The 114,518-nt window shown below is 62.1% G+C and carries 97 protein-coding genes and 2 pseudogenes (2 of these 99 only partly in view); 43 read left to right on the top strand and 56 right to left on the bottom strand.

The features are described from left to right. Nucleotides 1–1,161: the 3' portion of an acetyl-CoA carboxylase biotin carboxylase subunit gene (locus tag P3C29_RS05455; RefSeq protein ID WP_003213442.1), read on the top strand. The gene continues 255 nt to the left of window position 1, outside the view; the window shows 1,161 of its 1,416 coding nt (coding positions 256–1,416); the start codon falls outside the window, past its left edge; the stop codon is at nucleotides 1,159–1,161. An 11-nt stretch (nucleotides 1,162–1,172) separates the two neighbouring features. Further along, on the top strand, nucleotides 1,173–2,981 hold the full coding sequence (oadA, locus tag P3C29_RS05450) for a sodium-extruding oxaloacetate decarboxylase subunit alpha (RefSeq protein WP_010168367.1): 1,809 nt from the start codon (nucleotides 1,173–1,175) through the stop codon (nucleotides 2,979–2,981). Between the two features lie 70 nt (nucleotides 2,982–3,051). On the opposite strand, the gene P3C29_RS05445 is transcribed toward oadA, so the two are convergent. The 5 genes from P3C29_RS05445 to P3C29_RS05425 form a co-directional block, all read right to left on the bottom strand. After that, nucleotides 3,052–4,356 (bottom strand): autotransporter outer membrane beta-barrel domain-containing protein, encoded by a 1,305-nt coding sequence (locus tag P3C29_RS05445; protein ID WP_201125739.1) that lies wholly within the window; start codon nucleotides 4,354–4,356, stop codon nucleotides 3,052–3,054. A 111-nt stretch (nucleotides 4,357–4,467) separates the two neighbouring features. Further along, on the bottom strand, nucleotides 4,468–7,440 hold the full coding sequence (locus P3C29_RS05440; RefSeq protein ID WP_275964049.1) for an autotransporter outer membrane beta-barrel domain-containing protein: 2,973 nt from the start codon (nucleotides 7,438–7,440) through the stop codon (nucleotides 4,468–4,470). A 207-nt stretch (nucleotides 7,441–7,647) separates the two neighbouring features. Beyond that, nucleotides 7,648–8,319 (bottom strand): GNAT family protein, encoded by a 672-nt coding sequence (locus P3C29_RS05435; protein WP_275964048.1) that lies wholly within the window; start codon nucleotides 8,317–8,319, stop codon nucleotides 7,648–7,650. A gap of 10 nt (nucleotides 8,320–8,329) precedes the next feature. After that, nucleotides 8,330–8,776: a GNAT family N-acetyltransferase gene (locus P3C29_RS05430; protein WP_275964047.1), complete on the bottom strand. Its 447-nt coding sequence runs from the start codon at nucleotides 8,774–8,776 to the stop codon at nucleotides 8,330–8,332. After that, complete coding sequence (locus tag P3C29_RS05425; RefSeq protein WP_275964046.1) at nucleotides 8,773–9,408, bottom strand: FMN-binding negative transcriptional regulator; 636 nt, start codon at nucleotides 9,406–9,408, stop codon at nucleotides 8,773–8,775. Before P3C29_RS05425 ends, P3C29_RS05430 begins: the two co-directional genes overlap by 4 nt. Before the next feature lie 104 nt (nucleotides 9,409–9,512). Between P3C29_RS05425 and P3C29_RS05420 the strand changes: the two genes are divergently transcribed. After that, nucleotides 9,513–11,060, top strand: a complete 1,548-nt coding sequence (locus tag P3C29_RS05420) for a PLP-dependent aminotransferase family protein (protein WP_275964045.1) — start codon at nucleotides 9,513–9,515, stop codon at nucleotides 11,058–11,060. Nucleotides 11,061–11,066: 6 nt separating this feature from the next. Here P3C29_RS05420 and P3C29_RS05415 read toward each other — a convergent pair whose 3' ends face one another. The 7 genes from P3C29_RS05415 to aspA all read right to left on the bottom strand — a co-directional run bounded on the left by P3C29_RS05415 (nucleotide 11,067) and on the right by aspA (nucleotide 23,470). Continuing rightward, a complete protein-coding gene (locus tag P3C29_RS05415) occupies nucleotides 11,067–15,704 on the bottom strand; it encodes a DUF6543 domain-containing protein (RefSeq protein ID WP_275964044.1) in 4,638 nt (1,545 codons plus the stop codon). Between the two features lie 125 nt (nucleotides 15,705–15,829). After that, nucleotides 15,830–16,921, bottom strand: coding sequence for a polyamine ABC transporter substrate-binding protein (locus tag P3C29_RS05410; protein WP_201125732.1), 1,092 nt, complete (start codon nucleotides 16,919–16,921; stop codon nucleotides 15,830–15,832). After that, a complete protein-coding gene (locus P3C29_RS05405) occupies nucleotides 16,918–17,952 on the bottom strand; it encodes a histone deacetylase family protein (protein ID WP_275964043.1) in 1,035 nt (344 codons plus the stop codon). Before P3C29_RS05405 ends, P3C29_RS05410 begins: the two co-directional genes overlap by 4 nt. A 133-nt stretch (nucleotides 17,953–18,085) precedes the next feature. Next, nucleotides 18,086–19,078: an AraC family transcriptional regulator gene (locus P3C29_RS05400; RefSeq protein WP_201125730.1), complete on the bottom strand. Its 993-nt coding sequence runs from the start codon at nucleotides 19,076–19,078 to the stop codon at nucleotides 18,086–18,088. 50 nt (nucleotides 19,079–19,128) lie between these two features. Next, on the bottom strand, nucleotides 19,129–20,115 hold the full coding sequence (locus tag P3C29_RS05395; RefSeq protein ID WP_275964042.1) for an asparaginase: 987 nt from the start codon (nucleotides 20,113–20,115) through the stop codon (nucleotides 19,129–19,131). 86 nt (nucleotides 20,116–20,201) lie between these two features. Then, a complete protein-coding gene (locus P3C29_RS05390; protein ID WP_275964041.1) occupies nucleotides 20,202–21,653 on the bottom strand; it encodes an alanine/glycine:cation symporter family protein in 1,452 nt (483 codons plus the stop codon). 392 nt (nucleotides 21,654–22,045) lie between these two features. Continuing rightward, nucleotides 22,046–23,470 carry an aspartate ammonia-lyase gene (gene aspA / locus P3C29_RS05385; protein WP_010168341.1) on the bottom strand — a complete coding sequence of 475 codons (1,425 nt, stop codon included), beginning with the start codon at nucleotides 23,468–23,470 and terminating at the stop codon, nucleotides 22,046–22,048. 181 nt (nucleotides 23,471–23,651) lie between these two features. On the opposite strand from aspA, the gene P3C29_RS05380 reads away from it, so the two are divergent. From P3C29_RS05380 to P3C29_RS05360, 5 genes are all read left to right on the top strand, one after another. Continuing rightward, nucleotides 23,652–24,575, top strand: a complete 924-nt coding sequence (locus P3C29_RS05380; protein ID WP_010168340.1) for a LysR substrate-binding domain-containing protein — start codon at nucleotides 23,652–23,654, stop codon at nucleotides 24,573–24,575. A gap of 316 nt (nucleotides 24,576–24,891) precedes the next feature. Then, nucleotides 24,892–25,383 carry a 5-(carboxyamino)imidazole ribonucleotide mutase gene (purE, locus tag P3C29_RS05375; RefSeq protein WP_003213411.1) on the top strand — a complete coding sequence of 164 codons (492 nt, stop codon included), beginning with the start codon at nucleotides 24,892–24,894 and terminating at the stop codon, nucleotides 25,381–25,383. A gap of 11 nt (nucleotides 25,384–25,394) precedes the next feature. Next, complete coding sequence (locus tag P3C29_RS05370; RefSeq protein ID WP_083356067.1) at nucleotides 25,395–26,480, top strand: 5-(carboxyamino)imidazole ribonucleotide synthase; 1,086 nt, start codon at nucleotides 25,395–25,397, stop codon at nucleotides 26,478–26,480. 104 nt (nucleotides 26,481–26,584) lie between these two features. Next, entirely contained in the window at nucleotides 26,585–26,830 is a 246-nt protein-coding gene (locus P3C29_RS05365; protein ID WP_010168336.1) for a GlsB/YeaQ/YmgE family stress response membrane protein, read from the top strand. A gap of 78 nt (nucleotides 26,831–26,908) precedes the next feature. Then, nucleotides 26,909–27,445, top strand: coding sequence for a DUF3299 domain-containing protein (locus tag P3C29_RS05360; protein ID WP_010168335.1), 537 nt, complete (start codon nucleotides 26,909–26,911; stop codon nucleotides 27,443–27,445). 120 nt (nucleotides 27,446–27,565) lie between these two features. On the opposite strand, the gene P3C29_RS05355 is transcribed toward P3C29_RS05360, so the two are convergent. Beyond that, a complete protein-coding gene (locus P3C29_RS05355) occupies nucleotides 27,566–28,465 on the bottom strand; it encodes a D-hexose-6-phosphate mutarotase (protein ID WP_275964040.1) in 900 nt (299 codons plus the stop codon). A 58-nt stretch (nucleotides 28,466–28,523) separates the two neighbouring features. Next, the gene (locus P3C29_RS05350) at nucleotides 28,524–28,928 is read right to left on the bottom strand and encodes an acyl-CoA thioesterase (RefSeq protein ID WP_003176975.1); all 405 of its coding nucleotides are present in this window, start codon (nucleotides 28,926–28,928) and stop codon (nucleotides 28,524–28,526) included. Nucleotides 28,929–29,385: 457 nt separating this feature from the next. Here P3C29_RS05350 and P3C29_RS05345 point away from each other — a divergent pair, with 457 nt between their 5' ends. The 9 genes from P3C29_RS05345 to P3C29_RS05305 all read left to right on the top strand — a co-directional run bounded on the left by P3C29_RS05345 (nucleotide 29,386) and on the right by P3C29_RS05305 (nucleotide 41,049). Further along, nucleotides 29,386–30,675 carry an MFS transporter gene (locus tag P3C29_RS05345; protein WP_010168327.1) on the top strand — a complete coding sequence of 430 codons (1,290 nt, stop codon included), beginning with the start codon at nucleotides 29,386–29,388 and terminating at the stop codon, nucleotides 30,673–30,675. Between the two features lie 250 nt (nucleotides 30,676–30,925). Further along, nucleotides 30,926–31,915, top strand: a complete 990-nt coding sequence (locus P3C29_RS05340) for a phosphate ABC transporter substrate-binding protein PstS (RefSeq protein WP_003213401.1) — start codon at nucleotides 30,926–30,928, stop codon at nucleotides 31,913–31,915. Nucleotides 31,916–32,345: 430 nt separating this feature from the next. After that, on the top strand, nucleotides 32,346–34,379 hold the full coding sequence (locus P3C29_RS05335; protein WP_275964113.1) for an ABC transporter permease subunit: 2,034 nt from the start codon (nucleotides 32,346–32,348) through the stop codon (nucleotides 34,377–34,379). Nucleotides 34,380–34,394: 15 nt separating this feature from the next. Further along, the gene (gene pstA, locus P3C29_RS05330; protein ID WP_275964039.1) at nucleotides 34,395–36,065 is read left to right on the top strand and encodes a phosphate ABC transporter permease PstA; all 1,671 of its coding nucleotides are present in this window, start codon (nucleotides 34,395–34,397) and stop codon (nucleotides 36,063–36,065) included. A 175-nt stretch (nucleotides 36,066–36,240) separates the two neighbouring features. Further along, the gene (gene pstB / locus P3C29_RS05325) at nucleotides 36,241–37,074 is read left to right on the top strand and encodes a phosphate ABC transporter ATP-binding protein PstB (protein WP_010168321.1); all 834 of its coding nucleotides are present in this window, start codon (nucleotides 36,241–36,243) and stop codon (nucleotides 37,072–37,074) included. A gap of 72 nt (nucleotides 37,075–37,146) precedes the next feature. Continuing rightward, nucleotides 37,147–37,908 carry a phosphate signaling complex protein PhoU gene (gene phoU / locus P3C29_RS05320; protein ID WP_010168319.1) on the top strand — a complete coding sequence of 254 codons (762 nt, stop codon included), beginning with the start codon at nucleotides 37,147–37,149 and terminating at the stop codon, nucleotides 37,906–37,908. A gap of 167 nt (nucleotides 37,909–38,075) precedes the next feature. Continuing rightward, on the top strand, nucleotides 38,076–38,975 hold the full coding sequence (locus P3C29_RS05315; protein ID WP_010168318.1) for a response regulator: 900 nt from the start codon (nucleotides 38,076–38,078) through the stop codon (nucleotides 38,973–38,975). 139 nt (nucleotides 38,976–39,114) lie between these two features. Beyond that, the gene (locus P3C29_RS05310; protein WP_275964038.1) at nucleotides 39,115–39,765 is read left to right on the top strand and encodes a peptidoglycan DD-metalloendopeptidase family protein; all 651 of its coding nucleotides are present in this window, start codon (nucleotides 39,115–39,117) and stop codon (nucleotides 39,763–39,765) included. 207 nt (nucleotides 39,766–39,972) lie between these two features. Further along, nucleotides 39,973–41,049: a hypothetical protein gene (locus P3C29_RS05305; RefSeq protein ID WP_275964037.1), complete on the top strand. Its 1,077-nt coding sequence runs from the start codon at nucleotides 39,973–39,975 to the stop codon at nucleotides 41,047–41,049. An 81-nt stretch (nucleotides 41,050–41,130) separates the two neighbouring features. Here the strand turns inward: P3C29_RS05305 and P3C29_RS05300 are convergent, their stop codons facing one another. The 3 genes from P3C29_RS05300 to phoB all read right to left on the bottom strand — a co-directional run bounded on the left by P3C29_RS05300 (nucleotide 41,131) and on the right by phoB (nucleotide 44,651). Beyond that, nucleotides 41,131–42,471 carry a hemolysin family protein gene (locus P3C29_RS05300; protein WP_003213385.1) on the bottom strand — a complete coding sequence of 447 codons (1,341 nt, stop codon included), beginning with the start codon at nucleotides 42,469–42,471 and terminating at the stop codon, nucleotides 41,131–41,133. A 124-nt stretch (nucleotides 42,472–42,595) separates the two neighbouring features. Further along, entirely contained in the window at nucleotides 42,596–43,882 is a 1,287-nt protein-coding gene (gene phoR, locus P3C29_RS05295) for a phosphate regulon sensor histidine kinase PhoR (protein ID WP_275964112.1), read from the bottom strand. Nucleotides 43,883–43,961: 79 nt separating this feature from the next. Further along, the gene (phoB, locus tag P3C29_RS05290) at nucleotides 43,962–44,651 is read right to left on the bottom strand and encodes a phosphate regulon transcriptional regulator PhoB (RefSeq protein ID WP_003195617.1); all 690 of its coding nucleotides are present in this window, start codon (nucleotides 44,649–44,651) and stop codon (nucleotides 43,962–43,964) included. Between the two features lie 152 nt (nucleotides 44,652–44,803). Between phoB and P3C29_RS05285 the strand changes: the two genes are divergently transcribed. Continuing rightward, complete coding sequence (locus tag P3C29_RS05285; RefSeq protein ID WP_201125719.1) at nucleotides 44,804–45,184, top strand: hypothetical protein; 381 nt, start codon at nucleotides 44,804–44,806, stop codon at nucleotides 45,182–45,184. 38 nt (nucleotides 45,185–45,222) lie between these two features. Here P3C29_RS05285 and ubiA read toward each other — a convergent pair whose 3' ends face one another. Both ubiA and P3C29_RS05275 read right to left on the bottom strand, forming a co-directional pair. Then, nucleotides 45,223–46,113, bottom strand: coding sequence for a 4-hydroxybenzoate octaprenyltransferase (gene ubiA / locus P3C29_RS05280; protein ID WP_275964036.1), 891 nt, complete (start codon nucleotides 46,111–46,113; stop codon nucleotides 45,223–45,225). Further along, on the bottom strand, nucleotides 46,113–46,676 hold the full coding sequence (locus tag P3C29_RS05275) for a chorismate lyase (RefSeq protein ID WP_275964035.1): 564 nt from the start codon (nucleotides 46,674–46,676) through the stop codon (nucleotides 46,113–46,115). Before P3C29_RS05275 ends, ubiA begins: the two co-directional genes overlap by 1 nt. A gap of 195 nt (nucleotides 46,677–46,871) precedes the next feature. Here P3C29_RS05275 and P3C29_RS05270 point away from each other — a divergent pair, with 195 nt between their 5' ends. From P3C29_RS05270 to P3C29_RS05260, 3 genes are all read left to right on the top strand, one after another. Next, the gene (locus P3C29_RS05270; protein ID WP_003213373.1) at nucleotides 46,872–47,039 is read left to right on the top strand and encodes a rubredoxin; all 168 of its coding nucleotides are present in this window, start codon (nucleotides 46,872–46,874) and stop codon (nucleotides 47,037–47,039) included. Nucleotides 47,040–47,068: 29 nt separating this feature from the next. After that, nucleotides 47,069–48,217, top strand: coding sequence for an FAD-dependent oxidoreductase (locus tag P3C29_RS05265; protein ID WP_201125716.1), 1,149 nt, complete (start codon nucleotides 47,069–47,071; stop codon nucleotides 48,215–48,217). Between the two features lie 191 nt (nucleotides 48,218–48,408). After that, nucleotides 48,409–48,684: an HU family DNA-binding protein gene (locus P3C29_RS05260; RefSeq protein WP_003213368.1), complete on the top strand. Its 276-nt coding sequence runs from the start codon at nucleotides 48,409–48,411 to the stop codon at nucleotides 48,682–48,684. 109 nt (nucleotides 48,685–48,793) lie between these two features. Here the strand turns inward: P3C29_RS05260 and P3C29_RS05255 are convergent, their stop codons facing one another. The 12 genes from P3C29_RS05255 to tssA all read right to left on the bottom strand — a co-directional run bounded on the left by P3C29_RS05255 (nucleotide 48,794) and on the right by tssA (nucleotide 65,917). After that, the gene (locus P3C29_RS05255; protein ID WP_201125715.1) at nucleotides 48,794–49,168 is read right to left on the bottom strand and encodes a DUF4259 domain-containing protein; all 375 of its coding nucleotides are present in this window, start codon (nucleotides 49,166–49,168) and stop codon (nucleotides 48,794–48,796) included. A gap of 10 nt (nucleotides 49,169–49,178) precedes the next feature. Continuing rightward, a complete protein-coding gene (locus P3C29_RS05250; protein WP_275964034.1) occupies nucleotides 49,179–53,549 on the bottom strand; it encodes an RHS repeat-associated core domain-containing protein in 4,371 nt (1,456 codons plus the stop codon). Between the two features lie 14 nt (nucleotides 53,550–53,563). Next, nucleotides 53,564–53,998 (bottom strand): DcrB-related protein, encoded by a 435-nt coding sequence (locus P3C29_RS05245; protein WP_010168282.1) that lies wholly within the window; start codon nucleotides 53,996–53,998, stop codon nucleotides 53,564–53,566. 15 nt (nucleotides 53,999–54,013) lie between these two features. Further along, nucleotides 54,014–55,960: a type VI secretion system Vgr family protein gene (locus P3C29_RS05240; protein ID WP_275964033.1), complete on the bottom strand. Its 1,947-nt coding sequence runs from the start codon at nucleotides 55,958–55,960 to the stop codon at nucleotides 54,014–54,016. 92 nt (nucleotides 55,961–56,052) lie between these two features. Continuing rightward, nucleotides 56,053–58,725 carry a type VI secretion system ATPase TssH gene (tssH, locus tag P3C29_RS05235; RefSeq protein ID WP_275964032.1) on the bottom strand — a complete coding sequence of 891 codons (2,673 nt, stop codon included), beginning with the start codon at nucleotides 58,723–58,725 and terminating at the stop codon, nucleotides 56,053–56,055. After that, nucleotides 58,718–59,761: a type VI secretion system baseplate subunit TssG gene (gene tssG, locus P3C29_RS05230; protein WP_275964031.1), complete on the bottom strand. Its 1,044-nt coding sequence runs from the start codon at nucleotides 59,759–59,761 to the stop codon at nucleotides 58,718–58,720. The genes tssH and tssG overlap by 8 nt, the downstream gene beginning before the upstream one ends. Beyond that, the gene (tssF, locus tag P3C29_RS05225) at nucleotides 59,725–61,584 is read right to left on the bottom strand and encodes a type VI secretion system baseplate subunit TssF (protein ID WP_010168274.1); all 1,860 of its coding nucleotides are present in this window, start codon (nucleotides 61,582–61,584) and stop codon (nucleotides 59,725–59,727) included. Before tssF ends, tssG begins: the two co-directional genes overlap by 37 nt. Beyond that, nucleotides 61,581–62,096 (bottom strand): type VI secretion system baseplate subunit TssE, encoded by a 516-nt coding sequence (gene tssE / locus P3C29_RS05220; RefSeq protein WP_088422223.1) that lies wholly within the window; start codon nucleotides 62,094–62,096, stop codon nucleotides 61,581–61,583. Before tssE ends, tssF begins: the two co-directional genes overlap by 4 nt. Before the next feature lie 78 nt (nucleotides 62,097–62,174). Beyond that, nucleotides 62,175–62,663 carry a type VI secretion system tube protein Hcp gene (locus P3C29_RS05215; protein ID WP_003213345.1) on the bottom strand — a complete coding sequence of 163 codons (489 nt, stop codon included), beginning with the start codon at nucleotides 62,661–62,663 and terminating at the stop codon, nucleotides 62,175–62,177. A gap of 174 nt (nucleotides 62,664–62,837) precedes the next feature. Further along, entirely contained in the window at nucleotides 62,838–64,334 is a 1,497-nt protein-coding gene (gene tssC, locus P3C29_RS05210) for a type VI secretion system contractile sheath large subunit (protein WP_017476732.1), read from the bottom strand. Nucleotides 64,335–64,336: 2 nt separating this feature from the next. Further along, nucleotides 64,337–64,843, bottom strand: coding sequence for a type VI secretion system contractile sheath small subunit (gene tssB, locus P3C29_RS05205; RefSeq protein WP_010168268.1), 507 nt, complete (start codon nucleotides 64,841–64,843; stop codon nucleotides 64,337–64,339). Between the two features lie 54 nt (nucleotides 64,844–64,897). Continuing rightward, the gene (gene tssA / locus P3C29_RS05200) at nucleotides 64,898–65,917 is read right to left on the bottom strand and encodes a type VI secretion system protein TssA (protein ID WP_177128830.1); all 1,020 of its coding nucleotides are present in this window, start codon (nucleotides 65,915–65,917) and stop codon (nucleotides 64,898–64,900) included. A 404-nt stretch (nucleotides 65,918–66,321) separates the two neighbouring features. Here tssA and tagH point away from each other — a divergent pair, with 404 nt between their 5' ends. The 13 genes from tagH to P3C29_RS05135 all read left to right on the top strand — a co-directional run bounded on the left by tagH (nucleotide 66,322) and on the right by P3C29_RS05135 (nucleotide 83,840). Then, nucleotides 66,322–67,638 carry a type VI secretion system-associated FHA domain protein TagH gene (tagH, locus tag P3C29_RS05195; RefSeq protein WP_275964030.1) on the top strand — a complete coding sequence of 439 codons (1,317 nt, stop codon included), beginning with the start codon at nucleotides 66,322–66,324 and terminating at the stop codon, nucleotides 67,636–67,638. A 62-nt stretch (nucleotides 67,639–67,700) separates the two neighbouring features. Then, nucleotides 67,701–68,207, top strand: coding sequence for a type VI secretion system lipoprotein TssJ (gene tssJ, locus P3C29_RS05190; RefSeq protein ID WP_010168262.1), 507 nt, complete (start codon nucleotides 67,701–67,703; stop codon nucleotides 68,205–68,207). Between the two features lie 14 nt (nucleotides 68,208–68,221). Continuing rightward, nucleotides 68,222–69,556 (top strand): type VI secretion system baseplate subunit TssK, encoded by a 1,335-nt coding sequence (gene tssK / locus P3C29_RS05185; protein ID WP_201125708.1) that lies wholly within the window; start codon nucleotides 68,222–68,224, stop codon nucleotides 69,554–69,556. Nucleotides 69,557–69,562: 6 nt separating this feature from the next. Beyond that, nucleotides 69,563–70,852 (top strand): DotU family type VI secretion system protein, encoded by a 1,290-nt coding sequence (locus P3C29_RS05180; RefSeq protein ID WP_010168244.1) that lies wholly within the window; start codon nucleotides 69,563–69,565, stop codon nucleotides 70,850–70,852. Next, a complete protein-coding gene (tssM, locus tag P3C29_RS05175) occupies nucleotides 70,849–74,349 on the top strand; it encodes a type VI secretion system membrane subunit TssM (RefSeq protein WP_275964029.1) in 3,501 nt (1,166 codons plus the stop codon). Before P3C29_RS05180 ends, tssM begins: the two co-directional genes overlap by 4 nt. Further along, nucleotides 74,346–74,999, top strand: a complete 654-nt coding sequence (gene tagF, locus P3C29_RS05170; RefSeq protein WP_275964028.1) for a type VI secretion system-associated protein TagF — start codon at nucleotides 74,346–74,348, stop codon at nucleotides 74,997–74,999. The genes tssM and tagF overlap by 4 nt, the downstream gene beginning before the upstream one ends. Beyond that, nucleotides 75,000–75,719, top strand: coding sequence for a protein phosphatase 2C domain-containing protein (locus P3C29_RS05165; RefSeq protein ID WP_010168239.1), 720 nt, complete (start codon nucleotides 75,000–75,002; stop codon nucleotides 75,717–75,719). Further along, the gene (locus P3C29_RS05160) at nucleotides 75,716–78,718 is read left to right on the top strand and encodes a serine/threonine-protein kinase (protein WP_275964027.1); all 3,003 of its coding nucleotides are present in this window, start codon (nucleotides 75,716–75,718) and stop codon (nucleotides 78,716–78,718) included. The genes P3C29_RS05165 and P3C29_RS05160 overlap by 4 nt, the downstream gene beginning before the upstream one ends. Beyond that, the gene (locus P3C29_RS05155) at nucleotides 78,718–79,422 is read left to right on the top strand and encodes an ABC transporter ATP-binding protein (protein ID WP_275964026.1); all 705 of its coding nucleotides are present in this window, start codon (nucleotides 78,718–78,720) and stop codon (nucleotides 79,420–79,422) included. The genes P3C29_RS05160 and P3C29_RS05155 overlap by 1 nt, the downstream gene beginning before the upstream one ends. After that, nucleotides 79,422–80,606: an ABC transporter permease gene (locus P3C29_RS05150; RefSeq protein WP_275964025.1), complete on the top strand. Its 1,185-nt coding sequence runs from the start codon at nucleotides 79,422–79,424 to the stop codon at nucleotides 80,604–80,606. The genes P3C29_RS05155 and P3C29_RS05150 overlap by 1 nt, the downstream gene beginning before the upstream one ends. Next, entirely contained in the window at nucleotides 80,599–82,326 is a 1,728-nt protein-coding gene (locus tag P3C29_RS05145; protein ID WP_275964024.1) for an SUMF1/EgtB/PvdO family nonheme iron enzyme, read from the top strand. Before P3C29_RS05150 ends, P3C29_RS05145 begins: the two co-directional genes overlap by 8 nt. 84 nt (nucleotides 82,327–82,410) lie before the next feature. Then, a complete protein-coding gene (gene tagQ / locus P3C29_RS05140) occupies nucleotides 82,411–83,334 on the top strand; it encodes a type VI secretion system-associated lipoprotein TagQ (protein WP_010168230.1) in 924 nt (307 codons plus the stop codon). A 125-nt stretch (nucleotides 83,335–83,459) separates the two neighbouring features. Then, nucleotides 83,460–83,840 carry a hypothetical protein gene (locus P3C29_RS05135; protein WP_010168229.1) on the top strand — a complete coding sequence of 127 codons (381 nt, stop codon included), beginning with the start codon at nucleotides 83,460–83,462 and terminating at the stop codon, nucleotides 83,838–83,840. Between the two features lie 118 nt (nucleotides 83,841–83,958). On the opposite strand, the gene P3C29_RS05130 is transcribed toward P3C29_RS05135, so the two are convergent. The 9 genes from P3C29_RS05130 to exbB all read right to left on the bottom strand — a co-directional run bounded on the left by P3C29_RS05130 (nucleotide 83,959) and on the right by exbB (nucleotide 92,600). Continuing rightward, a complete protein-coding gene (locus P3C29_RS05130; RefSeq protein WP_010168226.1) occupies nucleotides 83,959–85,359 on the bottom strand; it encodes an aminoacyl-tRNA deacylase and HDOD domain-containing protein in 1,401 nt (466 codons plus the stop codon). 78 nt (nucleotides 85,360–85,437) lie between these two features. Continuing rightward, nucleotides 85,438–87,513: an ATP-dependent DNA helicase RecG gene (recG, locus tag P3C29_RS05125; protein ID WP_010168224.1), complete on the bottom strand. Its 2,076-nt coding sequence runs from the start codon at nucleotides 87,511–87,513 to the stop codon at nucleotides 85,438–85,440. 8 nt (nucleotides 87,514–87,521) lie between these two features. After that, nucleotides 87,522–88,442, bottom strand: a complete 921-nt coding sequence (locus P3C29_RS05120) for a hydrogen peroxide-inducible genes activator (RefSeq protein WP_003213305.1) — start codon at nucleotides 88,440–88,442, stop codon at nucleotides 87,522–87,524. 113 nt (nucleotides 88,443–88,555) lie between these two features. Further along, nucleotides 88,556–89,086, bottom strand: coding sequence for an iron transporter (locus tag P3C29_RS05115; RefSeq protein ID WP_169386826.1), 531 nt, complete (start codon nucleotides 89,084–89,086; stop codon nucleotides 88,556–88,558). Nucleotides 89,087–89,106: 20 nt separating this feature from the next. Continuing rightward, nucleotides 89,107–89,925 (bottom strand): FTR1 family protein, encoded by an 819-nt coding sequence (locus P3C29_RS05110; RefSeq protein WP_275964023.1) that lies wholly within the window; start codon nucleotides 89,923–89,925, stop codon nucleotides 89,107–89,109. Between the two features lie 3 nt (nucleotides 89,926–89,928). Further along, nucleotides 89,929–90,264 (bottom strand): cupredoxin domain-containing protein, encoded by a 336-nt coding sequence (locus P3C29_RS05105; RefSeq protein ID WP_275964022.1) that lies wholly within the window; start codon nucleotides 90,262–90,264, stop codon nucleotides 89,929–89,931. Between the two features lie 168 nt (nucleotides 90,265–90,432). Continuing rightward, nucleotides 90,433–91,182, bottom strand: a complete 750-nt coding sequence (locus P3C29_RS05100; protein ID WP_003213297.1) for an energy transducer TonB — start codon at nucleotides 91,180–91,182, stop codon at nucleotides 90,433–90,435. Next, nucleotides 91,179–91,604 (bottom strand): TonB system transport protein ExbD, encoded by a 426-nt coding sequence (gene exbD / locus P3C29_RS05095; protein WP_003213296.1) that lies wholly within the window; start codon nucleotides 91,602–91,604, stop codon nucleotides 91,179–91,181. Before exbD ends, P3C29_RS05100 begins: the two co-directional genes overlap by 4 nt. Before the next feature lie 6 nt (nucleotides 91,605–91,610). Continuing rightward, nucleotides 91,611–92,600, bottom strand: a complete 990-nt coding sequence (gene exbB, locus P3C29_RS05090; protein ID WP_275964021.1) for a tonB-system energizer ExbB — start codon at nucleotides 92,598–92,600, stop codon at nucleotides 91,611–91,613. 188 nt (nucleotides 92,601–92,788) lie between these two features. Between exbB and P3C29_RS05085 the strand changes: the two genes are divergently transcribed. Beyond that, on the top strand, nucleotides 92,789–93,640 hold the full coding sequence (locus P3C29_RS05085) for an SDR family oxidoreductase (protein WP_275964020.1): 852 nt from the start codon (nucleotides 92,789–92,791) through the stop codon (nucleotides 93,638–93,640). A gap of 5 nt (nucleotides 93,641–93,645) precedes the next feature. Here P3C29_RS05085 and P3C29_RS05080 read toward each other — a convergent pair whose 3' ends face one another. The 7 genes from P3C29_RS05080 to P3C29_RS05050 all read right to left on the bottom strand — a co-directional run bounded on the left by P3C29_RS05080 (nucleotide 93,646) and on the right by P3C29_RS05050 (nucleotide 99,761). Then, nucleotides 93,646–94,380 (bottom strand): hypothetical protein, encoded by a 735-nt coding sequence (locus P3C29_RS05080; RefSeq protein WP_275964019.1) that lies wholly within the window; start codon nucleotides 94,378–94,380, stop codon nucleotides 93,646–93,648. Nucleotides 94,381–94,456: 76 nt separating this feature from the next. Further along, nucleotides 94,457–95,200 carry a hypothetical protein gene (locus tag P3C29_RS05075; protein ID WP_275964018.1) on the bottom strand — a complete coding sequence of 248 codons (744 nt, stop codon included), beginning with the start codon at nucleotides 95,198–95,200 and terminating at the stop codon, nucleotides 94,457–94,459. 63 nt (nucleotides 95,201–95,263) lie between these two features. Continuing rightward, complete coding sequence (locus P3C29_RS05070; protein WP_003213288.1) at nucleotides 95,264–95,644, bottom strand: RidA family protein; 381 nt, start codon at nucleotides 95,642–95,644, stop codon at nucleotides 95,264–95,266. 24 nt (nucleotides 95,645–95,668) lie between these two features. After that, on the bottom strand, nucleotides 95,669–97,774 hold the full coding sequence (gene spoT / locus P3C29_RS05065) for a bifunctional GTP diphosphokinase/guanosine-3',5'-bis pyrophosphate 3'-pyrophosphohydrolase (RefSeq protein WP_008439435.1): 2,106 nt from the start codon (nucleotides 97,772–97,774) through the stop codon (nucleotides 95,669–95,671). A gap of 60 nt (nucleotides 97,775–97,834) precedes the next feature. Then, on the bottom strand, nucleotides 97,835–98,098 hold the full coding sequence (gene rpoZ, locus P3C29_RS05060; RefSeq protein WP_003176920.1) for a DNA-directed RNA polymerase subunit omega: 264 nt from the start codon (nucleotides 98,096–98,098) through the stop codon (nucleotides 97,835–97,837). A gap of 167 nt (nucleotides 98,099–98,265) precedes the next feature. Continuing rightward, the gene (gene gmk / locus P3C29_RS05055; RefSeq protein ID WP_010168203.1) at nucleotides 98,266–98,886 is read right to left on the bottom strand and encodes a guanylate kinase; all 621 of its coding nucleotides are present in this window, start codon (nucleotides 98,884–98,886) and stop codon (nucleotides 98,266–98,268) included. An 11-nt stretch (nucleotides 98,887–98,897) separates the two neighbouring features. Beyond that, nucleotides 98,898–99,761: a YicC/YloC family endoribonuclease gene (locus tag P3C29_RS05050; protein ID WP_010168202.1), complete on the bottom strand. Its 864-nt coding sequence runs from the start codon at nucleotides 99,759–99,761 to the stop codon at nucleotides 98,898–98,900. Between the two features lie 217 nt (nucleotides 99,762–99,978). Here P3C29_RS05050 and rph point away from each other — a divergent pair, with 217 nt between their 5' ends. Both rph and P3C29_RS05040 read left to right on the top strand, forming a co-directional pair. Further along, entirely contained in the window at nucleotides 99,979–100,701 is a 723-nt protein-coding gene (gene rph / locus P3C29_RS05045) for a ribonuclease PH (protein WP_003213280.1), read from the top strand. Between the two features lie 22 nt (nucleotides 100,702–100,723). Beyond that, the gene (locus P3C29_RS05040) at nucleotides 100,724–101,092 is read left to right on the top strand and encodes a DUF4870 domain-containing protein (RefSeq protein WP_003213278.1); all 369 of its coding nucleotides are present in this window, start codon (nucleotides 100,724–100,726) and stop codon (nucleotides 101,090–101,092) included. A gap of 58 nt (nucleotides 101,093–101,150) precedes the next feature. On the opposite strand, the gene P3C29_RS05035 is transcribed toward P3C29_RS05040, so the two are convergent. Next, nucleotides 101,151–101,930, bottom strand: a complete 780-nt coding sequence (locus P3C29_RS05035; RefSeq protein ID WP_003195493.1) for an exodeoxyribonuclease III — start codon at nucleotides 101,928–101,930, stop codon at nucleotides 101,151–101,153. An 82-nt stretch (nucleotides 101,931–102,012) separates the two neighbouring features. Here P3C29_RS05035 and pyrE point away from each other — a divergent pair, with 82 nt between their 5' ends. Beyond that, nucleotides 102,013–102,657 (top strand): orotate phosphoribosyltransferase, encoded by a 645-nt coding sequence (pyrE, locus tag P3C29_RS05030; protein ID WP_275964017.1) that lies wholly within the window; start codon nucleotides 102,013–102,015, stop codon nucleotides 102,655–102,657. Between the two features lie 69 nt (nucleotides 102,658–102,726). Here pyrE and argB read toward each other — a convergent pair whose 3' ends face one another. The 4 genes and pseudogenes from argB to coaBC form a co-directional block, all read right to left on the bottom strand. Next, nucleotides 102,727–103,632 (bottom strand): acetylglutamate kinase, encoded by a 906-nt coding sequence (gene argB, locus P3C29_RS05025; RefSeq protein ID WP_003213275.1) that lies wholly within the window; start codon nucleotides 103,630–103,632, stop codon nucleotides 102,727–102,729. 21 nt (nucleotides 103,633–103,653) lie between these two features. Further along, nucleotides 103,654–105,030: pseudogene (locus tag P3C29_RS05020) on the bottom strand (phosphomannomutase/phosphoglucomutase); the annotation flags it as partial. Nucleotides 105,031–105,327: 297 nt separating this feature from the next. Next, the gene (gene dut / locus P3C29_RS05015) at nucleotides 105,328–105,783 is read right to left on the bottom strand and encodes a dUTP diphosphatase (RefSeq protein WP_003213270.1); all 456 of its coding nucleotides are present in this window, start codon (nucleotides 105,781–105,783) and stop codon (nucleotides 105,328–105,330) included. Between the two features lie 5 nt (nucleotides 105,784–105,788). Beyond that, nucleotides 105,789–106,997, bottom strand: coding sequence for a bifunctional phosphopantothenoylcysteine decarboxylase/phosphopantothenate--cysteine ligase CoaBC (coaBC, locus tag P3C29_RS05010; protein WP_010168193.1), 1,209 nt, complete (start codon nucleotides 106,995–106,997; stop codon nucleotides 105,789–105,791). Between the two features lie 130 nt (nucleotides 106,998–107,127). Here coaBC and radC point away from each other — a divergent pair, with 130 nt between their 5' ends. After that, on the top strand, nucleotides 107,128–107,802 hold the full coding sequence (radC, locus tag P3C29_RS05005; protein WP_169386834.1) for a DNA repair protein RadC: 675 nt from the start codon (nucleotides 107,128–107,130) through the stop codon (nucleotides 107,800–107,802). A 4-nt stretch (nucleotides 107,803–107,806) separates the two neighbouring features. Here the strand turns inward: radC and P3C29_RS32630 are convergent. Continuing rightward, nucleotides 107,807–107,893 (bottom strand): annotated as a pseudogene (locus P3C29_RS32630) (outer membrane lipoprotein carrier protein LolA); the annotation flags it as partial. A 24-nt stretch (nucleotides 107,894–107,917) separates the two neighbouring features. Beyond that, the gene (locus P3C29_RS05000; protein ID WP_201125696.1) at nucleotides 107,918–109,510 is read right to left on the bottom strand and encodes an ABC transporter substrate-binding protein; all 1,593 of its coding nucleotides are present in this window, start codon (nucleotides 109,508–109,510) and stop codon (nucleotides 107,918–107,920) included. Between the two features lie 458 nt (nucleotides 109,511–109,968). On the opposite strand from P3C29_RS05000, the gene rpmB reads away from it, so the two are divergent. Both rpmB and rpmG read left to right on the top strand, forming a co-directional pair. After that, nucleotides 109,969–110,202, top strand: coding sequence for a 50S ribosomal protein L28 (gene rpmB / locus P3C29_RS04995; RefSeq protein ID WP_003213263.1), 234 nt, complete (start codon nucleotides 109,969–109,971; stop codon nucleotides 110,200–110,202). 11 nt (nucleotides 110,203–110,213) lie between these two features. Beyond that, nucleotides 110,214–110,369: a 50S ribosomal protein L33 gene (rpmG, locus tag P3C29_RS04990; RefSeq protein WP_003176906.1), complete on the top strand. Its 156-nt coding sequence runs from the start codon at nucleotides 110,214–110,216 to the stop codon at nucleotides 110,367–110,369. Nucleotides 110,370–110,440: 71 nt separating this feature from the next. On the opposite strand, the gene P3C29_RS04985 is transcribed toward rpmG, so the two are convergent. Next, nucleotides 110,441–110,803, bottom strand: coding sequence for a cupin domain-containing protein (locus P3C29_RS04985; RefSeq protein WP_275964016.1), 363 nt, complete (start codon nucleotides 110,801–110,803; stop codon nucleotides 110,441–110,443). Between the two features lie 230 nt (nucleotides 110,804–111,033). Between P3C29_RS04985 and P3C29_RS04980 the strand changes: the two genes are divergently transcribed. Both P3C29_RS04980 and P3C29_RS04975 read left to right on the top strand, forming a co-directional pair. Continuing rightward, nucleotides 111,034–112,527, top strand: coding sequence for an aldehyde dehydrogenase (locus tag P3C29_RS04980; RefSeq protein WP_275964015.1), 1,494 nt, complete (start codon nucleotides 111,034–111,036; stop codon nucleotides 112,525–112,527). Nucleotides 112,528–112,683: 156 nt separating this feature from the next. After that, nucleotides 112,684–113,826, top strand: coding sequence for an MFS transporter (locus P3C29_RS04975; RefSeq protein ID WP_275964014.1), 1,143 nt, complete (start codon nucleotides 112,684–112,686; stop codon nucleotides 113,824–113,826). Here P3C29_RS04975 and P3C29_RS04970 read toward each other — a convergent pair. Beyond that, on the bottom strand, nucleotides 113,823–114,518 hold the end of the coding sequence (locus P3C29_RS04970) for a phospholipase D family protein (RefSeq protein ID WP_201126249.1). It continues 867 nt past the right edge of the window; only the last 696 of its 1,563 coding nucleotides appear in the window; its start codon lies beyond the right edge, outside the window; it ends in the stop codon at nucleotides 113,823–113,825. The two genes, P3C29_RS04975 and P3C29_RS04970, sit on opposite strands and share 4 nt — an antisense overlap.

Here is a 114,518-nt window from a genome sequence, read left to right as displayed (position 1 = left end):
GAAAACGCCGAGTTGGCAGATATTTGCGCCGAACGCGGGATCAAATTCATCGGCCCGTCGGCTGAAGTGATTCGCCGCATGGGCGACAAGACCGAAGCCCGCCGCAGCATGATCAAGGCCGGCGTGCCGGTGACCCCGGGCACCGAAGGCAACGTTGCCGACATCGCCGAGGCGCTGACCGAAGGCGACCGCATCGGTTACCCGGTGATGCTCAAGGCCACTTCCGGTGGTGGCGGTCGCGGCATTCGACGCTGCAACAGCCGTGAAGAACTCGAACAAGCCTTCCCCCGTGTGATTTCCGAGGCCACCAAGGCGTTCGGGTCGGCGGAAGTTTTCCTGGAAAAATGCATCGTCAATCCCAAGCACATCGAGGCGCAGATCCTGGGTGACAGCTTCGGCAATGTGGTGCATCTGTTCGAGCGCGATTGCTCGATCCAGCGTCGTAACCAGAAGCTGATCGAAATCGCCCCCAGCCCCCAACTGACCCCGGAACAGCGCGCCTACATCGGCGACCTGTCGGTGCGCGCGGCCAAGGCGGTGGGCTACGAGAACGCCGGCACCGTGGAGTTCCTGCTCGCCGAGGGCGAGGTGTACTTCATGGAAATGAACACCCGGGTGCAGGTGGAGCACACCATCACCGAAGAAATCACCGGCATCGACATTGTGCGTGAGCAGATCCGCATCGCGTCGGGCCTGCCGCTGTCGGTCAAGCAGGAAGACATTCAGCACCGGGGTTTCGCGTTGCAGTTCCGCATCAACGCCGAAGACCCGAAGAACAACTTCCTGCCCAGTTTCGGCAAGATCACCCGTTACTACGCGCCCGGCGGTCCCGGCGTGCGTACCGACACGGCGATCTACACCGGCTACACCATCCCGCCGTTCTACGACTCGATGTGCCTGAAGCTGGTGGTGTGGGCGTTGACCTGGGAAGAGGCCATGGACCGTGGCCTGCGCGCCCTGGACGACATGCGCCTGCAAGGCGTGAAGACCACCGCCGCCTATTACCAGGAAATCCTGCGCAACCCGGAATTCCGCAGCGGCCAGTTCAACACCAGTTTCGTGGAAAGCCACCCTGAGCTGACCAACTACTCGATCAAGCGCAAACCCGAAGAGCTGGCCCTGGCCATCGCCGCCGCCATCGCCGCCCACGCAGGCCTGTGAGGAATATAAGAATGAGCAAGAAGATCTTCGTAACCGACACCATCCTGCGCGACGCCCACCAATCGTTGCTGGCGACCCGCATGCGTACCGACGACATGCTGCCGATCTGCGACAAGCTCGACAAAGTCGGCTACTGGTCCCTGGAAGTCTGGGGCGGCGCGACCTTCGACGCCTGCGTACGCTTCCTGAAAGAAGACCCGTGGGAGCGCCTGCGCAAACTGCGTGCGGCACTGCCTAACACGCGCCTGCAAATGCTGCTGCGTGGCCAGAACCTGCTGGGCTACCGCCACTACAGCGACGACGTGGTCAAAGCCTTCGTCGCCAAGGCCGCCGTCAACGGTATCGACGTGTTCCGCATCTTCGACGCCATGAACGACGTGCGTAACCTGCGCGTGGCCATCGAAGCGGTAAAAGCCGCCGGCAAACACGCCCAGGGCACCATTGCCTACACCACCAGCCCGGTGCACACCATCGAGGCGTTTGTGGCCCAGGCCAAACAAATGGAAGCCATGGGTTGCGACTCGGTGGCGATCAAGGACATGGCCGGCCTGCTGACCCCGTACGCCACCGGCGAACTGGTCAAGGCGCTGAAGGCCGAGCAAAGCCTGCCGATCTTCATCCACTCCCACGACACCGCCGGCCTGGCGTCGATGTGCCAACTCAAGGCCGTCGAGAACGGTGCCGACCATATCGACACCGCCATCTCCAGCTTCGCCTGGGGCACCAGCCACCCGGGCACCGAGTCGATGGTCGCGGCCCTTAAAGGCAGCGAATTCGACACCGGCCTCAGCCTGGAACTGCTGCAGGAAATCGGCCTGTACTTCTACGCCGTGCGCAAGAAGTACCACCAGTTCGAAAGCGAATTCACCGCCGTCGACACCCGCGTGCAAGTCAACCAGGTACCGGGCGGGATGATTTCCAACCTGGCCAACCAGTTGAAAGAGCAGGGCGCGCTGAACCGCATGAGCGAAGTGCTGGCGGAAATCCCGCGGGTGCGTGAAGACCTCGGCTTCCCGCCGCTGGTGACTCCGACTTCGCAGATCGTCGGCACCCAGGCGTTCTTCAACGTGCTGGCCGGCGAGCGCTACAAGACCATCACCAACGAAGTGAAGTTGTACCTGCAAGGCGGCTACGGCAAGGCGCCGGGCACCGTGAATGAAAAACTGCGCCGCCAGGCCATCGGCAGCGAAGAGGTGATCGACGTTCGCCCAGCCGACCTGCTGAAGCCGGAAATGACCAAGCTGCGCGGGGAAATCGGCGCGTTGGCCAAGTCCGAAGAAGACGTGCTGACCTACGCGATGTTCCCGGACATCGGGCGCAAGTTCCTCGAAGAGCGTGACGCCGGCACCTTGAGCCCTGAAGTGCTGTTGCCGATTCCTGAAGCCGGCGGCGTGGCCCGCGCCGGTGGTGAAGGCGTGCCAACCGAGTTCGTGATCGACGTGCACGGCGAAAGCTACCGCGTGGACATCACCGGTGTTGGCGTCAAGGCCGAAGGCAAGCGCCACTTCTACCTGTCGATCGACGGCATGCCCGAAGAGGTGGTGTTCGAACCGCTCAACGAGTTCGTCAGCAGCGGCGGCAGCAAGCGCAAGCACGCCACTGCGCCTGGCCATGTCAGCACGGCGATGCCGGGCAACATCGTCGACGTGCTGGTCAAGGAAGGCGACGTGGTGAAAGCCGGCCAGGCCGTGTTGATCACTGAAGCGATGAAGATGGAGACCGAAGTGCAGGCAGCCATCGCCGGCAAGGTCACGGCCGTTCACGTGGCCAAGGGCGACCGGGTCAACCCGGGCGAGATCCTGATTGAAATCGAAGGCTGATTAACAGCCTTCGAGACTACCGCTTAATCCTCGGGGGGGCATGTGCCCCCTTTTTTTTCGCCTGCACGAATCAGAAGGCCAGGGTCCATTGGCCAGTCAGCCCTTGGTTGCGACTGTTGCTGCCAGCCTCGAAGGCGTAGGTCAGGCCCACGGTGTGTTGCGGCGACAGCACGAGGTCCAGCCCGGTGTGCAAGGCCAGGCTGTCACGGTCCAGGGCGGTGCCTTCAACCGTGAAGTCACTGTTGAACCCCGGTCGTTTTACCCAGGCGGAAGAGTGGCGCACGCTGCTGTCCACGTCGCCATAGAGATGCTTCCAACGGGTGCTCAGGTGGGGTTTGAGGGCCATGTCGTTGTCCAGGGTGTAGACGCTGGCCAGGCGCACACCGAAGGTGCTGCTGAGGTTTTCCTGGGTCTGGGCGCCGACGTTCAGCGCGGTGAAACCGCCTTTTTCCTTGTAGCGGTCGCGGTGGTAACGCTGATACCCGACGCCGCCAAAGGGTTCGACACTGACGCTGCCCGCGTTCACCTGATAGCCCATCTCGGCAAAAGCGTTTTGGCTCTGGGCGTTGTATTTACCGGTGGACTGCTCGCGGTAATCAATAAAATCAAAGTCCACGGTGCGTTTGTTCTTGCCCGCATGGCTGCTGTAGATCGCACCCAGGCGCAGTGCCAGCGGCCCGTCCTGGCGCACGGCGTACCCGCCCAGGTGCCAGCTGTCCAGTTCGCCCCTGAAGCGGTTGGCGCTCAGTTCGCTGGTGGACTTGGCACCCATCACGCCCACCCGCCAGGCAGGGTCCACGGCCCAGTCGGTACCCAGCACCAGGCCTTGGGTACGTTGCTGCAAACCGAGGCTGCCGTGCTGCCCTTCGAGGTTGCCGGCATTGCCCAGGCCCTGGAGCCAGAAGCGGCCATGGCCCGACGAATCGCGGTCGTCGCTCACCTGGCGCATGGCTGAAAGCAGGCTGGCGTTCAGCTGTTCCATGCTGTTTTGAGTGGCGGTGGCCAGGTTGGCATTCTGGCTGCCCGCCAGTTGCTCAAGCACCGCACCCACACGCCCTGGCTGCAAGTTGCCCAGCTCCCGGCCATAGTTTTCAAGTTGGTATTCTTCCCACTCGCTCAGTTCGCCCGATGCCAGCAGCGTATCCACGGCGTTATCCAGCACGTGGGCAACGTGCAGGCCATTACGGGTGGTTGCGTGGTCGGCGAAGTAAAAGTCCTCGCTCGGCTTGGCCGGAGCGGGGGGCTTGTGGCTGGGGGCCTGGATAAGCCACTCACTGTCTGGCTCGATCTCTGTCCGTGCCTGAGCGTATTGGAGGCTGGTGGCACCCATCGTGAGGGTGATGGCGAGCGCGAGTTGTTTCTTGATGAACGGCATATGAACCCGACTTCATTGATGAATGAGGCCGGGAATTTAGCGAGGTGAAGGGCAGATAAATGTCAGGCTACCAACCCTTCGTATGCGGGAGAAGTCTCTAGTGGGCGGCGATTAAAAACTCATCTGCCATTGCCCGATCAGCCCGTGATTGCGGCTGTTACTGCCGATTTCACCGGTGTAGCCCACACCCACCGTATGGCGGGCCGACAGGCCTACATCCAGCCCGGCCTCCAACAGCAGGCTGTCGCGGTCCAGAGCGCTGCCTTCGACATTGAACGCCGTGCCACCCATCAGGAAAGCCTGGCGCGTGCTGCTGTCCACATCACCGTAGGTGTGTTTCCAGCCGGCACTGACCCGTGGCGTGAGGCTGACGCCGTTGTCCAGTTGGCTCAGGTGGGCCAGTCGCAGGCCGAAGGTGCTGCTGAAATTGTCCTGGGTTTGCCCATCGACATGCAGGGCGGCGGCACCGCCTTTTTCGTTGTAGCTGTCGCGGTGGTAGCGCTGGTAGCCGAGGTTGGCGAACGGTTCGGCACTCAAGCGCCCGCTGCCCATGGCGTAGCCCAGTTCGGCAAAGGCTTGCTGGCTGTTGGCGTCGTAGTCACCTTTGAGGCGATCACTGAAACCGTCGAAGGCCACGGTGCGCTTGCTGTCGCCTTGGTGCCCGCTGTACGCGGCGCCCAGGCGCAAGGCCAGTGGGCCGCTTTGACGCATGGCGTAGATGCCCGCGTGCCAGCTGTCGACGCTGCCGTCGACGCCGGTGGTGTCCAGGTCAGTCTTCGAATAACCGCCCAGCACGCCTACGCGCCAGTCGCTATCCACGGCCCAATCGGCGCCCAGTACGCTGCCCTTGGTGCGCTGGGTCAGGCCGTTGCTGCCGTGATCGCCGTCGAGCTTGCCGTAGCTGCCGATGCCTTGCAGCCACAGGCGGCCGCGAGCGTTGGGGTCGTTGAGGTTGCGCGCCTCGGCGGGTACGCCGGTGGCGGCCAATGCGGGTGTGTCTTGTTGATCAAGGCCCACCAGCAACCCGGCACCGCCGCCCAATTGATGCATGGCGCTCAGCATGCTGCTGCCGACCTGGGCGCTGGCGCCGAGGGTGGCGCTGGTCAGGTTGGCGGTGCTGCTGCCTGCGAGTTGCTCGATGGCGGCACCGGCGCTGCTGTTGGTGGTGTTGAGCAGGGCGTTATACAGCGTGTTGTTCTTGCCCAGGCTCGCCAGGGCGTTGGCGGCGCTGGTGCCGTTGCCGGTGTTGGCGAACTGATTGAAGGCCACGTCGTTGCGGGTATAGGTCAGGCCAACCTGAGTGGGGCTGTAATCCAGGGTCGGGGTGAGGAAGGCATAGTCGCTGGTGACCTTGCCGAACGTGCCGTTGATACTGCCGGCTTGCAGCACCGTGTAGTGGCTCTGCCAAGGGTAGGTGCCGGTGCCGGGATTGATCGCCAGGGTCGCGCCATTCAGGTAGGCGGTGCCACCGACCTGGACCGGTGCGCTGCTGCCATCGGCATTCACGCCATAGGCCAGGGTCGAGCCGCTGGTCATGGTCAGGTCGCGGGTGATAGTGGCGGTGCCGAGCGCCGTGTTGGTCTGCAAGGTGCCTTTGACCAACAGGCTGCCGACGCTGCCGCCACCGGCATAAATACCGCCGTCATCGACGGTCAGGTTGCCGGCGATCCCGCCCTGGTTGATCAGCCTGGCGCCGCTGAAAATCTCGCCGCCGTCGCTGAAGTCGCCGCTGCCGGTGAGGGTCCAGGTGCCTTGCTTGACGTCCAGCCATTCGAAGTTGCGGCTGTCGCCAAAGCTGCCGCCGGTGGCGTCGTCCATGGTCAGGCGGTCGTAGCCGGTGCCGCCGTCCACCACACCGACGAAGCGGCTGCCGCCGAGCAGGGTCAGCGTGTCATTGCCACCGCCCAAATCCAGGGCCAGGCCGTTGCTGCCGCTGATCAAGCCGGCGTTGACCACCGTGTCGGCAAATTCGCCGACGAACTTTACGCCGAAGCCGTTCAGGCCCTGGATGGTGCCGTGGTTGATCAGGGTAGTCGCGGCAAGTCCCGGGCCGTCGCTGCCATCGTCCACCAGTACGGCGTTGTTGGCGCCGCTCACCAGCGCGCCCGCACCGTTGAACACGTAGCCACCGCCGAGGGCGATGCCTTCGCTGCCGTTGGCAAAGCCGTTCTTGTCGACGCCACCGGCGCCCACACCCTGGATGATCCCGTAGTTTTCGATGTGGGCGATCTTGTCGATGTCCACGCCGTCACCGTCGCCATCGGGTTGCAGCCCGGAGTAGGCACCCGTGATGGTGCCGTAGTTGATCACCGTGCCGTCGCCGTCGGAGCCAAAGCCCGAGCCGTTGCGGCCGATCACCGTGCCGTAGTTGGTCAGCGTGGCGCCCAGGTCGGTGGTGATGCCGTGGCGGCCGCCGGAAATCAGGCCGTAGTTGGTGACCGTCACCCCGGTGGCGGAGTCGATGTCGACACCGTCGAACTTGTCATCGCGCGAGTGGGTATCGCCGGTGGAAATCTCGCCGTAGTTGGTGATGGTGGCGTTGGCACCGGTCTTCATGCCGTCGCTGGCATCGCCGCGAATCAACCCGCCCAGGCGGTTGATGATAGTGGTCGTGACGTTGGGGCTGCGGACCGCATCCAGGTCCAGCCCTTGGCCAGTGGTGGAGCGAATGGTGCCGCTGTTGTCGATCAACAAGCTGCCACTGGCGAAGTTGCTGTCGATGCGCAGCGCGTCGTTGGCGCCCTGGATCACACCGCCGGCACGGTTGTAGAGGGTGTAATTGCGCGTGCCGGTGAGGTCACCGTTGCTGTCGATGGCGCGGCCGCCGGTGGAAGTGATTTTGCCGGAGTTGTCGATCACCACGCCGGCACCGCTGGTGCTGCCCGCCAGGGTAACGGCGACTTTGGAGGTGGTGATGCTGCCCGGCGCCGAAATCGTCAGCGAGTCGCTGCCACCCAGGGTTTGCCCGGTGGTGGTCGGGGTGTCGATCTGCAACGTCTTGGGCGGAGCGGGGGCTGCGTCAGCAAAGCCGCTGCTTACCAGCAGGCCAAGGGTGAGTGCGAGGCGCTGAGGTGACGGGGGCATGGCGGGCGACCTTGTTTTTAGAAAGAGTCGACCTGTATAGCGGAGGTTTTTTACAGAATGATGGCGGGGAGGTGACAGCAGGCAGTGGGGCCAATGTGGGAGCCGGGCTTGCCCGCGATGGGGGGGGCAGTCGACATATTCATCGTCTGAACCACCGCCATCGCGGGCAAGCCCGGCTCCTACAGGGATGGGTGGTGTTTTACAGATTCAGGCTCGGCACTCCACCAGTGTCTTCAGTTGACCCGAACCCGCCTGGTTTTCATCCGATAACCAGCGCTCAAACCCTGCTCCAATCGCCGGCCATTCCCCATCCAGGATCGAATACCACGCCGTGTCGCGGTTCTTTCCTTTCACTACGGTGTGTTGGCGAAACACGCCTTCAAAACTGAATCCCAATCGCTCTGCCGCGCTTTTGGAGCGGGCGTTGGCGTTGTTGCACTTCCACTCCAGCCGGCGATTGCCCAGCTCAAACGAATGTTTGGCCAGCAGGTACACCGCTTCGGTGCTTTTCGGCGAGCGTTGCATCGGTGCACCGAAGGTCACGTGGCCGATTTCGATGCGGCCCTGCTCGGGCACGATGGACATCAGGCTGAGAATGCCTTGCACGTCGCCGCTGGCCTTGTCGATCACGCTGAAGAAGTACGGGTCGTTGTGGGTCGCATGGTTGTTCAGCCAGGCATCGAAGGCGGCGCGCTCGGGGAACGGGCCGTAGGGCAAGTAGTCCCACAACTTCGGATCAGCACCGGGGCCTTGCAGGGCGTTGAACAGGTCATCGCCATGGCGGGCCGGGTCGAGTTTTTCCAGGCGCACGAAGCGCCCTTCGATAAGGGTGACGGTGGGCGCCGGAACGCCTTTCCAATCGGCCAATGATGTCGACATGCTGCTCTCCTTAAAGACCTTTGCGAAACTGGATAAAGCCGGGGCGTTCGGCAATGCGTTCGTACAGCTGGATGGCGGTGGCATTGGTCTCGTGGGTCAGCCAGTGGACTTTGCAGCAGCCGTCCGCCTTGGCGGTGGCGTAGACGAATTCGATCAGTTTGCGACCCACCCCGGTGCCGCGCTGGTCCGGGTCTACCAACAGGTCCTGCAAGTAGCAGGAGTTTTCGATGCTCCAATTGGAACGGTGGTAGATGAAATTGACCATGCCTACGGCCTTGCCGTCCTGCCAGGCCAGGGCCGAATGGGTGGGCTCATTGGCGTCGATCAGGCGTTGCCAGGTGCTCTGGCTGACGGCGTCCGGCAACTCGGTATTGTAGAAGCGCAGGTAGGCCTGCCACAGGGGCAGCCACGCGGCGTGGTCGGCGGCAGTGACTGGGCGGATCTCGATCTGGCTCATGTTGGCTCCTTGGGAATAAAGCGGGCGAGGGTCTGGTCGCGTACGTCGGTGCTGGCCGCCAGTCCTTCGCGAACACCGGCAATGTCGGCGGCACTGCGGTTCTGGCTGAGTTTGCGCTTGCCTTCCAGGCGCTGGATCGGCAGGGCAAAGCCGACAATGGCCTTGAGCATCCCGTCGATGTAGTCGGCCGGGGCGTCGCTGACTTTCCATGGCTGGGCGCGCGGGGATTCGTGGCGGTCCGTCAGGGCGGTGACCAGGCTGAGCAGGCGGTCGGCGTCGGTGAAGACGTCGGCGGTGCCGTAGGCATGTACCGCGATGTAGTTCCAGGTCGGCACGACTTTGCCGTGTTCGGCCTTGGCCGGGTAAAACGCCGGGCTGATGTAGGCCTCGGCGCCGGCAAAAACCACCAGGGCCTCGCTGCCGTTCTGCAAGTCTTGCCACTGCCGGTTGGCTTTGGCCAGGTGCCCGTACAGCGTGCCGTTGGGGCCTTCGTCGGGATTCAGCAGCAGCGGCAAGTGACTGGCTTGCAGGCCTTGCTCGCCAAAGGTGATCAACTGCGCCAGGCGGGTGTGCTGGATCAGTTGCTGGATTTCGGGCAAGTCATCGAGGGCAAAGGCGCGTGGTGTGTACATGAAGATTTTCCTTGGCGAATGCCTGCATCCTAGGCAGGCTATTGGTTCGATGTAAGAGCCATCTGTGCTCCATTTCATAGGTCCAATTTGCCGGAGCGTGTGCCATGCCCCCGTTAGAGCCGCCGCTGTCGTTCAACCCTGCCGGCATCGAGCTGGACCGCCGCCAGGGCCTCACGCGCCAGCTGTACCAGGCCCTGCGCCAGCGGGTACTGGACGGGCGGCTGGTCAGTGGCACCCGGCTGCCGGCCAGCCGTGACCTGGCAGCGGCGCTGTCGATTTCCCGTAACAGCGTGGTTCGCGCCTACGACCAGCTGTATGCCGAAGGCTTCATCGAAGGGCGGGTGGGCGATGGCACCTATGTGGCGCAACTGCCGCAGACACCCCTCAGCTCAAAAAAACTATCCACAAAAGTATCCACAGGCTTATCAACAGGCTTATCCCCAGGGTTATCCACAAAATGCCCGGATTTACCTGTGATTTCATCCAGTCAAGTTATCCACAGTGCGGCGCTGGGGCGGGTAGAAAACAACCATTTGCCGTTGCCGCCGACCGGTCCTCCACGGGCGTTTCGGGTGGGTATTCCGGCGTTCGACCTGTTTCCCTTCGACGTCTGGGCCAAGCTGAATGCGGCTTTCTGGCGCAAGCCGGACCTGCAGCAGCTGTGCTATGGCGACCCGGCAGGGGATGAGCGCTTGCGGGGGCTGATCGCTGCCTATTTGCGCAGTTCCCGGGGCATGCACTGCACGGCTGAGCAAATAGTGATCACCAGCGGCGCGCAGCAGGCAATCAGCCTTTGTGCACAGCTGCTGGTGGCGCCGGGGGATGGGGTGGCGGTGGAAAACCCGGGTTACCGTGCGGCAGGCCATGCGTTCGCACTTGCCGGGGCAAAACTCCACGGGGTGGCAGTGGACAGTGAAGGCATTGATTGCTCGGCGCTGAACGCCATCGACAGTTGCCGCCTGGCCTATGTCACGCCCTCGCACCAATACCCGATGGGCGTGGTCATGAGCCTGGCCCGGCGCCTGGAATTGCTGGCCTGGGCCGAGCGCACCGGCGGCTGGATCATCGAGGACGACTACGACGGCGAATACCGCTACAGCGGCGCGCCGTTGGCGCCGCTGGCGGCGCTGGATCGCAGTGGGCGAGTGCTCTATGTCGGCACGTTCGGCAAGGTCGCGTTTCCGGCGTTGCGCCTGGGTTACCTGGTGCTGCCGATGGCACTGGTGCAGCCCTTCGCCCGGCGCCGGGCGGTGGATGTGCGCCATTCCGAGGTCAGCACCCAGGCGGTGATGGCCGAATTCATGGCCTCTGGGCACTTCCAGCGGCATGTGCGGCGCATGCGTCGCGCCGCCTTGAGCCGGCGCAACGCGTTACTGGCCGAATGGCCACAGGGTGTCGACGGTGTGGGCAGTGTGCCAGCGGTGGCGGCGGGGCTGCATTTGACGATACCGGTGCAAGGGCTGGAGCGCGAGCAGGCATTGATCGCGAAAGCGGCTGGCGTCGGGGTGGAAATCAACGGCCTGAGCAATTATTGGTTGCCGGATTCCGTCACGCTGGAGGATCGGCGTGCCGGCCTGGTGTTGGGCTTCGCGGCCGTGCCCGAGGCGCAGATCAGCCAGGCGCTGGCACGGTTGCGCCWGGCCTGGCAATAACCCGGCTCAGGTGGCGGGCGCCTTGCTCAAGAACAATGACCGAGCCAGGTGCGGGCCGATTTTGGCGCGATAGATGGCCCGGCGTAGCTGTACGGGCATGCCTTCATATTCTTCGAAGGCGCCCCCTAGCCGGCGTTGTTCCAGGCTTTTCAGGTGGGCCACAATGTATGCCTCGTTGGGCGCATTCAGGCTTGCGTAGTGAAAGTGGGCATACCACAGCGCCCGGCTGGTTTTCTGGTCGCGTATCTCGTACTCCTGCATGAAATCCTTTTTCGGGCCTTTGAGCCTCCGGCGAACGCCTGACGCATGAATGGTCACCTCTCCTTCGGTGGACAACAGTTCTATATGGGCGGCCGTGGGCAGGCGATTCTTGAGCATGTCGAGCCTGACGCGGCGACCTGTGCGGTAGAGCTTTTTCACGGCCTCATCAAGTTGTCGGTTCATCGCCTCGGAGGCGATATTGTCGGTTTCGTTAGTGGCGTTGGCGGCTTGCTCGACGCCGCGCTTGGCCTGTTCCAGGGTTTGCGCCCGGCGCTCGAATTTTTCCTCGATCTCCACCGGCAGCCGTTGGGGTTGGTCAGCCTTTGCGGTGGTACGCTCGATAAAAGCATCGACATCGTCCAGCAATGCCTGGGCCTCTTTCAGGCTGTTGGGCACGCTTACGGCAGGTGCGCGAGTGGCGGGCGGGGACGGGTGCGCATGTTCTACCCAGTTGCCTGAATCCTTTTTGTGAAAGGTGGCAATGACCTTATGGGTCAGGGGTTCCTTGATGTCTACAAAGTCGGGATCGTTTTCGCGAGGTTCACCGACGACCACACCCTTGAAGCGAGTCTTGATGACGGTCTTTTTGGGCCGGGCAGATGCGCTTGATGACGCGTCTGCCTCGGCTCTGGCGTCCTGGGCTTTGCGTTCGCGCAGCGCAGCGCTCAGAGACTGCATGGCCCGTTGGGCGTATTCGTCGATCTGTTTGCGCAGGTCCTCCACTGAATCCTTCACTATCAGCTCGGGGTACTCGCCTGGCAGATCCAGCAGATTCTGGTTGATCACGATAAATTGATCGGCGACGTCATCCAGCGCCTCGATGTGTGCGTCCAGGTCAAGTTCAGCCCGCGTCTCCATCAGGTCACGGGAACTCTGGACGGCGAGTTGGGCGGCCAGGACAATATCGTTGATGCTGTTGCGCGCTTCAGTCATGTCTGCGGTGCTGTTCTCCTGGAGGCACAGGGTGCGAGCCAGTGAAATACGGAAACCCTTCAAGTCATCCAGGTCAAACTGCGGCAGGTTTTCGCGGGTGCGCAGTTCCAGCTTTACCCCCTCGGCGCCCAGTTCCCTGAGGTACTTGAAGCGCGAACGAACGTATTCCAATTGGGTGATCATGTTCAGGGTTTTATCGGCCACGCGCCGACGGGCGAAGACTTCCTGCGGGTCACTGTCCATACCCTGCCCACTGGCGGCCAGGTCTTTTTGGAAATCCGTCACTTGTTCGTTGATGCCAGCTTGTGCAATGAGCAACTGGCTTTCCAGGTACCTGAGCATGCGCTTCGAATAGTCCGGCACAACGTCGAGCAGGTTCAATGACTTCAGTTGGGCGATCGGTGCGTCGTACTCCCCCCGACGTTTATCCAGCGTGGCAATGAAGGTCGTGAGTGCGCTGGCGGACGTGCCGGGTGATGCGGCTCTGCTGACACTACGGGCGGCCTCGAGCGCGGCACTTTCTTTGGCTTCCTGGCGGTCAAAGGTCTCCAGTTGTTCACGCAGCCCGGTAATCGTGACGGGTTTGAGCCGCTGGCCTTTCTTCATCCGGCTGCGAAACCCTGCGCCGCGCAGGCGCAGGCGTGTATCGATAAACCATTGGCCCACGCGGTTGTTGACCAACACCGGGCCCAGGCGCTCGGGCTGTTTGGCGTCGATGATCAGCACCGTATCGTTTTCGTCCACTTGTACCTTGAACCAGCGTTCGCCCACCGGGGCATACCACTGATCATTGAGAGGGTAGAGGTGCTGGTGCGAGCCAGGCTGGGTTTGCTGCGCGCCCAGTGTTTCGGGGCGCGTGACGCTGAAGCTGTCGAGGGTCTTTTTCAGGCTCAATGGCTTGCGGGTCAAGGCGCCGAGGGTGTGCAGCGAAAGCTCGTGGCCGCCGGGCAGGTCGGGTGTCTGGATATCCGGTAGTTGAGTCGTGGGCAGTTGGCTTGCCGTCTCGGTCGTGGGGAGCGTTTCCGGAGCGCCCACGACGGGTTTCCCGGTCTGCACAACCGTCGGTTGTCGGCTGGCCAGGTGCAACGCCAGGGCCATGCCCAGGTTGAGGAAAATGTCGGTCAAGGCGGACCATTTGACCTCGCTGTCGCCACGTTCGCTGGCGTCGATGGCTTCCTGTACATCATTGATCAGTTGGCCGACCCAGGCGGCCGTGCCGACAGTTTTGCCCAAAAAGGGCAGGGCGGCATTGAAGATCATCCAGCCGGCCCGTTTGAAACTTTCCCAGCGGGATTCTGCGTTGGACACTGACTGCTTGTCGGCGAGGTCCACCAGTGCCTTCGCGTTGGCGGTGAACAGCGCCGCCAAATCGTCGTCGTGGAGGGTCTGGCTGCCGAGAATGACCGGCCCGGTCATGCTCAACGCCAGCCACGGCTCTACCACCAGCGTGGACAAGGTTCTGGGCGAAGCAAGGAGGGCGCCGGGAAATACAAACTGTGCGTAGTCGGAACGCACGCTGTCGGGTAGCCAGGCCAACACCGACTCGCGCAGTTCGGTGGATTGTTTGATGGCGTAAATCAGGTTGTTCGGTGAGGCAAACTGCATCAACTGTCTCGTGGCCTGGGGGCGATACAAGAGGCAGGGGCCGTTGGCCGGGTTCTGCGGGCCTATGACGAACATGTTGCTGACCTGATCGGCGGCCTGACTGGTGCGGCGCGTGGGAATAAACGCCAGGGGCCGAATGACCACGGTGTAGCCGTTCACGCGGCGCAGGTTGGGGTCGGATGCCATGGCCGCGCAGACATAACGGTAGCCTTGTTCATCCACACCGTACTGGCTGCGGATCTTGTATTGCAGCGCCAGCAACGGCAGTTGCAGGCGCAGTTGATCGGTATAGAGGGTTTGCCGCGCCAGTGACTGCACCGGGTCGTCGAGCAGGGTGGTTTTGACCAGCTTGGGATATTGATCGCCAATGTTCACTTGGGTGATCAGGTCTTGCAGGTACGTCACGCTCATCCAGGTCGGCACGCTACGACCATCGTTGTACTGCGCGACCTTGTTCCCCAACGGCAGCGCGATCAGGTTTTGCAGGGCCAGTTCTTCGAGGCTGAAGGTGACGGTGCTGGTCAGGCCGGGGGCGGTGAATAACCCCCAGACGACCTGGCTGGTCACGGTAATTTGCACGTGCCTGAGCTTGAGCATCAGTTGCTGGCTGAGTTGAGTACCATTTGCCACCAGGCCCAGGTCGGTTTTCTGGGCGGGTGTCAGGGTCTTGGCCATGGCGTCGGCGATGGCCTGCAGGGCGTAGTCACCAATCAGTGGAATACTGTCCTGGTAGGTTTTATTGCCGGTGCGGGTATTGAGGGTGGCGATGTCGAACAGGTAGCGGCTATAGCGGGACAGGTCGGCAGAGCTTGCGGTGTTCAACCAGTCGGGCAGGGCATCGCTGATTTTTTCCAGCTTGTCCCTGTCGTCTGATGACAACTGCCCGAATTCCAGTTGTCCACGCTCGGCGATCTCATCGTTGGTCCCCAGGGACGGGGTCCCCGGGGCGATTCTACCAATGGCATCGAGCTGCAGGCCGATAAGGGCGCACGCCTGGTACTCGAAAAAATCCCCCTGGGGTTCGTAGAGCCGCCATTGCAGCGCTTTATCCTCGGGGTTGGTCGCTTGCAGGACCAGCGCCTTGCCCAGGTCGTCCAGGCTGTCGAACGGTTGGTACCCGTTGGCAATCGAGTACGTGAGGATCATCGTGTGTTGGTCATGGGTGCCGATCAGGATGGCGAGCGCGGCGAGGCTGATGTGTCGGGTATGGGGACCTTTGTCGATATCAATGTCGATCAGGTAGGCCCGGGTGCGGTATTTGTCATTGGGCAGGCGCACGGCGTAATCCGGGTACAGGAATACGTTCTTCGCCATGGCACATTCGTCCTCGCCCCAACCCACGGAGTCCTTGATATCCCAGGCATTGCGCAAGGCGTTGGCGAAGGCCTGCCAGCGAGTGCCCCGGGGGCCATCGGTCTGGTTCCAGAACTCCAGTTGTTGTTCCTGATACGCGATGAACAGCAGCGGAGCACATTCATTGATCAGCCGGGCGATGGCGTCGATACGCACCGGCAGGTGGATGTCCGGGCCGCTGGCGGCGCGGTCGGTCAGGTAGTGCTCACCGTCGATGTAGGTCAGGGGCTTTTCGGAAACGGCGCGCCGTGCGAGTGCGCCGGTGAGCGATTCGTGATGGGGCAAGCCGGGCACGACCTGGTCATTGACGATTAACCAGACTGGCGAGACGACAACGGCCAGGTCCGGGTCGATATCCAGTTCGGGATACAGCTCCTTCAACGCCGGCCGCAAAATTTTTGCAGCCACTTCGCGGATGGACGGGCCGGTGGTCAGTTGGGTCAGCAGCGAATTGCCGTTGAGGGATTCTTGTTCGGTGGAGGGCTGGGGCATGCAGGCATTCCTTGCTGGCAGAAGAGCGATCGGATTGCCAGAAAGTAGCGGTGCCTGCCGGGGGGCGGGTGGTAGTTAACTGTGCAGCGTGTGGCGAGGGACCCAGTGCCCTCGCCACAGGTGCGTCAGGTCCCGGATTTGATCTTGGTCCAGGCCCGGGTGCGGGCGCGTTCGGCATCACGGCCCAGGGGTTTCAAGGTGTAGAGCGTGGCCATGGCCGCTTCGGTGGGGTACAGGTTGGGGTTGTTGCGGATCGCCGGGTCCACCAGGTTGGTGGCGTCCTTGTTGGGGTTGGGGTAGCCGACAAAGTCGCTGATCGGTGCAATCACCCCGGGTTGCAGCAAGTAGTTGATGAAGGTGTAGGCGTCCTCCGGGTCTTTGGCGCCTTTGGGAATTGCGAGCATGTCGAACCAGATCGGCGCGCCTTCCTTGGGCAGGCGCATGTCCACGGTCACGCCGTTCTTCGCTTCTTTGGCGCGGTTGGCGGCCTGGGAGAAGCTGCCGGAATAACCGACTGCCACACAGATGTCGCCGTTGGCGATGTCCGCCATGTATTTGGAGGAGTGGAAGTAGGTGATGTACGGACGGATCTTCATCAGCAAGGCTTCGGCTTTCACGTAGTCCTTGGGGTCGCTGCTGTTGGGGTCCAGCCCGAGGTGTTGCAGGGCCAGCGGCAGAATTTCCGACGGTGAGTCCAGCAGGGCCACGCCGCACTGTTTGAGCTTGCTGATGTTCTCTTCGTTGAAGATCAGGTCCCAGCTGTCCACCGGTGCATTGGCGCCCAGCGCAGCCTTGACCTTGTCCGGGTTGAAGCCGATGAGGATGGTGCCGTACATGTAGGGCACGGCGAATTTGTTGCCGGGATCGTTGGCCTCGATCAGCTTCATCAGCTTGGGATCGAGGTGGTTCCAGTTGGGCAGCTTGCTGCGGTCCAGGGGCTGGAACACCGAGGCTTCGATCTGCTTGGCCAGGAACACGTTGGACGGCACCACCACGTCGTAGCCGGAGTTACCGGTGAGCAGCTTGGCTTCCAGGGCTTCGTTGGTGTCGAAAATGTCGTAGACCAGTTTGATCCTGGGGTTCTGGGCCTTGAAGTCTTCCAGGGCCTTGGGGGTGATGTAGTCGAACCAGTTGTAGACCCGCAAGGTGGTTTCTTCGGCGTGTGCCACGCCGCTGAACACTGCGGCGCACAGGACCAGATGCTTGAGCATGTTCATGATGCTGCCCCCTCAAAACCTTCCAGAACGTTGACGGCGTTGATGCCGATTTCTTCGACGGCGTAACCGCCTTCCATCACAAACAGGGTCGGCTTGCCCAGTTGGGCGATGCGGGCGCCCATGGTGAGGTAGTCCGGGCTGTCGAGCTTGAACTGCGAGATGGGGTCGTCCTTGAACGTGTCGACGCCCAACGACACCACCACGACGTCGGCGCCATAGCGCTGGATCTCATTGCAGGCCTGCTCCAGCGCCGCGCTCCAGGTAGCCCAGCCCGAACCGGCTGGCAGCGGATAGTTGAAGTTGAACCCTTCACCCGGGCCTTCCCCCAGTTCATCGGCATAACCGAGGAAGAACGGAAACTCCGCTTCCGGGTGGCCGTGGATCGATGTGAACAGCACATCGCTGCGCTCATAGAAAATTGATTGGGTGCCGTTGCCGTGGTGGTAATCCACGTCAAGGATCGCGACCTTCTTGTGGCCCTGGTCGAGAAACGCCTGGGCGGCGATGGCGGCGTTATTGAGGTAGCAATAGCCGCCCATCAAGTCGCTGGCGGCGTGATGGCCAGGCGGTCGACACAGGGCGAACGCACTGCGGGCGCCTTGCTGGATGGCCTGTTGGGCGGTCAGTGCAACCTGCGCTGCGCTGTAGGCCGCTTGCCAGGTGCCGGCGGTAATGGGCGCGCCGCCGTCGAAGCTGTAATAGCCGAGTTGGCCGTGCAGGCTGGTGGGGATCACCTTGCGCAAGGTGCGGGCGGGCCAGGTGTAGGGCAGCAAGTCGCCGTCCTGGTTGAATGCTGTCCAGCGTTGCCAGGCGCCCTTGAAGAAGTCCAGGTAGGCCGCGCTGTGGATGCGTTGCAGCGGTGCCAGGCCAAAATCCACCGGCGCGAGCACCGGGCCCAGTTCGCGGTCCTGGACCCGGTGCAGCACATGGTCGGCGCGGGAGGGCATTTCAAAGCAGGGCATCAGTTGCCCGTCCATCAGTTCGCAGCGGCCGTGGTGCAGGTGGTGATCGTCCGAGTAGATCGTCAGCATATTGTTGTTCTCCGCAGGCTGTATCGGTGCAGGCAGTCTTGCGGCGGGCGGGGTTTATGAGAACGGCAGGAGCGGCCAAAAGGGGATAAATACGGCCAATGTGTGTGACCGCAATTCGCCCCTCAATGGGGCGTCATGCGCGAAATTGGCTCGGCGCCACGCCGCTCCAGCGCACAAACGCGTGGCGGAAACTTGCGGTTTCACTAAACCCCAGTGCTTCGGCAATCCGGTAGATCGGCAGCTCGTCCTCGCCCAGCAGCTGCTTGGCCCGCTCGAAGCGTAGCTCGTCGAGCAGTTCCTGGTAGCTGCAACCCTGGTCGTGCAGGTGCCGGCGCAAGGTGCGGGCCGAGCAGTTCATCTGTTGGGCCAACCCCTCAAGGCCCGGCGCCGACTGCAATTGGCTGGCGAGCACGTGGCGAATCCGGCCCAGCCACGCCTGGCGCCCGGTGAACTCCAGGTTCTGCTTGCGGCAACGCTCGGCCATGGCCTGGTGGGTGACGGCGTCGGCCAGGGGTAACGGCTGGTCCAGCCAGTGCTTGTCGAACGCAAAGGCATTGGCGGTGGCTTGAAACTGCAACGGGCAGTCGAAGCGCTCGCGGTAACGCGCCTGATAGTCCGGCGCGTCGTATTCAAAGCGCGCACCGCGCAATGGCAGCGGATGGCCGAGCAGGTCGTCGCAGATGACTTTCAATGAGACCAGGCAGAACTCGACATTGAAGGTTTCCAGCGCCGGGTTCTCCCGATAATCACTGGCGCTGAACCAGATGCGCTCGCCGTCCTCCACCAGGCTCAGCTCGAAAAGTGTTCCCAACAGCGCCGGATAACGCAGGGCCAAACGTAAAGCGTCACCGAAGGTGGCACTGGTGAGCAGGGCGTAGCCGAGCATGCCGTAGGACGAAACGTGCATGCGCCGGCCCAGTTCCAGGCCGATATCCCGCTGCAGCGCCACGGCGTTGGCACACACGCGCATCTCCTGGTTGGTGGTGATGCGCGTGTCGGCACGGCTCAAGTCCGCCGGGCAGATGCCGCTGCCTTCGAGCAACGCATCGCCGGGCAGGCCCTGGTCCTTGAAGGTGCCAAGCACCAGGGAGACGGCGTTGAGGGTGGTGAGGTGGGAGTGCAGCATGGGTGCTTCCAGCCAGGGGATGGCTGGAAGCGGAGCAAGTTATATGCCGGTCAGCTCAGCTCGCCACACAGGTCGAGCTCCACCAGGCGCCGGATTTCGGCATTCCCCAGTCCGGCGCCAATCAGCGCATTGAGCTTGCCGAACACCGCTTCGCGGGTCATGCCGCCGCCAGACAGTACGCCCACGCCGCGCAAGCGGCTGCCGGCTTCGTACACATCCAGCTCTACGCCGCCTTCATGGCACTGGGTGATGGCGACGACGACCACGCCCTGGTCCTGCGCGCGCTGGAGGCTGGCAAGGAACTCGGGGTTGTCGCTGGGGCCAGTGCCACTGCCGAAGCATTCCAGCACCAGCGCTTGAATACCGCTGTCGACCAGGGCATCCAGTTGCTGCGCGGCGATGCCAGGCACCAGCGGCAGCACGCCGACGTTGGCCAGGGCCTTGTCGTGACGGTAATCCAGCGCGGCGGGAAGATGATCCGCCTTGGCCACGCCGCCATTGCGCTGCAACGCGGCAAACGGATGGCGACCAAAACTGCGAATCTTCGCGCACCGGGTCGGCGCCATCAGCGTGCCGTGGAAGTACAGCTGCACGCCCGGCGCCAGGCCTTCGCCCAAGGCCACCAGCGCGCCGCTGACGTTTTCCCAGGCATCGCTGTCGGGTACGCCGGCGGGCAGCATCGAGCCGGTAAACAGCACCGGCGCCGGCAAGCCCAGCAACTGGAAGCTCATGGCCGCCGCGCTGTAGGCCAGGGTGTCGGTGCCGTGCAGGATCAGCACGGCGTCGCAGCCGGCATCCACCGCTTCGATCACCGCCACACGCAAGCGCTGCCAGTAGGCGGGCGTCATGTTGGCGCTGTCGATCAGCGGCGACATTTCCCGGAAGCGCCAGGCAGGGACGTTGATATGGGGTTGGCTGGCGAGGAACTCGCTCATGCGCGCTTCAAAACCCGAAGCGGGTGCCAGGCCGTTGGCGCTGGCCTGCATGCCGATGGTGCCACCGGTGTAGAGCACCATGATGTTAGTAGCTGGGGACATCGAAGAATCTCCTGAACGAAAAACGCCGCCGGGCCCAGAGCATGCCCAAGGCCGGGCGGCGTGTCATCTATCTGGGCGTGCGACGCTTAGCGTTGCGCTTGAGCGTTCAGCTCTGCCGTTGCTTGAGCGGCTGGCTCAGGCTTCACCGGATTCGCCGGCCAGGCCTTGCGGTCCAGGTCCAGGTCCGGGAACTTGCTGGAATCAAACACCGGCGTCTTGATGCCCGCCGCGCGCTGGTTGTCGTAGTCATTCAGGATGCGCATGGCGATCTTGAACAGGAACGCCAGGGCGAACAGGTTGACGAACGCGAGCATGGTCATGGTGATGTCGGCAAAGGCGAACACGGTGCCGAGGTTCTCGATGGAGCCCCAGAAAATCAGCACCAGCACCAGCGCGCGGTAGCCCATCAACACCTTGCGGTTGTCGCCCACAATGAAGCGCAGGTTGCTCTCGCCGAGGTAGTAGTTGTACATGATCGAGGTGAACACGAACAACGCCAGGGCCACCGAGATGAACATCCGGCCCCAGTCACCGACCACCGCCGCCAGGGAGTTCTGGGTCAGGGCAATGCCGTCGCCTTCGAAGCCCGGGGTGTAGAAACCGGATAGCAGGATCAGCAACGCGGTGCAGGTGCAGATCACGAAGGTGTCGAGGAACACGCTGAACGCTTGCACCACGCCTTGGGCGATCGGGTGTTCAACCGAGGCCACTGCGGCCACGTTAGGCGCACTGCCCAGGCCGGCTTCGTTGGCGAACACGCCGCGTTTCACGCCCATGATGATCGCGCTGCCCACCAGGCCACCGAAGGCTTGGTCGAGGCCGAAAGCGCTCTTGACGATGGTCGCGAGCATGGCCGGCACGTGGTCGAATTGCAGCACGATCACGTACAGGGTCACGGCGATGTAGACCAGGGTCTTGACCGGTACCAGCAGGTCGGCGATCGAGGCGATACGCTTGATCCCGCCGATGAACACCAGGCCCAGCAGCACGGCCAGGGCCAGGCCGGTGTAGGTGGTGTCCAGGCCAAACGCATTGTTCAGCGAGTGAGTCACGGCGTGGGCTTGCAGACCGTTGAAGGCGAAACCGAAGGTCACCAGCAGCAGGAACGCCATCACCATGCCCAGCCAGCGTTTTTGCAGGCCGTGCTGAATGTAGTAAGCCGGGCCGCCACGGTAGGTGCCTTCAGCGTCGGTGCGCTTGTAGAGCTGGCCGAGGGAGCACTCGATAAAGCTCGAAGACATGCCCACCAGTGCGGTAACCCACATCCAGAACACGGCGCCCGGGCCACCCAGGGTCACGGCAATGCCGACGCCTGCGATGTTGCCGGCACCCACGCGCCCGGCGAGGCTGAGCATCAGCGCCTGGAACGAGCTGAGTTGGCCGGTGCTGCTTTTCAGGCTGTCGCGAAACACCGAAAACATGTGGAAAAAGTGACGCAACTGAACGAAACGCGAGCGGATCGTGAAGTAACCACCGAGCCCGACAATGAGCACGATCAATACTTTCCCTGAGAGGAAGTCGTTGATGACTTCTAGCATGGAGTGTTCCTCGCTGATTTTTCTAATGGCAAACGCAGGACGGTCCGACGCATCGTTTAGCACCAGGCAGTGCACGACGCTTCGACCCCAATCCTTTTGCGGGTGTTGTTATTCATGCGGTTTCGCGCTTCCCAGGGTCTCGTTACCGACGACCGCTGACGCGAAGAGGGGCGGCACTATACCTAGGAGTGTGTGATCCGTCTGCACGAGGCGATTAAAGGTTTCAGCCAAGGCGTTACGGGCAAGGCGGGTTTGCTGGGCGATCTTGGAGTTTTTATTGGCGTCATTTCACAACCTTGAGGCAAAAAAAAGGGCCTGAAGAACGAGCCTTCAGGCCCTCAAAAGGTGAGAGGTGTCTAGTCCCTCAACCTGGTGAGCGGTGCAACAAACGCTTAGGCCTTCAGCGGGACCAAACGTGGGGCAATCATGTTTTCGGGGCGCAGGATGTCGTCGAGCATGGCGTCGTCGAGCAAGCCTTCTTCGCGCACCAGTTCCAGCACGCCGCGGCCGCTTTCAAGGGCGATACGGGCGATACGGGTGGCGTTTTCATAGCCGATGTACGGGTTCAGCGCGGTGACCAGGCCGATGGAGTGTTCCACCAGCTCGCGGCAGCGGGCTTCGTTGGCAGTGATGCCGACGATGCAGTGCTCGCGCAGCATGTCCATGGCGCGTTGCAGCAGGCGGATCGAGTCGAAGATCTTGTAGGCGATCAGCGGCTCCATCACGTTCAGTTGCAGCTGGCCGCCTTCGGCCGCGATGGTCAGCGCCAAATCGTTACCGATGATTTGGAACGCCACCTGGTTCACGGCTTCCGGGATTACCGGGTTGACCTTGCCGGGCATGATCGAGCTGCCTGGCTGGCGGGCCGGCAGATTGATCTCGTTGATGCCGGTGCGTGGGCCGCTGGACAGCAGGCGCAGGTCGTTGCAGATCTTCGACAGCTTCACCGCCGTACGCTTGAGCATGCCGGAGAACAGTACGAAGGCGCCCATGTCGGAGGTGGCTTCGATCAGGTCGGCAGCCGGTACCAGCGGCTGGCCGCTGATGGTGGCCAGGCGTTGAACGGCCAGGGCCTGGTAACGCGGGTCGGCGTTGATGCCGGTACCGATGGCAGTACCGCCCAGGTTCACTTCGGTCAACAGCTCGGGTGCCAGGGTTTTCAGGCGGGCCAGGTCTTCACCGAGGGTGGTGGCAAAGGCTCGGAATTCCTGGCCGAGGGTCATCGGCACGGCGTCTTGCAGCTGGGTACGGCCCATTTTCAGGACGTGGCTGAATTCTTCACCCTTGGCCGCAAACGACTGGATCAGGCTGTCGAGGCTGGCCAGCAGTGCGTCGTGGCCCAGCAGCAGACCCAGGCGGATCGCGGTCGGGTAGGCGTCGTTGGTCGACTGCGCCATGTTCACGTCGTTGTTGGGGTGCAGGTATTGGTATTCGCCCTTGTTGTGGCCCATGGCCTCCAACGCGATGTTGGCGATGACTTCGTTGGCATTCATGTTGGTTGAAGTGCCAGCGCCGCCTTGAATCATGTCCACCACGAACTCTTCGTGGAAATCGCCGCGGATCAGGCGGGCACAGGCTTCGCTGATGGCAGCGTGCTTGGCTTCGCTGAGCTGGCCCAACTCGCGGTTGGCGTCAGCGGCCGCTTGCTTGACCATTGCCAGGCCGACCACCAATTTCGGGTAATGCGAAATCGGAACGCCCGAGAGGCGGAAGTTATTCACCGCTCGCAGGGTCTGGATGCCGTAATACGCTTGAGCGGGTACTTCGAGTACGCCAAGCAGGTCTTTTTCTGTGCGGAAAGATGCAGCGGAGGACATGACGGAAATCATCTCGATATGGACCCGGGCTAGGCCGGAACGCTGTGAATGCTAGGCTTGCGGGAGGTTTTGGGCCAATGCTGTTAAACACTGGCCTATGCATAAACGGCATAATGTCGGTGTGACCCCGTTACCATGACGGACGTGTGTGCCAAAATGGTGCGTGCCCCGGGAGGATGTGATGAACCTTGAAAGCAAATGGCTGGAAGACTTTAGCGCCCTGGCGGCCACTCGCAGCTTCTCCCAGGCGGCTGAGCGGCGCTTTGTCACCCAGCCGGCGTTCAGTCGGCGCATCCGCAGCCTGGAGGCGGCGCTGGGGCTGACCCTGGTCAATCGCTCGCGCACGCCGGTCGAGCTGACGGCGGCGGGGCAGTTGTTCCTGGTCACCGCGCGTACCGTGGTCGAGCAGCTCGGCGAGGTACTGCGCCACCTCCATCACCTGGAAGGCGGGCAGGGCGAAGTCATGCAGGTGGCGGCGGCGCACTCCCTGGCGCTGGGCTTCTTCCCGCGCTGGATCGCACAGTTGCGTAATGAAGGATTGAACATCGCCACCCGGTTGGTCGCCACCAACGTCGGCGACGCCGTGCATGCGCTACGCGAAGGCGGCTGCGACTTGATGCTGGCGTTCTACGACCCGGACGCTGCGATGCAGATGGACCCGGAGATCTTCCCGTCGCTGCACCTGGGCAACACTGAGATGCTGCCGGTGTGCGCCGCCGATGCCGACGGCAAGCCGCTGTTCGACCTCGAAGGCGAGGGCAGTGTGCCGCTGCTGGCCTACAGTGCCGGCGCCTTTCTCGGGCGTTCGGTAAACCTGTTGCTGCGCCAGCGGGCGCTGCGCTTCACCACCATTTACGAAACCGCCATGGCCGACAGCCTGAAAAGCATGGCCCTCGAAGGCCTGGGCATTGCCTGGGTGCCGCAGTTGAGCGTGCGGGCGGAGTTGGCGCGGGGCGAACTGGTGGTGTGCGGCGGCCCGCAATGGCATGTGCCGCTGGAGATTCGTTTGTACCGCTGCGCCCTGGTGCGCAAGGCGAATGTGCGGTTGCTGTGGCGCAAGCTGGAAGGGGGGGCGGCGCAGAATCCGGCGGCTGAACGCGGTTAAATGTGGGAGCTGGCTTGCCTGCGATTGAGGTGGGTCAGCGCCTGAAATGTTGGCTGATACACCGCTATCGCAGGCAAGCCAGCTCCTACAGGGTTTTGCGGTGTTTTCGCTGACCTGAAAGTCAATAAAACCGCCGCTTTGCCCCGCTAGACAGATGGTCATTCCAGGGGCTGTTTATCTGCATTATTACGGTATACTGCGCGGCCTTCGGCCGGTCCAACCGGCCTTAATTCGTACACCAAGCCACGCCGGATTTCCCGCGTGGCTTGTTGTTTTTTGACGCGCCTGTGGGCGCCCAGAGAGAAGAGGCACGACGATGAGTGCATTGGTTGGCGTGATCATGGGCTCCAAGTCCGATTGGTCCACCCTTAGCCACACCGCCGATATGCTGGAAAAACTCGGCATTCCCTACGAAGTGAAGGTGGTTTCCGCCCACCGCACTCCGGATTTGCTGTTCCAGTATGCCGATGAAGCAGAATCCCGTGGCATCGAGGTGATCATCGCCGGTGCCGGCGGTGCAGCTCACCTGCCAGGCATGTGTGCAGCCAAGACTCACCTGCCCGTGCTGGGCGTACCGGTGCAGTCGTCGATGCTCTCGGGCGTGGATTCGCTGTTGTCCATCGTGCAGATGCCCGCCGGTATTCCGGTGGCCACCCTGGCGATCGGCAAGGCCGGCGCGATCAACGCAGCATTGCTGTCCGCCAGCATCCTCGGTGCCAAGCACCCGCAGTTCCATGCGGCGCTGAAAAAATTCCGGGCTGAGCAGACAGACAGCGTCCTGGACAATCCAGACCCACGCATTGCCTGAGGTTGTTGACGATGAAAATCGGTGTAATCGGTGGCGGCCAACTGGGCCGCATGCTGGCCCTGGCGGGTACGCCGCTGGGGATGAACTTCGCTTTCCTGGACCCGGCGCCAGACGCCTGCGCGGCGGCGCTGGGTGAACACCTGCGGGCTGACTACAGCGACCCGGATCACCTGCGCCAACTGGCCGATGAAGTCGACCTGGTGACCTTCGAGTTCGAAAGCGTCCCGGCTGAAACCGTGGCCTTCCTGTCGCAGTTCGTGCCGGTGTACCCGAGCGCCGAAGCCTTGCGCATCGCTCGCGACCGCTGGTTCGAGAAGAGCATGTTCAAGGACCTGGGCATCCCGACGCCGGCCTTCGCCGACATCCAGTCCCAGGCCGACCTGGACGCTGCAGTCGCCTCCATCGGCCTGCCGGCCGTGCTGAAAACCCGCACCCTGGGTTACGACGGCAAGGGCCAGAAAGTCCTGCGCACCGCTGCCGACGTGGTCGGTACCTTCGCCGAGCTGGGCAGCGTCGCCTGCCTGCTGGAAGGCTTCGTGCCGTTCACCGGTGAAGTCTCGCTGATCGCCGTGCGTGCCCGCGATGGCGAAACCCGTTTCTACCCGCTGGTGCACAACACCCACGACAGCGGCATCCTCAAGCTGTCCGTGGCCAGCACCGATCACCCGCTGCAAGCCCTGGCCGAAGATTATTCGAGCCGAGTGCTCAAGCAGCTGGATTACGTCGGCGTGATGGCGTTCGAGTTCTTTGAAGTCGACGGCGGCCTGAAGGCCAACGAAATCGCCCCGCGGGTGCACAACTCCGGGCACTGGACCACCGAAGGCGCCGAGTGCAGCCAGTTCGAAAACCACCTGCGGGCGGTGGCGGGCTTGCCGTTGGGCTCCACGGCCAAGGTCGGTGAGAGCGCGATGCTCAACTTCATCGGCGTGGTACCGCCGGTTGAGCGTGTGATCGCGATCGATGACTGCCACCTGCATCATTACGGCAAGGCCTTCAAGGCCGGGCGCAAGGTCGGCCACGCCAACCTGCGTTGCAAGGACCGCGCGACGCTGCAAGCGCAGATCCTCAAGGTCGAAGCGCTGATCGCCGAGCAATAAGCCAAGGCGGGGCGGGAACCATTGGTACCCGCCACCCTCTGATTGCAGGAAGCCAAAGTCTGACTAGGCTTTGACTGAGTTCACTTCATTCAGAGGGAAATGCCATGGGTATCATTGGAACCATCTTTATCGGCTTGATCGTTGGCCTGCTGGCGCGTTTCCTGAAGCCAGGCGACGACAGCATGGGCTGGATCATGACCATCCTGCTGGGTATCGCCGGTTCGCTGGTTGCAACCTATGGTGGCCAGGCACTGGGTATCTACCAGGCAGGCCAGGGCGCAGGCTTTATCGGTGCACTGATCGGTGCGATCGTGTTGCTGGTGATCTACGGTCTGCTGAGAAAGAAGTAATTTAGCGACCAAGCCCTCTGCGCTGCGCAGGCGCAGAGGGCTAGAATGCCGGCACTGTAATCCTTGCCGAGCCTCTCCATGCGCCGTCTTCTGTTGACTCTCCTCTTGCTGGGCTCTGGCCTGGCGCACGCTGGCGAACTGCCGGAAACCGACTGGCTGGAACTGATGCCCAAGTCGGACCAGAAAGCCCTCGAAGAAATGCCCGAGATCGACCACAACTCCCCGGAAGCCCAAGGCACCTTCACGGCCAAGGGCGGCCTGAAGCAGAGCAAGGGCTTGCCGGCGGTGATGTATTCGACCAAGACCGTGGCCGCCATGAACGGCAAGAACATCCGTATCGGCGGCTACCCCGTGCCACTCGAAACCGACGCCAAGGGCCGCAGCACGCTGTTCTTCCTGGTGCCTTACCCGGGCGCGTGCATCCACGTGCCGCCACCGCCGCCCAACCAGTTGGTGCTGGTGCGTTATCCCAAGGGGTTGAAGCTGGATGATATCTACACGCCGCTGTGGGTGACGGGCACGCTGAAGGTGGAGAAGGTCAACAACGACCTGGCCGATGCGGCCTATGCGCTGGATGCAGGGAAAGTGCGGGTGGTCAAAGAGTCGGACTTGTAAGCCGCGACGCCATTCAAAATGTGGGAGCTGGCTTGCCTGCTATGAGGGCCTGACAGTCGACATCTCTGTCGCCTGACACTCCGCTATCGCAGGCAAGCCAGCTCCCACATTTGATTGGGTTTACAGGGCGATACCGCTGATGCTCACACCCAGGGTATGGCTTTCGCCCGGCGCGAGCGTTACCGCATCGTCCAGCACGTTCGCGGTCTCGATGCAGAGCATGCCCTGCCAGCCGTCGTCGGCCATGTCGCTGAAGGCCTTGGCACGTTCGGTCCACGGGTTCCAGATCACCGTCGAGCGCGAGCCTGTGCTGGTGAGCTGAACACGGCGTTGCCAGTCTTTATCGACAATGTTCAGCTGCGCCGGCGTGTCGAGGTAGATGCGGTCGGTCTCGGCGGTGAAGTGCAACAGCCCGGATTGTTGCTTGTGGGTCCAGCCGTCGGCGGTATCGATATAGGCCAGGCCGTCCAAACCTTCGACCTGCACCTTGCGCACATCGCTGACCGCAAAGTAGCTGTGCAGTGCCTGGCTGAGGCTGACGGTCTCGGTGCCGTGGTTATGGCTGGTCAGGCGAATGTGCAACTGATCATCCAGCAGGAGGCTCATCTTCAGGTCGACCTGATGGGGCCAGCCCGGGAAGCCACCTTCGGGCACCGGCAGTTCCAGCTCCACGCGCAGTGCTGTGCCTTCAGCTTCAACGCCCACCAACGCCCAGTCGGCGGTCCGCACGAAACCATGCGCGCCCGCCGGCTCGTCACCCTGATACATGGCCTTGACGCTTTGCGGGTTGCGGTCGAATACACCAAACCACGGCCAGCACACCGGCACGCCGGTGCGAATGCCTTTGCCTTTCTTGAACACCACGTCGTCGTTGGGCCAGATCAGCGGCTTCTCGCCGGTGCGCTGGTAACTGACGATATGTGCGCCTTGCTGGGCCACCACCAATTCGGCGCCGTTATGGCGGATGCGCCATGCGTTCAGCTCATCCAGTTTTACGGTTTCAACGTTGGGTGTAGACATAGGCACGCGCTCTCAATGGCAGACAATGGGGCAATGGACCGTCAAAACGTCGCGATGTTTAACGCGCCCGCGACGGAACCGACCGGGTGCGACCGCTGCCGTCGATGGCAACGAACACAAACACCGCCTCGGTGACCTTGCGCCATTCGCTGGACAGCGGGTCGTCGCTCCACACTTCGACCATCATCTGGATCGAGCTGCGGCCGATTTCCAGGGCCTGGGTATAGAAGGACAACTGTGCGCCGACTGCCACTGGCACCAGGAATGCCATGCGGTCAATCGCTACGGTCGCCACGCGGCCTCCGGCAACCTTGCTCGCCATGGCCGTGCCGGCCAGGTCCATCTGCGCGACCAGCCAGCCGCCGAAGATGTCGCCGAAACCGTTGGTTTCACGCGGGAGTGCGGTGATTTGCAGGGCGAGATCGCCTTGCGGGATAGGATCTTCTTGTTCGAGTTCGATCATGCCGGTGCCTCTGACCCGTGACGCTTCATGGGTATTTCAAGTGGATAGCCGTCTTCTGGAAAAACGTTTCAGCACCAACATACACCGCTCGATGCGTTTCTCGTAAGGCGTACTAAAGGGAAACTCTGCCAAATCGGCTGGCGGGCAGCCAACGGCGTTTTGGCACAGCAGCCCCTCAAGGATGCGGGTCTGGCGCTTGCAATGGCCGAGTATATCGAGCCGTCGGCGCCACGACGACCTCCTGCGGCTCATTTGGTCGGTAAATAGACGCTGTATCGCGGCTTTTTCCGGCAACTGTGCTCCTGCTCATGTTAATTGCACGTCTGCGACGGGAATATTTCGCTCATCTGAACTGTTAACTGCTCAACGCTGTGCTTTTTCAAGCGATTTGCTATCTTGCCAAGCCTGCCGCAAGTCCCGGGCTTGCCGTCCTGACTACTATAAGAGAAGCCTTGCCATGTCCTCCGTGCCCGCAAGCAGCGCGCAACCTTCGCGCCCGCTGACCCGCAACGACTACAAAACCCTGTCGCTGTCTGCCTTGGGCGGGGCGCTGGAGTTCTACGACTTCATCATTTTCGTGTTTTTTGCCACGGTGGTCGGAAAGCTGTTCTTCCCCGCCGACATGCCCGAATGGCTGCGCTTGATGCAGACCTTCGGCATCTTCGCCGCAGGCTACCTGGCGCGGCCGCTGGGCGGGATCATCATGGCGCACTTCGGCGACCTGCTGGGGCGCAAGAAGATGTTCACCCTGAGCATCTTCATGATGGCCGTGCCGACCCTGATCATGGGCCTGCTGCCCACCTACGCACAGATCGGCCTGTGGGCGCCGATCCTGCTGTTGCTGATGCGCGTGATCCAGGGCGCAGCGATTGGCGGTGAAGTGCCGGGCGCCTGGGTGTTCGTGTCCGAGCACGTGCCGCCGCGTCATATCGGTTATGCCTGCGGTACCCTGACCAGCGGCCTGACGGCGGGCATCCTTTTGGGTTCGCTGGTGGCGACCGCCATCAACACCCTCTATAGCCCGGAGCAGGTGTCGGATTACGCCTGGCGGATTCCTTTCCTGTTGGGCGGTGTGTTTGGCCTGCTGTCGGTGTACCTGCGTCGCTGGCTGCATGAAACCCCGATTTTCGCCGAGATGCAGCAGCGCAAGACCCTGGCGGCTGAACTGCCCTTGCGCGCGGTGTTGCGTGATCACCGTGGGGCCATCGTGCTGTCGATGCTGCTGACCTGGTTGCTCTCGGCCGGCATCGTCGTCGTGATCCTGATGACCCCGACCGTGTTGCAGACCGTCTACCACTTCAGCCCGACTGTTTCGCTGCAAGCCAACAGCCTGGCCATCGTTACCCTGAGCATTGGTTGCATCATTTCCGGCGCCCTGGCTGACCGCTTCGGTGCGGGCCGTGTGCTGATCGCCGGTTGCGCATTGCTGCTGGCAACTTCCTGGACGCTGTACCACAGCCTCGCCAATCATCCTGACTGGCTGTTCCCGCTGTATACCCTGACCGGCCTGTTTGTGGGCACGGTCGGCGTGGTGCCCTACGTGATGGTGAAAGCCTTCCCGCCAGTGGTGCGCTTCAGCGGTCTGTCGTTCTCCTACAACGTGGCGTACGCGGTGTTCGGCGGCCTGACGCCGCTGGTGGTGTCGCTGCTGATGAAGGAAAGCCCGATGGGCCCGGCGTACTACGTGGCAGTGATCTGCACCATGGGCATGCTGGTGGGTGCTTATCTGTGGAAGCGCGGGCGGTAAGCCGCTAGTTGAAGATCGTTCCTACGCACCAGCGTAGGAACGATCATGGATTACAGAGTATTTCTGGTACGTCGCTCCTATCGCTTCAACCTCCTCGCAAGCCCCCGAATTTATTGAACTGCCCCTTCCTGTCAGGTTTTTCATGAATGATGGCCTTTCATCTAATTGTCATATTACGGACATAGAGTGTTCACACGGCCTACCGATACTTGGCCCCGATCCAATTATCCCTATCTGCTAGGAGCAAGGCATGAAACTGAAACGTTTGATGGCGGCAATGACTTTTGTCGCTGCTGGCGTTGCGACCGCTAACGCGGTAGCCGCTGGTGTTGACCCGGCCATTCCGGCTTATGTGAAGACCACTGGTGTGTCGGGCAACCTGTCCAGCGTTGGTTCCGATACCCTGGCAAACCTGATGACCCTGTGGGCTGAGGGTTACAAAAAGGAATACCCGAACGTCAACATCCAGATTCAGGCCGCCGGCTCCGCCACTGCACCTCCTGCGCTGACTGAAGGCACCTCCAACCTGGGCCCGATGAGCCGCAAGATGAAGGACACCGAACTGGCTGCCTTCGAGCAGAAGTACGGCTACAAGCCAACCGCTATCCCGGTTGCCGTGGATGCCCTGGCCGTGTTCGTGCACAAGGACAACCCGATCCAGCACCTGACCATGGAACAAGTCGACGCGATCTTCTCCTCGACGCGTCTGTGCGGCGCCAAAGCTGACGTCAAGACCTGGGGCGACCTGGGCGTGACCGGCGACCTGGCCAACAAGCCAGTGCAACTGTTCGGTCGTAACTCGGTGTCCGGCACCTACGGCTACTTCAAGGAAGAAGCCCTGTGCAAAGGCGACTACAAACCTAACGTGAACGAACAACCAGGTTCGGCGTCGGTTGTGCAGTCCATCAGCTCCTCGCTGAACGGCATCGGTTACTCGGGCATCGGTTACAAAACCGCCAGCGTGAAAACCGTGGCCCTGGCCAAGAAAGGCAGCACTGACTTCATCGAAGACAGCGAAGAAAACGCCCTGAACGGTAAATACCCGCTGTCGCGCTTCCTCTACGTTTACGTCAACAAAGCCCCGAACAAGCCTCTGGCCCCGCTGGAAGCCGAGTTCGTGAAGCTGGTTCTGTCCAAACAGGGCCAGGAAGTGGTAGTGAAAGACGGCTACATCCCGCTGCCAGCCAAAGTTGCCGCCAAGGCACTGGCTGACCTGGGCCTGAAAGAAGGTGGCAAATAAGCCGCCGGTAAACTTGTCTTGAGCCGGGGTTTAGCCGCGGTTCAAGACCTGGGCGGGGTCTGCAGGACCTGGACCTCGCCTCCCATTTTTCAGTCTGCTGCCAGCTACGCTGCGCGGCGGATTTCTTGCGTCACTGCATTGTCATCTTTCTGTCATACAGGATCGCTAGGGTGTGCGCATGAATGATCTGGCCAATTCCACCATGACGACGACTTCTCCCCCCAAGCGCATTGATTTCAATACGCCTGAGCTGCAACGCAAGCGCCGAATCCGCGCGCTCAAGGATCGCCTGACCCGCTGGTACGTGCTGATTGGCGGCCTCGCCGTGCTGGGCGCGATCACCTTGATCTTCTTCTTTCTTGCCTATGTGGTCGCGCCGCTGTTCCACGGCGCCAACCTGACCAAGGAAGAGGCCCTGACGCCGGCCTGGCTGCAGGACGCCGGCAAGCCGCTGATGATTTCCATGGAAGAACAGAACCAGGTCGCCATGCGGGTTTCCGACAGGGGCCAGGCACTGTTCTTCAGCGTTGATACGGGGGCCGAACTCAAGCGCGTTGACCTGCCATTGCCGGCCGGTGTGACAGTTGCTTCCATTGGTGAGGACCAGCCGGGCAGCCCGCTGGTGATCCTCGGCCTGTCTAACGGCCAGTCCCTGGTGTTCCGCCATACCTATAAAGTGTCGTACCCGGACGGCAAGAAGACCATCTCGCCCGCCATTGAATACCCTTACGGCGAAACGCCGATCGTCCTCGACGAACAAGGTCGTTCCCTTGAGCACGTAGCCTTGAATGCTACCGACTCGACGCTGGTGGTGGCCGGTTCCAGCGGCGCCCATCTGAACGTGCTGTCTATCAGCCGTGAAGAAAACATGATGACCGAGGAAGTCACCACCGAGCAGAAGCGCATCGAACTGCCGCAAATGACCGAGCCGGTGAAAGCCATTTTCGTCGATCCGCGCCAGCAGTGGCTGTACGTGATCAACGGCCGCGCCCAGGCCGACGTGTTCAGCCTGCGGGACAACAGCCTCAACGGTCGATACAAATTATTGGAAGACGGCGTTGCGCAAGTCACCGCCAGCACCCAACTGGTGGGCGGCATCTCGCTGATCATCGGTAACTCCAGCGGTGGCCTGGCGCAGTGGTTCATGGCCCGTGACCCGGACGGCGAACAGCGTCTGAAACAGATTCGTACTTTCCAGATGGGCACCGCGCCTATCGTTGAAATCACCGCCGAAGAACGTCGCAAAGGCTTCACCGCCCTCGACGCCTCCGGCAAGTTCGGCGTGTTCCACAGCACCGCCCACCGCACGCTGCTGGTGGACCCGGTGGTCGAGGGCACCGGGATCTTCGGCATGTCGCCACGGGCCAACCGGGTGATCGTCGAAGCCGGCGGCAAGCTGCAACCGCTGCTGCTGGACAACCCGCACCCGGAAGTGTCCTGGAGCGCGTTGTGGAGCAAGGTCTGGTACGAAAACTACGACGAGCCTAAATACGTCTGGCAATCGACCGCCGCCAACACCGACTTCGAACCCAAGATGAGCCTGGCCCCGCTGACCTTCGGCACCCTGAAGGCCGCGTTCTACGCCATGCTGCTGGCGGCGCCACTGGCGGTTGCCGCTGCGATCTACACCGCTTACTTCATGGCCCCGAGCCTGCGCCGCAAGGTCAAGCCGGTGATCGAGTTGATGGAAGCGATGCCGACGGTGATCCTCGGTTTCTTCGCCGGTCTGTTCCTGGCGCCGTATGTGGAAGGGCATCTGCCGGGGATTTTCAGCCTGCTGATGCTGCTGCCGATCGGCATCCTGGTGGCCGGCTTCATCTTCAGCCGCCTGCCGGAGTCGATCCGCCTGCGGGTCCCGGATGGCTGGGAAAGCGCGATCCTGATCCCGGTGATCCTGTTTGTGGGCTGGCTCTCGCTGTACATGAGCCCGTACCTGGAAACCTGGTTCTTCGGCGGCGACATGCGCATGTGGATCTCCCACGACCTGGGCATCACCTACGACCAGCGCAACGCCCTGGTCGTCGGCCTGGCCATGGGTTTTGCGGTGATCCCGAACATCTACTCCATCGCCGAAGACGCCGTGTTCAGCGTGCCACGCGGCCTGACCCTTGGCTCGTTGGCCCTGGGCGCCACGCCATGGCAGACCATGACACGCGTGGTGATCCTGACCGCCAGCCCGGGCATCTTCTCGGCGCTGATGATCGGCATGGGCCGTGCGGTGGGTGAAACCATGATCGTGCTGATGGCCACCGGTAACACGCCGGTGATGGAGATGAACCTGTTTGAAGGCCTGCGCACCCTGGCGGCGAACGTCGCGGTGGAAATGCCCGAGTCGGAAGTCGGCGGCAGCCACTACCGCGTGCTGTTCCTCTCGGCGCTGGTGCTGCTGCTGTTCACCTTCATCATGAACACCCTCGCCGAGCTGATCCGTCAGCGTCTGCGCAAGAAATACTCGTCGCTTTAAGAAAGGTAGAAGTCTGTGAAACAGAACTCCCTGAATGGATGGTTCAAGAGCGGCGCCCCGGGCGTCTGGATCAGCGGTGGCGCGGTGTCCATCGCGGTCATCATGACCATTGGTTTGCTGGCCGTGATTGCCGTGCGTGGCCTGGGCCACTTCTGGCCGGCCGACCTGATCCAGGCCAACTACAACGTGCCGGGCCAGGAAAACCACATTGTCATCGGCGAAGTGGTGCAGAAAGAAGAAGTGCCCCGCGAGCGCCTGAAAAGCGCCGGCTTGCCGGTGCCGGACCAGGCCCCGGAGTTCATGACCCGCGAGCTGATCAAGGTCGGCAACCGTGACTTGAACGGCAACGACTTCACCTGGATCGTCGGCGAGTGGCTGACCAACCAGACCAAGCCTGTCGAGCTGATGACCATCGAGCGTCGTGAGTGGGGCAACTTCTACGGCACCCTGGTCAACGTCAAACAGGACGGCAAGGTCATCGCTGAAGGCGAGGCCGCCTGGCCGGAACTGCAAGCCCGTGTCGACCGCGTCAACAAGCTCGCGGCCCAGCTCAAGACCCTTGAGAAGTCCGACATCGGCGCGATCAACGCCGGCCTCGAACGCATCCGCCTGCACGGTCGCAAGCTGGAGCTGGAAGGCAAGCTGGACGCTACCGCCCAAGCCGACATGGACAGCGGCCGCGCCGAGCTGAACAACCGCTACAAAGACATCGAAGCCCGCCTGGCGGACCTGCACACCCAGTTCAACCGCGACAGCCTCACCGCCCGCGATGGCAACGGCAAAGAAATCGAAATCGGCATCGGCAAGGTGGTGCACGCTTACCAGCCGAACGCCATGGGCTACCTGACCAAGGTCGGCTTCTACTTCAGCAAGGTCTGGGAATTCCTCAGCGACGACCCACGGGAAGCCAACACCGAAGGCGGGATCTTCCCGGCGATCTTCGGCACCGTGATGATGACCCTGATCATGGCGATGATTGTGACCCCGTTCGGCGTGCTGGCGGCGGTGTACCTGCGTGAATACGCCAAGCAGAACACCCTGACCCGCATCATCCGCATCGCGGTGAACAACCTGGCCGGTGTGCCTGCCATTGTTTACGGCGTGTTCGGCCTCGGCTTCTTCGTTTACGTACTGGGCGGCTCGCTCGACCGGCTGTTCTTTGCCGAAGCCTTGCCGGCACCGACCTTCGGTACGCCTGGCCTGCTGTGGGCGTCCCTGACCCTGGCGCTGCTGGCGGTGCCGGTGGTGATCGTGGCCACTGAAGAAGGCCTGGCGCGGATTCCCCGCACCGTGCGTGAAGGCTCTTTGGCACTGGGCGCAACCAAGGCGGAAACGCTGTGGAAGATCGTGCTGCCAATGGCCAGCCCGGCGATGATGACCGGCATGATCCTCGCCGTGGCCCGGGCCGCCGGTGAAGTGGCGCCACTGATGCTGGTGGGTGTGGTGAAACTGGCGCCGTCGCTGCCGGTGGACGGCAACTACCCGTACCTGCACCTGGACCAGAAGATCATGCACCTGGGCTTCCACATTTATGACGTCGGCTTCCAGAGCCCCAACGTCGAGGCCGCGCGGCCGCTGGTGTACGCCACCGCGCTGTTGCTGGTGCTGGTGATCGCCACGCTCAACCTGTCGGCGGTGTGGATTCGTAACCACCTGCGCGAAAAATACAAAGCGTTGGACAGTTAAGCGGGCACCTGTGGGAGCTGGCTTGCCTGCGATGCCGGCGACTCGGTTGAACAGGTACACCGCGGTGATGCCATCGCAGGCAAGCCAGCTCCCACAGGGTTAGCGTTAGACACAGATTTTGAGTAAGCCGCCCCGGCGGTTCAACGAAACGAATTGGTAGCACAGGGAGCATCCCATGCAACAAGACACTCATTCCCACGGCATCAACATGTCAGCCCTGGGTCGCGACAAGCAGAGCCTGAGCCTGGCCCAGGAAACCGTGGCCATCGAAGTGCCGGGCCTGAGCCTGTACTACGGCGACAAGCAGGCGCTGTACGACGTCAGCATGAACATCCCCAAGCAACGCGTGACCGCCTTCATCGGCCCGTCCGGCTGCGGCAAGTCGACCTTGCTGCGCACCTTCAACCGGATGAACGACCTGGTGGACGGCTGCCGCGTCGAGGGCGCCATCAACCTGTACGGCACCAACATCTACCGCAAGGGCGAAGACGTGGCCGAGCTGCGTCGCCGGGTGGGCATGGTGTTCCAGAAGCCGAACCCGTTTCCCAAGACCATCTATGAAAACGTGGTCTACGGCCTGCGCATCCAGGGCATCAACAAGAAGCGCATCCTCGACGAAGCCGTTGAGTGGGCACTGAAAGGCGCGGCGCTGTGGGACGAGGTCAAGGACCGCCTGCACGAGTCGGCCCTCGGCTTGTCCGGCGGCCAGCAGCAACGTCTGGTGATCGCCCGCACTATCGCCGTGGAGCCTGAAGTACTGCTGCTCGATGAACCGTGCTCGGCACTCGACCCGATCTCCACGTTGAAAGTCGAAGAGCTGATCTACGAACTGAAATCCAAGTTCACCATCGTGATCGTGACCCACAACATGCAGCAGGCGGCGCGGGTTTCCGACTACACCGCGTTCATGTACATGGGCAAGCTGGTGGAATTTGGCGACACCGATACCCTGTTCACCAACCCGGCGAAGAAGCAGACCGAAGACTACATCACCGGTCGCTACGGCTAGCAGCTGGTAGGTTGCACACTGAACTGATGCTGCGGTCGACCGCACCTTACCGGACGTTCCAAGGACGCCAACATGATTAGCAAAGAAGGCCTTACCCATCACATCTCCGCGCAGTTCAACGCCGAGCTTGAGGAAGTGCGCAGCCACCTCCTGGCCATGGGCGGGCTGGTGGAGAAGCAAGTCAACGATGCGGTCACCGCGCTGATCGAGGCCGACTCGGGCCTGGCCCAGCAAGTGCGCGAGATCGATGACCAGATCAACCAGATGGAACGCAACATCGACGAAGAATGCCTGCGCATCCTGGCCCGTCGTCAGCCGGCGGCGTCCGACCTGCGTTTGATCATCAGCATCTCCAAGTCCGTGATCGACCTGGAGCGCATCGGCGACGAAGCCACCAAGATCGCCCGCCGCGCCATCCAGTTGTGCGAAGAAGGCGAAGCGCCGCGCGGTTACGTCGAAGTGCGCCACATCGGCGACCAGGTGCGCAACATGGTCCGCGACGCCCTCGACGCGTTTGCCCGCTTTGACGCCGAACTGGCGTTGTCGGTGGCGCAGTACGACAAGATCATCGACCGCGAATACAAGACCGCCCTGCGCGAGCTGGCGACCTACATGATGGAAGACCCGCGCTCTATCTCGCGGGTGTTGAGCATCATCTGGGTCCTGCGTTCGCTGGAGCGCATCGGCGACCACGCGCGCAATATCTCGGAACTGGTGATCTACCTGGTGCGGGGTACCGACGTGCGGCACATGGGCCTCAAGCGCATGAAAGCCGAAGTTGAAGGCACTGCCGATCAAATCCCTAATGTTCCGGGCGTTCCTGACGATAAGTAAGATTGCCCGAGAAATAAACGCCCGGCCTTTGGTCGGGCGTTTTCGTTTGTGGCGTACGAATTTTGCGCGGCGGGGAAACGTAAAGTCCTGGCGTGACTGAAGAGTTTTGGCGAAATGCCATCAGCGAAGCGTTATGCTTGCCGGGGTTTTTATAGGATGAAGGGTCGATGAGCAAAGTCAGTGTGTTGGTGGTGGATGACGCCTCGTTTATTCGCGACCTGGTGAAGAAGTGCCTGCGCAACTACTTCCCGGGGATCAAGATCGAAGATGCGGTGAACGGCAAAAAGGCCCAGGCCATCCTGATGCGCGAAACCTTCGACATGGTGCTGTGTGACTGGGAAATGCCGGAAATGTCCGGCCTGGAGCTGCTGACCTGGTGCCGCGAGCAGCCTCATCTGAAAGCCATGCCGTTCGTCATGGTGACCAGCCGTGGTGACAAGGAAAACGTGGTGCAGGCGATCCAGGCCGGGGTTTCCGGCTACGTCAGCAAGCCCTTCACCAACGAGCAGCTGCTGAACAAGGTCAAGCAGGCGCTGAACAAGATTGGTCGCCTCGACGCGTTGATCGCCAGCGCGCCGACCAAGATGAACTCGGCGTTCGGCAACGACTCCCTCAGCGCCCTGACGGGCGGCAAGCCTGAAGCAGTAAAGCCGGCTCCGGTGGCCGCACCCAGCAAAGGCTTGCTCAACAGCCCGCCGGTGCAGGCCGCTCCGACCGCATCGCCCGCCAGCGGTCGTGGCCAGGGCCAGTTGCGCCTGTCCAGCGGCACCCAGCAATGCGTGATCAAGGCCTTGAGCATCAAGGAAGCGCTGCTGGTGGTGCGTCGCGGCGAAGTCCTGCCTCAGGTACTGGAAAGCGCCGTGCTCGACCTGGAGCAGGGTGAAAATGCCGAGGTGGCGCGCCTTAACGGCTACCTGCACGCCGTCGTGGCCTACGAGCCCAAGCCGGACAGTGATTGGCTGCAACTGACCTTCCGGTTTATCGACCAGGACGCGCAGAAGCTCGATTACATCTCGCGGCTGATCGCTCGCGGCACCGCGCAGAAGCATTTTGTGCCGGGCGCGTGACCTGGCAGTCAATTCAGGCCAACGCTTTACCTGTGGCGAGGGAGCTTGCTCCCTCGCCACAGGGCCAGTGGACGGTTCACATAGCACTGTCATGATCCCTTGTTAGCCTGCCATTCAGTCGTCCCTGGCAGGCAACCCCATGTTCGCGCGCTCACTGCTGTTCTGTGGATTGTTAATCACCGCCCCTTCGGCGATGTCCATGACCCTCTACAAATCCATCGACGCTGACGGCGCCGTGGTTTTCAGTGACCGGTACACGCCCGGGGCGCAGGCGTTTGTGTATCAGGAGCGGGTGATGCCCAAGCCTGTACATCCTGCGCAACCTGTTTCCTATCGATATCCCTTGCCCTGGCGCGGCGGGCCGTTCCGACTCACTCAAGGCCCGAACGGCACCTTCAGCCACTCCGAGCTCAAAAGCCGCTATGCGATGGATATTGCCATGCCTGAAGGCACGCCGATCATCGCGGCGCACGCAGGCGTGGTGCTGAAAACCGAGAACGCCCAGGCCGGGCGCAGCGGCGACCCGTCGGGCAATTTCGTGCGGGTGCAGCACGATGACGGTACTCAAGGTGTGTACCTGCACCTCAAGCAAGGGTCGGTCAGCGTCAGGGAAGGGCAGCGCGTGGCGGTGGGCAGCCCGTTGGCGCTGTCGGGCAATACCGGCAACAGCAGCGGGCCGCATCTGCATTTTGTGGTGCAGCGCACGACGGCGTTGGGGCTGGTGTCGATTCCGTATGAATTCAACCAGCCGGTGCAGGCGTTGCCCAACTTTGCGTTGGGCACGCGGTAAGGCTTTTGTAGGAGCGAGCTTGCTCGCGAAAAACCTGAGGGCGCCGCTGGGCGCCAGGTTGCCGGCAGCGCCTTGGCCATAGCCCTATTGCCCCTCCCTACCACTCATCGTAACTGTTACTTTTCACAGGTTCCATGGTGGTCTCGTTTCGCCAGACTGTCGTTCAACAGTGCGTTACCGGGGCACTGAACGAGAGAGGGACTTCCAATGAATCAGTCGATTTCGATGCATGAGGCGAGAAAAGCTATTGATGATTTTCGCCCGAACCGCGACCCCTTGAAACAGCCTTGGGTCGAGGGTGGCGAGGATGGAGAGATTAGCTACGCCATGCTGGAGCAGGGGCTTACTGTTCTCTTTAGTTTTGTGGATGGCATGCATGTTGGCGACCGCTACAGCGTGACCTTCAACGACTCTGATGGTGTTAGCGCAGGCGTTTCCGGGACAGTTGAACAGGAAGATGTCGATATCGTTTCATTTCTTGCTCCAGAGAAGGCATTGATGCTCCAGGGGCTGCAGGTGCAGTTGTACTACAGGTATCACGAATATCCGGCTGAAGAGCAGATATCACCCATTACCTTGCTCAATATCGAGGGTTCAATGTACTCGCCGATAGTGGACGAGGCCGTTCACGGTGTTATCCCGTCCCCTGTAGTCACGGTCGGTGCAACACTCAGGCTGCGTGCAGGGCTGGCGTTCACGCCAGGGGCTGTTGTATCGGTGTATTGGGTCGGCTCCAACAGCAGTGGATGTTTTGTACGTTATCTAATCGTTCAAGACCGAGAAGATTGGATCATTCCTGTAGAGCCCCGATTCCTTGAGCCGAACAGACACGGCACCGTTCACATTGTCTACACCGTTCATTCTGTGAATGGGTCGCGGACTTCATCTGCGATAGCGCTTTATGTGGCGGGTGACTTGCTGGCGCCGCAGCCTGTCCATATCGGAGGTGGAGGTTATTACACGCCACTGCACCTATTGCCCTTTGACGAAGAAGGGTTGATCCCGTTTCAGTTCCCTACCGAGGGAATGCAGGAGGGCGAGCTTGCGACATTGTTGTTGCTGGGGAGCGAGCTAGGCAGTGAGCGTATCTTGCGCCGTGAGGTGACGGCGTCGGAAATTGCCGATGGATACATGGCATTCGGTGTCCCGATCCGATTTCCGCAGATTGGTAGTCAGGCGGTACTCCTGGGTGTATTGGAACGGCGTTCAGGGGAAGTGGTGGGATCGCCTGCCGTTCAGTTGGGAATCAACCAGGATAAAACGCGCGCCGATGCGGTCGTCTAAAAAAGGTCCGTCAGCCCCGCATTTGAACTGTATTCGGATGCGGGGTTGACGCAGCGATTGATGCGGTTGGAAATTGGCGGGTCAGTCGAGCAACAGCACCTTGGCCAACACGATCTTCGGCCCTTTCATCTTCTTGATGATGATCCGCAAGCCTTCGACTTCCAGCACTTCTTCCTCTTCCGGCACCCGTTTCAGGGTGTCGTAGATCAGCCCTGCCAGGGTCTCGGCTTCGATGTGGTCCAGGTCGACGCCCAGCAGGCGTTCCACCTTGAACAGCGGCGTGTCACCACGCACCAGCAGCTTGCCCGGCTGATACGCAAGGATGCCGCGCTCGGCCTTGCGGTGTTCGTCCTGGATGTCGCCCACCAGCACTTCCAGCACGTCTTCCATGGTCAGGTAGCCGATGACCTTGCCGTCGGCTTCTTCCACCAGGGCAAAGTGCGCGCCGCCCTTGCGGAACTGCTCCAGCAGTTGTGACAGCGGCATGTGGCGCGATACGCGCTCCAGCGGGCGGGTCAGCTCGGCCAGGTTGAACGACTCGGGGATGTGGTCCAGGGCCGCCAGTTCCAGCAGCAGGTCCTTGATGTGCAGCAGGCCGACGAACTCGTTGCGCACCGCGTCGTACACCGGGTAGCGGCTGAACTTGTGGCGGCGGAACAGCGCCAGGATTTCCTTGAGCGGGGCGTTGAAGTCCAGGGTCACCAGGTCTTCCCGGGAGTTGGCCCAGTCGACCACTTCCAGCTCGCCCATTTCCACGGCGGAGGCCAGTACACGCATGCCCTGGTCGCTCGGGTCCTGGCCACGGCTGGAGTGCAGGATCAGTTTCAGTTCTTCACGGCTGTAATGGTGCTCGTGGTGCGGGCCGGGCTCGCCCTGGCCGGCAATGCGCAGGATCGCGTTGGCACTGGCGTTGAGCAGGTAGATCGCCGGGTACATGGCCCAGTAGAACAGGTACAGCGGCACGGCGGTCCACAGCGACAGCAGCTCGGGCTTGCGGATGGCCCAGGACTTGGGCGCCAGCTCACCGACCACGATGTGCAGGTACGAGATCACGAAGAAGGCGGCAAAGAACGACACGCCCTTGATCACTTCCGGCGACTGCACGCCGATCGCGCCCAGCAACGGTTCGAGGATGTGTGCAAAGGCCGGCTCACCGACCCAGCCCAGGCCCAGGGAGGCCAGGGTGATACCCAACTGGCAGGCCGACAGGTAGGCGTCGAGCTGGCTGTGTACGGTGCGCAGGATCTGCCCGCGCCAGCCGTTTTTGTGGGCGATGGCCTCGACCCGGGTCGAGCGCAGTTTGACCATGGCAAATTCCGCCGCAACGAAGAAGCCGTTGAGCAGTACCAGGATCAGTGCAAAAAGAATCATGCCGAAGTCGGCGAAGAGTGTCGCGAGGGTGATGCCAGGGGAAGGGTCCATGATGGGGTTTTGCGGGTTCCGTCTAATCAAAAAGGGTGAGCAGGTGGGCCTGAAAGGCAGGCACAAGTCAGCCAATGTAGCGGCTGACGGGGCGCTTGCCTAGTGGCGGCTGCCAGGTGGAGGGTCACTCGTCCTGATGAGTAACCCGTGAACGCGTCATCTGGGCCGGCGGGAAATGACAGGTGAAGGTACTGCCATGGCCCAGCACGCTGCTGATTTCCAACCGTGCGCGATGGCGCAGCAGCACATGTTTGACGATAGCCAGGCCGAGTCCCGTGCCGCCGGTGTTGGAGTTGCGGCTGGAGTCGACGCGGTAGAAGCGTTCGGTGAGGCGCGGCAAGTGCTTGGCGTCGATGCCCATCCCGGAGTCCTGCACGCTCAGGTGTGCGCCCTGGTCGTCGGCCCACCAGCGGATGCGGATATTGCCCTTGTCCTGGGTGTATTTGACGGCGTTGAACACCAGGTTGGAAAATGCGCTGCGTAGTTCGCCTTCACTGCCCTTGAGCAGGATCGAGGGGTCGGCTTCGAGGGTAATCTGCTGTTCCCGCTGCCCGGACAAGGCCTGGGCGTCGCTCTTGATGGTCTGCAACAGGCTTTGCACCGGTACCGGATGGTTGTCTGACGGGTAATCAGTGGCTTCCAGCTTGGCCAGCAACAGCAGGTCGTTGAGCAGGGTTTGCATGCGCCCGCCTTGCTGCTGCATCTGCTGCAGGGCGCGGGTCCAGCGCGGGTTCACGTCTTCGACGTTGTCGAGCAGCGTCTCCAGGTAGCCGCAGATCACTGTCAGCGGGGTGCGCAGTTCATGGGAGACGTTGGCGACGAAGTCCTTGCGCATCTGTTCCAGCTGATGGATACGCGTGACATCGCGCACCAGCATCAAATGTTCGTTATTGCCGTAGCGCGTCAGGTACAGCTGAATGCGCACGCGGTCGTTGGTCGGCGACGGGATCTCCAGAGCTTCTTCGTAGTTGTCTTGCTCGAAGTACTCCTTGAAGCGCGGGTGGCGAACCAGGTTGGTCACCGGCTGGCCGCTGTCCTGGGGCGTCTTGAGGCCCAGCAGGGTTTCGGCGGCGCGGTTCCACCATTCCAGGTTGCCGTCGCTGTCGAGCATGATCACCGCGTCTTTCAGGGCGGCAGTGGACTCCTGAACCCGATCGATTACCGCTTGCAGGCGTCCGCGTACGCGTTGGTCGCGGCGTTGCAGGTGGTAGATGCTGTCGAACACCTCGCCCCACAGGCCGTAGCCGTCGGGTGGCGCTTCGTCGGGTTTGTGCTGGCGCAGCCACTCGTGCAGGCGCAGCAATTGCTTGAGGGTCCAGCCCAGGTAGAGGCCCAGGCCGACGGCCAGGCTCCAGCCGTAATAGCCGCTGACCAGGCCCACCAGCAGGCAGCCGGTGATCAGCAGGAGCATGTGGCGGATCAGGGTGCCATGCCAGTTTTGATTCACTTAAACACGCGTCCTTTCAGCTGTTTGGGCAGTTCGGTGCGGTTCAGCCTTTGGTGGAGAACCGGTAGCCGGTGCCGCGCACGGTTTGTACCAGATTCTCGTAAGCGTCGCCCAAGGCTTTGCGCAAGCGGCGGATATGCACGTCGACGGTGCGCTCTTCCACATACACGTTGCCGCCCCAGACCTGGTCCAGCAACTGGCCACGGGTGTAGGCGCGTTCCTGGTGGGTCATGAAAAATTGCAGCAGGCGGTATTCCGTGGGGCCCATCTCGGCCGGCTTGCCGTCAATGGTCACGCGGTGGCTGATCGGGTCCAGAATCAGGCCGTCGACTTCGATCGGCGCTTCACCATCGGTAGGGCCGGCGCGACGCAGCACGGCTTTCAGACGGGCGACCAGTTCCCGTGGGGAAAAGGGCTTGGTGATGTAGTCATCGGCACCGACTTCCAGGCCCTGGATCTTGTTGTCCTCTTCACCCTTGGCGGTGAGCATGATGATCGGGATATCCCCGGTCAGCTCATCGCGCTTCAGGCGACGGGCCAACTCGATGCCGGAGGTGCCGGGCAGCATCCAGTCCAGCAGGATCAGGTCCGGCTTGCGGTCGACGATAATGGCATGGGCCTGCTGGGAGTTCTCCGCCTCCAGGCAGTCATAGCCGGCCATTTCCAACGCAACGGCGATCATCTCGCGAATGGGCGCTTCGTCGTCAACGATCAGAATGCTCCTGCCAACCATGCTAAATCCTCTTGTCATTTAACTGTCTTGCGCCGCATTAGATAACGGAATTATTGCAGTCGTGTGACAGTAATTTAGTCGCTCGGGCAATCGGCGCCTCTCTGGACTACGCTTTGGGTCCGAATCCTGACAACCACAAAAGGAAGGTTCCCATGACTCACAGTACTTTTTCCTGGAAAGCCCTGCTGGTAACGGCTGCGTTGACGCTGCCGACACTGGCGTTTGCGGCGGAGCCCGGGATGGCGAAGGGCGGGATGCTGGTGGACCACAAGGGTATGACCCTTTACACCTTCGACAAAGACAAGGATGGCAAGTCCAACTGCAACGGAGACCCCTGCGAAACCAACTGGCCGCCCCTGAAGGCGGAATCCACGGATAAACCGGCCGGCAAATGGACGGTCATCACCCGTGAGGATCAGACCAGTCAGTGGGCGTATGAGGGCAAGCCGGTTTATACCTTTAAGAATGACAAAGCGGCAGGCGACAAGTCTGGAGACGGTAAAGGCGACGTCTGGCACGTCATCAAACCCTGATCACAGCTGTGGCGAGGGGACGTGCCCCTCGCCCTTGATCACTTGAAGGCGTAGTCCGCCACAATCCCGACAAAAATCGCCAACCCGGCCCAGTGGTTGTGCAAAAACGCCTTGAAGCATTTGAGCCGGTCCTTGTCCCGTGTGTACCAGAACTCCCAGGCAAAACACCCGGCCGCCGCCAGCAAGCCCAGGTGGAACCAGCCACCCAACTCAAAGCGCATCCCCGCCAGCCACAGGCAAGCCAGGGCCAGGCCCTGCAACGTCAGGATGATCACCCGGTCGGCCTCGCCAAACAGAATGGCGGTGGATTTGACCCCGATTTTCAGGTCGTCATCGCGGTCGGTCATGGCGTAGTACGTGTCGTAACCCACCGTCCACAACAGGTTGGCGATGTACAGCAGCCAGGCAGCGGCGGGCAGGCTGCCCGTCTCGGCGGTGAACGCCATCGGCATGCCCCAGGAAAACGCCGCGCCCAATACCACCTGCGGGTAATAGGTGTAGCGCTTCATGAACGGGTAGCTGGCCGCCAGCGCGAGGCCGCCCAGGGACAGCCAGATCGTCATGGAGTTGGTCAGCAGCACCAGCAGGAAACTGATGAACATCAGCACCGCGAAGAACACCAGTGCCTCTTTCGAGCTGATCTTGCCGCTCACCAGCGGGCGCTGTTCGGTGCGTTTCACATGGCCGTCGACCTTGCGGTCGGCCCAGTCATTAATCACGCAACCGCCGGCCCGGGTGAGTACCACGCCAAGCACAAAGATCAGGATATTGAGCAGCGATGGCGAACCCTTGCCGGCAATCCACAGCGCCCACAGCGTGGGCCACAGCAGCAGATAAATGCCGATGGGCTTGTCCATGCGGGTCAACTGGATGAAGTCCCAGGCCCTTGGGTTCAAGTGATTCAGGGATTTGAGCAGGCGCTGATACATCAGCAGTTCTCCGGGTGGTCGTGCACGGCTTGCCACAAGGTCGGCAGGAAGATCTCGGCCACCAGCACGCTCAGCGGCCCGCGATCAAAACGCGAGCGGCGTGCCCACAGGTGATCGGCCTGGTCCGCCACGGGCAGCCATTTCCGTGGGTAGCGGCATACCTCGATGGCCTGGCGCGTGAAGGCGTGGTCACTAAACAACAACTCCCCCAGCGACCGGCTGCCCAACTCATCCATGTGCAAACCATCACCCTGCAACGCGCTGCGGGCCGCCACGCTGCGGGCAAACACCCAGGGCTGGCCGTGGCCGCGCAAATACACCTCGCGCACCCAGCCGATGCTGGCGGCGGGCAAGTCCAGGGTGGCGCATTCGTCGTCACGCAGTGGCTGCCAGCCTTCGAACAGCGGCGTCACGCTGAAGCCATCGCTGGACAGGCGCGTGAGGCGCCGGGTCAGCGAACCTTCATCGAACAGCCAGTCGAGTGTCAGCGGCGCGGGCAGTGGGCTCAGAAGGCTCTGGGTCAGCCATCGGCAAGCATCGGGAAGGGCGTTTGAATGCGGCACGGAGGGTCATTATTGGCAGTTAATGAGGCGGCGAGCTTACCATGGCGCCCTGGACTTTTGCCGGGGCGCGCCAGGCTCATGCGTCGATCATGCTTGCATCTGCGGCTGCTGATCAGTACAAAACGCCCTGAGCCGCACGGCAAGGTTGCATCTATCGACCGTGGGCCAACGCGCCTGGACCTGAGGAAACAAGCAATGAAGAAGTGGCAATGTGTCGTCTGTGGCCTGATCTACGACGAAAAAGACGGATGGCCGGATGATGGCATCGCTCCGGGCACGCTGTGGCAGGACGTCCCGGAAGACTGGCTGTGCCCGGACTGCGGCGTGGGCAAAATGGATTTCGAAATGATCGAAATCGGCTGAAACCAGAATTTAACTACAAGGAGAAAGGAATGAACGCACCTGTCGTGATCGTCGGCACGGGCTTGGCCGGTTACAACCTGGCTCGGGAGTTTCGCAAGCTCGATAGCGAAACCCCGCTGTTGCTGATCACCGCAGATGACGGGCGCTCCTACTCCAAACCCATGCTCTCCACCGGCTTTGGCAAGAACAAGGAAGCCGACGGCCTGAGCATGGCGGAACCGGGCGCCATGGCCGAGCAGTTGAAAGCCGAAGTGCGCACCCACACCCGCATCAGCGGCATTGACCCGGGCCATAAGCGCTTGTGGATCGGTGAGGAAGCGGTAGCCTACCGCGACCTGATCCTGGCCTGGGGCGCAGAAACCGTGCGGGTGCCGGTACAGGGTGACGCCGCTGACCTGATTTTCCCGATCAACGACCTCGAAGATTACGCGCGCTTCCGTGCGGCGGCGGCCGGTAAACGCCGGGTGCTGCTGCTGGGCGCCGGGCTGATCGGCTGCGAGTTCGCCAACGACCTGATCCTGGGCGGCTACGAGATCGACCTGGTGGCGCCGTGCGAGCAAGTCATGCCGACCCTGCTGCACCCGGCGGCGGCCGCAGCGGTGCAGGCCGGCCTGGAAGGCCTGGGAGCGCGTTTCCACCTGGGCCCGGTGCTCAATCGCCTGCAACGCAACGCTGACGGCCTGGAAGCCCATCTGTCTGACGGTGAAGTGATCCAGTGCGACCTGGTGGTGTCTGCCATCGGCCTGCGCCCGCGTGTCGACCTGGCCGCTGCGGCGGGCTTGCAGATCAACCGCGGGATCATGGTCGACCGTCACCTCAAGACCTCCCACGCCAACATCTACGCCCTGGGCGACTGTGCCGAGGTCGATGGCCTGAACCTGCTGTACGTGATGCCGCTGATGAGCTGCGCCCGCGCCCTGGCCCAGACCCTCGCGGGCAACGCGACCGCCGTCAGCTACGGCCCGATGCCCGTCACGGTAAAAACCCCGATCTGCCCGCTGGTCGTCTCGCCACCGCCACGAGGCACCGAAGGCGTCTGGAGCGTCGAAGGGCAGGGCGCCGACATCAAGGCCCTGTGCCGCGACGCCAGCGGGCGCCTGCTGGGCTACGCGCTGACAGGCACTGCCGTGATGGAAAAACTCGCCCTCAACAAAGAACTTCCACCGTTGCTGGCGTAAATAGCGGTCGTTCTGTCGGATTAAGCATCATTTTGACCGTAGAAAGGTCGCCGTGAGACTGGCGCAGGCCCCGATGGCATGCCATCCTCACTCCCGTCTGCCGCAGAGTAGAGCCTGCGGCGCCTTGGGCGCTGCTCCGATAGAGAGCAGCACGGACATAACAACAAAAAACCGTCAAAGAGGCTTCACTTATGCGTAAACCAGAACTCGCAGCCGCTATTGCAGAAAAAGCAGACCTGACCAAAGAACAGGCCAACCGCGTACTCAACGCCGTACTTGAAGAAATCACCGGCGCGCTGCATCGCAAGGACAGCGTCACCCTGGTGGGCTTCGGCACCTTCCTGCAGCGCCACCGCGGCGCCCGCACCGGCAAAAACCCGCAAACCGGCGAGCCGGTGAAAATCAAGGCGAGCAACACCGTTGCGTTCAAGCCAGGCAAGTCGCTTAAAGACAGTGTCAATCCGTAAGTCATGTAGAACGCGCTACGCACATGCGAGTGTGAGCGCGGGATGAAAAATGGGCACGCCGACTGGGTCGGGTGCCCATTTTTTGTTGGGGGCTGGTACGTATGCCAGATTAAGCCAGTTCGCCTAAACGCGTTTTTAGAGCGTCGATTTGCTCTTCCACTGCCTTGATGACATCAGCACTGCCTCCCCACATATCAAGAAACCCCCAGTCTTCATTGGGTGGGTCAATCATTTGGGTCAGTATTGAAATCGCGTGCTGGATCAGGGGCTTCAGTTCTGCCAAATGCTCCGCTGGCCATATATAGGGGTTGCCTAGGGTTTGTAATAGATAACAGGCAGCCCTAAAGGCGTCATAACGTTCTTCAGTGGGATCAAACTGGTTAATTTCGTTGATCAGGACTGCGAAATTCTGTTGTTTCCAAAATTCTTGAAACCAGTCGGTGGCTTCATCGTTTTCCCAAGGATTGTAATTCCAGGCGCCCATTTTTTACTCCTCAGCCACATTTTCCGAATCTGGATGGTTTGGATTTTTCTGTTGCGACCCAATTGGGGTTTTTGAACAGCTCACGTGTACCGGCAGGCGCTCGAAGGTTGGAGGTTTTTCCGCCGTCTACGCTCCTGCCACCATTTCGCACAATTTCACTGGCTTCGACCTTATAGATTTCTTGAGGGGTGGCCCCGTTCATACTGTGTAATTGAACCGAGCTGATTTTGTCAGCCGGTAGTTTCCCGGAAGCGACATGTTGGCTCAGCCTTGAGCCAAAGGTTTGATCGGTAGTGGAGCCTACGTAGAGCTTGCCATTTTTGTCGGTAAATCGATAAACACCGATTGATTTTGCATCAACGCCAAGCGCCTCCAGAAGCGCTGGGTTCAGTCCAAGAGGATCGATCCAAGTCAGTGGGTTCGAGGCATAAGCGTAAAGATTCAATCCACCTGCCAGACCTATAGGGTCAGGTGTAGTAAAGCGGCCGATGTCGGGGTCGTAATACCGCAAGGTGTTGAAATGCAGCCCAGTTTCTCGATCAAGATACTGACCCTGAAATCGCAAGTTCTGCTCTTCAATGAAGTACGCCTCGCGCACCTCTTCAAGGGTGGCGCCCCATACTTTGTAACGCGTTTGCCAAACCGTGAGCCCATCAGTCTCCGTGAGGTACTCGGGCAGTCCATTCAGGTCATTGTGGTAATACCGCACACACTGGTGTTTCCCCGTCCCGTCTACCCGAGCTAGCGGATCATAGCTGTGATTGTCATACAGATAGAGGCTGGTCTGGCTGTGCCGATGTTCCTGCAGAAGACGCAAGCCATCCCAGTCGAAGCGTGTTTCTCCCAAGCAGAACCCATGATCATCGTGTTCAATTTTGCCAACACGCCGTCCCAGGGGGTCATACACCATCCTCACAATCGTGTTCAGCTCGCCTTTCTGGCTACGTACTTCGATCAGGCGATGCTCGGCATCGTAAGCAAAACGCTGCAAACCCCGCGCCGCGCTGCGCTTTTCGATCATCCGCCCAAGGGCGTCGTATTTGTAACGTTTGTCCTGATAAGTGAGCAGCCGGTTATGCCTTACCAGACCACCTTGGCCCGGGCCATCGAGCAAATTGGCTGCAGCATCGTAGGCGTACGTTTCGCTGCGTCCTACGTGGTGGCTTACGAGGATACGTCCCGTACTGTCGTAGCCCAGGTGCTCTTGACGGTCAACACGCCGACGCCCGATCAGGTTATCGCTGGGATCGTAGCTGTAGTCAGTTTCAACCAACGGCGGCAACTGCCACGGTTGGTCAATACTGCGACGCTGGCGCGAGCGAACCCTTCCACTGCGGTCATACGCGGTGTTCGTTCTGAGTTGACCTTGAGTGCGCTGCACTTCGCGATGCAGACGATCACGCTCAAAGTCGCTGATGACCTTCCCATCGAGATTCAACTGATGCAGGTGACCGCTGCCATAGTAGAGGCGGTTCAGCCATCGACCGTCGGGCAATTGGGTCTGAATCAGGTTCCCCAATTCGTCGTAGTGATGCTGCAAGGAGCCCGCTGTGCTTTGCTCCTGCAGCAGTTGCCCCAGCGCGTCGTAGCTGAAACCCAGTCGCTGCTGCTGACCGTCAAGCGCGGTGAACGTGACGCCGACCAGTTGATCGTTCAGATCATGTTCGTAGACGGTGGTGCCGTCGGCGGTGACTTTGCTGACCAGGCGTCCAACCGGATCTCGTTGAAACTGGTGCGACAACGGCGCTACCGGTTCGCCTTCGGTTCCCGGCAGGTAGTCGACGGCGACGACATCATCCAGCGGGTCATAGGTGTAGCAGCGCCGACTCTGGTCGAGGTCTTGCTGCTGAACCATGCGGTCGCACGCATCCCACTCAAAGCGATAGCTTTCGCCGTTCTCATTGGTCAGTTTGCGCAGTCGCCCATACGCGTCGTGATCGAACATGACTGTGCGGTTGTGCGCGTCCCAGCGTTGTTTGACCAGGCCACGCAGGTCATAGGCATAGCGCGTGGTGCTACCGGCCGGGTCGACATGGGCCGTGAGATAACCGCTGGCACTGCGTTGGAACTGCTCCACGCGACCGTCCGGGAGCTGGCATTCCAGCAATAGCCCCTCGGGTCCGTACCGGTAGCGAACCGACTCACCTTCCGCATTGGTCTGCACCACCAGATTGCCGAAAGCGTCGTATTGATAACGGGTGGGATAACCCGAGCAATCCACCGCTTCGACCAGTTGACTCCATTCGTTCCAATGCAGCGTTTTGGTTTTTTCGGTGGCATCGATGATGCGCACCGGCTGGCCGAACCCGTCATAGACATAGCGTGTGCTGTTGCCCAGTGGGTCGATTTCCTCGATACAGTTGCCGCGCTGGTCGTAGCGATAATGCCAACTGTTGCCTGCCGGGTCGGTTTCCACCTGGGGCAATGCCCAATGTGCCAACCACTGTGTGCCGCTGGTTCTGGACAGTGGATCGATCACCGCGCTCAGGTTGCCGGACTCATCGTAATTGAAGCGCCACTGGCCGTTTTGTGGATCAATCGCGCCGAGCAACAGGCGATCTTCGTTCCATTCGAATTGCCAGGTATGGCCCAGGTTGTCGACGTAGCGGGTGATCTGGTACTGAGGGTTCCAATGCCGGGTGCTGACGCGCATCAGGCCGTCGGTCACCCGGGTAATGCCGGCGTCGAGATCGTAGTCGAAGATGTATTCATCGCCAGCATCTGTCCAGTGACGACTGACGCGCCATTCCGCGCCGCCTGGCCCAGGTACTTCAGCCCATTGGTAGAAGCAGCGCAAACCGCTCGGCAATTGGTGCTCGGCCATGCGCCTGCCGCTGTCGTAGGCAAAGCGTCGAAGGGTTGTGAATTGTGCGTCCAAGACCTCGGCAAGATCGCCGTTGCTGTCATAGCGGTAACTGACGAGCACATCGCTGCGCGCGTCGAAATGTTCCTGGCGCAGGTAACGCCGTTCGATGTGGCTCACGCGCCGTGGGTGTTCGGCCGAGTAGTTCAGCTCGACGTGCATCAAGTCATGGGGGTCGCGCAGGCGATGCAGCCGGCCCAGAGTGTCGTAGTCGAGAAAGATCCGCCCTTCATTGCGATCACCCAGCAGCTGCAGACGCATCCGCGCGCTGTTCAGCGGGTCGGGCTCGAACAGTCGATACAGGCCGTCGATGCTCTCGATCAATACCGCGCCGTCGGCACTGCGCCTGACCGCAAGGCCTTGGCCCGGGTCGAACGCTCCGCCGGACAACGGGATGTAGCCGATCTCCAGGCGGCGCCCTTGCTCATCGATGTAGACCAGGTTTTCGTCTGCATCTACCTCGATCGACACTTCATACGCAACGCTCCAGCCCGCACCAAAGAGGCCGTCCTGGCGTGTGTCGAGGCTGCTGTAGAAGCGCTGCCAATCTATCGGGAGCAAGCCCGGCAGCACGAAATCCAGCTCTTCATCCCCGCCCAGAATCTTGGCCCCGGTGGCACTGTGAACCGGATTGGGCGAGCCATTCATGGCGCTCTTGAGCGCCGAAGTGACCTTGCTGGTTGCGTATGAGATGGCGCCACCCACCAGCAAACCACCGACCAGGCACGGCAGCTTGGTCCAGAAGCATTTCAGGTTGCCCCGCAATGCCATCACCACGGCAATTGCCAGGCCTACGCCCGGCGTTTTTCCGCTGCGAATTTCCTGCACCACGATGGTCCCGCCGCCGATGCGCACATCCGGCGAGATCAGGCCCGGGGCTGTACCAATCTTGGCGTCGCACGTACTGCGATCGCCACTGCGCGCCGCAGGCTGGCCGTTGATGAACACCGAGCTGGAACCCTCCGCAATGAATTGCAGGGGCATCGGCGGGTGCTTGTTGCATGCCACGGTATCCAGCGGGCAAGGCTCGGTGCCGGGCGCGGGCGAGGCGACGGTCGGGCGCCACATTTGTGAGAAAAACTCCCCGGCCATGTCCAGGAAGCTGGGCGCCGGTGGCTCGCTGGGCGCGACCGGCACGGCCGTCATCTTGCCGGCGGCGCGGGCGGCCTTTTTGCCATTGATGAAGACGTCGTCCGAGCCGCTGGTGATGAAGGCGTCGATCACCGGCGGGAACACCCAGTTGGCGGCTGACTCGCACCAACTGGATATTTTCAGGTCGGCCCCTGTGAGCCCTGCGGTGATCCCAACGACCGCCCCCACTACCAAGACCAATGCAACGCCGCCTGTGGCGATGGTCGCACCGGTCGCGAGGAAAACCGCCCCTGCAACGGCCAGGCAGCCCACGGTAGTGAGTGCGGCATAGGCTGCCACTTCCAGTACACCGCCGAGAATATCGGCCATCACCGAGGTGTGCAGCAGTGCGTCGCCTTCGCGGGCAGCCCACAGGTCTTCACTCATTGCTCAGACTCGACTCAGGGCGTGGCGACGAAGTTGAGCGTGCTCTTGAGCGTCGCCCAATGTGCCGCCTCGGCAGGCCCCAGGGGCTGCGTCTTGACGTAGCTCAAGGCAATCAGGTTGCGTGTGCCGGGTATCTGCATCGCCAGCTGATATTGGTAAATATTGTCGCTGCCTTTGTTGAAACGGTTCTGAACTTCAAAGGCGTCGATGTCCTGCGCCGGTCCTACTTTGACGGCTTGGGCCGGCGAGTAACGAAGGTCCTTGACCTGCTGTTCGAGCTTTTTCAGCTGGCCTTCGAAATTGTCTTGCAAGGTCTCGCCATCGGCCAACGGGCTGCGGCTCACCACCAGCGTGGTGCCCAGCTTGGCGAACTTGAGAATGTTGATCGAGGTGTCCTGTACCTCTGCATCGGGCAGGGTGAATCGGGCTTCGTTGATCAGGTAATTCATGGTGGATAAATCTCGTTATTGACCAGCGCCGGGCTTGCCGGGGAATTTTGATTCGACGGCGGACTTGATCGTGCTTTGCACGCCCTGGGCGCCCGGCACCGTGCCCTTGTCGCTGCCCAGGTTGATGTCCAGTTTGCCCTTCGTCTGGATTTTGCTGCTGCCGGTGGAAAACAGGTTGAACGAGCCACAGGTCAGGTTGATGTCTCCACCGGCCTTGAGCTCAATCACACTGTCGCCGCACACCAGGCGAAGACTGTCGCCAGCCTCGATGGTGTAGGTCGTGGCGGCACTGTCAGACTTGGCCCCGCCCACCAGCACGGTGTCGTTGTTGCGCACGACCCGCAGGCGATTGGAGCCAATGGTCACCGTCTCGTTGTGGCCGATAGTCTTATTGCGGTCATGCCCCACCGAATGGCTTTCATCCACCTCCACCACGATGTCCTGGTTACGCTCGGCATGGATGTACAGCTGCTCCAGCCCCTTCTTGTCCTCCATGCGGATTTCATTGAAGTTGGCCGGCGTACCGCCTTTGCTGGAGCGGCTTTTCATGCCGCTTTGGGTGGCGTTTTCCGGCAAGTCGTAAGGCACGGTCTGCTCGGCGTTGTACACCCTCCCGGTGATGATCGGCCGGTCCGGATCGCCTTCCAGGAAGCTCACTATCACTTCCTGGCCGATCCGTGGAATCTGCATCGAACCCCAGTTTTTCCCGGCCCAGGACTGCGACACGCGAATCCAGCACGAGCTGTTTTCGTTGGACTGGTCGTGGCGGTCCCAATAGAAATGCACCTTCACCCGGCCATATTGGTCGGTCCAGATTTCCTCGCCCTTGGGGCCCACCACCAGTGCGGTTTGCGGGCCTTTGACGATGGGCCGGTAGGTGTTGGCCAGCGGGCGAAAGCTCTGCTGCGCATCGATGCAGGTGAGGGTGCTTTCGAACTGGGCCGAGGACGCACCCGCGCCGCTTTCGAGGCTTTCCTGAGCGATGTAGTAGCGGGCGCCGACGATCAGGTATTCGCGGTTCTGGTCGCGGCGGCTGAAGCCGGTGAGGCTGAACAGATGGCCGGAACCCAGGCCCCGTGCATTGCCGCTGAATTCGACTTGTTCGTGCAGGGTTTGCAGGGCTTCGATGCGGGTGCGTGCGTAGTGTTCGCCGTCTTCGCTTTTGACGTAGGTGCCGGGGTAGTCGTACAGCGGGTAGTCGCCGGCGGTGTGCGGGCGCGGCATGGCCGAGCGCACGTCGATGCTCGCGCTGGGGCGCTGGAAGTCGTAGTCGTTGAGCTCTAGGGAACCGGGCTGTACTTCCTGCGCCAGGTGCCAGTTGTGCATATGGTCGCGTTCGCGCTGCTGCTCGTCCTTGGGGTAGTACGGCACCGAGGCGTAGCCGGGCACGTTGGCGTGGGCGCCGTAGGCGTCGGCCAGCACCAGCACGTGGCGGTCCTGCTCGTGGCGGAAGAAGTAGTAGATGCCTTCCTGTTCCATCAGGCGGCTGACGAAATCGAAGCTGGTCTCGCGGTACTGCACGCAGTATTCCCACTCGCGGTACGGCCGGCTCAAGGCGTCTTCGAAGTCGGAAAAACCCAGGTCGCGGAACACCTGCTTGATGATCTGCGGGATGCTCAGGTTCTGGAAAATCCGGCAGTCGGACGTGCGGCTCAGCAGCCACAACCACGGGCGCAGGGTCACCTGGTAACTGGCGAACTGGCCCTGGTCGATGTTCTGGCTGCAGCGCGCGACGATACCGTGGAAGTGCCGCTCGCCACCATCCGCCAGTTGCAGGTTCAGGCTCATCGGCTTGCCCAGCAACTGGTTGAGGTCGATGTTGGCGTCCAGCGAGGTCAGCTGCAATTCGAAGTTGAACAGCCGGCCCAACTCTTCGCCGCCGCCCATTTCATTGAGCAGCAGCACATCCGGCCCCAGTGGGCTGGTGATCTTGGCCAGGCGTGACGATTGGTTGAATAACATCGGTTAACCCGTAAATTGCGTAATGACTGTAGGAACCGGCTCCAAATGTGGGAGCAAGCCCGCTCCCACAGTTTTGATCGCATTCCGTCAGTTCAATCGTTGAAGTCGTAGTGCAATTCGTTATCCCGTGTGCTGATGCGCACGCCTGCCAGTGCCTTGCCTTCGAGCATGCGGGTGAGGAATTCGCGGCTCATGTCCGGCAGCAGGCTGTTGGTCAGGAGGGTGTCGATCATCCGCCCGCCGCTCTCCGTCTCGGTGCAGCGGGACACGATCAGGTCGACCACATCGTCGTTGTAGTTGAAGTCGACCTTGTGGGTGTTCTCCACGCGCTTTTTGATGCGGTTGAGTTGCAGGCGGGTGATCGCTTTCAGCATCTCGTCGCTCAGCGGGTAGTACGGAATGGTCACCAGGCGGCCGAGCAGCGCCGGCGGGAAAATTTCCAGCAGCGGCTGGCGCAGGGCCTTGGCGATTTCCTCTGGCTCGGGGATGTTTGCCGGGTCCTTGCAGACCCGGGAAATCAGCTCCGTACCGGCGTTGGTGGTCAGCAGGATCAGGGTGTTCTTGAAGTCGATCACCCGGCCTTCGCCGTCTTCCATCACGCCTTTGTCGAACACCTGGAAGAAGATCTCGTGCACGTCCGGGTGGGCTTTTTCCACTTCGTCCAGCAGCACCACGCTGTAGGGTTTGCGCCGCACGGCTTCGGTCAGCACGCCGCCTTCGCCGTAGCCGATGTAACCCGGAGGCGCGCCCTTGAGGGTGGACACGGTGTGGGCTTCCTGGAACTCGCTCATGTTGATGGTGATCACGTTCTGCTCACCGCCGTACATGGCCTCGGCCAGGGCCAAGGCGGTTTCGGTCTTGCCCACGCCGGAGGTGCCGGCGAGCATGAACACGCCAATCGGCTTGCTCGGGTTGTCGAGGCCGGCGCGGGAGGTCTGGATGCGCTTGGCGATCATCTGCAAGGCATGGTCCTGGCCGATGATGCGTTTCTTCAGGTGCTGGTCGAGGTTGAGCACCGTCTCCAGTTCGTTGCGGGCCATACGGCCCACCGGGATGCCGGTCCAGTCGGCGACCACCGAGGCCACGGCCTGGTAATCCACGGTCGGCAGGATCAGCGGGGTTTCACCTTGCAGGGTGCTGAGACGCTGTTGCAGGTCGACCAGCTTGGCACGCAGTTCATCGCTCTCGTCGTTACCCGCATCGCTGTCCACAACACCGGCTTTTTCACGCAACGTCGCACGGGTGGCGAGCAGCTCGTCCACCAGGGTTTTCTCTTCGGCCCAGCGGGTTTCCAGGGTGGCCAGCCGCTCGCGTTCGGCGCTGAGCAGCGCTTCGCTGTTGGTCTGGCGCGCACCGATAGCGATGCCGATCGCATGCTCGCGGGCGATGATTTGCAGCTCGGTCTCCAGCGCCTCGATACGCCGGCGGCTGTCGTCGACCTCCGCCGGCACCGCGTGCAGGCTGATGGCGACGCGGGCGCAGGCAGTGTCCAGCAGGCTGACGGATTTGTCCGGCAACTGGCGTGCCGGGATGTAGCGGTGGGACAGCTTCACCGAGGCTTCCAGGGCTTCATCGAGGATCTGCACCTGATGGTGTTTTTCCATGGTCGAGGCCACGCCGCGCATCATCAGCAGCGCTTTGTCTTCCGACGGCTCGGCCACTTGCACCACCTGGAAACGGCGGGTCAGGGCCGGGTCCTTTTCGATGTGCTTCTTGTACTCGGCCCAGGTGGTGGCGGCCACGGTACGCAAGGTGCCGCGGGCCAGTGCAGGCTTGAGCAGGTTGGCCGCGTCACCGGTGCCGGCGGCGCCACCGGCACCCACCAGGGTGTGGGCTTCGTCGATAAACAGGATGATCGGTTTCGGCGAAGCCTGGACGTCTTCGATGACCTGGCGCAGGCGCTGCTCGAACTCGCCTTTCATGCTGGCGCCGGCTTGCAGCAGGCCCACATCGAGGCTGCGCAGTTCCACATCTTTCAGTGCCGGCGGTACGTCGCCGGCGACGATGCGCAGGGCGAAACCTTCGACCACGGCGGTCTTGCCGACGCCGGCTTCACCGGTCAGGATCGGGTTGTTCTGGCGCCGACGCATCAGGATATCCACCAGTTGGCGGATCTCTTCGTCACGCCCCACGATCGGGTCGAGCTTGCCGCTGCGGGCCTGTTCGGTCAGGTCGACGGTGAAGCGCTTGAGGGCTTCCTGCTTGCCCATGGCGCTGGGGGCCATGGCGCCGCTGGCTTCGCCGGGCACCGCGCCGGCGTTGAAACCGTCGCTGGCACTCAAGGCATTTTCGGGCGAGTCGCCGACGTATTCATCGAAGCGCTCGCTCAGGGCTTCGGTCTTGATCTTGTCGAACTCCCCCGACAATCCCAGCAGCGCGTGGCGCAGGCTCGGCGTCTTGAGAATCCCCAGCACCAGGTAACCGGTGCGCACCTGGCTTTCGCCAAACATCAGGCTGCCGTAGACCCAGCCACGTTCGACGGCTTCTTCCACGTGGGACGACAGGTCGGTGATCGACGTCGAGCCACGGGGCAGGCGGTCCAGCGCTTCGGTCAGGTCGCGGGCGAGGCGTGCCGGCTCGACGTTGAACTGACGAATGATGCGGTGCAGGTCCGAGTCCTGCAGTTGCAGCAACTGGTGAAACCAGTGGGCCAGTTCCACGTACGGGTTGCCCCGCAGCTTGCAGAACACGGTGGCGGCTTCGATGGCCTTGTAGGCCACGCTGTTGAGTTTGCCGAACAGTGCGGCGCGACTGATTTCACCCATGCTCTGGATTCCTTGAGGTGTTGGCGTGTTCGGCGTAATGCCGGGCCAGGATTAGGTCGTTGGCGTCGTGCCCGGGTTGGCCGAGCCAGGTGTTGAAGCCCAGGCGGAACTGGCCGTTGAGTTGCAGCGCCGGCACTTCGGGTTGTTGCAAAACCAGGTTCAGGTCCCAGTCCAGTTCATGGCCCAGGTATTCGGCGACCCATGCCACCAGCTCGTTGAACGGCTGGCTGCCGGGCAACATGCCCATGTAGTCATCGAGCTTCAGTGGGCCGAGGCGGATACGGAATTTGTGCTGGCGGTCCCACACATGGCTGCCCAGGCAAAAGTCCACGCCCAACTGATTGGCACTCACACTCACGCGGCTGCGCTCGGGCAGTTCCAGCCATTGGCCGACGTACTCTTCGATCTCCACCGGCAGGCCGAAGTACTCACCGAGAATCGCCTTGAGGCCATCGGGGTAGCGGGTTTGCGCCGACAGATGGCCGCTGTAATGCAGCTTCGCCGTGTCGGGGATCAGGCCCTGGTTGAGCAGGCTCGGTGTACCGCGACCGCTCAAGGCGGCGAGGCGCGCCGACCAGTAATCATCGTTCGGGCGGTCATGGCTGACGGTGGGCCGCGCCTCGGCCCAGGCCCGATAAAACAGGGTCAGCAGACGGTGATGGAACACATCCAGGAAGCGCTTGCTGGTGCTGTCGGCGTTGTTGCGCTGGCGCTCGCGTACGTACTCGGTGATGTGCAGCGGCAGCGGGCCGTTGGGGCCACCGAGGCCAAAAAAGAACTGCTCCAGCCGTGCCGGTTTGCCTTCAGCGCCGGGTTCGACTGACGCCAGTGTGGCCGGGGCAAAGGTGCAATCGGCCTGCTGCCCGAGGCGCAACGGATCATCCGCCAGGCGCAGGGAATGCCCCAGGCGCGGCAGGTCTGGCGATTCGCACTCGATACGGCGCAGCGCCTGGAAGAAGTCATATTCCCAGGGCTCCTGATGCATCGCATCCAGGGTACTCACAGGGTCGGACGGCGTCCGGGCTTGGCTTTCCATCGCATGATCTCGCCGCGTTCGGTGGTACGGATCACCGTCTCGGTAAAACTGTTGATCGACACGTAGCGTGCCAGGAACCGTTCAAACACTGCACCGAGCAGGAACACGCCGGTGCCGCGGAACGCGTTTTCATCAAATTCCAGGGTGATTTCCAGGCCCCGGCCAAACACGATCGGGCCGGGCATCGGCAGGCGGCGGGTCACCGCTTTGCTGCGGACCTCGCGCAGGCCTTCGATCTGCAATTGCAGGGCGGCGTCGTTGCTGTCGCCATACAGGCGCAGCAGCTCGCGCAGTGCGGCGGCGCCCTGGCCTTGCTCGCTCAACGACAGGTAGTTCAACGACAACTGGCTGATCAGGCGCCAGGCCTTGGCGTCATGGGCATGGCTGGCGCGCGGGCGGCTCGGCCCGGCGACGCAGCGCACCGCCAATACCGGCGCGCTGTCGGCCAATGTGAAGTCGGTTTTGCCATTGCCCACGCTCATGAACAGCGGCAAATCGCGGTTGGTGCACAGCGCAGTCACGCCGAGTTGGCGCAGGTCATGGCGGTATGGCGCTTGCTGGCTGTCCACCAGGCTGACGAAGGTTTCGCTGCCCACGTAGGTGGAGCGCGGCCCGTTACGGCGTTGGTCGCTCGACAACACGCGGGGTTCGCGGCGCACCGTGTAGTAAGCCTGGTCACGACCGTAGCGCGACGGATCGCGCACGGCGTAGAACGGCAAAAATGGCTGCTCAGGGCCGGTGCCGTGGCCCGTGATACCGCTCAGGGAGTGAATCTCGAAATCCATCGGCCGGGTGCGGTCGGCGATCACGTGGTGTTCGTTGACCCGCTCGGACAAGTGAATACGGTCCACGCGCTTGGGAAACAGGTTGATCGCAGGCGTGCAGAACGGCACGAATTGCGCCTTGCCGACGCTGCCTTCCAGGCTCGGATCGTGACGGTCGAACAGCACAATCAGTTCCAGCTCCTGGCCGTCGCAGCGTTTTACCGCGCGGCTCAGTTCCGCGAACTCGACGAACAGAAAACGGTGGGGCAGGGCGAAGTATTCCTGAAGCAGGCGATAGCCCTGAAAGGCGCGCGGCACCACCGGCATCGCGGCATCGGCGTCGTCAAAACCCCGGGAGCGCAGCGCATCCGGCGGCAGGCGTTCCACCCAATCACCGCCGGGCTTGCGCGCGAACACCGCACAGGCATTGCCCAGCAGTTGTTCGTAGAGGCGGAACGGTTGTTCGTCGGCACCGCTAAGGTACAGCGGCAAGTTATCCAGGGCGAGGCTGTTGAACGGTAACTCGGCGCCGGTGCGCAGTGTCAGGCGCAGGCCGGCCTTGGCCTTGGGTTCACTGGCGGCCAGGCGCCCCAGCACTGCGGACGGGTTGCCGAAGTACTCGGCCTGGGCGACCTGCAACGGCCACAACGTTACCGGGTGAGCGGTGCGGTATTCGCAGCAGGTCTGGGTTTCGCGGCCCAATGCGGCGCGCAGTACCGTGTCGCGGGGCAGCGGAAAACCGCTGGCCAGGGAGCCTTCATCGGGATCGGCCTGCAACTGCACCACGGTCATCGACGGGGTCGGTGCCAGGTAGTGCGGGTAGGCGATTTCCAGCAGGTTGTGGGTGAAGGTCGGGTACTCGGCGTCGAGCTTGAGCTGTACACGCGCCGTGAGATAAGCAAAACCTTCGAGCAAGCGTTCGACGTACGGGTCGGCGCAGTCCATGCCGGACAGGGTCAGCCGACTGGCGATCTTCGGGTATTCCTTGGCGAACTCCGCGGCGCTTTCGCGCACGTGGTGCAGTTCCTGGTTGTACAGCTCCAGCAGGCGCGGGTTCATGGGCGCCTCCGCTGGTCGGCGTTCACCACACGCACATGGCCGGACTCCAGGTCCAGGTCGGTTTGCAGCAGCAGGCGCAACGGCACCGGCTGCGCCCACAGGTCGCCCTCGATCTCGAAACTCAGGGCGTTATGGTTCATTTCGCCATGGCCGACGCGTGCCTTGACCCGCAGGGTATGGCGCAGGATACGTGGCTCGAAGGTGGCGATCGCCTGGTGGATCAAGGCTTCCAGGGCGCTGACATCCACGCTGGAGACACTGTTGCCCGCCAGCGCTGGCAGCCCGTAATTGACCACCGACGTACCGGCCGGCGTGTGCAGCGTGGCATCGGCGTTGAGCAATGAAGTGGTGTTGAGCAGCCACGTCAGGTCACGCAGCACCGAGGCTTTTAATTGGCTCAGGGACAGCACGCGTTTGTCGGCGCTTTCCTTGGGATTGGTCGGGTCATCGTCGGTCAACCGGTCCAGCAGGGACGGTTGCAGGCGATCGCGGGAAGCAATTTCAGTTACCACCAAAGCAGCTCCACGGACGGGTTGCGAGAGGAACAGGGGGCTTGCAGCCGCCGCCTGGGGCGGCGGCTACAGGGGCAATCAGCGTTTGGTGTTGGAGCGAATGTTCCAGCCGAACTTGATCGCGCCGCCGTCTTTGGTGCCGTCGGCTTTCTGTGGCTGGTAGTCCACCATCACCTGGGCAAAGTTCAGGGTGACGTTTTCGGTCAGGCGATCATCGCTGCCCGAACCGCCGGTGCTCAGGGAAGTCACCAGCACTTCTTCCAGGTTGATGATCATGTACTCGACCTGGCTTTCACCGCCGGCCTTGCGCACGGTCAGGGTGACCTTGTCGATGTGCTTGCCGCTGGCGCAGTGCATCATCAGGTTCGGCGAGGCCTTGTCGACGTACTTGGTCAGCGACAGGTCCTGGATGTTCACCTTGCCCGCGCCGCCGCCACCGCCCACATGCATGTTGCCGGACTGGGCCATGCCCCAGCTCCAGTTCAACACGTCGATTTCGTCCTTGTGGGCCTTGTCCATGGACTCGCCCTTGATGTCGCCGATCTTGATGAAAATATCAACAGCCATGTTTTCTCCCTGTGTGGTCTCAGCCACGATATTTGGTTAACCCAAGGGCGGTGCTTTTCTGTGGGAGCCGGGCTTGCCCGCGATGGCATCACTGCGGTCTGACTGACAGACCGCGTCGCCTGCATCGCGGGCAAGCCCGGCTCCCACAAAAAGCCCGATCCCGGCGGATCTTTATTACGCGCCTTTCGCCGAAGGCAGTTTCGATACCAGGCGCAGCGACACGGTCAGCCCTTCAAGCTGGTAGTGCGGGCGCAGGTAGAACCTGGAGTTGTAATACCCCGGGTTGCCTTCAACGTCTTCCACGATCACCTCGGCGGCGGCCAATGGATGCTGGGCCTTGGTGGTTTCGGTGGAGTGCGCCGGGTCGCCGTCGACGTAGTTGAGGATCCAGTCCTGCAACCAACGCTGCATCTCGTCCTTCTCTTTGAAGGAGCCGATCTTGTCGCGCACGATGCACTTCAAGTAGTGGGCGAAACGGCAGGTGGCGAACAGGTACGGCAGGCGTGCGGCCAGGTTGGCGTTGGCGGTGGCGTCCGGGTCATCGTATTCGGCCGGTTTTTGCAACGACTGGGCGCCGATGAAGGCAGCGAAGTCGGTGTTTTTCTTGTGCAGCAGCGGCATGAAGCCGTTCTTCGCCAGTTCCGCTTCACGGCGGTCGCTGATGGCGATTTCGGTCGGGCACTTCATGTCCACGCCGCCGTCATCGGTCGGGAAGGTGTGGGCTGGCAGGTTCTCGACTTCACCGCCCGACTCCACGCCACGGATGCGCGAGCACCAGCCGAAGTGTTTGAACGAACGGTTGATGTTCACCGCCATCGCGTAAGCAGCGTTGGCCCAGGTGTACTTGGAGCTGTCGGCGCCGTCGGTGTTTTCTTCGAAGGCGAAGGCTTCCACCGGGTCGGTCTTGGCGCCGTACGGCAGGCGCGCCAGGAAGCGCGGCATGGTCAGGCCGATGTAGCGCGAGTCTTCCGATTCACGCAGGGAGCGCCAGCCGGCGTATTCCGGGGTGGTGAAGATCTTGGTCAGGTCGCGCGGGTTCGACAGTTCCTGCCACGAGCCCATGCCCATGACGGTGGGCGAGGCAGCGGCAATGAACGGCGCATGCATCGCGGCGCAGACTTTCGACAGTTCGCCCAGCAGCTCCACGTCGGGAGGTGACTGGTCGAAGTAGTAATCGCCCACCAGGCAACCGTAAGGTTCGCCGCCGAACTGGCCGTATTCTTCTTCGTACATCTTCTTGAAGATCGGGCTCTGGTCCCACGCGGTGCCCTTAAATTTCTTCAGGGTCTTGTGCAGGTCCGGCTTGGAGATATTGAGCACGCGAATCTTCAGTTGCTCATCGCTCTCGGTGTTGTTCACCAGGTAATGCAGGCCACGCCAGGCGCTTTCCAGTTGCTGGAAATCCTGGTGATGGATGATCTGATTGACCTGGGCGGTGAGCTTGGCGTCGATGGCGGCGATGATCGACTCAATCGACTTGATGGCGTCGTTGGACACCAGGTCCGTCTGGGCCAGCGCCTGCTCGGCCAGGGTGCGCACGGCCGTTTCCACGGCTTCGCGGGCACGCTCGGTCTTGGGTTTGAATTCTTGCAGCAACAGCGAGGCGAACTCGCTGGTTTCTTCGGTAGCGCCGAGGTTCTGGGCGCCTTCGCGGGCGGTATTCTCGGTCATGATTACTGGTCCCCTGCCGGCTTCGGCGCGCTCGCAAGGGCCTGCAGCAATGCCGGGTCCTTGATTGCTTTCATGATGATTTCTTCAGCGCCGGTCTTGCCGTCCATGTAGGTCAGCAGGTTGGCCAGTTGCGTGCGGGCTTCGAGCAGCTTGTTCAGCGAGTCGACCTTGCGCGCCACGGCGGCGGGGCTGAAGTCGTCCATGCTTTCGAAGGTGATGTCCAGGCTCAGGTTGCCTTCGCCGGTCAGCTCGTTGGGCACGTGGAACGCGACGCGTGGCTGCATGGCCTTGAGGCGGGAGTCGAAGTTGTCGACGTCCACTTCAAGGAACTTGCGGTCGGCCACAGGCGCCAGAGGCTCGGCGGGCTTGCCGGCGAGGTCGGCCATCACGCCCATGACGAAGGGCAGCTGGACCTTTTTCTCGGCGCCGTAGAGCTCGACGTCGTACTCGATCTGCACCCGAGGCGCACGGTTGCGCGCGATGAATTTCTGAGAACTTTGCTTCGCCACGTTGCTGCTCCTGGTCGCTTGAGCGACGGTGTTGTAACTGCGCGATCCGTACGCTTACTCGCTGTCCGGCCCACGCAGATTTTCAAATTGGGACATGCCGTCCGGAATCAGGTTGCGCACGATGGCCGCAAAGTCGGCGTGCACCAGATTCTTCGCCCGGTTCAACAACACCGGCAGCGGGCTCGAAGGCTCATGCCGGGTGTAGTACGCAAGGATTTTGTCAAGGCTGCGCAGCACTTCATCGCGGCTGGCGATGTCGCCGCTGGGGCGTGCTGCAACGGGCGCGGCGGCGTATTCAACCGAGGGGGCATTGTCGTCACTGACAACCTCGGGCTCGCTGGCGGCGCCACTGTGCGGGGCGTATTGATTGAGTATCTGCACGGCCTGCTTGAGCAGTTGCTTCAAGGGGCCGAGGTCCACGCCCTGGGCGGAACCGACCTGGTCGCTGACGTGTTGTTCGATGGCTTCGCAGGCCGTACGGGCGGCGTTCAGCGCATCGCGGGTGGCTTGCAGTTGCTCGGCGTCGCTGTCGAGGAAAGCCCCGTTGAGCTGTTCGGCACCGAGGTTTTCGCCGGGGAAAGGTTGCAGCCCGCTGGCATTCAGCGCGGCGCGCAGGCTGACGGGGCCGAAGGTGCGCGAGCGGGTGAGAATGGCTTCGCGCAGCAGGCGGATGTTCGCGTCGCTGGTCACGCCGCTGAGGGCGTTGATGCGCACGGTGGGGTCGTTGTCGTCATCGGCATCCAGGCGCGGATGCAGGTCGGCCCAGTATTCGCGCAGCAGCGCGTTGATCAGTGTGAGCGCGTCGGCAAGCCCCGCAATACCCTGGAGGGCGAGGGCGCTTTGCAACAGGAAATGGGTGATGCGCAGGTCTTTGCTGCGTTGCAGGAGGTCGAGGCTTTGCTGCTGGATGCTGCGCCATTCCGGAGGTTCGGCAGGCAGGATCGAGTCGCCCATGCTGCGCTCGGGTTGACCCTGTGCGGCACGCTCAAGATGCAAATAATCGGCGTCATATTCCAAGTCTTCGCCACAAGGCGAAGTCGCGGAAACGGCGGCGAGCAGCAGAGGCACATCCACTAAATTCGATCTCCCTATCAGCCCGTTAGATGGCGGGCAATTCATGCATTAGTTGCGCGAGGAACTTTGCATGTTTTCTTGGTCATATTAAGCGCTTTGACATCGTGCTGATTTCAAAGTGCCATCATTGGTGTTCAAGAAGTTGTGCATTTTTGGTGTAGTACTTATGCCTTGTCAAGGTAAGCTATTCGCCCTCTATGACAGATGTGCGGTGCTTAACATCTTGTGCGACTGATCAGTCGAAGCAGGTGCCGGGGCAGGATTTTTGTCATAGAGGCCGGTTAAGATCAGCAATTACGCGGGTTGAAGCAGGCTTTCAAGGTATTGGAAGGATCTGTCGTGGATCTCTCGGGAGCCGTTCTCCCTGGAGATGGCCGCGCGCGAAGTATCAGCAAGGAGGCAAGATGTCGCTGTGCTTGACTATCACTAGTTATCACAAGATTACCCCTGGCCAGTGCCCTGAAAAGTCCATGGAACAGGGAGTGATGGCTATTGGCCGTGGTTCCGAAAATGACTGGATACTGCCTGATCCCGAGCGCCTGGTTTCCACGCAACATTGCGTTATTCAGTACAAAGAAGGTCGTTATTATTTAACTGATAACAGCACTAATGGTGTTGAGTTAGTGCATGCCGGTATTCGTTTGCGCCGGGGAAACAGCGAGCCATTACACGACGGCGAACTGATCCGCATCGGTGATTACGAAATCCAGGCGCGCATCGATTTCAACCTGAAAGTGACAGACAACCCGGCGTTTGCCGGCGACTCATCCAACAGCTTCGAAGCCCTGATGGGCGCCGCCGTGAAGGCCCCGACGCCGCAACCGGTCATCGCGCCGCAGTTCCAGGGCGCCTCGTCGATGGACACACTGCCGGACCTGTTCGACTTCCTCGCGCCCACCAGCGTCCCGCCGGCCACCGTGCACGATCACGTGCCGGCCGAGCAACACGACTTCCGCCCACCGACGCCGCTGCCCGTGGCTGAGCCGCCGGCGCCCGTGGTCTCGGGCTCGGTGATTCCCGAAGACTGGGACCTGTTTGGCGATGCCCCGGCACCCAAGCCCGTTGCACCGCCGCCTCCACCGATCATCGAGCCCCCCAAGGTCGAGCAACCGCTCCCGGTGGCCGACGGCAACCCACCCGATTTACTGCAAGCCTTCCTGCGCGGCGCGGGCCTCGACCAATTGCGCCTGGACAAGGCCCAGGCTGAAGCCCAGATGGAAAGTATCGGCCGCAGCTACCGACTGATGGTCGAAGGCCTGATTGACGTGTTGCGCGCGCGCGCCAGCCTCAAGGGCGAGTTCCGCATGCAGCAGACGGTGATTCAACCGGTGGAAAACAACCCGTTGAAATTCGCCCCGAATGCCGATGAAGCGTTACTGCTGCTGCTACGCCACAGCAACCAGGCGTTTATGGCGCCGGACTTGGCCGTGCGCGACAGTTTCGACGATCTGCGTGCTCACCAACTGGCCGTCATGGCCGGGGTCGAAGCCGCCATCAAACACCTGCTGACACGCTTCGAACCGGCGCAGCTCGAAGAGCGCATGGGCAAGCCCGGTGGGCTGTCGAGCCTCTTTAACGGTTCGCGCCAGGCCCAGTACTGGCAGCAGTTCACCGAGCTTTACAGCAATATTTCCCGCGAAGCCCAGGAAGATTTCCAGGACCTGTTCGGGCGTGAATTCAGCCGTGCCTACGAAGAGCACAGCACCCGACAGCGACGCTAAAAACACCGCCGCATCGCAACAATGGAACAACGGATAGTTAAGTACGTCATTGAGGACGCAGGATGATTCCCAGGTTTTTACTCGCAGTCGCCACCGCGCTTCTGCTGACGGCGTGTGCCAAGGATGCAGCCAAACCCGAGGCCCCCGAGGCTGAGGCAGACACCGCCGCCGTCGAGCTGCATTTTCACGCCATCTCCGGGCTCAACCCCGGTTCCAATGGCCAGGCAGCCCCGGTACGGGTGCGGATTTTCGAACTGAAAAATGCCGCCACCTTCAGCCGTTCCGACTACTTCGCCCTGGCCGATCGCGCCCAGTCGACCCTCGGCCTCGACCTGCTCGACCAGGACGAGGTGGTGATCCAGCCCGGCCAGCAACTGAGCGTCCAGCGCGACCTCGACCCGTCCACCCGCCAGATCGGCCTGCTGGTGGGCTATCGCGAACTGGACCGCGCCGAGTGGCGCACCGTACTCAATGTGCCCGCGCGCCAGTACACCGAATACCAGATCAGCCTCGATGTGCATGCGGTGCGTGCCGACGTCGTGGTTCCCCCATCCAGCCCTGCCCAATAAGAATCGGAGCCCCCATGTCCTGGAACAATCGCGTGGTCTGGTCGGAAGGCATGTTCATCGGAACGCAGCACTTCCAGCAGCATGACCGTTACCTGGAAAACCTGATCGATGCGCGCAGCCGCCCGCTGTCGGCCGGGGCCTGGGGCTTCTCCGAATTGCTGATCGACCAGGGCCTGCTGGCCCAGGGCAAGCTGGCGATCGTCTCGGCGCGCGGTCTGTTGCCTGATGGCACGCCGTTCAATATCCCCCAGGATGACGTGGCGCCGAGCCCGCTGAACATCGACGACAACCTGCGCGATGGCCTTGTGTACCTGGCGTTGCCCCTCAAGCGTGCCGGCGCCCGTGACACCGTCGACGAAGGCGAAGCCCTGGAAGCGGCGCGCTATGTCAGCCAGGTACGGGAAGTGCGCGACGACAATGCCCCCTTCGAAAACCGTGCCCCGGTGGCGGTCGGCGCCCGCGCCTTGCGCCTGTTGACCGCCCAGGATGGCATCAGCGATTACGCCGCCATCGGCCTGGTGCGAATCAAGGAAAAACGCGCCGACCGTGCCCTGGTGCTGGATGACAGCTACATCCCGCCGGTACTCGACGTGGCGGCCAGCAAACCACTGACCGCGTTTCGCAGCGAACTGCTGGGCCTGCTGCACCAGCGTGGTGAAGCGTTGGCCGGACGCGTGGTGGCCTCGGGCGCCGGTGGCGCTTCGGAGATTGCCGATTTCATGCTGCTGCAGCTGGTCAACCGCGCCCAGCCGCTGATCCAGCACCTGAGCCAGTTGAGCCCGCTGCACCCGGAGCGCTTTTTCAGCGAACTGGTGAGTCTGGCCGGCGAGTTCTCGACCTTCTCCACCACGGGCCGCCGCCCCCACGAATACCCGCACTACCAGCACGACGACCTGAGCCTGAGCTTCACCCCGGTGATGCAGGCCCTGCGCGAGGCGCTGTCGATGCTGATCGACAGCAAGGCCACGCCGATCCCGATTGTCGAGAAAGCCTACGGCGTGCACGTGGCGATGCTGGCCGACAAAACCCTGATCGACAGCGCCAGTTTCATCCTGGTGGTGCGCGCCGACGTGCCGGGCGAAACCTTGCGCGCGCGCTTCGGCCAGCAAAGCAAAGTCGGCTCGGTGGAGCACATCCGCGACCTGGTCAACCTGCAACTACCGGGCATCGGCCTGCTGCCGCTGCCGGTGGCACCACGGCAGATTCCGTACCACGCAGGTTCCACCTACTACGAGCTGGACCGGGGCAGCGAGCACTGGCAGCAACTGAGTAATTCCGGTGGTTTTGCGTTCCACATCGCCGGCCAGTTCCCGGGGTTGAACCTGGCTTTCTGGGCCATCCGAGGGTAATCCGCGATGCATCCGAATGACGATGACCGCACCCAGTTCATGCCGCGCCCGGGTGGCCGTGCGCCGGAGCCGGTTCGTGCAGAGCCGGCGCCGCTGTCGATGCCAGCTGCGCCGATCCTGACGGGCAAGGCCCAAGGCCTGAACCCGCTGGAAAGCGCCGCCGGCCCGCTGCTGTCGCTGCTGACGCGCCTGCGCAACACGATTGCCCACCCGGCGCCGTCGAGCCTGCGCGCGCAGTTGCTGGCCTACCTGCGCCAGTTCGAAGAGCGTGCCGAGGCCGCCGGCGTGGCGCGCAATGACGTGCTGTTGGCGCGTTACGCGCTGTGCACTGCCCTTGATGAAGCGGTGCTGAGCACGCCGTGGGGCAGCACCAGTGACTGGGGCAAACAGAGCCTGCTGATCACCGTGCATAACGAAGCCTGGGGCGGCGAAAAGGTTTTCCAGCTGCTGGATCACTGCCTGCAAAGCCCGCGCGAACGCCTGTACCTGCTGGAGCTGTTGTACCTGTGCCTGTGCCTGGGGTTCGAAGGCCGCTACCGCGTGATGAATGACGGCCGCAGCCAGTTGGAAGCCCTGCGTGAGCGCACCGCGGCGGCGATTCGCAGTGCCCGTGGTGAGCATGAGCGCGAGCTGTCGCCCCACTGGCGTGGCGTGACCGTGGCCCGCGATCGCCTGGCGCAATTCATGCCGCCGTGGATCGCCGTGGCCATCGGCGTGGCGCTGCTGCTGGCGTTGCTGTTCGGGTTGCGGATGAAACTGGCGTCGGATGCGGAGCCGGTGTTCAAGAATATTCATGCCTTGGGCGAGATCCCGGTACAGGCCATCGACCGTCCGGTAGCCCAGCCGAAAATCATCGAGCGGCCACGCCTGGCGGGCTTCCTGGTGGAAGACATCAAGGCCGGTCGCGTCGCGGTAGAGGATGCCGTCGACCGTTCGGTGGTGACCATCCGTGGCGATGAGCTGTTCGCCTCGGCCAGCTCCAGCATCGTCGATGACTTCCAGCCGCTGATGCTGCGCATCGCCGACGCCATCCGCAAGGTCAAGGGTCAGGTGCGCGTCACCGGCCACAGCGATAACCGTCCGATTGCCACCCTGCGGTTCCCGTCCAACTGGGCGCTGTCCGAGGCGCGGGCCAAGTCGGTGCTGGAGATTCTCGCGGCCAAGACCGGCCAGCCGGAACGCTTCAGCGCCGAAGGCCGCAGCGACACCGAGCCGGTGGCGACCAACGCCACCGCCGAAGGCCGTGCGCGCAATCGCCGGGTAGAAATCACCGTATTGGCGGAGGGGGTCGAGTGAAGGCGTTTTTCAGTGTTGTGATTCGCTGGGTGATCCCGTTGCTGGGCCTGATCGCCCTGAGCCTGATCATCTGGTTTGTGGGGCCGTTGCTCGACGTGCTGGTGCCGGAAGGGCGCCGCTGGGCGCTGATCATCCTGGTGTTCGCGGTGTGGATTGCCTACCGCGTGTTCCGGATCATCCAGGCCCGCCGTCAGGCTGCTGAAGTGATGCGCAGCCTCGCCGCAGAAACCCCGCCGGACCCTGCCCGCGTCGCCACCGCCGAAGAGCTGGCAACCCTGCGCCAGCGCATGGACGAAGCCCTGGCCCTGTTGAAAAAGGCCAAGCTGGGCGGTGACGAGCGCCGCAACCTGTATGAGCTGCCGTGGTACGTGATCATCGGCCCGCCGGGTTCGGGCAAGACCACCGCGCTGGTCAATTCCGGGCTGCATTTTCCGCTGGCTGCGCAACTGGGTGCCGGTGCGGTGCGTGGCGTGGGCGGTACGCGCAATTGCGATTGGTGGTTTACCGACCAGGCCGTATTGCTCGATACCGCTGGCCGCTACACCACCCAGGACAGCAACTCCACGGTGGACAAAGCCGCCTGGCTGGGCTTCCTCGACCTGCTGAAAAAGCAGCGTTCCCGGCGCCCGATTGACGGTGCGTTTATTGCCATCAGCCTCTCGGACCTGCTGCTGGGCAGCGACGCCGAGCGCGCCGCCCATGCCGCCGCGATCCGCCTGCGTATCCAGGAGCTGTACACCCAACTGGGCGTGCGTTTCCCGATCTACCTGATGCTCACCAAGCTCGACCTGGTGCCGGGCTTCATGGAGTTCTTCGACAACCTGAGCAAGGAAGAGCGCGCCCAGGTGTGGGGCATGACGTTCGCCCTGGACGATGGCAAGAACACCGACAGCCCGCTGGCCCACCTGCAAAGCGAATTCGCCGGCCTGGAACAGCGCCTCAACGAGCGCCTGGTGGAACGCCTGCAACAGGAACGCGACCCGGCGCGGCGCGACCTGATCTACGGCTTTCCGCAGCAGTTCGGTGCGCTGAAGGATTGCCTGCAAGGTTTCCTCGAAGGTGTGTTCAAACCCAACGCCTTCGAAGAGCGCGTATTGCTGCGCGGCGTGTACTTCACCAGTGGCACCCAGGAAGGCAGCCCGATCGATCGCTTGATCGGCGCCATGGCCCAGAGCATGAACCTGGACCGCCAGCACCTGGCGCGCCAGACCGGCACCGGGCGCAGCTACTTCATCGAAAAACTGTTCACCGCCGTGGCCTTTGCCGAGCGTGGCCTGGTGGGCGTCAACCCGAAGGTGGAGCGCCGTCGCAAGTGGATTGCCCGTGGTGTGCTGGCCGCAACCGTAGCGTTGGTGCTGGTGGTGAGCACCCTGTGGTGGGTGAGTTATCGCGCCAACCAGGCCTATATCGCCCAGGTCGACCAGAAGGTCGCGCCGTTGGGCCAGACCGTACAGAACCTCAGCCCGGCACAGCGCGAAGTGCTCGCGGTATTGCCGTTGCTCAACGCCGTGAAGCACCTGGCGGGCGACTCGCCGAGCTGGTCCGAAGGCTTGGGCCTGTATCAGGGCGACATGCTCGAAGCCGAATCCGCGAGTGTCTACCGCAAGCTGTTGATCGCCGTGTTCGCGCCCCGTTTGGTGACGCGCATCGAGGAGCAACTGCACGGCGGCGGCAATTCCGATTTCCTCTACGAAGGCTTGAAGGCCTATCTGATGCTCGCGGATAACGAGCATTACGACCCGGACTTCATCAAGGCCTGGATCGCCCTGGACTGGGACCGCAACCTGCCGCGCGACCTGCCGGCGGATCAGCGCCAGGCCTTGATCGGGCACTTGCAGGCCTTGTTCGAACGGCATCCGCCCAGCGCCCGTCTCGACCCGCGCTTGATCGACGACCTGCGCCGGCAACTGCAACAACTGCCGGTGGCCCAGCGTGTGTACGACCGGATCAAGCGCCAGAAACTGCCCGAAGGCGTGCCGGATTTTCGCATCAATGAGGCAGCGGGCCGCGATGCGGCGCTGGTGTTCAGTCGCAAAAGCGGCAAGCCGTTGGGCGAGCCCTTGAGCGGCTTCTTCACCGCCAAGGGCTATCGCCAGGGCTTCCTGCTGACCAGCCTGAACCAGGCCGGTACCCTCGCCGAAGAGCAATGGGTACTGGGCCACGAGCAGGCCGATCAACAGAACGTGGTCAGCCTCGCCGCCGACGTGCGTCGCCTGTATTTCCAGGACTATCAGCGCCAGTGGGACGCCTTGCTGGCGGATATCGACTTTGTGCCGATCACCAGCGTGGCCCAGGCGGCCGACGTGTTGCGGGTGATCTCGGGGCCGACGTCGCCGCTGAAAAAGCTGCTGGTGGCGGTCTCCAAGGAAACCGATTTGCAGGCAGAAGAGCGTCTGCTGGCGGCCAAGGGCGCGCCGGTGGAAGGCGGCGTGGACAAGCTCAAGGAGCGCCTCGGCAGCCTGTTGGGTCAGGACCAGCCGAGCGCCAATGCACCGGCCGCCAGTGAAGACCCGGTGACGGCGCACTTCGCCGAACTCAACAGCATCGTCAGCAAGAACGAAGGCGAACCCGCGGCCATCGACGGCCTGCTGGCGGACATGAACGCGCTGTATGTGCAGGTCAGCGCGATGGTCGGGGCCAGCGGCGATGCATTGCTCGGCGAAGCGAAAAACCAGGCAGCGGCGGCGGCCACGCGGGTCAGCCTGAATGCCGAACGCCAGCCACCGCTGGTACAGGGCATGGTCAAGTCGGTGGTCAACTCCACCACCAACAGCATGATGGGCGGGGTGCGCAACCAACTGAATGCGGCGTGGGTCAGCGAAGTGGTGAACGTGTATCGCCAGTCCCTGGCCGGGCGTTATCCGATGTCGCCAGGCAGTGCGCGGGACGCGACCCTGGATGACTTCGGCCAGTTCTTTGGGGTGGGCGGGGTGATGGACAACTACTTCCGCAAGTACCTGCAACCTTACGTCGACACCTCCACGCAAACCTGGCGCTGGCAGCCGGGTGCGGCGCAGAAGCTCGGCATCGCGCCGGGTGTGCTGCAAACCTTCCAGCGGGCGGCGACCATTCGCGATGCGTTTTTCCGCGCGGGTGGCACTCAGCCGATCGTGCGCTTTGAACTCAAGCCGGTGGCGATGGACGCGACCATCACTCAGTTCCTGCTGGACCTCGACGGCCAACAATTGAGCTACGACCACGGCCCGAGCCGGCCGGTCGCGATGCAGTGGCCCAACCCCGGCAGCATTGGCGTGGTGCGCATTTCCATCCTGCCGCCGTCGGCCAGCGGGCGCTCCGGCGTGACGCTGGACGGGCCGTGGGCGTGGTTCCGGCTGCTTGAGCAGTCCGACCTGACGGCCGGCAATTCGCCGGACCGCTTCAACCTGCGGCTGCGGGTCGATGGCGCGAGCATCTCTTATGAACTGCGGGCCAACAGCGCCTTTAACCCGTTCAAGAGTCGCGTGCTTAACGGCTTCAGCCTGCCGGAGCGGCTATGACCACGCTGGGTTTCTACGGCAAGTTGGCCAGCCGCGGCGACTTTGTCAGCCGCGCGCTGCCCCAGAGTTTTATCGGCCCTTGGGACAGTTGGCTGGCGTCCGGATTGCTCGCCAGCCAGAACCACCTTGGGGCTGGCTGGTTGAACGCTTATCTCGTCAGCCCGCTGTGGCGCTTCGTGTTGGCGCCGGGGGTGTGCGGGCCGGACGCGGCGGTGGGCGTGGTGATGCCGAGCATTGACCGGGTGGGGCGCTATTTCCCGCTGACCGTCGCTGCGCTGTTGGATCACGATACCGATCCGGCCTCCCTCGTCGCCGGCCCGGACGCCTGGTTTGAGCAGGTGGAAGAGCTGCTGCTGAGCACGCTGGATGCCGGCGCTACGTTCGAAGGGTTCAGCGAGGGCATCGACAGCCTCGGTGCGCCAGCCTGCCAGCCACGCCTGTCGGGCCGCCGTTTCGCCAGTTTGCAGCGTGTCGATGTCACTGACCCGCCAGCGCGGATGACCGCACTCGCCGAGCTGGCCTGCGAAGGCGCGAGCCTGTGGTGGGGCCGTGGTTCGCAACAGATTTCCCCCGGTTTATTGCGGTGTCAGGGCCTGCCTGCCGCCGGCGATTTTGCGCAATTTTTGCTTGGCCAAGAAGGTGTTGTGTAGATGCGGTCCACGTTCAAATCCGCCAGCAAAAGCCACGTCGGCATGGTTCGCCAAGTCAATGAAGACGCCTGCCTCGACCTGCCGGAAAACGGCCTGTGGGTGGTGGCCGACGGCATGGGCGGGCACGCGGCGGGGGACTACGTCAGCAGCCTGATCGTCGACAGCCTGCGCAGCCTTCCCGTGGGCCGTTCCCTTGAGGAATACACGGCGGCGTTGCGCAGCGACCTGTTGCGGGTCAACGGCGCGGTGCGCGAAGAAACCGCCCACCGTGGCGTGACCCTGATGGGCAGCACCGTGGTGTTGCTCGCCACCCGGGGCTTGCGCGGCGTGTGCCTGTGGGCTGGTGACAGCCGCCTGTATCGCCTGCGGGACGGTGTGCTGGAAAGCATCTCCCGCGACCACAGCTACGTGCAGGATTTGCAGGACAGCGGCCTGCTCAGCGAAGCCGATGCCCGGGTGCACCCACGGGCGAATATCGTCACCCGCGCGATTGGCGTGGAAGCGCAGCTGGCGTTGTCGTCGGTCGACCTGTTGATCGCGCCGGGCGACAGTTACCTGCTGTGCAGCGACGGCTTGAACAAGACCGTCGAAGACCACGAGATTCGCGAAGTGCTGAGCCATGACGAGCCGGATGAAATCGTCCGCAGTCTGGTGCACCTGGGGCTCAATCGCGGCGCGCCGGACAACATCACTGCCATCGTCGTGAAGGTGTCGACATGAACATCCTCATTCCCGGCTACGACATCGAAGGCGAGATTGGCGTTGGCGCCATGGCCAGCGTGTACCTGGCAACCCAGCGCTCCCTGGAGCGCAAGGTGGCGTTGAAGATCATGGCGGCGGCGCTGGCAGCCGACCCGAGCTTCTGCGAGCGCTTCCTGCGTGAAGGCAAGACCCTGGCGCGCTTGTCCCACCCGCACACCGTGACCATCCATGACATCGGCAATGTCGGTGAGCTGTACTACATGGCCATGGAATACCTGCCCAACGGCACGCTCAAGGAGCGCATTGCTGCGGGCCTGACGCCGGAGCAGGGGCTGACGTATATCCGCCAGATCGCTTCGGCGCTGGGGTATGCCCACGCCCAGGGTTTGGTACACCGCGATGTGAAACCGGCGAACATTCTGTTCCGTGCGGATGGCACGGCGGTGTTGTCGGACTTTGGTATCGCCAAGTCGCTGGATGATCGCACCCAGTTCACCCAGGCGGGTTTTGCCGTCGGCACACCGAGCTACATGAGCCCGGAACAGGCGCGGGGCCAGGAGATTGATGGCCGGGCCGACCTGTATGCGTTGGGCGTGGTGCTCTACGAAATCCTGGTGGGCAAGCTGCCGTACAACGGCACCGATGCGCTTTCCACGGCGCTGGCGCACCTGACTGAACCGCTGCCGGAATTGCCGGTGCACCACGGGCGTTATCAGGAGGTGTTGCGCAAGCTGCTGGCCAAGGACCCGGCAGAACGCTTCCCGGATGCGGCGGCGTTGCTGACGGCACTGGATCAGTTGCCGAAAGAAACGCCGGTAGAGGCGACGTTGATTCGGCCTTTGCCGATTCCGGTCCCCGTCTCGAATGACCTGGCCGGGCTCACGCCGGTCTCCATCGAAATCCCGACCGACAAGCCGCAGCCGCAGCCGGTGCGCCAACCGGTGGTGACGCCGACGCAACACTCCGCCGTGTCCGAACAAAACCGTGGGCCGGTGCTGGCGTTGGCGGCGGTTGCCGTGGCGGTCGCGCTGGCGATTGGCGGTGCGAGTTACTGGTGGTTGAAAGATGACGCGCCAGCCGCCGCGCCGCCGGTTGTCGAGGCCGCCAAAACCGTTACGCCGCCAACCGCGCAACCTGTGGTCGCGGAGGCCGACGGCGGTCAACGCCCGCTGCTGATGGCCGGCAAGAAAACCCTGTTCCAGCGTGTATTGAGCAAGCCTGGCGCCAAGCTTTCCCACGAAGCGGGCGGGGCGCCGGGCGAAGGCTTGCCGGCGTTTTCGGTGCTCTACGTGTATCAGCGCAAGGACATCGAAGGCAGCCCGTGGCTGCGTGTGGGCGCCGCCACTGACGGGCGCAGCGACGGCTGGTTGCCGGCGGCCCAAGCCAGCGACTGGAAGCAAAGCCTGGTGCTCAAGTTCACTGAGCGTTCGGGCCGGGCGCCGGTGATGTTCCTGCGCCAATCTGCGGAGGTGGAAAAGCTGCTGGCCGATCCGGCAGCCGCAAAAAACCTGCTGCTCAAGGTGCAGAAAAACAGCGAGGACAACCAGCAGGTGCTGGCGCTGGAACCGACCGCCAGCGCGGTCCCGCAGAACCAGTTCTACCTGCTGCCGATTTTTGATTCCAAAGAGAGCTTCGACGAAAACGGCCAGCCGGTGCAGTTGCTCAACGTCGCCTCCATCGACCCTGGCAACACGCCGAGCACCGTGGCCAAGGCCGTTGCGCGCGCCCCTGTGGCGGATGCCGACGCCTTCCGCACTGCCGTGGTGCTGGTGGTCGACACCACCGTCTCGATGCAGCCCTATATCGACCAGGTGCGCGACGTGGTGCACGAACTGCAAACCCGCATCGCCGAACGTGGCGAGCTGGACAGCGTGAGCTTCGGCCTCGTGGGCTTTCGCAACAGCATCAAGAAAACCCCGGGCCTGGAATACGTGGCCAAGACCCTGATCACCCTCGACCAGGGCCGCGACCCGCAACGCTTCCTCGACATGGCGCGGCAGGTGAAGGCGTCCACCGTGTCCAGTCACTCGTTCAACGAAGACGCGTTCGCGGGTGTGATGCAGGCGGTGGAAGGCATGGACTGGTCCGGCTATGGCGGGCGCCTGATCCTGCTGGTGACCGACGCCGGTGCGCTGCGCAAGAACGACCCGTTCGCGACCACCCAGATGAACGAAGCCGAAGTGCGCCAGGCGGCATTGGGCAAGCAGATCAAGATCTACGCCCTGCACCTGCGCACCGACGCCGGCAAGAAAACCCACAGCGGCGCCGAAACCCAATACCGCACCCTGACCGCCGACGCCAACCCGCAGATCGGCGATTTGTACACGCCCGTTCCGGGTGGTGATGTGCGCAGGTTCGGCGAGCGGGTCGACGAGATCGGCACTGTGTTTGCCAACCTGGTGCATCAGGTGCGCAGCAACACGCCGCAACCGGTGCCGCTGCTCAGCGCGGCGCCGACCCTGGCAGACAAGTCCGCCGCCGTCGGTTATGCGATGCACATGGATTTCCTCGGGCGCAAAACCGCGAGCCAGGCGCCGCAACTGGTGAGTGCCTGGACCGCCGACCGCGACCTGACCAACACTGCGCTGCCGGCCTTCCAGGTGTGTGTGATGCTGACCAAGTTGCAGCTCAACGACTTGCAGCAGTCCTTGAAACTGATCGTCGACGCCGCGCGCAAAACCCAGACCTCGCCGAAGGATTTCTTCCAGGAAATCGCCAGCGCCTCGGCCTATATGAGCCGCGATCCACAGGCCTTGAAAAAAGGCGGAAACCTGGCGGACGGCGGCATCCTTGGCGAGTACCTGGAAGGCCTGCCGTACCGCAGCAAGTCGCTGAACATGACTCAGGATTTGTGGCTGTCGTTGAGCGTGGCCGAGCAGGAAGACTTTATCGACGAGCTGGATTCGAAGATCCGCCTCTACGAAACCTTTCACAACGATGTGGCCAACTGGGTCCGTTTCGGCGATGCCGAGCCGGGTGATGCGTTGTACCGCGTGCCGTTGTCGACGTTGCCGTAATGCTGAACTTGAGCGCAGTGCACAAGAGCCGGGGCGTCGGCGCCCAGCGCTACAGCCTGGTGATTCCGGGCCTGCAACTGCGTGCGGGTGAACAGTTGGCAGTGGTTGGGCCGAGTGGCTGTGGCAAGAGCACGTTGCTGGATTTGCTCGCGCTGGTGTTGGTGCCGGATCAGGTCGGGCAGTTCGACTTCAACGGTGTCGACATCGCCGGGCTTTGGCGTGGCGATCAGCAAAGTGAGCTGGCTCGATTGCGCAGCGGGCACCTGGGCTATGTGCTGCAAACCGGTGGCCTGCTGGGTTTTCTCGATGTGCGCGGCAACATTGCGCTGTCGCGGCAACTGCTGGGCTTGAAGGATGACGGCAGCGTGGCGCGGCTGGCTGAGCAGTTGGAGATCACCGATCAGCTGGATAAGAAGCCGGCGGCGTTGTCCGTGGGTCAGCGTCAGCGGGTCAGTTGCGCGAGGGCTCTGGCCCACGGCCCGCAACTGTTGCTGGCGGATGAGCCCACCGCGGCGCTCGACCCGTTGAACGCCGAACGTGTGATGCAGGCTTTGCTGGCCCAGGCGCGGAACAACGGCGCGTGTTGCGTGATCGCCACCCATGACGAGCCCTTGGCCCGGGCCAGCGGCTTGCAGGTGCGGCGCATCAGTTGCCGTCGTGACACCGACGGCGGCGTCACTGCGACCCTTGGGGAGGCGTGCTGATGCGTATCGCGCTGGTGGCTTCCCTGGCCTGGCAGGACTACCGCAACGACGCGTGGCTGTCGGTGTGTTCGGTGCTCGCGTTGGTGGCAGTGATCGCGCCGTTGCTGGTGTTGTTTGGCCTGAAATATGGACTGGTTGGCAGTTTGACCGAACGTTTGGAGAACGACCCGGCCACCCGGGAAATTATTCCGTTGGGTGGTGGTCGATTCAGCAGTGAATTTGTCGAGCAGCTGCGCCAGCGCCGCGACGTGGCGTTTGCCTTGCCGCGTACCCGGCAGATCGCGGCGACGGCGCAGTTGGGTGCAGTGACGGTGGAGATGCTGCCGACCGCCGACAACGATCCGTTGCTGGCCGGTCTGCCAATGCCCAAGGGCCTGGATCAAATCGTTTTGAGCCACACCGCTGCCGAGAAACTCGGGGCAAAGGCCGGGGATTGGCTGGAGGCGAGTTTTGGTCGCCAGGTGGCGGGTCGCGTCGAGTCGCAACACACGCGGGTGCAGGTGCTGCAGGTGTTGCCGCTGGAAGCCTTCGCCCGGGATGGATTGTTTGCGCCCCTGGGGTTGCTGGAAGCGGCGGAAGATTATCGCGATGGCCGCGCCGTGTCGGCGTTTGGCTGGGACGGCGATGCGGTGGGCGTGAGTGAGCAGCGGGTTTACCCGGCGTTCCGTTTGTATGCGCGGCGCCTGGTGGATGTGGAGCCGCTGCGGGTGTATTTCGCCGGGCAGAACGTGTTGGTGTCGACCCAGGCCCAGACCATCGCCCAGGTGCAGTCGTTGAGCCGCAACCTGTCGATCGTGTTCTGGATCATCGCCGGGCTGGCCCTGGCGGGCGCGTTTGCCGCGATCTTTGCCGGTGCGCTGGCGGCGGTTGCACGCAAGCGCCGGGAATTGTCGGTGCTGCGGCTGCTGGGGTTTTCCACGGCTGGGCTGTTGCTGTTCGTGGTGTTGCAGGCGCTGTACAGCGCCGGGTTTGCCGCGGTGTTGAGCGGGCTTTTATACGGGCTGGCAGAGTCAGGCCTGAACCAATTATTCGTGCAGGTCCCGGGCGAGTACGCCAGTCACCTGCTGGCGCGTCATTACGGCCTGGCCCTGGTTGCTGTCCTGGGCGTCAGCGCCGTGGCGGCGGCCTGTGGCGGTTGGCGTGTGGCGCGTATCCAGGCTTCTGAAGGAATCAGAGATGTATAAGTTACTGGGCGCCGCCGTGGCGCTGACCCTGGCTTCGATGGCCTGGGCCGACGAGGGCTCTTCATCAGAAGGGCAGGACAAACTGGACAACCCCAAGCCGCTGCCGGATGACGTCAGCCTGCCGCTGCCCTGCGAAGGCAACATGGTGTTCCGCTATGCCTACGTGCTGGCCCAAGGGACCCTGGACGACCGCGAGATCAGCCTCGGCTACCCGTTCAGCGAAGGCGAGGCGGGCTACCAGCAGTCGTTCATTTCCGGCTACCGCCGGGACTTTATCAACGGCCAGTTCACCCTCAAGGACCTGCCCAAGGACTGGAACAAAGTCATCGCGCCGCTGATGCCCAAGACCGACGCCAAGACCCCGCTCAAGCCGATGCTGTATTTCATCGGCAAGTACGAAGTCACCGCCCGGCAGTACGCGCAGGTCATGTCCCAGGCGCAATCCCTGGCCAGCGGTGAGCCGGCCCCGGCGTGCGACGTACCCACCGGCATGGCCGCGCGCTTGCCCAAGGTCAAGCTGTCGCGCTTTGAAGCCGAGCGTTTCTCGGCGGTGTACAGCGCCTGGCTGATGAAGTACCACCGTGAGCTGTTGCCCGTGAGTGGTCGCGGCGCTTCGGCAGACGACGGCGGCCTGGGCTTTGTGCGCCTGCCGACGGAAGTGGAGTGGGAGTTTGCCGCACGCGGTGGCCAGGCGGTCAGCCGTCAGGACCTGGAAGGCCGGCTGTTCCCACGGCGTGCCGAGGGCAGCGAAAGCGACGGCCCGCTTGCCGATTATGCGGTGTTCAACCAGGTCGCCGGCGGTACCGGCCAGGCTGCACGGTTGATGCCCATCGGCACCAAATTGCCCAACCCGATCGGCATGTTCGATGTGATCGGCAACGCGGCGGAAATGGTCCAGGAGTCGTTCCAGCTGGTGCACGCCGGGCGTCGCCAGGGCACCTACGGCGGCTTTGTGGTCAAGGGCGGCAACTACCTGGAAGGCGAGGGCACGCTGTTCACCGGCATGCGCCGCGAGTACCCCTTGTTCGCCGCTGATGGCACCGAACAAAGCAACGAGACCACCGGCTTTCGCGTGGCGATTGGTGCGTTGTCGGCACCGCGCTCGCGCTACAAGGAGCTGTTCGCCCAATGGCAGAAAGAAGGCCGCCTGGCCTCGCTGACCGACGCCATCGACGACGCCCAGGACCCGACCAAGCGCCTGGACAGCATCATCGCCGCCAGTGTCGACCCGCGCCTGCAAGCCGAACTTGGACTGGTCAACGAAGAGCTCAAGCGCAACGTCTCGCTGATCGCCCAGCAGCGTGAAGAGGCGGCCGGCAACCTGATTCAGTCTGCGGCCCTGGTGGCCGAGACCATCAACAACTACAACATCCGCCTGATCAATTTGCAGAAGAGCCGCCAGCAGGCTATCGACGCGAAGGATGAGGCCAGTGCGCAGTTGTTTGCCACGGCGATCACCAATGGGCGCAGTGCGCTGGACGGCGCGGTGGCGATCTATATCGACAACCTGGCCACCGGTACGCGCTACACCGATGCGGTGATCCAGGCGCAGTTTCAACGGATCAAGGAAGAGTTGGATCGCAAGCCAGTGCTGGGCAAAAGCCTGGTGACGCGCGCGACGTTATTCGTTCGCCATGTGGGCAACTACCGCAAGCAACAGCGGGCCGACCCGGCGACGATTTTGAAGGAATTGCTCGCAGCGAGCGGTCAGCGGTCTTGACCGCTGGTTGTATGGCGAGCTTGGAAGGGACTCAGGCGGCGGTGGGCCGTGCTGGGCAAGTCAAACTTAAAAGAGAACACACCTATGCTTTTTTCCCGTAAGGCGGTTTCCAAGCGTCATCTGCTGTTGATCGCTGCCGGTTTCAGCACCGTGCTGACCGGTTGCGCAACGTCGCCGACCTCCAAGGTCGCCTCGACCACCAAGGTCGAGTACTACCCGAACTGTTATGAGCCGGTACAACACCTGCGCGCCACCGATTCGGACCTGACCAAGTCGGTCGTCACCGGTGCTGCCATCGGCGCGGCCGGTGGTGCACTGCTGGGCGCCTTGACCGGTGACTCCGACAAACGTGGCCGCAATGCCGCCATCGGCGCAGCGGGCGGCGCCCTGGCCGGCGGTGCAGCGGGTTACTACACCGAGCGCCAGAAGCAGATCACCGACGACAACCAGCGCATCGCTTCCTACGCCACTGACGTCAACAAGCGTGCCTCCGACATCGACCGCAGCACCGCATACGCCAAGGCGTCCCAGCAGTGCTACCAGAGCGCGTTCACCAAGCTGGTGGCCGACCGCAAGGCCAAGACCGTCAATGACGTCGAAGGCCGCAAGCGCCTGGCAGAAATCGTTTCCGGCCTGAAAGAGTCCAACGACCTGATCGTCGCGGTCAACGGTAAAGCCAGTGAAGACCTGAACAACTACACCCAGGCGTACGAGCAGGACCTGCAACAAGTCGGCGTACAACGTGCCGACGTGGTGACCGTGGCCACCGCTGACACCACCCCGGTGGTGACGCCCGCCAAAGGCAAGAAGCCGGTAAAAGTGGCGAAAAAGCCGGTGCTGCCAACCGTGCCGAAAGAAGCGGTAGCCACCGAGAAAACCATCCAGACCGCGCAGACCAAGCAAGCTGAAAGCAAGCAGGTCGCCAGCGCCGGTAAAGCGCAGATCGAAGGCACGTGCCGCGATCCAAACCTGGCCGACTGGGCACCGGTTCCTTGCCCTAACGTCTAAGCCAAGTTGTTGCTATAAGCGTTAAACGCCAGCCGATCTCCTGCTAAAACGGGAGATCGGTAGCGTTATTTGCACAAATCGTTAAACTGCTGCGGCCACCCAATAATTACACTGAGGCCGTGTGCATGAAATTTCGTTTTCTTCTCTGGATGCTTGGCCTGTTGATGGGCAAAGCCAGCCGCACCAACCCTGCGTTCCAGCAGCAGTTGGGTGACAAGGACCTGGCGTTCCAGCTGCAGACCCTCGACGGCAAGGTTGCCCGTCACTTCATCGTCAAAGACCAGCGCATCACCAGCCGTTCGGGTGTTCATCCCGCGCCTGCGTTTGCTATTGCCTTCAAGGATGCCGCCTACGGCTTCGCCACGATGCAGGCAAAGAACAAGCAACTGGCGTTCATGACGGGGATTCAGGACAAGTCGATCCAGATCAAGGGCAACCCGGCACTGGTGATCTGGTTCCAGGGGTTGACCAAGTATTTGAAGCCGAAGAAAAAGCCGAAGGCTTAAGACCGAGTTGAATTCATCGCAGGCAAGCCAGCTCCCACATGTACCGCGTTTCTACAGGTAGAACCCGGTCAAATGTGGGAGCTGGCTTGCCTGCGATAGCGGTATCACAGGCGCAGATTTATCCCTGGCTGAACTGCGACGCCAACTCCCGCAGCAACGTTTCCGCATCCAGCACTTTAGCCACCACATCCTCCGCCTTGTCCCGGGTCAGCCCCAGGCGTTCCAGCAGTTCGTCCGGGATGTCTTCATCCGGCCCGGAACCGATGCCGCGGCTGCGCAGCAAGCGCACGGCCAGGCACACCAGGTTCGGGTATTCGGCGTATTGGCCGTCGTAGGTCGGGTCGTGCTGGAAGCGCAGGGCGGTGGACAGTTCGTCCGGCATGTCCCAATAGCGCATCAACCATGCACCAATCTGCTCACGGCTGATGCCCAGCAGGTGCTGCTCGATGTAGCTGTGGCACAGGTGCGGGTTGACCTCCAGGTGCCGGCAGATCAGCGAGAAATGCGGCGGGAACACGTGGGCCAGCAACAGGTAGCCGAAGTTGTGCAGCAGGCCGGCGAGGTACGTCAGGCCGGCTTCCGGGCGCTGGGCGCGGGGCATGGCGCGGGTCAGGCCTTCGATCACGGCGGCGGTGTAGATCGACTGGTGCCAGTACGGCGTAGCCTGTTGCGGCTGGTCCTTGGGCAGGCTCAAGGTCTTGCCCAAGGCCAGGCCCAGCGCGAGGTTGATCACCAAATCAAAGCCCAGTACGCGGACGATGGCGTCTTCCACCGAGCGGATCTTGCCCGGCGAGGCGTAGTAGGGCGACGCCGCCCAGCTCACCACTTGGGCAGCCAGGGCCGGGTCGGTTTCCACCACGCCGGTGATGTCGTCGATGGTGGCGTTGGGGTCGACCCGCAGCTTGATAATTTTTTGTGCCGTGTCGGCCAGCGGTGGAATCTCGATGGTCGCTTCCAGACGCTGCTGGATGCGGCGGGCAGTGAACGCCTGCATCGCCTGGGTGATTTCCTCGCGGTCGTCGTTGGGGCGGTCGAGGTTCGGCCGGATGCTGCTCAACGGCTCGCCGAAATGCGCGGCGCTGGCCTTGGTCAGCATGCTCTTGAAGGCGTCGCTGGAAATCTCCAGCAGCAGCCCGGCCTCGCCCGAGTGAACCAGAACGGTGGGTTCACGCAGCAGGCTTTCTTCGTACAGGCACGGGGAACTGGTCAGCGGCGGCAGGCCGGGCAGCAGGCTCAGGCTGTGCTTGCCGAGCATGCGTTCGAGGCGCTCGGGGGACACGGCTGTGAGGCGCCGGCCGGTCAGTTCGGCCAGGCGATTGAGGTCCAGCAACTGGTTCTGTGGAAACAGCACCATGAGTGCACCCACGGCATCATCGAGCAGTACTGCCTGAACCTTTTGCGCCGGGTTCAGGCCAGGACGTTCGGCAACTTCCGTGTAGCTGATGGCGAGCTTTGCAAGCAGCGTCCGAATCACCGAGGGTGCGGTCGGTGGGGCTGTGGCGAGGGCAACTTCTGACATGGCCTGAATCCAATTTCCTACAGTCATTGGAGTATAACCAGCTTGATACATCTGATGGTCGACTAAGTGAGTCAGCCGTCACACTTGGCCGTATTGCTGCCCGTGTCGAAGCCAGCGGTCCAGCAGTGGGCTGACATGTTCCGGCCAGCGCTCAATCAACGCCTGGGCCGCATCGCGCACGGCGGGCAGCAGGTCGGCGTCGCGCATCAGGTCAGCCACTTTGAATTGCAGCAAGCCGGTCTGACGGGTGCCGAGCATTTCGCCGGGGCCGCGCAGTTCGAGGTCTTTTTCGGCGATCACGAAACCGTCGTTGGTTTCGCGCATGATCCCCAGGCGCTGGCGGCCGATTTGTGACAGCGGCGGGTGGTACAGCAGCACGCAATGACTGGCGGCGCTGCCCCGGCCCACGCGGCCGCGTAACTGGTGCAGTTGCGCCAGGCCCAGGCGCTCGGGGTTTTCGATGATCATCAGGCTGGCGTTCGGTACGTCGACGCCGACTTCGATCACCGTGGTTGCCACCAGCAATTGCAAATTGCCGGCCTTGAACTCGGCCATCACCGCGGCCTTTTCCACCGGCTTCATGCGGCCGTGGATCAGCCCGACCTTGAGCTCGCCCAAGGCGCTGGTGAGGTCTTCGTAGGTGGTTTCGGCGGCCTGGCAGGTCAGCTCTTCCGACTCTTCGATCAGCGTGCACACCCAATACGCCTGGCGGCCTTCGGCGCAGGCGCCGCGTACCCGTTCGATCACTTCTACCCTGCGGGTGTCGGTGACCAGCACGGTGTTGACCGGCGTTCGGCCCGGCGGCAGTTCGTCGAGGATCGAGGTGTCGAGGTCGGCGTAGGCGCTCATGGCCAGGGTGCGCGGGATCGGCGTGGCGGTCATGATCAACTGGTGCGGGCTCATGCGCCCGCCCACGCCTTTCTGGCGCAGGGCCAGGCGCTGTTGCACGCCGAAGCGGTGCTGCTCGTCGATGATCACCAGCGCCAGGTTCTTGAATTTCACTTCGTCCTGGAACAGCGCGTGGGTGCCCACCACCATCGGGGCGCCGGCGGCGATCTGCTCCAGGGCGGCTACGCGATTCTTGCCCTTGAGCTTGCCGGCCAGCCAGGCGACTTCCAGGCCCAGTGGTTCGAGCCAGCGCTTGAAGGTGATGAAGTGTTGTTCGGCGAGAATCTCGGTGGGCGCCATCAGCGCCACCTGATAGCCGGCTTCGAGGGCTTGCAGTGCGGCGAGGGCGGCGACCACGGTTTTACCCGCGCCTACGTCGCCCTGGATCAGCCGCAGCATCGGTTCTTTCTGGCTCAGGTCGTAGGCGATCTCATTGCCGACCCTTTGCTGGGCGCCGGTCGGTGCAAACCCCAGGTTGGCCAGGTATTGCGCAGGCAGGTGCTTGGCCTTGGGCATGGCCGGCGCACGCAGCGAACGCATGCTCTCGCGCAGGCGTTGCTGGGACAGTTGATGGGTCAGCAGTTCTTCGAACGCCAGGCGATGCTGGGCCCAGTGATGACCAAGGGCCAACTCGTCGACGTCGGCGTCGGCCGGTGGGTGATGCAGGTAGCGGATCGCATCATCCAGCGGCGCCAGCTGGTAGTCGCGCGCCAACTCCTGAGGCAGCCAGTCGGGCAGGCTTTTCGGCCCGAGCATCGTCAGGGTTTGCATGCACAGCTGGCGCAGGCGCTGCTGGGTCAGGCCTTCGGTGAGCGGGTAGATCGGTGTGAGGGTGGTGTCGACCGGTGGCGGTTCGTCGCCGGTAATCGCGCGGTATTCCGGGTGGTAGATTTCCAGCCCCGAAGCGCCGGGCCGGGCTTCGCCATAGCAGCGCACGCGGGTGCCTCGCTTGAGGCCTTCCTTCTGAGCGTTGCTGAAATGGTAGAAGCGCAGGCTCAGGCCGCCGGTGCCGTCTTGCAGGCGCACGACCAAGCTGCGGCGCTTGCCCATCACCACGTCGGCGCCGCTGACGGTGCCTTCGACCACCGCGTCCTGCCCGGGGCGCAGCTGGCCGATGGGCACCACGCGGGTGCGGTCCTGATAACGCAGGGGCAGGTGGAACAATACGTCCTGGAGATTTTCCAGGCCGACCTTGGCCAATTTCTCGGCCATGGCCTCCCCGACACCCTTGAGTGCCGTCACCGACACCTGCGACAGCTCAGTCATACCGTTACTTAGCTCGCAGCAGGCGGCTTGGCCACCGAACACAGGCGGATCGAGTCGGCGAGGATTTCAATCGCTTTCGGACGCGGGAAGCTCGCGCGCCAGGCAATCGCCACGGTACGGAACGGCACCGGCGGCGTCAGTGGGCGCACGGCGATCACGCCCGGGGCGTAGTGATGGCTGTCGACCGCCGACAGCGGCAGGATCGAGATGCCCAGGCCGGAAGCGACCATATGGCGAATGGTTTCCAGGGAGCTGGATTCCACGGTGGTGTGCTTGGCGCCGTCGTTGCCCTTGGTCAGGGTCGGGCAGGCTTCCAGCACCTGGTCGCGGAAGCAGTGGCCTTCGCCCAGCAACAGCAGGCTCTTGTCGTTGAGCAGGCCCGCGTCGATGGTGTCTTTCTGGGTCCAGGGGTGGGACGCCGGCATCAGCACGTAGAACGGCTCATCGTAGAGCGGCAGGGTCAGCACGTCGGCCTCATTGAACGGCAGGGCGATGATGATCGCGTCCAGCTCGCCGTTGCGCAGTTTGTCGCGCAGCACGTGGGTGAAGTTTTCTTCGATATACAGCGGCATCTGCGGCGCGACGCGGTGCAGTTGCGGAATCAAGTGCGGGAACAGGTACGGGCCGACGGTGTAGATGGCGCCGACTTTCAGCGGTGCGGTCAGCTGGTTCTTGCCGGCCTGGGCCAGCTCGCGAATGCTTTGGGCCTGTTCCAGGACCTTCTGGGCCTGGGCGACGATGCCTTCGCCGACGGGCGTGAGGCGCACGGCGCTTTTGCTGCGCTCGAAAATCAGCACACCGAGTTCGTCTTCAAGCTTCTTCACACCCACCGACAGCGTCGGCTGGCTGACGTGGCAACGCTCGGCCGCGTGGCCGAAGTGCTGCTCTTGGGCGAGGGTAACGATGTAGCGTAATTCTGTAAGAGTCATAGCGGGCGTCCATGAGGTTGCGGGCCAAGCATACCGGCTGCAATCGATAGACGCACGTTATCAGACAGCATGGGGTTTACGACACCTGGTAATCAGGTGTCGCGTTCATGCTTTCAGCTTTGCGGGTATTTGAAGGTGAAGGTTTTGGTGAAGGGGCCCCACCATTCCGGTACGCCGGTTTCCTTGTCCACATGGTGAAAGAAGCCTTTGATTTGCGGGCTTTCATAGCGCAGTACCACGGTGTAGGTGCCGGGGCCGTCCATTTTCACGTTGTTGGCGTAGTGGGCGCCGTCTTTGGCCACCATCGGCAGCAGCGTGCCGATTTCCTTGTAGTCGGGCGAACCTTGCTTGACCAGGGAGTAGGTGATGGTCAGGTAGGGCACCCACTCGCCATTGGACAGGCCGTACTTGTTGTCGGCGGTGGCATGCACATCCGTCTCGAGGTGCACCGAATCCTTGCTCATCACCATGCCCGGTGGCATGGGGGCCATTTCAATGCCCACCAGGTAGGAGGAGGCGATTTCCATGTCGTTGACCTGGACGGGCCCTCCAATCGGGTACTCGCGGGCTTGGGTCAGGGTGGAAGCGGCCAGGGCGCTGACAAGTACCAGTGCGGTGGCCAAGGGTTTGCGCAGGTGTTTCATGGTGGGGCTCCTTGGGACAGTTAACGTGATTGCGTCGGGCGTGAATGCAGCAAGCGGTTACCCAGCACCAGGAGCGCAAGGGTGACGGACCAGGCGGCCAGTTGGACGCCCAGCGGCCGGTCGGTGTAGCCCACCAGCGCGGTCAGGGCGCGGCCGGTGAGGCTGGCGTCGGAGACCAGCCAGGAGGTGTCCCAGAGTTGGTAGCCCCAGGCGGGGATCAGGTCGATACCGGCGAGGATCGCGGCCGCCCGGCCCGCCATGCCGGCGGCGAGCAAGGCGATCATCCAGCCGGTGATCGAAAACAGGCGCTTGAGGCTGATGGCGACCAGGCCGCGGTACATCAGCCAGGACAGCGCGGCGCCGGCGGCGATGCCGAGCACGCCACCCGCCAGCATCGACAGTGGGTCTGCCTGGCTCGACGCGGCGATGCCATAGAGGAACAGCACGATTTCCGAGCCTTCACGCAGCACCGCCACGGTGATCACCACAGCCAGCGCCCAGAGTGATTTTTCGCCGTTGAGTACCGCATTGCCGGCGCTGCGCAGTTGGGTGGCCAGTTCGCGTCCGTGGCTGGCCATCCATAGGTTGTGCCAGCCCAGCATGACCACGGCGACCACCAGAATGGCCGCGTTGAAAATCTCCTGGCCAAAGCCCTGGAGTGCCTGGGTGATTGCGCCGGTAAAGAGCGCGAGGATTCCGGCACCCAGTACGCCGGCTGCGATCCCGCCGCCGATAAACAGGCCGCGTCGTGCCAGGCCCTGGGTGGCGGCCATCACGATGCCCACCACAATCCCGGCTTCCAGCACTTCTCGAAACACGATCAACAGACAGGCCAGCATGACTTACTCCTTGGCTGCGACGGCAGTGACCGTGCCTTTGGCTTGATCGGGGTGGTAGTCATCGAAGAAGGTGTAGGTGCCGGGATGCAGCGGGCCCGCAAACACCGTGACGGTGTTGCCGGGGACGATGATTTTTTCGAATTTCATGTCATAGCTTTCGAACTCATCGACGCTTTCGTCGTGGCTGGTGAGTTGAATGCGAAAGCGCTCACCGGCCGGCACCTCGAAACTTGAGGGGCTGAAGGTGTGGTTTTGAATGACCAGGGTGACCAGCTGATCCGCCTGTGCAACGACGGGAAAAGCCAGTAGGAGGAGAGCCAGCCGGGCAAGAGTGGGCATGCCGAATGTCCGCTAATGAGAACGATTCGCGGATGATTGGCTTTGTCTTTAAGTGTTACAAGTGAAGATCGAGTTAGATGGCGACCCGTTCAACCCTGGTTCAGGTTGCGGCAATGCGCGAGGGAGGGAGCAGCAGCCGTGGGCACCCGAGAGTGCCCACGGTGAAGGTTACCGGCGACGTTTTTCGATGTTGTAAACGAACGGCGCAACGATCTCGATGCTGCCGCCTTTCAACATGTCGGCCGGCGGCTTGGGCAGCGGCTGGGCACGACGGATCATGTCGAGGGTGGCGCGGTCCAGGTCGGCGTTGCCGGAGCGGCCCACCAGTTCATAGGACAGCACGTTGCCATCGGCATCCACCACGAAACGCAAGCGGTTCAGGCCTTCCTTGCCACGCGCCTGGGCGCCTGGCGGGTACTTCTTGTACTTCTGCAGGTGGCCCAGCAGGGTACTTTCCCAGGTGGCCTTGGCCGCGATCTGCTGCGGTGAAGGGCCCGGCTGTGGCTGGGCGGATTTCTCCGTAGGCGCGTTGTTCTGCGGAGTTTCGCTCGGCGGCTCTTCGGAAGGTTTTTCCTTGGGCGGATCGGGCTTCTTCTCTACAGGCTTGGGCGGCTGTGGTTTTGGCTTGGGCTTGACCGGCTTTGGCACCTGGATCGTCGGCTTGGGTGCCTCAGCCAGTTTCGGCAATGGCAACTCTTCCACCGGCGCTGGCGGCTGTGGCGGCGTGATCACCTTCGGCGGGGCCGGAGGTGGCGGCGCCGGCATCGGTGCCAGGTCGATGACCATGGCGGCCGGTGGCAGTTGGACCATGTGTGGCGCCGACCACTGGAGCGCGATGATGATCGCGACGGCGTGGACGCCCAGCACGACGGCGAGGCTGGTGCCATAACGCGTCAGTTTGTGGCGCGTCGTGATCATTTCTTGGCTGCCGTCTCAAGTCCGACCAGGCCGACCTTGAGGTAGCCGGCTGCCCGCAGGGCATCCATCACGCTCATCAGGTCGCCGTAGTCCACGCCCTTGTCGGCCTGGAAGAAGATCGTCGTGTCTTTCTTGCCCTGGGTCTTGGCGTCGAGCACCGCGCCCAGGGTGTCGGATTTGACTTCTTCTTCGCCCAGGAACAGACGCTGGTCCGCCTTGACGCTGAGGAATATCGGTTTCTCTGGCCGCGGTGCCGGTTTCGCACTGGAAGCGGGCAGGTCGACCTTGATGTCCACAGTGGCCAGGGGTGCAGCCACCATGAAGATGATCAGCAGCACCAGCATCACGTCGATAAACGGCGTGACGTTGATTTCGTGGTTCTCGACGAGCTCGTCGTCGCCTTGATTCAAATGCAGGCCCATGGCCGATTACCCCACTTTCACCATATGCGGTTGCGAGCTGCGCTCGGAAGGCAGGTGATCGAGGTCACGGCTGACCAGCAACAGGACTTCTGCCGAAGCGTCCGACACCTGAGCCTTATAGCCGGCGATCGAACGGGCGAAGACGTTGTAGATGACCACCGCAGGAATCGCGGCAACCAGGCCCAGTGCGGTTGCCAGCAGGGCTTCGGCAATGCCGGGCGCCACGACGGCGAGGTTGGTAGTCTGGGTTTTGGCGATGCCGATGAAGCTGTTCATGATGCCCCATACGGTACCGAACAGGCCGACGAAGGGCGCGGTGGAACCAATGGTCGCCAGCACGCCGGTGCCGTTGCTCATGTTGCGACCGCAGGCTGCAACCAGGCGCTCAAGGCGAAAGCTGACGCGTTCCTTGATGCCTTCTTTTTCACGGCTGTTGGCCGACAGGCGCATTTCTTCAAGGGCGTCGTGGACCAGCAGGTTCGCCAGGGTGCCCTTCTTCGCCGCGCTTTCGCTGGCTTCTTTCAGGGTGGTGGCTTTTTTCAGGTGGACGATTTCAGTGCGCAGGCGACGCTTGGCGCCCAGCAGCTCGAAGCCCTTGGCGATCCAGATGGTCCAGGTGATGATCGAGGCGATGGCCAGGCCGATCATCACGATCTTCACGATGATGTCAGCGTTCTGGTACATGCCCCAGGGCGACAGGTCGTGGGCCATGCCCAGGCTGTTGTCTTCTTCCAGCACCACGCCGGAGTCGTCAGCCGGAGCACCTTCGGCGGCCAGGGCCGGGTCGGTGGCAGCCGGTGCAGCAGCAGCAGGCGCCGCAGCGTTTTGCTCGTGGGCTGGCGCGGTCGCAGCAGGCTGTGTAGCCGGTGCGGTGTTATCGGCGAACGCGGCGGTCGGTGCCAGCAGAACGCTGAACAGCACTGCAGCAATCGCACGCCAGGCGCGGGATGGGCTGTGAGGCTTGGTTGGCGAAGCGGGGGATGTATTGCGTGTCATGCTGGCCGGACCTGAGAGAAAAAATGAGTGATCGTCCTTCCAGACCGTAACGGGTCGAGGACAAATGGGCGGTTATTATTGCAAGTAATTCTTGTTAACAGAAGTAATACAGTTACTTTATTTGTCGTTTTGCTGGCCGCTGGTCATGTGCGGGGGCTAATCTTGACCTTTAAGAACGGAGTTTTGTGATGTCTGCGCCTTCTGTGGTGATTGCCGGTTGCGGCGATGTCGGTAGCCGTCTGGCCACCCAATTGCTGGCCCAGGGCTGGGAGGTTCATGGCCTGCGCCGGGATATCTCGCGCCTTCCCAAGGGTGTTATCGGGATTGCCGGCGACCTGTTCAATGAAGACTGCCCCGACACCTGGCCGGTGGGCGGGGTGGATTACCTGGTGTATTGCGCGGCGGCCACCGATCACGACGAAGCCGGCTATCGCGCAGCGTACGTGCAAGGGTTGCAACATGTACTGGAGTGGTTGAACGACTACGGCCAGGCGCCCAGGCATTTGCTGTTTGTATCCAGCAGCAGTGTGTACGGGCAGCAGAACGGTGAGTGGGTCGACGAAAACTCCGAGACCCAGGCGGGCGGTTATTCCGGACAAGTCATGCTGGAAGCCGAGCAAGTGGCGTTGAACAGCGGCATTCCCGCCAGCGTCGTGCGCCTGACCGGCATCTATGGCCCCGGCCGCGAGTGGCTGCTGAGCCAGGTGCGCCAGGGCTATCGCGTGGCGATTGACCCACCTTTATATGGCAACCGCATTCACGCGGATGACGCTGCGGGTTTGCTGGCATTTTTGCTGCAGCACGTGGAGCAGGGCGGTGTGCTGGATAAATGCTACATCGGCGTCGATGACGCTCCGGCACCGCTGGCCGACGTGGTGGGCTGGTTGCGCGAATACCTTGGCGTGACCGAATGGGCCGAAAACGCCAGCGTACGCCGGGCGGGCAGCAAGCAGTGCAGTAATGCCCGGGCCAAGTCGTTGGGCTGGGTGCCACGTTATCCAAGTTATCGCGAAGGGTATGCGGCCATTCTCGAGGGTTGATGGCGTTACTGTTTTTCCAGCAGCCACTGGCGTGGGCCTGGGGTGAGCTGGGGGATTTCGTCGGGCTGGGACAGGTTGATCGCCTTGAGAATCTCGAGTCGTTTGCCGTAGCGGACGAAAATCCAGCCGCCGCCGACATCGCCCTTGCCCAGGTAGAGGGTGTCATTGCCAGCGCCCTGGGTGGCGCAATCGCCGCCCAGGCACAGCTCGTACCGGTCGTTTTGCGCCAGGCCTGACACGGTGCCATCCGCCGTGAACACTACGATGTTGCCGGTGCCTTGGCCTTCAATGATTTTCCATTGGCCGCCCATATAGGCCGAGTTCAGCGCCTGCCGGAAGGTTGTGCCCCATTTCTCTCCCGAGGGGGGCGGCGGGTCAGGGCGTATAAACACTTGCCCGGCGTAACGTTCTGTGGGGAGCTGGATCAACTGCTTGCCATCCGATCGAAGCTCGTCGGCGCCATGGCCGTTGTAGTCGACGGTCCATGCGCCCGGCGCCTTCGGCAGCAACTGACCTTCGCCCAGCTCGAACGCATTGCTGACTTGTGCCTTGCCGTTGCGGGTGTCGATGTTCCATTCCAGGTTCATGCCGTGAGCATCAAGGGCTCGCAGCAAGGGCCTGCCTTGGGCGGCTGAGTCGATGGCTGCCTGGTTGATCCACAGCCCGCTGATGTCGGGCGTTTGCGGCGGGTGAGTGCAGCCGCCCAGCAGGATCAGGCTAAGGACAAGTAATGTGCGCATGGGGGCAGTCTGCATAAGGTGGAAAGCGAGGCCGCAGACTAAAGAAAAAGGAGCCCGTGGGCTCCTTTGTTCTGTATCACTGTTTTTCCAGCAACCACTGCCGCGGTCCCGGGGTAAACGAGGGCACCTCGTCGGCCTGGGCGGTATTGATCGCCTGGAAGATTTCCAGTTGCTTGCCCTTGCGCGCAAAGATCCACGGGTTGCCCTGGTCGTTCAGTTGCAGCCAGATGCTGTCGTAGCCGCCGCTCATGGAGGCGCAATCACCTGCCAGGCACAGCGAGTACTGATCGGCACCCGGCAGGCCGGTTACCTGGCCATTGGGCTGGAACTGCACCGTCGCGCCTTCGCCATTGCCGCTGCTGATCTTCCAGGTGCCGCCCATATAGGCGGCGTACAGGGTGCGCTCGAAGTTGGCGCCCAGCGGCGCGCCTTCGGGGGCAGGGTCCTTGGCACGGGCGAATAGTTGCTCGGGCTCGTTATCATTGGCCCCTTGCAGCAGTTGTTTGCCTTTACGCTTGAGTTCGGTGGCGGAGCCGCCGTAGAAATCGACGCTCCAGGCGCCGGATTTTTCACCCAGCAACTTGCCTTCAGCGACTTCAAAACCGTTGTAGTAGCGGGCCTGGGACGCTTTGGTGTTCACCTCCCATTCGAGGTTCGGACCATAGCTCTGCAGGGCTTCACGCAAAGGGCCGCCCTTGGCTGCCGCATCGATGGCGGCCTGGTTGATCCAGGTGCCGCTTACATCCAGGTCGGCGGGATTGCTGGCGCAGCCGCCGAGCAGCAGGGCGAGCAACGAAGAGGCAACGAGCGCTTTGCGCATTACGAAATCCTTCCAAGAACCAATTCGGCGCAGCCTTCCCGAGGAAGCGCTGCGCCGGATGTTTTACTCGATGACCAGAATGGCGTCCATCTCAACCTGCGCGCCCTTTGGCAGGGCGGCAACGCCGATGGCGGCGCGGGCTGGGTACGGTTGTTCGAAGTACTTGCCCATGATCTCGTTGACCTTGGCGAAGTGGCTCAGGTCGGTGAGGAAGATGTTCAGTTTGACGATGTCCTTGAACGAACCGCCTGCGGCCTCGGCTACCGACTTCAGGTTTTCGAAGACCTGGATGGTTTGGGCTTCAAAGCCTTCAACCAGCTCCATGGTTTTTGGGTCCAGTGGAATCTGGCCGGACATGTAGACGGTATTGCCCGCCTTGATCGCCTGGGAATAAGTACCGATTGCTGCTGGTGCCTTGTCGCTGGTGATAACAGTCTTGGTCATGAATGACTCCTTGTAATGGATGGGCTAGGCGCGCATGCGGGTGATGCGGATGACCCCGGTCAGGGCGCGCAGTTTCTTGATCACGCGGGCCAGGTGCACGCGGTCGTGCACGCTGACCACCAGTTGGACCACGCTGATGCGGCCATCGCGTTCGTCCATGCTGATTTTCTCGATATTGCCGTCGGCCGCATTGACACTGCTGGCCAGCAGGGCGATCAGGCCGCGCTGGTGTTCCAGCTCGACCCGCAGCTCGACGTTGAATTCGCCGGTGACATCCTTGGCCCACGAAAGCTGGATGCATTTCTCGGGGTTGTGGCGGATTTCACTGATATTGCGGCAGTTGTCCAGGTGCACCACCATGCCCTTGCCCGCAGACAGGTGGCCGACAATCGGGTCGCCGGGGATCGGGGTGCAGCACTTGGCGTAGCTGAGCACCAAACCTTCGGTGCCGCGAATCGCCAGCGGGCCTTCGGGGCTTGGCAATTGTTCGCCTTCGCCCAGCAGGCGGCGGGCGACCACATAGGCCATGCGGTTGCCCAGGCCGATGTCTTCCAGCAAGTCTTCGATCAGTTCCTGGCGGTACTCGTGGAGCATCGCCTGCACGCGTTCGGCCGGGATCTTGTCCAGGGAGCTGTCGAAACCGTTGAGCACCTTGTTCAGCAGGCGTTCGCCCAGGCTGATGGACTCGGAACGGCGTTGCAGCTTCAGGGCGTGGCGGATGTGGGTACGGGCCTTGCCGGTGACCACAAAGTTGAGCCAGGCCGGGTTCGGGCGTGCGCCCGGTGCGCTGACGATCTCCACCGTGGAGCCGCTTTGCAGCGGTTCCGACAGCGGGGCCAGTCGACGATTGATCCGACAGGCTATGCAGCTGTTGCCCACGTCGGTGTGGACCGCGTAGGCAAAGTCGACCGCCGTGGAGCCTTTGGGCAGCTCCATGATCCGACCTTTGGGCGTGAACACGTAAACCTCGTCCGGGAACAGGTCGATCTTCACGCTTTCGATAAATTCGAGGGAGTTGCCGGCACGTTGCTGCATTTCCAGCACGCCCTTGACCCACTGGCGTGCGCGGGCATGGGTGCCTTTTGGCTGCTCGTCGCCGGTGGACTTGTACAGCCAATGGGCGGCGATGCCGTTGTTGGCCATCTCTTCCATTTCGCGGGTGCGGATCTGGATCTCGATCGGCACCCCGTGCATGCCAAACAGCGTGGTATGCAGCGACTGATAGCCGTTGGCCTTGGGAATCGCGATGTAGTCCTTGAAGCGTCCCGGCAGGGGTTTGTACAAATTATGTACAGCGCCCAGCACGCGGTAGCAGGTATCGACCTTGTCGACGATGATCCGGAACGCGTACACGTCCATGATTTCGTTGAAGGCCCGACGCTTGCCGCGCATCTTCTTGTAGATGCCGTAGATGTGTTTCTGCCGGCCGCTGACTTCGCCCTCGATCTCATCGATCGCCAGGCAATGGCTCAGGGACTCTTCGATCTTGTTGACGATTTCCTTGCGATTGCCCCGGGCGCGTTTGACCGCCTGGTAGATGCGTGCGGAACGCATCGGGTGCATGGCTTTGAAACCGAGGTCTTCGAACTCGATACGAATGGCGTGCATGCCCAGCCGGTTGGCGATGGGCGCGTAGATTTCCAGGGTTTCCTTGGCAATGCGCCGGCGTTTTTCGCCGGACAGCACTTCCAGCGTGCGCATGTTGTGCAGCCGGTCGGCCAGCTTGACCAGGATCACCCGGATGTCCCGGGCCATGGCCATGGCCATCTTCTGGAAGTTTTCCGCCTGGGCTTCGGCCTTGGTTTCGAAGTTCATCTGGGTCAGTTTGCTGACCCCGTCGACCAGTTCGGCCACGGTTTCGCCAAATTGCGCACTGAGCGCTTCCTTGGCGATGCCGGTGTCTTCGATCACGTCATGCAGCATCGCAGCCATCAGGCTCTGATGGTCCATGTGCATGTCGGCAAGAATATTGGCCACCGCAAGAGGATGGGTGACATACGCCTCGCCACTGCGGCGGCGTTGGCCGTCGTGGGCTTGTTCGGCGTAGAAATACGCTCGGCGGACCAGGTTGACCTGGTCTGGACCGAGGTAGGTCGATAAGCGATCGGCGAGGGCGTCTATGCTCGGCAAAGTGTTAACTCCTGCCGTTGGCTGTGACCCCGCGCCGTGCTACGTCGACCAGGCATAGGCTTAGACGGCCTCGTTGGACTCGTCCTCGAACGCTGCAAACAGCGGTTCGTCTTCAACGATTTCGGCGTTGGCGATGAACTCGTAGCTCATCAGGCCTTCAGCGATTTCACGCAGGGCTACAACGGTAGGCTTGTCGTTTTCCCACTGGACCAGGGGCTCTTTGCCGCCAGTGGCCAGTTGACGGGCACGCTTGGTAGAGAGCATGACCAGCTCAAAGCGGTTATCCACGTGTTCTAGGCAGTCTTCAACGGTTACGCGGGCCATGGTATTCCTCGGAGCGAATGCAATATGCGCGCTGCCCGGTTGGGCGAGCGGACTGAACAGTTTAAAAAATCACCAGCGTTTAGGGAAGCGCTGATTTTTCGCAGGCCATCGCAAACGCGCTACAAGTGCCAATGTAAAGCCCTTGCAGCGGTTTTGGGAAGAGCCAATCAGCCGAGCAGTTCGGCCAATAATTTACCGAAACGCTGCTGCTGACGCTTTTGCTGGAGCTGATTGGTGCGGAAAATCGCTTTCAAATCGTCCAGGGCGTGGGCGAAATCGTCGTTGATGATCAGGTAGTCGTAGTCGACGTAGTGGCTCATTTCACTGACGGCCTCGCGCATGCGGCCTTCGATGATCTCGTCGCTGTCCTGCCCACGGTTGGTCAGGCGCTGGTGCAACGCTTCCAGCGACGGCGGCAGGATGAAGATCGAGCGGGCTTTGGGCATCAGCTGGCGCACTTGCTCGGCGCCCTGCCAGTCGATTTCCAGGATCAGGTCGTGGCCTTCGTCCAGGGTCTGCTGCAGATGGCTTTGGGAAGTGCCGTAGAGGTTGCCGAACACTTCGGCGCGCTCGAGGAAATCACCGTGCTCGATCATCTTCACGAACTCGGTGCGCTCGACGAAGTGGTAGTGCACGCCGTTCACTTCACCCGGGCGCATGGCGCGAGTGGTGTGCGACACCGAGATGCGGATCTGCTCGTCAGCGTCGGTCAGGGCTTTGACCAGGCTGCTTTTGCCCGCGCCCGATGGGGCGGAAATGATGTAGAGGGTGCCGGTGCTGTGGGTCATGTCAGGGTGCCTTACTCGATATTCTGTACTTGTTCGCGCATTTGCTCGATCAACACTTTGAGGTTGACCGCAGCCTGTGTGCTGCGCGGATCAAAGGCTTTGGAGCCCAGTGTATTGGCTTCGCGGTTGAGTTCCTGCATCAGGAAGTCCAGGCGCCGACCAGCGGCACCGGCCGACTTGAGCACGCGGCGCACTTCCAGGATGTGGGTGCTCAGGCGGTCGAGTTCTTCGGCGACGTCGCTCTTTTGGGCCAGCAGGACCATCTCTTGCTCAAGGCGCACCGGATCCAGCTCGGCCTGCATGTCGGTGAAGCGGTCCAGGACCTTCTGGCGCTGGGTGGCAAGCATCTGCGGCACCAGTTCGCGCAGGGTCACCACGTCTTCTTCGATGGACGTCAGGCGGTCGCTGATCAGGCGGGCCAGTTCGGCGCCTTCGCGCTCACGGCCGGCCTTGAGTTCCTTCAGGCCCTGGTTGAACAGCGCCAGGGCTTCGGCATTCAGGGCTTGCGGGTCGGTGGCGTCGGCCACCAGCACGCCGGGCCAGGCCAGCACTTCCAGGGGGTTGATGGCGGCAGGCTGCTTGATCAGGCCGGCGATGGTTTCGGCGGCGGCGACCAGTTGAGCGGCGCGCTCGCGATCGACCTGCAGCGGCTTGCCGGTGGTTTCCTCGGTAAAGCGCAGGGTGCATTCCAGCTTGCCGCGGGAGATGCCCTGGCGCAGCGCTTCACGGACCGCGCCTTCAAGGTCGCGAAACGACTCCGGCAGGCGCAGGTGCGGCTCCAGGTAGCGGCTGTTGACCGAGCGCAATTCCCAGCTCAGGGTGCCTTGGACGCCGGCTTTTTCGACGCGGGCGAAGGCGGTCATGCTGTGCACCATGGAGGTACCTCGCGATGCAGTCCCGCAAACGGGCGGGCTGATGGGTAGATTGAAGCCGACAGGCTGCGAAGGCGCAGGATTGTAGCTCAACGGGAAGGGTGGCCCCAAACAGTGGCTTCGCTGCCCGGGTTTGTAACAGGATTTTTTAGCCGTGCCGATCAGGGCTGGCGGCTCTATAATGCTCGGCAGTTTTTCGTCCTCCGTACAGGTATCCCCTATGAAACGTCCAAGTGGTCGCGCTGCCGATCAGCTCCGCTCGATCCGCATCACCCGCAACTACACCAAACACGCCGAGGGATCTGTACTGGTCGAGTTTGGCGATACCAAGGTTATCTGCACCGTCAGCGTCGAAAACGGCGTGCCGCGTTTCCTTAAAGGCCAGGGCCAGGGTTGGTTGACCGCCGAGTACGGCATGCTGCCGCGGGCCACCGGCGAGCGTAACCAGCGTGAAGCCAGCCGTGGCAAGCAAGGCGGCCGCACCCTCGAAATCCAGCGCCTGATCGGCCGTTCCCTGCGCGCTGCGCTGGACATGTCCAAGCTGGGCGACGTGACCCTGTACGTCGACTGCGACGTGATCCAGGCCGACGGCGGCACCCGCACCGCGTCCATCACCGGCGCCATGGTTGCCCTGGTCGATGCGCTCAAGGTCATCAAGAAACGTGGCGGCCTGAAAGGCGGCGATCCGCTCAAGCAGATGATCGCTGCGGTGTCGGTTGGCATGTATCAGGGCGAGCCTGTGCTGGATCTGGACTATCTTGAAGATTCGGCTGCCGAGACCGACCTGAACGTGGTGATGACCAGCACCGGTGGTTTCATCGAAGTGCAGGGCACCGCCGAAGGCGCGCCATTCCAGCCGGCGGACCTGAACGCCATGCTGGCATTGGCCCAGAAAGGCATGACCGAGATCTTCGAACTGCAGAACGCCGCATTGGCCGACTGATTCAACCCCAAGGAGCTACGCCATGAGTGACAGTCAACTTCCACTGCCGACACCGTCCAAGGAAGTTCGCCAGTGGGCGATGCTCTGTCACTTCGCGGCGTTCTTCGGGTTGATGTTCCCGTTCGGCAGCCTGCTGGGGCCTTTGATCCTGTGGCAGGTGAAGAAGGACGCGGACCCGTTCATCGATGACCAGGGCAAGGAAGCGCTGAACTTCCAGATCACCGTGGGCATTGCCTGGGCGGTCTGCTTCCTGCTGGGCTTCATTGTGATCGGCTTCGTGTTGATGACCGTCCTGGTGATCGGCGCGGTGGTGATGACGATCATTGCGGGCATCAAGGCCAACAAAGGCGTGGCTTATCGTTATCCGTGGACGTTGCGGTTGATCAAATAACCACCGCCCACAAAAAAACCGACAGCAATGTCGGTTTTTTTGTGCCTGGAAAAAGACCTTAGATGGTCAGTGTCCAGTCGTAGTCCACGATCAGCGGCGCGTGCTGCGAGAAGCGCGGCTGGCGTGGCAGGCGTGCACTGCGCACAAAGCGGCGCAGGCCCGGGGTCAGCAGCTGGTAGTCAAAACGCCAGCCCAGGTTGAGCATCTCGGCCTGTTCGTTATCCGGCCACCAGCTGTACTGGTCGCCTTCGCGGCTGACTTCCCGCAGGGCATCGACATAGCCCATGTTGCCGACAATCTCGTCCATCCAGGCCCGTTCCGGCGCCAGGAAACCCGGAGATTGCTGGCTGTCGCGCCAGTTCTTGATATCGAGCTTCTGTTGCGCCACGTACAGCGAGCCACAGTAAATGTACTCGCGACGTTTGCGCCGCTGTTTATCCAGATAACGGGCGAAATCGTCCATTAGCTTGAACTTCTGGTTCAAGTCTTCATCGCCATTCTGCCCTGATGGAAGCAGCAAGGTCGCGATGCTGACCTTATCGAAATCGGCTTGCAGGTAGCGCCCGTAGCGGTCGGCTGTCTCGAAGCCGAGGCCGCTGATGACCGCCTTGGGTTGCAACCGCGAATACAAAGCCACGCCACCTTGGGTGGGAACTTCGGCATCACAGGCATAAAGGAAGTAGCCATCCAGTTGGAAGGCTGGGTCGTCCAGTTCAAAGGCGGAGGCGCGGGTGTCCTGCAGGCAGATGACGTCGGCATTCTGGGCTTGCAGCCAACTGAGCAAACCACGCTCGACTGCAGCCTGAATACCATTGACGTTCACACTGATGATCCGCATAAATGGCCCCAAAAATCGCGTGCGTGTATGATACACGCCGTCTACCTAATTAGCTAAATCCGTGGTATCTGAGGCTTTTTTCATGCAGGCGTATCAACGCGATTTCATTCGTTTTGCCATCGATCGCGGCGTATTGCGCTTCGGTGAGTTCACCCTGAAGTCCGGGCGCACCAGCCCTTACTTCTTCAATGCCGGCCTTTTCAACTCCGGTTCCGCCCTGGCGCAGCTGGGTCGTTTCTATGCGGCCGCCATCGTTGAAAGCGGTATTTCCTTCGACGTGCTGTTCGGCCCGGCCTACAAGGGCATTCCCCTGGCCGCCGCGACTGCCGTGGCGTTGGCTGAACATCACGGGCAGGATCTGCCATGGTGTTTCAACCGCAAGGAAGCCAAGGCCCACGGCGAAGGCGGCAGCCTCGTGGGCGCACCGCTCAAGGGCGACGTGCTGATCATCGACGACGTCATCACCGCCGGCACGGCGATTCGTGAAGTGATGCAAATCATCGCTTCCCAGGACGGCGCCAAGGCAGCCGGCGTGTTGATCGCGCTGAACCGTCAGGAGCGCGGCAACGGTGAATTGTCGGCGATCCAGGAAGTGGAACGTGATTTTGGCATTCCTGTCGTGAGCATCGTGTCCCTGAACCAGGTGCTGCAGTTCCTGGAAGATGACCCGCAGCTCAAGCGGCATCTGCCGGCGGTCAAGGCGTATCGCGAGCAGTTCGGCGTTTGATCTGAAAGCCAGGCAATAAAAAAGCCCCCACTCAACCAGGTTGAGCGGGGGCTTTTTGTTTTCAGCGCTTTACGGGCGCTTGCGATTGCTGATCAGGGTACCCACACCGGTGTCGGTGAAGATTTCCAGCAGGATCGCATTCGGAACCCGGCCGTCCAGGATCAACGAACTGCCGACGCCGCCTTGTACTGCTTCCAGTGCGCAGCGGATCTTCGGCAGCATGCCGCCGTAGATCGTGCCGTCGGCGATCAGGTCGTCCACTTGCTGGGTCGTCAGGCCGGTCAATACCTTGCCTTCCTTGTCCATCAAGCCGGCGATGTTGGTGAGCAGCATCAGCTTCTCGGCCTTCAGCGCCTCGGCCACCTTGCCGGCCACCAGGTCGGCGTTGATGTTGTAGGACTCGCCGTTGGCACCGACGCCGATTGGCGCAATCACCGGAATGAAATCGCCTTTCACCAGCAGGTTCAGCAGATCGGTGTTGATGCCGATCACTTCGCCCACTTGGCCGATGTCGATGATTTCCGGCTGGGTCATCTCCGGGGTCTTGCGGGTTACGGTGAGTTTCTTCGCCCGGATCAGCTCGGCGTCCTTGCCGGTCAGGCCGATGGCGCTGCCGCCGTGGCGGTTGATCAGGTTGACGATGTCTTTGTTCACCTGGCCGCCGAGGACCATCTCCACCACGTCCATGGTCTGGGCGTCGGTCACACGCATGCCGTCGATGAAGTGACTCTCGATGGACAGGCGCTTGAGCAGGTCACCGATTTGCGGGCCGCCACCGTGCACCACCACCGGGTTGATCCCGACGGCTTTCATCAACACGATGTCGCGGGCAAAGCCGGTTTTCAGCTCGTCGCTTTCCATGGCATTGCCGCCGTACTTGATCACCAGCGTCTTGCCGACGTAGCGTCGAATGTAAGGCAACGCTTCGGAAAGGACCTTGGCGGTGTTGGCGGCGGCTTCGCGTTCGAGGGTCATTCAGGGCTCCGGTACAAAAAATCAGAACGGTAATTGGAGATCAGGGGCAACACGTTTCAGCTGGGCGTGGAACACGTCCTTGATGCGCTGCAACTCAGCCTCGGAATCCGCCTCGAAACGCAGCACCAGCACCGGTGTGGTGTTGGATGCGCGAACCAGGCCCCAGCCTTTGGCGTAATCGACCCGCACGCCGTCAATGGTGGTCAGGTTGGCGCCTTCGCCCCATTGCGCATCGTGCAGTGCGTCAATGATGCTGAATTTGCTCTCTTCGGTCACATGGATATTGATCTCAGGCGTAGAAATATCATCCGGGAAGGTTGCAAACAGGTCTTCCGCGGTGGATTTTTCCTTGCTGAGGATCTCCAGCAGACGGGCGGCGCTGTAAATGCCGTCGTCAAAACCGAACCAGCGTTCCTTGAAGAACACGTGGCCGCTCATTTCGCCGGCCAACAGCGCGCCGGTTTCCTTCATTTTCTTTTTGATCAACGAGTGACCGGTCTTCCACATTAGCGGGCGACCACCGTATTCCTTGATCAGCGGCGTCAGGCGGCGGGTGCATTTGACGTCGAAGATGATCTCGGCGCCCGGGTTGCGCGCCACGACGTCGCGGGCAAACAGCATCAGCAGGCGGTCAGGGAACACGATATTGCCGGTGTTGGTCACCACGCCGACGCGGTCGCCGTCGCCGTCGAACGCCAGGCCCAGGTCGGCGCCGGTTTCCTTGACCTTGGCGATCAGGTCTACCAGGTTTTCAGGCTTGCCCGGGTCCGGGTGGTGGTTGGGGAAGTTGCCGTCGACCTCGCAAAACAGCGGGATCACTTCGCAATTCAGCGCTTCGATCAGTTGCGGGGCGATCACGCCGGCCGCGCCGTTGCCGCAATCCACCACCACTTTCAGGCGGCGGGCGAGTTTGACGTCGCGGGTGATCTCGTCCGAATAACGATCGAGAATTTCAACCTTGGTGATGGTGCCGGCACCGCTGGTCAGGTCGTTGGTCTTCAGGCGCGTGTGCAGGGCCTGGATCTGTTCGTTGGCGAGGGTATCGCCGGCGATGACGATCTTGAAACCGTTGTAGTCCGACGGGTTGTGGCTGCCGGTGAGCATCACGCCCGACTTGCCGGCCAGTACGTTGGCCGCGTAGTACAGCGCAGGCGTCGGCACCAGGCCCACGTCGCTGACATGGCAGCCGCTGTCGGCCAGGCCCTGAATCAGTTGCTCGACCAGCTCGGGGCCGGACAGGCGGCCGTCACGGCCCACGGAAACGTCAGGCTCGCCCTGCGCCAGGCTCTGGGAGCCAATGGCGCGGCCGATCCAGTAGGCGGTCTCGGCGGTCAGGGTCTTGGGGACCACGCCACGGATGTCATAGGCGCGGAAAATGCTGTCGGGAAATGTCGGGGCGACTCGGGCTGCATTGCTCATTGCGGGGGGAACTCCATCTGAAAAGGGCGGGGCTGGCCTCAAGGGTGCTGACCGGCAGGCTCAAACTGAAGGGTAAGACGGCGTTTTTGGCATAGAGTTCGTGGTGCAAAAGTGCCATCGGCGCCGAAGCACCGCTCTTTCGCCCGCTTAATGCCCTGATTTCACTGGGGAAATCTTGCTGATAAGTTCCGCGCATTCTTCATCCTGAAAGGCCATGCGTTGGCGTCAGGCCGGGTGAGGCACCCGGCTTGGTTCTGCTAAGTCAGTTCAGCTTAGTCAGTGGCTGCCGGAATGCCCGAAGCCACCTGCACCGCGCTGGGTTTCGTCGAACTCTTCGACCAGTTCGAAGTGCGCCTGCACCACCGGCACAAGCACCAGTTGGGCAATGCGCTCGCCGACGGCGATGTTGAACGCGGTCTGGCCACGGTTCCAGCACGACACCATCAACTCGCCTTGATAATCCGAGTCGATCAGGCCGACCAGGTTGCCGAGGACGATGCCGTGTTTGTGACCCAGGCCGGAGCGCGGCAGGATCAGCGCCGCCAGGCCAGGGTCGCCCACGTAGATCGACAGGCCGGTGGGAATCAGAATGGTCTGGCCCGGCTCAAGCACGGTGTCCTGCTTGAGCATGGCGCGCAGGTCGAGGCCGGCGGAGCCCGGAGTGGCGTAGGCCGGCAGCGGGAATTCGTTGCCGATGCGTGGGTCGAGGATCTTGGCTTGCAAAGCGTGCATGGAAATTAAACCTGGTTCAGCCGTAGGGCGATAAATGAGATCAGTTGGCGGGCAATCTTGCCCTTGCTGGTCTGGGCGAAAACGGTGGCGTGCAACTCGCGGTCGATCACGCTGATGGCGTTTTCCTCGCTGTTGAAGCCGATGCTCGGGTTGGCGACATCGTTGGCGACAATCAGGTCGAGGTTTTTGTCTTTCAATTTGCGTGCGGCGTAGTCCAGCAAATGCTCGGTTTCGGCGGCGAAACCAACGCTGAACGGACGGTCCTCACGGGTGGCGATGGTGGCCAGAATGTCCGGGTTGCGGACCATTTGCAGGAGCAGGCCGTCACCGCTTGTAGGGTCTTTCTTGAGTTTCTGCGGCGCAACCACTTCGGGGCGGTAGTCCGCTACCGCTGCCGAGGCGATAAACAGGTCGCAGGGAATCGCCGCTTCACAGGCCGCCAGCATGTCTCGGGCGCTGACTACGTCGATTCGGGTGACGCGATCCGGCGTTGGCAGATGCACCGGGCCGGTGATCAGGGTTACCCGGGCGCCTGCCTCGACCGCCGCTTCAGCCAGGGCAAAGCCCATTTTTCCTGAGCTATGGTTGGTGATGTAGCGCACCGGGTCGATGTTTTCCTGGGTCGGGCCGGCGGTGATCAGCACGTGCTTGCCGGTCAGCGCCAGGTGCTGGAAGCAGTCGGCGGCGCATTGGGCGAGGTCGGTGGCTTCGAGCATGCGGCCCATGCCCACGTCGCCGCAGGCCTGGCTGCCGGAGGCCGGGCCGAAGACCTTGAGGCCGCGGCTTTGCAGGAGCTGGGTGTTGGCCTGGGTGGCCGGGTCGCGCCACATGGCCTGGTTCATGGCCGGGGCGATGGCGACGGTGGCGTCGGTGGCCAGCACCAGGGTCGTCAGCAGGTCGTCGGCAATGCCTTGGGCCAGGCGGGCGATCAGGTCGGCGGTGGCCGGGGCGATCAGCACCAGGTCGGCCCACTTGGCCAGCTCGATGTGGCCCATGGCGGCTTCGGCCGCAGGGTCCAGCAAGTCGAGGTGAACCGGGTGGCCGGACAGGGCTTGCATGGTCAGCGGGGTAATGAATTCACTGCCGCCACGGGTCATGACCACGCGCACTTCGGCGCCTTGGTCCAGGAGCCTGCGAACCAGCTCTGCGCTCTTGTAGGCGGCAATGCCGCCGCCGACGCCGAGAACGATGCGTTTCCGATACAGACGCTGCATTGGCTTGCCTTTCCAGTTCAGTGATGGCGTTGCGATGCCCCCTCCCCAGGTGAAATCGCACGCAAAAAGATGGCCTAAGATACCACAGCGTCCGCCATGCAACAGCGGCGCACATGCACACGGAGGTGCCATGAGTATTCGTGATTGGCCTGCGGCCGAGCGCCCGCGGGAGAAGCTGTTGGAGCTGGGGGCGGCGAGTCTTTCCGATGCCGAATTGCTGGCGATTTTCCTGCGCACCGGGGTGGCCGGTAAAAGTGCCGTCGACCTGGCGCGGCACCTGCTGGCGCAATTTGGCAGCCTGCGGGCACTGATGGAGGCACGGCAGTTGGTGTTCAGTCAGCACCTGGGGTTGGGGCCGGCGAAGTTCGCCCAGCTCCAGGCTGTGCTGGAAATGGCCCGTCGCCATCTGGCTGAGCGCCTGCGCTGCGATTCGGTGCTGGAAAGCCCGGAGGCCGTGCGCGACTACCTGAAGGCGCTGTTACGCCATGAGCCTCACGAGATATTTGGCTGCCTGTTCCTCGACTCCAAACATCGGGTGCTGGGGTTCGAGAAGTTGTTTCAAGGCACCATCGACACCGCCACGGTCTACCCCCGGCAAGTGGTCAAGCGCGCCCTGGACTACAACGCCGCCGCCCTGATCCTGTGCCACAACCATCCTTCCGGCAGCGCCGAGCCCAGCATCGCTGATCGAAAAATGACCAGGGTGCTGCAAAAGGCTCTGGAGATGGTGGACGTGCGCGTGCTGGACCACATCATCGTGGGGGAGGGTGACCCGCTGTCGATGGCGGAATATGGGTGGATGTAGGGCCTGTAGGAGCGAGTTTGCTCGCGAAAAACCTGAGGTCACCGTTGGGTCTCGGGTTTCCCGCGTTATCGTTGACGACCTTCGCGAGCAAGCTCGCTCCTACAGGGGGCCAGGATTATGGCTTGACGCTGACTTTCGAGTAATCCTGACGCCCGAACGGGCTCACCTGGTACCCCTCGACATTCTTGCGAGTCAGGGCGAACGCGGTCGGATGCGCCAGTGGCAGCCACAGTGCCTGTTGCTGGATCTGCGCCTGGGCCTGCTGATACAGCTTGCTGCGCACCCCCTGTTCGCTGGTGGTCTTGCCGGCGCTGATCAGCTTGTCCAGCGCCGGGTCGCAGTAGCGGGCGAAGTTGGTGCCGGACTTCACTGCCGCGCAGGAGAACTGCGGCGTGAGGAAGTTATCCGGGTCGCCGTTGTCGCCGGCCCAGCCCATGAACAGCAGATCGTGCTCACCCGCCTTGGCGCGGCGGATCAGTTCGCCCCACTCGATCACGCGAATTTCAGCCTGGATGCCGACCTTGGCCAGGTCCGCTTGCAGCAACTGCGCGCCGAGGCTCGGGTTGGGGTTCAGCAGGCTGCCCGACGGCCGGGTCCAGATGGTCGTCTTGAAGCCGTCCTTGAGTCCGGCGCGGTCCAGTAGCTGCTTGGCCTTGGCGATGTCTTGCGGGTAGCCCGGCAAGTCCTTGGCGTAGCTCCAGGTGTTGGGCGGATAGGGGCCGTTGGCGGCTTCGGCGGTACCTTCAAATACGGCCTTGAGGTAGCTGGCCTTGTCGAAGGCGAGGTTGATCGCCTGGCGAACTTCCGGCTTGTCCAGCGGCGGGTGCTGGCTGTTGATGGCGACAAACGCAGTCATGAAGGCCGCGGTTTTCTCGATCTTCAGGTCAGCGTCTTTCTTGGCGGCGTCGATGTCCAGTGGCTTGGGCGACAAGGCGATCTGGCACTCGTCGCGACGTAATCTCTGCAGGCGCACGTTGGCGTCCGGGGTGATCGCGAAGATCAGGTTATCCACCGCAGGTTTGCCGGCGAAGTAGTCCGGGTTGGCCTTGTAGCGAATCGACGCGTCCTTCTGGAAGCGCCCGAAAATGAACGGCCCGGTGCCGATAGGCTGGCTGTTGAGCTTCTCGGGTGTGCCGGCCTTGAGCAGTTTGTCGGCGTATTCCGCCGGGTAGATCGAGGCAAAGCCCATGCTCAAGGCGGCGAGGAAGGTCGAATCGGCGTGGTCCAGGGTAAAACGCACGGTCAGCGGGTCGAGAGCGTCAATCTTCTTGATCAGCGTCGGCAGTTGCAGGGATTGGGCGTGTGGGAAGCCGCTCTGGGCGACCTTGTGCCACGGGTTGGCCGGGTCGAGCATGCGTTCGAAGCTGAAGCGCACGTCTTCGGCGGTCAGGCTGCGGCTTGGGGTGAAGTAGTCGGTGCGATGGAATTTAACGTCCGGGTGCAGCTTGAAGGTGTACGTCAGGCCGTCCGGCGACACTTCCCAGCTGTCCGCCAGGCTGGGGACCAGCTTGCCACTGGTGGCGTCGAAGTCCACCAGGCGGTTCATCAATACGTCTGCCGAGGCGTTGGTGGTGGTCAGCGAGTTGTATTGCACCACGTCGAAGCCTTCGGGGCTGGCTTCGGTGCAGACGCTCAAGGTGGTAGCCGCCTGGGCGTGTGCAGCAATAAAAAGAGGGGCTAGCAATAGCGGTAGGGCAGCGAGGCGCATATTCGGTTTCCTTTGCAGATCGAAGGCCCATCTGCGAGTGCAGTCTGGAAAAGTCCTACCGTAGTGGGCTGATTGACAAATGACTAGCCCATTTTTGCCTGTGCTTTTGCCTCAAATACTGTTTTGATGGCGCCTCAGGTCGTTTTGCCGGGCACTTTGCAGTGCGCGCAGGCGCTGTAAATCATTCTGTGCGACGAGCGGTTAGCTTCTATAGCGGCCCACCCTGGCAACGGTTCAGGCGTCCATGGCCTGGATTTACGCGTGGAAAAACACACGGCCTGTTGTTGCACTGGGGTCTTTCTGGTATAAAGCAGCGCTCTTTTCTAGGGGCCCGGTTCCTTCGCTAGTAGGTGTAGCCGGTAAGACCCTAAAGAAACGCGGCGCCTGGCGCCAAATGACTGAGAGATTAAGCGGCCAACCCATGCCGGGTTGGGCATGTGGTTTTAGAGGGCTGAGGCATGTCGAGAGTCTGTCAAGTTACCGGTAAGGGTCCGGTGACTGGGAATAACATTTCCCACGCAAACAACAAAACCCGTCGTCGTTTCCTGCCAAACCTGCAGCATCACCGCTTTTGGGTTGAAGAAGAGAAACGTTTTGTCCGTCTGCGCGTATCTGCCAAAGGCATGCGTGTTATCGACAAGCGTGGCATCACTGTCGTGCTGGCCGAACTGCGCCGCGACGGCAAAATCTAAGGAGCTAAATCATGCGTGAATTGATTCGAATGATCTCTAGCGCCGGTACTGGTCACTTCTACACTACCGACAAGAACAAGCGTACTACCCCGGACAAGCTCGAAAAGAAAATGTTCGACCCGCGCGTTCGCAAGCACGTGATCTACAAAGAAGGCAAAATCAAGTAATTGGTTTTCTTTCTTGTGAAAAAAAGCCCGTATCTCACGATGCGGGCTTTTTTTTGTGCCTGAAGAATTGATCAGGCCTTTTCTTCGAACACCACGTAGATCTTGCGGCAGGGTTCCAGCACTTCCCAGGTGCCAGTGAAACCGGCCGGGATGACGAAGCGGTCACCGGCCCGCAAGGTCTTGGCGTTGCCGTCGGCGTCACGCAATACGGAGACGCCCTGCACGATCTCGCAGTATTCATGCTCGGTGTAGTTGACCTTCCACTGCCCGACTTCACCTTCCCAGACTCCGGCGCTCATTTGGCCGCACGGACTGTTGTAGTGGTTGTAGACGGTTTGCTCGGGGTCGCCCTTGAGGATTTTCTCCGCGGCCGGACGGTAGCGGTCAGGTTCGGTCCTGGCCTGGCTGAAGTCGACGATATTCTGGATGTTCATGGGCGTGTCCCGTCTGGCCTGCGGTTGGAGAGCCCAAAGTCTATGTTTATTAAAATGAACATCGCAAGGGCGTTTGCTGGCGTTATGTCAAATATATTGAAACATCCATCGTCGCTGGTTTAGGGTGGCAGGTGCCTTGAGCCGAACAGCTGGCTGGCCGGGCAAGAATTCTTCGAAGGTGCCTGGGTACATCGCCCGGCCCTTGTATTCAATAAGAGGAGGACACTCGCATGACCACCCTGACCCGTGCCGACTGGGAACAACGCGCCAAGGATCTGAAGATCGAAGGCCGTGCCTACATCAATGGCGAATACACCGCCGCCGTTTCCGGCGACACGTTCGAATGCCTCAGCCCGGTCGATGGCCGCCTGCTGACAACCGTTGCCAGCTGTGACGTCGCCGACGCCCAGCGCGCTGTTGAAAACGCCCGCGCCACCTTCAATTCCGGTGCGTGGTCGCGCCTGGCACCAGCCAAGCGCAAAGCCACCATGATCCGTTTTGCCGGCTTGCTCAAGGCCAACGCCGAAGAGCTGGCCCTGCTTGAAACCCTGGACATGGGCAAGCCGATCAGCGATTCCCTGTACATCGACGTTCCCGGCGCGGCGCAAGCCCTGAGCTGGAGCGGCGAGGCCATCGACAAGATCTACGACGAAGTCGCCGCCACCCCCCACGACCAACTGGGCCTGGTGACCCGCGAGCCCGTCGGCGTTGTCGCGGCCATCGTGCCGTGGAACTTCCCGTTGATGATGGCCTGCTGGAAACTCGGGCCGGCGCTGTCCACCGGTAACGCGGTGATCCTCAAGCCGTCTGAAAAGTCGCCGCTGACTGCCATCCGCATCGCGGCCCTGGCCGTTGAAGCCGGGATCCCGAAAGGCGTGTTCAACGTGCTGCCGGGTTATGGTCACACTGTGGGCAACGCCTTGGCGCTGCACATGGACGTCGACACCCTCGTGTTCACCGGTTCCACCAAGATCGCCAAGCAACTGCTGATTCGCTCCGGCGAGTCGAACATGAAGCGCGTCTGGCTGGAAGCCGGCGGCAAGAGCCCGAACATCGTGTTCGCCGATGCCCCGGACCTGCAAGCCGCCGCTGAATCCGCCGCCAGCGCCATCGCCTTCAACCAGGGCGAAGTGTGCACCGCCGGTTCGCGCCTGCTGGTAGAGCGCTCCATCAAGGATAAATTCCTGCCGCTGGTGATCGAGGCCCTCAAGGCCTGGAAGCCGGGCAACCCGCTGGACCCGGCCACCACGGTCGGCGCGCTGGTGGATACCCAGCAGATGAACACCGTGCTGTCGTACATCGAGGCCGGGCATGCCGATGGCGCCAAGCTGGTGGCCGGTGGCAAGCGCACGTTGCAGGAAAGCGGCGGCACCTATGTCGAACCGACGATTTTCGACGGCGTGACCAACGCCATGAAGATCGCCCAGGAAGAAATCTTCGGCCCGGTGCTGTCGGTGATTGCCTTCGACAGCGTGGAAGAAGCCATTGCGATCGCCAACGACACCCAATACGGCCTGGCTGCTGCGGTGTGGACGTCGAATATCTCCAAGGCACACCTCACCGCCAAGGCACTGCGTGCCGGCAGCGTGTGGGTCAACCAGTACGATGGCGGCGACATGACCGCACCGTTTGGTGGTTTCAAGCAGTCGGGTAACGGCCGCGACAAGTCGCTGCACGCGTTCGACAAGTACACCGAGCTGAAGGCGACCTGGATCAAGTTGTAAGCTTCCAGAAACACCGCTGTAAAAAATGTGGGAGCGGGCTTGCTCGCGAATGCGGTATCACAGTCGCTGATGTATTGACTGGTACACCGCATTCGCGAGCAAGTCCGCTCCCACACTGTTTTGTGTGATCTCCAAATAATCCACAGGAGCGTGGAAATGCGTTGGGCGACCTATTTCGCCGTGTTGGCGTCGGTCTTGAGCGTGGGCCTGGCACTGGGCGTGAGCATGCCGCTGGTGTCCCTGCGCCTGGAAAGCTGGGGTTACGGCAGCTTCGCCATCGGCGTAATGGCCGCCATGCCGGCCTTCGGTGTACTGCTCGGGGCCAAGGTTTCCAGCGGCCTGGCCTCGCGCCTGGGCACGGCGAACCTGATGCGCCTGTGCCTGTGGGGCGGGGCGATTTCCATCGGATTGCTGGCGGTTCTGCCCAGCTACCCGGTGTGGCTGGTGCTGCGGCTGATGATCGGGGTGATCCTGACCATCGTGTTTATCCTCGGCGAAAGCTGGATCAACCAACTGGTGATCGAGCGCTGGCGCGGCCGGCTCGTGGCGCTGTATGGCTGCAGTTATGCCTTGAGCCAACTGTCGGGCCCGTTGCTGCTGGGCGCGCTGGGTACGGATAACGACATCGGCTTCTGGGTAGGCGTTGGCCTGCTGACGTTCTCGCCGATCCTGCTGCTGGGCCGATCCGGCGCGCCGACTGCCGAGTCCTTCAGCGTGACCTTCGGCGACTTGCTGCGTTTCTGCCGGGGCTTGCCGGCGATTGCCTGGGCGGTGGCGTTATTCGCCGCATTCGAGGCGATGATTCTTACGCTGCTGCCGGTGTATTGCCTGCAGCAGGGCTTCACCGCCGAGATCGCCCTGGCGATGGTCAGCACCGTGGTGGTCGGTGACGCGTTGCTGCAACTGCCGATTGGTGCACTGGCGGACTACCTGCCGCGGCGCACGCTGTTTCTCGGCTGTGTACTGATGCTGCTGGCGACGAGTCTGGCGATCCCGCTGTTGCTGGATACGCTGATGATCTGGCCCGTATGGGTGCTGTTTGGCGCCAGTGCCGGTGGCTTGTTCACCCTGTCGCTGATCCTGATTGGCGAGCGCTACCGTGACGACGCGCTGGTGCGCGCCAATGCGCACATCGCGCAGCTGTGGGGCATTGGCTGCCTGATCGGGCCGTTGGTGGCCGGTGCTGGCAGCCAGTGGATCAGCGGGCATGCCTTGCCGCTGTTGATGGCGGCGGGGGCGTTGGGGTTGGTGGTTCTGCTGCTCCGCCAAGGTGCATTCGGCGCTGCACAGCCGGCCTAGAGCATGCGCTCCAGGCCCACGCTGGTGGCGAACCAGGCATTGAACCGGCGCCACCAACTGCCCGGTTCGCGGGTCAGGGTGTGCAGTTGGCCGTTGTCTTCAGTGACCCAGACCACCTGGCCATCCTGCAGTTTCGCCTGATAGCTCAATGGCGGCGCCATGCCTTCCAGGGCAAGGTTGCGCACGTGCTCTGCCAGCTCCGGGCTGTCTACCAGTACCCCGACTTCGGTGTTCCACAGCACCGAGCGCGGGTCGAAGTTGAAGGAGCCGATGAAGGATTTCTCCCGGTCAAAGATGATCGCCTTGCTGTGCAGGCTGGAATCCGAGCCATGGAAGGTGCCTTTGCGGAACAGATGAGGGCCACTGCCGCCTCCGTCTCCCGGCTGGCGGCGCAATTCGTACAGCTTTACCCCGTGTTCCAGCAACGCCTTGCGATAGGGCGCATAACCGCCGTGCACCGCTGGCACGTCGGTGGCTTCCAGGGAATTGGTCAGCAGGCTCACCGAGACGCCGGCGTCCGCACGGCCGGTCAGGTACACGAGGCCAGGTTGCCCCGGTACGAAGTACGCCGAAATCATCATCAGCTCATGGCTGACCCCTTCCAGCTCCGGTGCCAGCTGGGTGGTGAGCAGCAGCCGGGGATCCGGATCGGCCTTGGCCAGCACTTTGCTCGGCGCATCCCACAGCGCCTG

This window comes from Pseudomonas sp. 1912-s, assembly GCF_029269205.1.
GTDB lineage: Bacteria > Pseudomonadota > Gammaproteobacteria > Pseudomonadales > Pseudomonadaceae > Aquipseudomonas.
This window is presented reverse-complemented; position numbering and strand designations above follow the sequence as displayed.

Bases quoted from the DNA above. Each gene is read 5' to 3' on its own strand.
- oadA (WP_010168367.1), top strand. From the start codon at position 1,173: ATGAGCAAGAAGATCTTCGTAACCGACACCATCCTGCGCGACGCCCAC.
- P3C29_RS05445 (WP_201125739.1), bottom strand. From the start codon at position 4,356: ATGCCGTTCATCAAGAAACAACTCGCGCTCGCCATCACCCTCACGATG.
- P3C29_RS05440 (WP_275964049.1), bottom strand. From the start codon at position 7,440: ATGCCCCCGTCACCTCAGCGCCTCGCACTCACCCTTGGCCTGCTGGTA.
- P3C29_RS05435 (WP_275964048.1), bottom strand. From the start codon at position 8,319: ATGTCGACATCATTGGCCGATTGGAAAGGCGTTCCGGCGCCCACCGTC.
- P3C29_RS05430 (WP_275964047.1), bottom strand. From the start codon at position 8,776: ATGAGCCAGATCGAGATCCGCCCAGTCACTGCCGCCGACCACGCCGCG.
- P3C29_RS05425 (WP_275964046.1), bottom strand. From the start codon at position 9,408: ATGTACACACCACGCGCCTTTGCCCTCGATGACTTGCCCGAAATCCAG.
- P3C29_RS05415 (WP_275964044.1), bottom strand. From the start codon at position 15,704: ATGCCCCAGCCCTCCACCGAACAAGAATCCCTCAACGGCAATTCGCTG.
- P3C29_RS05410 (WP_201125732.1), bottom strand. From the start codon at position 16,921: ATGAACATGCTCAAGCATCTGGTCCTGTGCGCCGCAGTGTTCAGCGGC.
- P3C29_RS05405 (WP_275964043.1), bottom strand. From the start codon at position 17,952: ATGCTGACGATCTACTCGGACGATCACCACCTGCACCACGGCCGCTGC.
- P3C29_RS05400 (WP_201125730.1), bottom strand. From the start codon at position 19,078: ATGCTGCACTCCCACCTCACCACCCTCAACGCCGTCTCCCTGGTGCTT.
- P3C29_RS05395 (WP_275964042.1), bottom strand. From the start codon at position 20,115: ATGTCCCCAGCTACTAACATCATGGTGCTCTACACCGGTGGCACCATC.
- P3C29_RS05390 (WP_275964041.1), bottom strand. From the start codon at position 21,653: ATGCTAGAAGTCATCAACGACTTCCTCTCAGGGAAAGTATTGATCGTG.
- aspA (WP_010168341.1), bottom strand. From the start codon at position 23,470: ATGTCCTCCGCTGCATCTTTCCGCACAGAAAAAGACCTGCTTGGCGTA.
- P3C29_RS05380 (WP_010168340.1), top strand. From the start codon at position 23,652: ATGAACCTTGAAAGCAAATGGCTGGAAGACTTTAGCGCCCTGGCGGCC.
- purE (WP_003213411.1), top strand. From the start codon at position 24,892: ATGAGTGCATTGGTTGGCGTGATCATGGGCTCCAAGTCCGATTGGTCC.
- P3C29_RS05370 (WP_083356067.1), top strand. From the start codon at position 25,395: ATGAAAATCGGTGTAATCGGTGGCGGCCAACTGGGCCGCATGCTGGCC.
- P3C29_RS05365 (WP_010168336.1), top strand. From the start codon at position 26,585: ATGGGTATCATTGGAACCATCTTTATCGGCTTGATCGTTGGCCTGCTG.
- P3C29_RS05360 (WP_010168335.1), top strand. From the start codon at position 26,909: ATGCGCCGTCTTCTGTTGACTCTCCTCTTGCTGGGCTCTGGCCTGGCG.
- P3C29_RS05355 (WP_275964040.1), bottom strand. From the start codon at position 28,465: ATGTCTACACCCAACGTTGAAACCGTAAAACTGGATGAGCTGAACGCA.
- P3C29_RS05350 (WP_003176975.1), bottom strand. From the start codon at position 28,928: ATGATCGAACTCGAACAAGAAGATCCTATCCCGCAAGGCGATCTCGCC.
- P3C29_RS05345 (WP_010168327.1), top strand. From the start codon at position 29,386: ATGTCCTCCGTGCCCGCAAGCAGCGCGCAACCTTCGCGCCCGCTGACC.
- P3C29_RS05340 (WP_003213401.1), top strand. From the start codon at position 30,926: ATGAAACTGAAACGTTTGATGGCGGCAATGACTTTTGTCGCTGCTGGC.
- pstB (WP_010168321.1), top strand. From the start codon at position 36,241: ATGCAACAAGACACTCATTCCCACGGCATCAACATGTCAGCCCTGGGT.
- phoU (WP_010168319.1), top strand. From the start codon at position 37,147: ATGATTAGCAAAGAAGGCCTTACCCATCACATCTCCGCGCAGTTCAAC.
- P3C29_RS05315 (WP_010168318.1), top strand. From the start codon at position 38,076: ATGAGCAAAGTCAGTGTGTTGGTGGTGGATGACGCCTCGTTTATTCGC.
- P3C29_RS05310 (WP_275964038.1), top strand. From the start codon at position 39,115: ATGTTCGCGCGCTCACTGCTGTTCTGTGGATTGTTAATCACCGCCCCT.
- P3C29_RS05305 (WP_275964037.1), top strand. From the start codon at position 39,973: ATGAATCAGTCGATTTCGATGCATGAGGCGAGAAAAGCTATTGATGAT.
- P3C29_RS05300 (WP_003213385.1), bottom strand. From the start codon at position 42,471: ATGGACCCTTCCCCTGGCATCACCCTCGCGACACTCTTCGCCGACTTC.
- phoR (WP_275964112.1), bottom strand. From the start codon at position 43,882: ATGCTCCTGCTGATCACCGGCTGCCTGCTGGTGGGCCTGGTCAGCGGC.
- phoB (WP_003195617.1), bottom strand. From the start codon at position 44,651: ATGGTTGGCAGGAGCATTCTGATCGTTGACGACGAAGCGCCCATTCGC.
- P3C29_RS05285 (WP_201125719.1), top strand. From the start codon at position 44,804: ATGACTCACAGTACTTTTTCCTGGAAAGCCCTGCTGGTAACGGCTGCG.
- ubiA (WP_275964036.1), bottom strand. From the start codon at position 46,113: ATGTATCAGCGCCTGCTCAAATCCCTGAATCACTTGAACCCAAGGGCC.
- P3C29_RS05270 (WP_003213373.1), top strand. From the start codon at position 46,872: ATGAAGAAGTGGCAATGTGTCGTCTGTGGCCTGATCTACGACGAAAAA.
- P3C29_RS05265 (WP_201125716.1), top strand. From the start codon at position 47,069: ATGAACGCACCTGTCGTGATCGTCGGCACGGGCTTGGCCGGTTACAAC.
- P3C29_RS05260 (WP_003213368.1), top strand. From the start codon at position 48,409: ATGCGTAAACCAGAACTCGCAGCCGCTATTGCAGAAAAAGCAGACCTG.
- P3C29_RS05255 (WP_201125715.1), bottom strand. From the start codon at position 49,168: ATGGGCGCCTGGAATTACAATCCTTGGGAAAACGATGAAGCCACCGAC.
- P3C29_RS05250 (WP_275964034.1), bottom strand. From the start codon at position 53,549: ATGAGTGAAGACCTGTGGGCTGCCCGCGAAGGCGACGCACTGCTGCAC.
- P3C29_RS05245 (WP_010168282.1), bottom strand. From the start codon at position 53,998: ATGAATTACCTGATCAACGAAGCCCGATTCACCCTGCCCGATGCAGAG.
- P3C29_RS05240 (WP_275964033.1), bottom strand. From the start codon at position 55,960: ATGTTATTCAACCAATCGTCACGCCTGGCCAAGATCACCAGCCCACTG.
- tssH (WP_275964032.1), bottom strand. From the start codon at position 58,725: ATGGGTGAAATCAGTCGCGCCGCACTGTTCGGCAAACTCAACAGCGTG.
- tssG (WP_275964031.1), bottom strand. From the start codon at position 59,761: ATGGAAAGCCAAGCCCGGACGCCGTCCGACCCTGTGAGTACCCTGGAT.
- tssF (WP_010168274.1), bottom strand. From the start codon at position 61,584: ATGAACCCGCGCCTGCTGGAGCTGTACAACCAGGAACTGCACCACGTG.
- P3C29_RS05215 (WP_003213345.1), bottom strand. From the start codon at position 62,663: ATGGCTGTTGATATTTTCATCAAGATCGGCGACATCAAGGGCGAGTCC.
- tssC (WP_017476732.1), bottom strand. From the start codon at position 64,334: ATGACCGAGAATACCGCCCGCGAAGGCGCCCAGAACCTCGGCGCTACC.
- tagH (WP_275964030.1), top strand. From the start codon at position 66,322: ATGTCGCTGTGCTTGACTATCACTAGTTATCACAAGATTACCCCTGGC.
- tssJ (WP_010168262.1), top strand. From the start codon at position 67,701: ATGATTCCCAGGTTTTTACTCGCAGTCGCCACCGCGCTTCTGCTGACG.
- tssK (WP_201125708.1), top strand. From the start codon at position 68,222: ATGTCCTGGAACAATCGCGTGGTCTGGTCGGAAGGCATGTTCATCGGA.
- P3C29_RS05180 (WP_010168244.1), top strand. From the start codon at position 69,563: ATGCATCCGAATGACGATGACCGCACCCAGTTCATGCCGCGCCCGGGT.
- tagF (WP_275964028.1), top strand. From the start codon at position 74,346: ATGACCACGCTGGGTTTCTACGGCAAGTTGGCCAGCCGCGGCGACTTT.
- P3C29_RS05165 (WP_010168239.1), top strand. From the start codon at position 75,000: ATGCGGTCCACGTTCAAATCCGCCAGCAAAAGCCACGTCGGCATGGTT.
- P3C29_RS05160 (WP_275964027.1), top strand. From the start codon at position 75,716: ATGAACATCCTCATTCCCGGCTACGACATCGAAGGCGAGATTGGCGTT.
- P3C29_RS05155 (WP_275964026.1), top strand. From the start codon at position 78,718: ATGCTGAACTTGAGCGCAGTGCACAAGAGCCGGGGCGTCGGCGCCCAG.
- P3C29_RS05150 (WP_275964025.1), top strand. From the start codon at position 79,422: ATGCGTATCGCGCTGGTGGCTTCCCTGGCCTGGCAGGACTACCGCAAC.
- P3C29_RS05145 (WP_275964024.1), top strand. From the start codon at position 80,599: ATGTATAAGTTACTGGGCGCCGCCGTGGCGCTGACCCTGGCTTCGATG.
- tagQ (WP_010168230.1), top strand. From the start codon at position 82,411: ATGCTTTTTTCCCGTAAGGCGGTTTCCAAGCGTCATCTGCTGTTGATC.
- P3C29_RS05135 (WP_010168229.1), top strand. From the start codon at position 83,460: ATGAAATTTCGTTTTCTTCTCTGGATGCTTGGCCTGTTGATGGGCAAA.
- P3C29_RS05130 (WP_010168226.1), bottom strand. From the start codon at position 85,359: ATGTCAGAAGTTGCCCTCGCCACAGCCCCACCGACCGCACCCTCGGTG.
- recG (WP_010168224.1), bottom strand. From the start codon at position 87,513: ATGACTGAGCTGTCGCAGGTGTCGGTGACGGCACTCAAGGGTGTCGGG.
- P3C29_RS05120 (WP_003213305.1), bottom strand. From the start codon at position 88,442: ATGACTCTTACAGAATTACGCTACATCGTTACCCTCGCCCAAGAGCAG.
- P3C29_RS05115 (WP_169386826.1), bottom strand. From the start codon at position 89,086: ATGAAACACCTGCGCAAACCCTTGGCCACCGCACTGGTACTTGTCAGC.
- P3C29_RS05110 (WP_275964023.1), bottom strand. From the start codon at position 89,925: ATGCTGGCCTGTCTGTTGATCGTGTTTCGAGAAGTGCTGGAAGCCGGG.
- P3C29_RS05105 (WP_275964022.1), bottom strand. From the start codon at position 90,264: ATGCCCACTCTTGCCCGGCTGGCTCTCCTCCTACTGGCTTTTCCCGTC.
- P3C29_RS05100 (WP_003213297.1), bottom strand. From the start codon at position 91,182: ATGATCACGACGCGCCACAAACTGACGCGTTATGGCACCAGCCTCGCC.
- exbD (WP_003213296.1), bottom strand. From the start codon at position 91,604: ATGGGCCTGCATTTGAATCAAGGCGACGACGAGCTCGTCGAGAACCAC.
- exbB (WP_275964021.1), bottom strand. From the start codon at position 92,600: ATGACACGCAATACATCCCCCGCTTCGCCAACCAAGCCTCACAGCCCA.
- P3C29_RS05085 (WP_275964020.1), top strand. From the start codon at position 92,789: ATGTCTGCGCCTTCTGTGGTGATTGCCGGTTGCGGCGATGTCGGTAGC.
- P3C29_RS05080 (WP_275964019.1), bottom strand. From the start codon at position 94,380: ATGCGCACATTACTTGTCCTTAGCCTGATCCTGCTGGGCGGCTGCACT.
- P3C29_RS05075 (WP_275964018.1), bottom strand. From the start codon at position 95,200: ATGCGCAAAGCGCTCGTTGCCTCTTCGTTGCTCGCCCTGCTGCTCGGC.
- P3C29_RS05070 (WP_003213288.1), bottom strand. From the start codon at position 95,644: ATGACCAAGACTGTTATCACCAGCGACAAGGCACCAGCAGCAATCGGT.
- rpoZ (WP_003176920.1), bottom strand. From the start codon at position 98,098: ATGGCCCGCGTAACCGTTGAAGACTGCCTAGAACACGTGGATAACCGC.
- gmk (WP_010168203.1), bottom strand. From the start codon at position 98,886: ATGACCCACAGCACCGGCACCCTCTACATCATTTCCGCCCCATCGGGC.
- P3C29_RS05050 (WP_010168202.1), bottom strand. From the start codon at position 99,761: ATGGTGCACAGCATGACCGCCTTCGCCCGCGTCGAAAAAGCCGGCGTC.
- rph (WP_003213280.1), top strand. From the start codon at position 99,979: ATGAAACGTCCAAGTGGTCGCGCTGCCGATCAGCTCCGCTCGATCCGC.
- P3C29_RS05040 (WP_003213278.1), top strand. From the start codon at position 100,724: ATGAGTGACAGTCAACTTCCACTGCCGACACCGTCCAAGGAAGTTCGC.
- P3C29_RS05035 (WP_003195493.1), bottom strand. From the start codon at position 101,930: ATGCGGATCATCAGTGTGAACGTCAATGGTATTCAGGCTGCAGTCGAG.
- pyrE (WP_275964017.1), top strand. From the start codon at position 102,013: ATGCAGGCGTATCAACGCGATTTCATTCGTTTTGCCATCGATCGCGGC.
- argB (WP_003213275.1), bottom strand. From the start codon at position 103,632: ATGACCCTCGAACGCGAAGCCGCCGCCAACACCGCCAAGGTCCTTTCC.
- dut (WP_003213270.1), bottom strand. From the start codon at position 105,783: ATGCACGCTTTGCAAGCCAAGATCCTCGACCCACGCATCGGCAACGAA.
- coaBC (WP_010168193.1), bottom strand. From the start codon at position 106,997: ATGCAGCGTCTGTATCGGAAACGCATCGTTCTCGGCGTCGGCGGCGGC.
- radC (WP_169386834.1), top strand. From the start codon at position 107,128: ATGAGTATTCGTGATTGGCCTGCGGCCGAGCGCCCGCGGGAGAAGCTG.
- P3C29_RS05000 (WP_201125696.1), bottom strand. From the start codon at position 109,510: ATGCGCCTCGCTGCCCTACCGCTATTGCTAGCCCCTCTTTTTATTGCT.
- rpmB (WP_003213263.1), top strand. From the start codon at position 109,969: ATGTCGAGAGTCTGTCAAGTTACCGGTAAGGGTCCGGTGACTGGGAAT.
- rpmG (WP_003176906.1), top strand. From the start codon at position 110,214: ATGCGTGAATTGATTCGAATGATCTCTAGCGCCGGTACTGGTCACTTC.
- P3C29_RS04985 (WP_275964016.1), bottom strand. From the start codon at position 110,803: ATGAACATCCAGAATATCGTCGACTTCAGCCAGGCCAGGACCGAACCT.
- P3C29_RS04980 (WP_275964015.1), top strand. From the start codon at position 111,034: ATGACCACCCTGACCCGTGCCGACTGGGAACAACGCGCCAAGGATCTG.
- P3C29_RS04975 (WP_275964014.1), top strand. From the start codon at position 112,684: ATGCGTTGGGCGACCTATTTCGCCGTGTTGGCGTCGGTCTTGAGCGTG.